We start from the raw sequence: 115,343 nt of genomic DNA, 5'->3' as shown, positions 1-115,343 counted from the left end.
CCACGCCGGGCGTCGAAACCGCGCGCGCCGCGCGTCTCGAACAGGCGCTGGAGACCTTTTTCGCAGCGGGCGATGAAACGGTGCGCTGGCATCTGGATCTGCATACCGCCATTCGCGGGTCACGCTTCCCGCGTTTTGGCGTACTGCCCGCGCGCACCACGGCGTGGCCAGAGGATTTTCTCGTCTGGCTTGGCGAAGCCGGGCTCCAGGCGCTGGTCTTTCACCGCGCGCCGGGCGGCACCTTTACACACTTATCATGCGAGCGCTTCGCGGCGCTGAGCTGTACGCTGGAGCTCGGTAAGGCGCTGCCGTTCGGCCACAACGATCTCAGCCAGTTTGCGCCAACGCAGCGGGGCCTGGCGGCGCTGCTTGACGGATCGACTGCGCCTGCCGGTACGGATGCGCCGCGACGCTTTGAAGTGGCGCAGCAGATCACCCGGCGCAGCGAGCGCTTTGTGTTGCATATGTCGGGCGATACCGAAAATTTCACCGCTTTTAGCGCGGGCACGCTGCTGGCGGAAGATGGCGATGAGCGTTATTACGCGCAGGACGATGAGCGGGTGTTGTTTCCGAATCCGTCCGTCGCGTTGGGTTTACGCGCCGGATTAATGCTCCGGGAAATAAAATAACGGGCGGCCCCAGGCGGGCCGTGAAAATAATGCGGATAATTCTGAAGGGGCGCTTTATTTTGCAGCGCCGCGCCTTTATACTGCGCTCACACTCTCTTCACAATCAAGCGGTTGTGATATTTTAAAATCTTTCTCCTCTCTTTTTCCTTATTTTCTCCATAATCGCACAATAATTGTTTTTTATGCTTTCACTGTTTTACTCAGACTCTGACTGATTGACGAATCTGCCCGTAGAATTAATCTCGTCAAGGCGACAATCTGTTGCTGAATTAACTGAAAGTAAGGACAACATTATGCGTAAATTAACGGCTATCTTCGTTGCTTCTACCCTGGCGCTTGGCGCAGCTAACCTGGCGCAGGCGGCGGAGACCCCGGCGCCTGACGCGAACGGCACGCCAATGATGCACCATAAAGGTCCGCGCGGCCCGCATCACGATATGATGTTCCAGGGGCTGAACCTGACCGATGCGCAAAAGCAGCAAATTCGCGACATCCGTAAAGCCCAGCGTGAAAAATTTGAGCGTCCGTCTCTGGAAGAGCGTCGCGCGATGCACGATCTGATTGCCAGCGACAGCTTCGATAAAGACAAAGCGCAGGCCCAGATCGACAAAATGGAAGCGCAGCATAAAGCCCGTATGCTGGCGCACATCGAAACCCAGAACAAAATCTATAACGTACTGACCCCGGAGCAGAAAAAGCAGTTTAATGCCAATTTTGAGAAGCGTCTGACAGAACGTCCGGCTCCGGAAGGTAAAATGCCAGCAGATTCAGAATAATTCTGACCCTGCTTAAGACCGCCGGTTTTGGCCAGTGCCCTTTGATGGCGCTGGCCAGGGCCGGCGGTTTTTCTTTTCTTGCCCCTCTTGCCACGTAATTTCTGTTGGTTATCATTCTCGTTGCCGCATCGCGGCTGCTTTTGCCTGCGTATCGTTAACACGTCGCGACCGCCATCCACTGACGTGCCGATCGCAAGGCAATAACATGTATAACGATAATTTTTCGCCGCAGCACGTCTGCGGCGATTTGCGCACGATGCGTTTTTCAGGAGTGGGGATGGAATTTTTCGACGTCAAAAAAATGCCGGTGAACCTGTGGCGTAACGGCGCAGGCGAAACCCGTGAGATCTGTTGTTTTCCGCCAAGCCGGGATTTTAACTGGCGCGCCAGCATTGCTTCTTTCGCCAGCAATGGCGACTTTAACGTTGTACCGCAGGTAGATCGCGTGATGACGCTACTCGATGGCGGCGAAGTCACGCTACTGAGCGGCGGCGCGTTTCGCCACACCTTAAAGCGTCATCAGCCGTTTACGTTCGCGGGCGAGCACCCGGTGCGCGCGGAGCTGACCGACGGGCGTATGTCGCTGGATTTCAACCTGATGACCCGCCGCGACCGTTGCCGCGCGCAGGTGCGCGTCGCCGATCGCACGTTTACGACCGGTCATGCAAGGGGCGGCATTGTCTATGTCTTAAGCGGCGCCTGGCAACTTAACGATAAACTGCTGACGGCAGAGCAGGGCGCCTGGTGGCAGGAGGGGAGTCATACCCTTCGGCTACTGAAAGCCGAAGGGCAGGTGCTGTTCAGCGAGATAACCTATCTCTGAGGCGCCTGCGCGCCGATGTCGATAATCTCATGCTCGCCGCTGATAAGCGGCTTGCACAGAATGCGATAGCCGTCGTTATCAAAGCCCTGTGGCGCGCGGGAGATCGTCGCCGCGTCGCTCAGTGACGACACGGAACCCAGCCAGTACCAGTTATGGATGATATGGTACTGGGTCATCTCGCCGAAGCTTTCCCGCAATCCGACCGGGCCGTCCCACGGCCAGCAGATAACCCGCATCCGCTCCAGCGCGTCCATCAGGCGCGCGTTGTGCGCCTCAAGCGGCTCTTTGCCGCAGCAGGCCCCGGCGCAGCGTTTCAGCGCCGAGCGGAAACAGGCGCGCCCAGGGCGAACCGACTCCAGTCCCAGCAGGCCGTAGCAGAGCTGCTGTTCGTCGGCGATGGATTGCAGCGTGCCGAGCGCTGCGCGGCGGCTCGAAAAAAGCCCATACAGGCCCGGCTGGTGCGAGAAATCGACATCGCGGGCGTACACGACGTCTGGTTTTTCACCTTTAAACTGCAATGAACAGAGCTGCCGGTTACGGCGCAGACGCTTGTTGAATAGCGGCTGCTGCTCTTTGATCATTTGCGCTTCTAACAGCAGCGCGCCGATTTCGCCCGCGGTGCGGATAAACGTGATGCGCCGCGACTGGCGCAGCATGGAGGCTTCATCCGGGGTACGCAGGTGCGACAGCACCCGGCTGCGAATATTGACGCTCTTGCCGATATAAAGCGGCATGGTTTCGCTTTCGCCATGAAAAACATAGACGCCGGGGTGCTTCGGCAGATCTTCAAGCCACGGACGCAGATGTTCGGGGTATTCATAAATTGCCGCTTTTTCAAACTCCAGCCGCGGCGCGCCAGTACGCCTTACCACATCACTCTCCTGAATACTGTTTACTTATCCAGTCTATCAGGGAATGTGTGGTTGAAAAAGCGTCATTTTCAGTTCAGGTTGCGGGTGGCGAGCCAGCAGAGCAGCGAACCTGCCACGACCATCGCGACGCCCTGCCAGAAAGCCATGCCTGGCGTAAGGCCCAGCCACAGACTCGCCAGCAGCGCCGAGAGCACCGGCGTGAAGTAAGAAGCGGTGGCGAGCAGCGTCATATTGCCGTGCTGAATACTGTAGTTCCAGGCGGCGTAAGCGGTGGCGGTGGACAGCCCCATAAAGAGCAGTTGCGCGACGGCAGGAACCGACAGCTGCAGGGGCGGCTGCGGCGCAAGGCTGTATTGCAGCCACAGGACGGCGGCCGTGGCGCAGAAAAAGAGCGCCACGCCGTTCTGGCCGTTGCTCCAGCGGCGCGTCAGATTGCAGTACAGCGCCCAGACGAAGGCGGCGCAGAATGCGAGCGCGTAAGCAACCGGGTTATCCTGCATGTTGAGCCAGAACTGCGCGGGCGACCAGTCGCCGTCGCCCTTCAGCACCTGGAACACGCCTGCGACCGCGAGCAGCAGGCCCGGCCACAGCCAGAGGCGGCAGCGCTGGCCGTTGATAAGCACCGCCAGCAGCACCGTCAGGCTCGGCCAGAGGTAGTTAATCATCCCAAGCTCCAGCGACTGCGCGCGGGTGTGCGCAAGCCCAATCGCCAGCGCGAGGCAGATTTCATAGCTAACAAACAGTAATCCGCCGGTCAGGAGATAGCGGCGCGGTAAGCGGCCTGGGTGAATAAGACCCGGCGACGCCATCAGACACAGCGAACTAACGGTATAAATCAGCGCTGCGCCGCCCACCGGCCCGAACGCTTCGCTGATACTACGAAACAGACCGACAGAGGTGCTCCAGAGCAGAATGGCCAGCAGGCCCGGCAGCGTGGCGCGCTGCGTTGAAACAGACATACGTCATCCGTGAGAAAAGGCTGTGGCGAGAAACGTAACAACGAACGGGGCGATACTCCCCGGTCAGGCCGGGGAGCGTGCCGCAAAGCGATTATTGTTTCCAGAAGTCATCGAAAACGGTGATCGGCGGGCGACGTTTGTGCTCGGTTTTCACGTACCAGCCATCAATAATTTGGCTGATTTTCTCATCGAGCGGCTTGCCTTCCAGATAATCATCGATGTTGTCATACGTGACGCCCAGCGCCACTTCGTCCGGCAGGGACGGGCGATCATCTTCGAGATCGGCGGTCGGCACTTTAAGATAGAGGTGCTCCGGGCAGCCGAGGGTTTTCAGCAGCATTTTGCCCTGGCGTTTGTTAAGGCGGAACAGCGGGTTAATGTCGGTGCCGCCATCGCCGTACTTGGTGTAAAAACCGGTGACGGCTTCGGCCGCATGGTCGGTGCCCACCACCACGCCTTTGGTCATTCCGGCGATGCTGTACTGCGCTTTCATACGCTCGCGCGCTTTTTCATTGCCGCGGACAAAATCGCTCAGCTCAATGCCCGCTTCGCGCAGCGCTTTTTCGCTCGCCAGTACCGCTTCTTTAATGTTCACCGTCAGAACTTTATCCGGCTGAATAAACGCCAGCGCGTCCTGACAATCTTTTTCGTCAAACTGTACGCCGAATGGCAGGCGCACCGCGATAAACTGGTAGCTCTGATCGCCGGTTTCATCGCGCAGTTCGCTGATGGCAAGCTGGCTCAGTTTGCCCGCGAGCGTGGAATCCTGGCCGCCGCTGATACCGAGCACCAGGGTCTTCAGAAACGGATAGGTCTTCAGATAGGCTTTGAGGAAATCAACGCTGCGGCGGATCTCTTCATTGGCGTCGATATGCGGTTTCACGCCAAGTGCCTGAATAATTTCTTGTTGTAATGCCATTTACCCCTCCAGTCTTGTGCGCCTGCAACGTGCAGGCATTGAAACAGTGATCTGTTAAAGCTAACCCGTTGTGGGCAAAACGACAAGGTGTCACCCTTCTGTGCGGCGCCAGACCCTTTTGCGACATCAGCTCTGGCTGAGGGAATACTCTTAATTTGGCGCTCTTTCAGGTAACAAGTTGAAAAATGTTATTTTATATTCCAGGCTTATCTGCACACGCTGAAAAAAAGAGGATGACACAATGAACAAGAAGTTTGCAGGATTTCTGAGTGCAGCGGCAGTTATGACCATGCTGGCAGGGTGTACCGCGTACGATCGTACCGCCGATCAGTTTACCCAGCCGGTGGTAAAAGATGTGAAAAAAGGCATGAGCCGTCAGCAGGTCATGCAGATCGCGGGTAAACCGTCTTCTGAAGTTACCATGATCCACGCTCGCGGTACCTGCCAGACCTATATCCTGGGCAGCCGTAACGGTAAAACCGAGACCTATTTCGTCGCGCTGGATGAAACGGGCCACGTGCTGAACTCTGGCTACCAGACCTGTGCCGAGTACGATACCGACCCGCAGGCGCCGAAGAAGTAATCGCGCTGTTGACAGAAAAACCGGCTCCGGCCGGTTTTTTTACGTCTGTGTGTTGCGAGATGCGCGCCGGCAAATAAAAAACGCCGCGCTAAGCGGCGTTTTGGTGTGGTTCAGGCGGCGGTTATGCCGGGATGGACGCCACTTTCGGCGTGCGCGCCCAGACGCGGTGGCAGGCGAGCTGGTGGATGAAATCATCCATAAAGCTGCCTGAGGCGTCGTCGGCTTCGACAATCCCTTCTTCGCCGGTGTCCGGTACCGCCAGTCGGCTTTTAAGCCCGCGCGCGTCGCCCATCAGGCCGATCGCTTTCAGGTGTTTATACGCCTCCAGCAGGTAATAGACCGCATCGCCGTTATCGGCAAGCGCGCTCGCGGCGCCGCCCGGCACCAGCACGGCATCGACGGTCACCGACGGCGATCCGGCAAACGTGCCCGCCACTTCCAGTTGCGAGCCATCATCCGCCGTCACGCTGCCCATGCGGCTGTACAGTAATTTGGCATGTACACCGTGCGATTTCAGCGCCTGCAGCATGGCGAGCAGATCGGCGGATTTCACATGGTCGTTAAGCAGTACGGCGACCACACGGCCTTTTACCGAGCCGCCTGGTACGGCATACAGGCTCAGCGACGGATCTTTTTTCAGCCCGTTTACGTCCTTCGGCGGGGCCACGTGCATCTGCTCGTCAGTCAGCGTAATACCCAGATTAGTGGCCACCGGATGCGCCAGCGATATATCGATATGGCAGAGGTGATCCACCACGCGCTCGCGGATATAACTGCGCACCACTTTACTGAGTTCAAAGCTGAACGCATCGATGATATGACGTTGCTCCACCGGCGTCTGGCTCTGCCAGAACAGGCGCGGCTGGGAGTAATATTCGCCAAACGACGGGCTGCGCTCGCGGATTTTGTGGCCTTCAACGCGCACCTGATGGCTTTCAAACCCGCCGGCTTTCGGCGCAGGCGGCGTTTCGCGCGGCCAGTTGTCGTTAATCGAGTTCGGCTCGTAGTTGGCCGGATTGGTGTCGATATCCATCCGGTGCATGCCGTCGCGCTGGAAGTTATGGTACGGGCAGGTCGGGCGGTTAATCGGGATCTCGTGGAAGTTCGGCCCGCCGAGACGGCTTATCTGGGTGTCGGTGTAGGAGAAGAGACGCCCCTGGAGAAGCGGGTCATTACTGAAATCCAGCCCCGGCACAATATGACCCGGATGGAACGCCGCCTGTTCGTTTTCGGCGAAGAAGTTATCCGGATTGCGGTTCAGCACCATTTTGCCGACGAGTTGCACCGGCACCAGTTCTTCCGGGATGAGCTTCGTCGCATCAAGCAGATCGAAATCGAATTTAAATTCGTCTTCTTCGGGGATCAGCTGCACGCCGAGTTCATATTCCGGGTAATCGCCCGCTTCGATGGCTTCCCAGAGATCGCGGCGGTGGAAATCCGGATCGCGCCCGGTCAGCTTCTGCGATTCATCCCAGATAAGCGACGCTTTGCCCGCCACCGGTTTCCAGTGAAAGCGCACAAAGGTGCCTTTGCCTTCGGCGTTGATAAAGCGGAAGGTATGGATACCAAAGCCTTCCATGGTGCGGTAGCTGCGCGGAATGCCGCGGTCGGACATCGCCCACATAACGTTGTGCAGCGTTTCCGGCTGAAGCGACACGTAATCCCAGAAGGTATCGTGCGCGCTCTGGCCCTGCGGAATAGCCCAGTGCGGCTCCGGCTTCACGGCATGGACGAAATCCGGGAATTTATGGACGTCCTGTATGAAAAACACCGGTGTATTATTGCCGACCAGATCGAAAATGCCTTCTTCGGTATAAAACTTGGTGGCGAAGCCGCGAATATCGCGCACCGTATCCGCCGACCCGGCGCTGCCCTGAACGGTCGAGAAACGTACAAAGACCGGCGTGATTTTCTGCGGGTCGCTTAAGAACGCGGCTTTAGTGATATCGCTCAGGCTTTTGTACGGCTGAAAGTAACCGTGGGCGGCAGAGCCGCGCGCGTGCACGATGCGCTCAGGAATGCGTTCATGGTCAAAGTGGGTGATTTTTTCCCGCAGGATAAAATCTTCCAGGAGCGTCGGGCCGCGGGTGCCAGCGCGGAGCGAGTTTTGATCGTCAGCGATGCGCACGCCCTGGTTGGTCGTCAGCGCCTCGTTCTCACCGCCTTTGCGGAAGGTGTCCAGCGCGCCGAGTTTATCGTTCGTCACCTGCGGCGCCTTCAGGCTGCCTGGCGCGGTCGGTTGCTCGCCCGGCGCCGTTGGCGTCGGGGAAGGGCGGTGGGAGCCATCGGCAGGCGCCAGCGATCCCATGCCCGGCTGGGATGAGCGCGCGTCGTGGAACGGGGCTTCATGGTTAGGGCGTTTCTCATCATTCGACATTGAACTCGTCTCCTTTCCTTTTTCTAAAGCAGTCGGATGGCTGCATGAAATGTAAGGTAACTATAGAACAGCACTGAAGTTCTTGTGGAAAAGGCGACGGCGTAAAAAGCGGCAAATGAACGGCACAGCGCACGCATGATGCGACGCAAGGCCGTCCGATCCGCTATCATAATGGTTTATCTTTTGTTTACAGCCAGTGAATCCGACGCTTATGAAACCACTTCGTCATCAGAATCGTCCCGTTATCAGCTATGTTCCACGTGAGGAGCCGGCCCCGCCGGATCATGCGGATCGCATGGAGGGGTATGACGATGTCTGGGTGCTGAAGGGCAAATATGTGGCGTTTGTGATGTCCGGGGATCGTTTTCGCCGCTCGCCCGTATTCAGTAGCCCGGAAGCCGCCCAGCGCTGGGCCAACCAGCTCAAGCAGGATGAGATATAGGGCAAGGTTTATCGCCCGGCGCGACGCGCAAAAGAAAGAGGTCGCCTGAAATAACAAAGCCCGCCGGATGGCGGGCTTTGTCGTCTGTGCGGCCGACGGAACGCCGCAAAAATAAAACCCCGGCGCGCAGGCCGGGGTTTTGGGGTATAACTTTTGATGCGATTAACGGTGCGCCAGTTCGGCTTCGTCATCGCTGTTCATGATGGTTTTATCCGTCTGCTTCAGCCACTGGCTGGTCAGCGTACCGGCGGTCATGGAGCCGCTGACGTTCAGCGCGGTACGGCCCATGTCGATCAGCGGTTCGACGGAAATCAGCAGCGCCACCAGCGTGACCGGCAGACCCATCGCCGGCAGGACGATAAGCGCGGCGAAGGTCGCGCCGCCGCCCACGCCCGCTACACCGGCGGAGCTTAAGGTCACGATGCCGACGAGGGTGGCTATCCACACCGGGTCGAGCGGGTTAATGCCGACGGTCGGCGCGACCATCACCGCGAGCATCGTCGGGTAGAGACCTGCGCAGCCGTTCTGACCGATCGTCGCGCCAAAGGAGGCCGCGAAAGAGGCGATTGACTCCGGCACGCCCAGACGACGCGTCTGCGCTTCCACATTCAGCGGAATGCTGGCGGCGCTGGAGCGGCTGGTAAAGGCAAACGTCAGCACCGGCCAGACTTTGCGGAAGTAACGCAGCGGGCTGACGCCGTTTACCGCCAGCAGCACGCCGTGCACCACGAACATAATGCCGAGGCCCAGATACGAGGCGACCACAAAGCTGCCGAGCTTGATGATGTCCTGCAGGTTAGAGCCGGCAACCACTTTGGTCATCAGCGCCAGTACGCCGTACGGCGTCAGCTGCATCACCAGACGCACCAGTTTCATCACCCAGCTTTGCAGGATATCGATAGCGGCCAGTACGCGCTCGCCTTTCGGCGCGTCGTCTTTCAGCAGTTTCAGCGCCGCCACGCCCAGGAACGCCGCGAAAATCACCACGCTGATGATCGAGGTCGGGCTCGCGCCGGTCAGATCGGCGAACGGGTTCTTCGGTATGAAGGAGAGCAGCAGCTGCGGTACAGTCAGATCGGCGACTTTACCAGCGTAGTTTGTCTGAATAGCGTTAAGACGCGCGGTTTCCGCGCTGCCCTGCACCAGACCTTCCGCCGTCAGGCCGAAGAGGTTGGTCACCAGCACGCCGACCAGCGCCGCGATAAGCGTGGTGAACAGCAGGGTGCCGATGGTCAGCACGCTGATTTTACCCAGCGACGAGGCGTTATGCAGACGCGCCACGGCGCTCAGGATCATCGCGAACACCAGCGGCATGACGATCATCTGCAGCAGTTGCACATAGCCGTTACCGACAATGTTGAACCACTGGATGGAGGTTTTCAGCGTCTCGCTGTCAGAGCCATAAATGGTATGCAGCGCGAGGCCGAAGACCACGCCCATGGCGAGACCGAGTAATACTTTTTTTGCCAGGCTCCACTGGGTATGGCGCGTGCGCGCCAGCAACAGCAGCAGAACCACGAACGCGACAACGTTCGCTATCAGTGGAAGATTCATCCCCGTTCTCCTGATTTTTTTATAACCGGCATGGCCGAAATGGCATGCCTTTATGCCGCAAAGGGTATCAGAATCAAAAGAGGGTGCCTTATATCCAAATGGAATGGTTTATATCAAAACGCAATTTCAGTTTATTTACTGCTCCATCTGGTGATGAATAAAGCGATTAAAGGTGTTTTGCAGGGAATTAATCGCGGCTGACGACCACTTCATCGCGCTGCTGTCGGTCATGCTTTGCGGCATCCATACCGCCCAGACAAACAGCGCCATGCACAATACGCGCTCAAGCTGGTTGCCTTTTTGCGGATAGAGGAGCGGCAGACGGAAGCGCCAGCGACAGGGCCACAGCAGCGGCACGCCGGCGGGGGTTATCATATCGGCGAGAATATGGCTGAGATAGCCGAGCACCAGCCCTTGCAGCGCATCGGCAGGTAATATCCAGGTTTCAGGCACTTTTAACAGAAAGAGCGTCAGGCCGCCGAAGACCGCGAGCAGACTGTGCGTAAAGCCCCGGTGACCAAACATGCGCGCCACGGGCTTTGAGATCCACTTTAACCGTTGACCGAGGAAGGACTTCGGATGATCGATATCCGGCAGCAGGCAGGTGAGAATGGCGGAGGGAACAATATGCCACCAGTCGCCCTGCGCCAGCACAGGGGTCAGCTCGGCATTTTTAGCAAATACCGCGCAGGCAATCGAAAAAAGCAGGTGGCCTTCCGCCGTCATGATAAAACCCTGAAACTGTCAATCTATCCAGTATAGGGTTTTTATACAGTAGAGAAAAGTGGTGACGGTGTAACACTTTGTCACCGCAGCCCCCGTGACGCCTCGCTTTGCGGTTATCGGGCGAGCCAGCCGCCATCCACCGCCAGGGTGTATCCGTTAACGTAATCCGACGCCGCCGAGGCGAGAAAAATGACGGGCCCCTGTAAATCTTCCGGCGTTCCCCAGCGGCCCGCCGGAATACGCGCAAGGATTTCCTCATTGCGGTCAGCGTCTTCGCGTAGCGCCTGCGTGTTATTGGTCGCCATATAGCCCGGCGCGATGCCGTTGACGTTAATGCCGTACGGCGCCCATTCGTTGGCCAGCAGGCGGGTCAGGCCCAGCACGCCGCTTTTCGAGGCCGTGTAAGAGGGGACGCGAATGCCGCCCTGAAAAGAGAGCATCGAGGCGACGTTGATAATTTTCCCGCCGCTGCCCTGGGCGATGAACTGTCTGGCGACAGCCTGAGAAAGGAAGAACAGGGCTTTGAGGTTGAGATCCATCACATCGTCCCAGTCTTTTTCGCTGAAATCGATGGCGTCGTCGCGGCGAATGATCCCGGCGTTATTCACCAGAATATCGAGGCGGCCCAGCGCATCGACGGCCTCTGTGACAAGCGGCTGTACCGGCGCCGTGGCCAAATCGGCTTCGATAGCGACAAAACGGCGTCCCAGCGCGTGAACTTTGGCGGCGGTTTCCCGCGCCGGACGGCGGCTGACGCCTGCGATATCGCACCCGGCGGCGGCGAGTCCGAGCGCCATGCCCTGTCCCAGCCCGGTATTGCACCCGGTCACCATCGCCACTTTTCCGGCAAGCGAGAATGTATCCAGCATGTTCCGTTCCTCTTTGGCTCATCATTGCGGCGCAGGGAAATTCCCTTTCGCATTCAGAGCAATGATAGGAGTCGCCAGAAGAAAAGACAAAGCCAAATGAAACTGTGTTTTAAAAATATGACGGCGGGCGTTTTTTTGCGGAAAAGAAAAGCAAAAACCGCTGCCGGACGGGCAGCGGTAGAAAGGGATCTCAGCCTTTCAGATGCCAGGGCTCCAGCTCGGTCAGCGAGTTCAGCCGGACGTTGGCGAGCGCCCAGCGCGCATCGCTGCGGTTCTCTTCGGCCGGGACCACAATAGAGCGCATACGCGCCGCTTTGGTGGCGACCATGCCGTTGACGGAGTCTTCCAGCGTCACGCAGCAGAGCGGATCGACCCCAAGTTTCGCCGCCGCATCCAGATAGACCTGCGGGTGCGGCTTGCTGTAAGGCAGGTGTTCGGCAGAAGCGAGCACGTCAAACTGGTCGCGCAGATCAAACAGCGTCAGCACACGCTCCAGCATCCGCAGCGGCGAGGCGGAGGCGAGGCCGACCTTCAGCCCCTGCGCTTTACAGAGCGCAATCGCGTCTGCCACGCCTGGCAGCAGCGGGCGTTGTTCTTCCACCAGCGTCATGGCGCGCGTAATGATGCGCTGCGTCACTTCATCCACCGACGGGCCGTTCCACGGCTGCTGCGCGAACCACAGCGCCACGACCAGATCGATGCGCAGCCCCAGCGTGTCAGGAAGTTCGTGACGGCGGGAGGTATCGACCCCGAGCGTTGCGATCACTTCAAGCTCTGCCTGGTCCCAGAGCGGTTCAGAGTCAATCAGTAAACCATCCATATCAAAAATAGCGGCGAGGATCTGTCGCGGCGAAGACATCGGCTGTCACTCCTTCTTTTTACTTTTTACGCGGGAAAGGTTAATCAATAGCCGGAAAAGCGCGTTATGGCTACCGCTTTCCGTGCATGTGCCGGAAAGTTCAGGCGAAAAGACGCGTCACAAGGTAAACTTAGGCGAATCTGTCGCGTCGCTATCAAGGGGAAAGCATGACGTATCAACAAGCTGGACGCATTGGTGTCTTAAAACGCATCGCCGGATGGGTGATTTTTATTCCTGCCACGCTCTCCACAATTATCTCGGTGCTGAAATTCATGTATCAGCACAGCGAAAAGCAGCCGGGCATTAACGCCGTGATGATGGATTTCGCCCACGTGATGATTGAGATGGTGCGCTTTAACACGCCGTTCCTGAATCTCTTCTGGTACAACTCGCCGCAACCCGATTTCACGCGTAACGCGAATATCAGCTTCTGGATTATCTATATTCTGATTTTTGTCGGTCTGGCGTTACAGGCCTCCGGCGCGCGGATGTGCCGCCAGGCGCGTTTTCTGCGCGAGCATGTCGAGGACAGCCTGATCCTTGAGCGCGCCAAAGGCGAAGACGGACTGACCCGCGACGCGCTGGAGTCGCGCATCGTGGTGCCGCGCCATACCATTTTCCTGCAAATCTTCCCGCTGTACGTCCTACCGGTGATTGTGCTGGTGCTGGGCTACGTGTTCTTCTCCCTGCTCGGGTTTCTGTAAACGCGAAACGCGCGCTGCGGCGCGCCTTTATCAGATGCCCAAAACGCGGGTTAACGCCTGCTGCGCGGCCCCAAGGTGCTGGCCGCCGAAAAGCGTCGCGCGGTTTAAGAGCGTATAGAGCTGATAGAGCGGCTGGCGTTCAAGAAAGCCCGCGGGCAGCGGCAACACCGACTGATAACCGTCGTAAATCTGCGGCGGCTGTTCCGGATGCAACGGCAGCATCGCCAGATCGCATTCGCGGTCGCCCCAGTAGCAGGCCGGGTCGAAAATATACGGCCCGTTCGGCCCCAGCGCGCAGTTGCCGGACCACAAATCGCCGTGCAGCAACGAGGGCGCGGGCTGGTGAGAGACCAGTTGCTGATGTACGGCGTCGACTATCCGGTCGATATCGCCAAACTCCATGCCTTTTTCCGCGGCCAGCTCCAGCTGCCAGCCGATGCGCTGCTCGGCAAAAAAGCGTGCCCAGCGGCGCTGCCAGGCGTTGGGCTGCGGCGTCGTGGAGAGATGGTTGTCGTAATCCAGACCGTACTGCGGCTGCTCGCTCCACTGGTGCAGGCGCGCCAGCTGTTGGCCCAGCAGAAAGGCGTTATGCGCGTCGAGCGGTTTCGGCGGCAGGTATTCCAGCAGAAGAAAGCTGTATTCGCGGTCGCTGCCGACAGCGATAACGTCCGGCACCGTGACCGTTTTACTGCGCGCCAGCAGGTTGAGCTGATCGGCTTCGGCGGTGAAGCAGGGCAGCAGCGTGGAATCATCGCATTTCACGAAGATGTCGCGTCCGGCCCAGTCGATTCGCCATGCGGCGTGAATTTCACCGCCTGGCAGTTCGGTTCGCTGGCTGATTTCACCGGCGCCCAGCTGTTCGTTTAACAAACGCGTAATGGCATGCCACATGATTACTGTCCCAGGTTTCCCGTAAAGAATGTCAGCTTAACGCGCCCGCGCGGGTGAAAATCTGCGCGGACGCACAACCTGCCGCGCCCGGACGGCGTTAAACGGTGTCGTTGTCGCGCAGCCAGGCTTCAAACGTGGTGACGTTGACCTGCGGCTTCTGGTCAAGCGCCGCTTCGCCAAGCCCTTCGGCCAGTTCAGCGACTTCTTGCTCGCTGAGTGCGCTGACCAGCCCGAAGGTATTGGTGCCCAGCTCGTGAATTTTGCCGTCGTCGTCGGCAAGCGTGAGCTGGAAACCGCCGCGGGTCAGATGATTATTAAGCTCGTTAATATCGGTCAGGTTTTTCTCATGAAACGTAACGGTGACGACATAGCGGGTCACTTCACTCATGGCGAACCTCATTGTCAGCAATAAAATGCCAGCCCGGAGGGGCTGGCCGGAAAGTTAGCGAGTCAGCCAGTGATAGATGCGATCGGTGTTTTCCAGCGAGCAGAGCCGCGTGCCCTGGTTGATAGTGGCGGCGCTACCGGCGGCCACGCCGTAACGCACCATATCAAGCAGCGGGGCGTCCTGCGCCAGACGCAGCGTCATAGCGCCAACCATACTGTCGCCCGCGCCGACGGTGCTCTGGCTTTTCATCGGCGGCGGCACGACCTGAACGCAGTCCTTACCATCAACGCCGAGCGCGCCCTGCGGGCCCAGCGAGACGACAACGCGGCGGGCTTTGCCTGACTGCACCAGTTCTTGCGCCGCCTGGCGCACGTCATCCGGCGCGGTCAGATCGCGTTTCACCAGCGCCGCCAGCTCTTTCTGGTTGGGTTTGACCAGTTCGATATCGCCAATCTCCAGCGCGGCGGCGAGTGCGTCGCCGGAGCTGTCGACAATCAGGCGGATCCCTTGCTGACGGGCGGCTTTAATAAGTTGCTGGAGTTTTTCAATGCTGACGCCGGGCGGCAGGCTGCCGCTAATAACCAGAATGGCGCCTGATTCAATCGCCAGGACTTTCTCTTCAAGCTGGCGGAATTCATCGTCGGTTATTGTGGCGCCGGGCATCACGAAGCGGTACTGCTCGCCGCTCGACTCGACATGCACATGGAGATTCTGACGCGTCCAGTCATGGGCGGAAACCGTCTCCACGGCGACGTGTTCATCATTAAGCAGCGAAACCAGATGCTCGCCGGTCGCGCCGCCTGCGGGGAAGAGGGCGGTCGCGGTGCCGCCCAGATGGACAATAGCGCGCGCGACATTAATGCCGCCGCCGCCGGGTTCAAACACCGGCGAGCTGCAGCGTAGTTTCCCTTCCGGGTAGATTTGCGGCGTCATTGTGGCGCTGTCGAGCGAGGGCGCCAGTGTAAGCGTATAAATCCGTACCATATCGCCTCCGTTTTTTAAACTGCCCTAAGCGTAGCACCCGACAGCCAGACGGTGGGTGAATAATGTGCTGATTTTACCTTGTACCCTATATAAATCGGATGCCTGTTCTATATATAAAAAAGTTTATTTTTAGGTGTTCGCTTATTCTTAAATGTCGAAAGGAATTCATTGCTAAGCCAGAGGGCTCTTTTTATAATTCGTTACCTTTCTGTGGGTGGATTTTATTGATCCAGAGAAAAAGTTACGGGACCGTAATGGTCCTTTTTTTTGTTGTATGGACCTGAAAATCAACATGAAGCTTTTTAAGACAGTACCCCTGGCAATGCTGCTGGCGGGTGGCGCGCTGCTGAGCCAGCACGCGATGGCTGATAATACCGTTTTTACTGTCATGGACGATCCTTCCACCGCGAAAAAACCGTTTGAAGGTGATTTAAACGCGGGTTACCTGGCACAAACCGGCAACACCAAAAGTTCTTCCTTAACGGCTGACAGCAACCTGACCTGGTATGGCAATACCACCGCCTGGTCGCTGTGGGGCAACGCCAGCAACACCTCTTCTAATGACGAACGCTCATCTGAGAAATATGCCATTGGCGGACGTAGCCGTGTGAACGTGACCGATTATGACTATCTGTTTGGCCAGGCGAGCTGGCTGACGGACCGTTATAACGGCTACCGCGAGCGCGACATCCTGACAATGGGTTATGGTCGTCAGTTCCTGAACGGGCCGGTACACAGCCTGCGTTTTGAATTCGGTCCAGGTGTGCGTTACGACGAGTACACCAACGGCGAGACCAAAACCCAGGCCCTGGGTTATGCTTCCGGCATCTACGCCTGGCAGCTGACGGATAACACCAAATTCACCCAGGGCGTTTCCGTGTTCGGCGCTGACGATACCACCGTTAACTCCGAGACGGCGCTGGACGTGGCTATCAACGAGCATTTCGGCCTGAAAGTGGCGTATAACGTGACCTGGAACTCCAGCCCGCCGTCGAGCGCGCCGGATCATACCGACACCCGCACCTCGGTGACGCTGGGTTACCGTATGTAAGCCATGCTTACCACGCATGATAAAGGCTGGCGCTGCCAGCCTTTTTAGTTTTTATTGCGTGTCTTTCCGTGGTTTTTTTAGCATTGCGTGTGTTTTGCTACTGGCCCTTATTTCCTGAACGCCTTTCTTTTCAAGTGGCTGCATCACTCTTCAGTTTCTTTGATGTCGCACGCCAAATAATTTCACTGTTCGAAAGTGTGATCTGGATCTACTATTTGCACACTGGTGGTGAATAAAACGTCACCGAATTTTTATGCTGCAAAGAAGAGATAACAAAGATGAACATAGTCAACACTGCCGCCGCCGCCCTGGCCCTGAGCGTGCTTTCCTTCAGCGCCTTTGCTGCCCCGACGACTCAGCCCTCGCAGAATAACGCCCCTTATGCCGGATGGCGCGCAAGCGACATTGAAGCAGGTACAAACATTCAGCCCGGCGCGGTCACGACCGGCCAGTCCATGAATGATGCCTTCAATACGCAGACGCTGGTTGCGGGCGACTGGTCCTGATGGATTATTGCTTCAAAGATCTTTTGTAAAAGCCGGATCGCCCGATCCGGCTTTTTTGTTTCTTTCGCGCTTCATTATGTTACCCCCTGTTTCTCCTCTTTCGCCGACTGCTGTGTGCTACTCATTTCATTCTTATCAGAATAATTCGCTGGCACCGTAATTTTCATCATTTCTGTCAGTCCTTAAGCGCAAATAAAAATATCCCTGTCAGTACCAGGCATTTTCGACTGGCATCGCTTAGCTCCCTAATAAAATATGCCGAATGAATAACCTAAAACGCGATAAAATAAACTGTGAAGTTGATCGCAAATTTGTTCGCTGTTAGGGTAAAGAAGGGTCAGGCATCTGAAAACGCAGGTAAGCACATTCGGATGTGTCATTACTAACAGCGGGAAGAGATCCTGCTACGCTCTTAAAGGAAGTCCTGGAAAGATAAGGCTTCTTTATCGCTAAGGAAGCGGACTAAGGGGCGGCATTGACCGTCAACCGAGTCAAAGAGCGAATTCAATGAGGATGGATATGAAGCTTAAAAGAAAAAAAGTAGAGCCGATCTCTCTGAGTGACGTCACGATTATTGATGATGCGAAACTTCGCAAAGCGATTACCGCAGCCTCTCTCGGTAACGCGATGGAGTGGTTTGATTTTGGCGTGTATGGCTTTGTGGCTTACGCGCTCGGCAAAGTGTTTTTCCCGGATGCAGATCCCAGCGTGCAGATGATCGCCGCGCTGGGGACGTTCTCGGTTCCCTTTCTTATCCGTCCGCTCGGTGGGCTGTTCTTCGGTATGCTCGGCGATAAATATGGTCGCCAGAAGATCCTCGCGATAACCATTGTGATTATGTCCGTCAGTACATTCTGTATCGGGCTTATTCCGTCGTATGCATCGATTGGTATCTGGGCACCTGTCCTGCTGTTGCTGTGTAAAATGGCGCAGGGGTTCTCTGTCGGGGGCGAATATACCGGCGCGTCGATATTTGTCGCGGAATATTCCCCTGACCGTAAGCGCGGCTTTATGGGCAGTTGGCTGGATTTCGGCTCTATCGCGGGCTTCGTGCTGGGCGCGGGGGTGGTGGTGCTTATCTCCGCTATCCTTGGCGAAGATAACTTCCTGAGCTGGGGCTGGCGTCTGCCGTTCTTCCTGGCGCTGCCGCTTGGTCTGATTGGTCTTTATCTGCGCCACGCGCTGGAAGAGACTCCGGCGTTCCAGCAGCATGTCGATAAACTGGAGCAGGGCGACCGTGAAGGCCTGCAACACGGCCCAAAAGTTTCCTTTAAAGAGATTGCGACTAAACACTGGCGCAGCCTGCTGGCGTGTATCGGTCTGGTGATTTCCACCAACGTGACCTACTACATGCTGCTCACCTATATGCCAAGCTATCTGTCGCATAATCTGCACTATTCCGAAGAACACGGCGTGCTGATTATTATCGCGATTATGATCGGCATGCTGTTTGTGCAACCGGTGATGGGCCTGCTGAGCGACCGTTTCGGGCGCCGTCCATTCGTCATCTTCGGCAGCGTCGCGTTGATGGTGCTGGCGATCCCGGCCTTTGTACTGATTAACAGCAACGTGATTGGCCTGATTTTCTCCGGCCTGCTGATGCTGGCGGTGATCCTGAACTGTTTCACCGGGGTAATGGCCTCTTCACTCCCGGCGATGTTCCCGACGCATCTTCGTTACAGTGCGCTGGCAAGCGCCTTTAATATCTCGGTACTGATTGCCGGTCTGACGCCGACGCTTGCGGCATGGCTGGTGGAAAGCACCGAAAACCTGATGATGCCAGCCTATTACCTGATGGTCGTGGCGGTTGTTGGCCTGATTACCGGCCTGACAATGAAAGAAACCGCGAATCGTCCGCTAAAAGGGGCGACGCCGGCGGCATCGGATATCCAGGAAGCGCGCGAAATTCTGCGTGAGCACCATGACAATATCGAACAGAAAATTGAAGATATTGATAAAGAGATAGCCGATTTGCAGGAAAAACGAACCCGTCTGGTTGACCAGCATCCTCGCATTAATGAGTAAATCTAAAGCCCCTTCGGGGCTTTTCTTTTTCCTGTCACGGGTTAGCCCTGATATCCCGCTTATACCCCTCGCCTTATTATGCTAAGCAAAATCTCAATAGCTTGATTCTCAAAGGCAGATTGTGAATGATCGCCGTACACACACCGGCAATGAATAACAATGAAAAAGACAATTGTAGTTTGCTGCTTTTATCTCTGCAGCACAGGCCCTGCCAGCGCCGTAGTTCAGGGCCGCGAATATAATACCTGGTATGAAAAAGACGCCGTTTTATATGATATGACGCAGACCGCCGAGGGCAGCCCGGTGATGCTGAGCATTTCTCAGGCGGGCTATCGATCCGCCAATATGGTGATCTCCTCCATGACCACCGGTAAATGCCCCGTGCAGGCAAGGACGCTTGAAATCAATAACGAGATCGTGCCCGCGGAATATGTCTGTGCCGAACAAGGTTCGGAGAGGATTGAGCATTATCTGGTTCGGGATGCCGATAAGGTCAATGCGCTGGTAGAACGGTTGCGTTCAGACTTTACGGTAATGAGCCAGAAAGAGGTCAAAGTGTGGGCGGCGAATATTAAAACGCCAAAATACGGTATGACGCCGCGCCTGTGACACGGGCAGGGAACGCAAAGGGTGGATCGCAGTTATGCGAAGATCCTCATTTTTACAGATCGTAAAATTAATGATACAGCATAAAATAAGATATGGTTTGCGTGAGGGTGACATAAAACACTGCGTATGAATAATAGGGCAGCGATTATCACGGTTTTTGAAATTGAGTTCAGTTTTTACCGTGGAAATTAAAACCAATGGAGAAAGTAAATAATGAACAAAATTTCAACGCTCACGTTAAGTCTGCTCGCTGCCAGCTGTCTGTCCGGCAGTGCTTTCGCGGCCGAAAAGGCTTCTGAAAATACCGCGTCTTTTCCGAAGGCTGAAAAAGGCATGGTCCGCCAGGTGATTGCATTACCTGAGCGCCAGGATGAGTCGGCTTATAAAGTTGAGCTGATTATCGGCCAGCTGCTTAACGTGGACTGTAATAAACACCAGCTGGGCGGAAAATTCGAGCGTAAGACGCTGGAAGGCTGGGGGTACGACTATTACACCTTTGAGCCTGCGAAGAACGCAGACGGCTCTGTTATGTATACGTCAACTATGATGGCCTGCCCGGATAATAAGAAAGAGAAAAAATTCGTTACCGCTAACCCTGGCGACGCGGCAATGCTGAACTACAACAGCAAACTGCCGGTAGTGGTGTATACGCCGGAAAATATCGACGTGAAATATCGTCTCTGGAAAGCGGACGACGCCCTCGTCGACGCTAAAAAGAAATAAGCGCTCATCGGTTATTTCTGATGTATAAGGCAGGCAAAGTCTCGCCTGCCTTACGCAAGCTCTGATTTACTCTGGTACGCCTGGGCAGGAAAACAGCGTTTACGCGACATTTTTGCCTCATCGCGCATAATGCACTTATTCGTTTTGACCTTTCTTGCGTTATGGGCCAGATTTACGCGACCCGTAAACCTTGTTGTGCAGGGATGAAAATGAAAATTCATTTTTCAACGCTTAATGAAAATCATGTGACTGGGTGCGCCACTCTGTACCGGACAGTCTATAAAGAAGCGCCCTGGTTTGAAACGAGCGAGCTGGAGCTGATCATAAATTTCATCAAAGCGCATCTGAAGAATAATTTTTTCAGGGGCTATATCGCCTGGCACGACGATAGGATGGTGGCCGTCAGTATCGGTTTTAAGAAACCGTGGCCGGGTGGGGTTGAGTACTATATTGATGAGTTCTTCGTCGAGCCTGCATATCAGGGAAGGGGAGTAGGTTCAGAGCTGATGAATTTTATCGCTGAACAATCCTTAACCGAAGGGCTTAATGCGATAATCCTTAACACCCATAAAGATTATCCTTCTGATTTCTTCTACAGAAAAAATGGATTCGATGAGCATTCGGGATTAATTATTCTTTCCCGAACGCTCAGGTGATATCAACGCTTCAACGCGTATTTCCTGAACGAATCGAGGCGCAAATATCCTGCATCACCTTCCGCGCAGTCTGGCTGATGCCGCCAAGCTGAAAGAAACCGTGAATAACGCCCAGATAGCGTTGCGCCGTACAGCTCACGCCTTGCTGCGTCATACGGGCAAACAGCGCTTCGCCTTCATCGCGCAGCGGGTCATATTCCGCTGTGATGATATGTACCGGCGGCAACCCCGCAAAATCATCGCGAAATAAGGGGCTGGCTTCAGGATGCGTGACGTCAGTATCCGCAAGATAGGCTTCAAAACCGCTCAGAAACGCGTCGCTCGTCAGCACATAATCGCTGCCGTTCACGGTATAACTTTCAGATGATGCCGTGGCATCCAGCATCGGGTAAATAAGCACCAGTTGCCTGGGTAACTCTGCGCCGCTATTTTTTAATCGCAGGGCGGTTATCAGCGCCAGATGCCCGCCTGCGCTGTCGCCCATAAACGTGATGTGACTGCGTTCAACGCCCAGCGTTTCTGCGTCTCGCCAGATAAGATGCGCGGCATGTTCGGCGTCATCATGTGCGGCAGGGTAGGTATGTTCTGGCGCTAAACGGTATTGCACCGCAATCACACGACAGCCGCTCAGAAACGCAAGCTGGCGTAGCTGATTCTCGTGCGTTGAAAAGCCGCCGCTCACAAAACAGCCGCCGTGATAATAGATAATCGCAGGCAGCGATTTTTCGGCGTTAAGGGGCGAGAAAATGCGTAACGGGACAGCGTCAATCATCACATCGTTAATATTCACGCGTGTCTCAGGGGCGCCTGCGAGAACGGTGCTTGCGATATAACCCGCGCGACGCTCTTCCATGGTTTGATTGCGCGGTGAAGGGCGGCCTGCGGCGATAAACTCATCAACAAGACCTGCGATTTCGGGTTCCAGAGCCATGGCGTAATGTTCCTGTTTAAACGATGCCGGCAAATGAGTTCCAGAGTTTAAATTTTTGCTATTGTTAAGAAAAGTTCACCCACCAGAACCAGGCGGTATCTGACTGCCAGGCGTAACACGGTAAGGGCGGCGGTTCTAATGAAACGGGAAATAAGGGCGAGGCGTTTGCTGAAACAGGTGCCGTGCTTCTGGCGTTAAATGACGAACAGGTACAACCGCAAGGCCAAAGATGTTAAAGTACTCATATACAAACGTGAAAACGCAGAGCGATTTTCAGTTGTATGCCAAAGCGCGTACCAATTTGGCAATAGTTGGTCAGATGGTGTGGCGCTTACTAAAACCCGTCAAACTTAATTATCATATGTGATCTTGCGTGTGGGTCACCACTGTGAATAAGGATTTATAATGCCTGTTATTACGCTTCCTGATGGCAGTCAACGCCATTACGACCATGCAGTCAGCCCCATGGATGTTGCCCTGGATATCGGTCCGGGTCTCGCGAAAGCCTGTATCGCAGGCCGTGTGAATGGTGAGCTGGTAGATGCCAACGACCCTATCGAACAGGACGCTCAGCTCGCGATTATTACCGCGAAAGATGAAGACGGTCTGGAAATCATCCGTCACTCCTGCGCGCACCTGCTGGGTCATGCGATTAAACAGCTGTGGCCGCATACCAAAATGGCGATTGGCCCGGTTATCGACAACGGCTTCTATTACGATGTCGATCTCGACCATACCCTGACTCAGGAAGATATCGACGCCCTCGAAAAGCGTATGCACGAGCTGGCGGAGACCAATTACGACGTCATCAAGAAAAAAGTGAGCTGGCAGGAAGCCCGCGAAACGTTTGTGAATCGCGGTGAGAGCTACAAAGTCGCTATTCTTGATGAAAATATCGCCCGTGACGATAAGCCAGGCCTGTATCATCACGAAGAATACGTGGATATGTGCCGCGGCCCGCACGTGCCGAATATGCGCTTCTGCCATCACTTTAAGCTGATGAAAACCGCAGGCGCTTACTGGCGCGGCGACAGCAGCAATAAAATGCTGCAGCGTATCTACGGTACTGCCTGGGCGGATAAGAAAGCCCTGAATGCGTACCTGCAGCGTCTGGAAGAAGCCGCTAAGCGCGATCACCGCAAAATCGGCAAGCAGCTCGACCTGTATCATATGCAGGAAGAAGCGCCGGGTATGGTGTTCTGGCATAATGACGGCTGGACGATTTTCCGCGAACTGGAAACGTTTGTTCGCTCCAAGCTGAAAGAGTACCAGTACCAGGAAGTTAAAGGTCCGTTTATGATGGACCGCGTGCTGTGGGAAAAAACCGGCCACTGGGATAACTATAAAGACGCGATGTTCACAACCTCTTCCGAGAACCGTGAATACTGCATCAAGCCGATGAACTGCCCGGGGCACGTGCAAATCTTTAATCAGGGTCTAAAATCATACCGCGACCTGCCATTGCGTATGGCGGAGTTCGGTAGCTGTCACCGTAACGAGCCTTCGGGCGCGTTGCACGGCCTGATGCGCGTACGCGGATTCACTCAGGATGATGCCCATGTCTTCTGTACAGAAGAGCAGGTGCGCGACGAAGTGAACAGCTGTATTCGCATGGTTTATGACATGTACAGCACCTTCGGCTTTGAAAAAATCGTGGTTAAGCTCTCCACACGTCCGGAAAAACGCATCGGTACGGACGAAATGTGGGACCGCGCAGAAGCCGACCTGGCCGTTGCGCTGGAAGAGAACAATATCCCGTTTGAGTATCAGCCGGGTGAGGGCGCGTTTTATGGCCCGAAAATTGAGTTTACGCTCTATGACTGCCTCGATCGCGCATGGCAGTGTGGTACCGTTCAGCTCGACTTCTCGCTCCCGGCGCGTCTGAGCGCGTCTTATGTGGGCGAAAACAACGAGCGTCAGGTGCCGGTGATGATTCACCGCGCGATTCTGGGCTCAATGGAACGTTTTATCGGTATCCTGACCGAAGAGTTCGCCGGGTTCTTCCCGACATGGCTTGCTCCGGTACAGGTCGTGGTGATGAATATCACCGATTCGCAGTCTGAATATGTTAACGAATTGACCCGTAAACTACAAAATGCTGGCATTCGTGTAAAAGCAGACTTGAGAAACGAGAAGATTGGCTTTAAAATCCGCGAGCATACATTACGTCGTGTCCCATACATGTTGGTTTGTGGCGATAAAGAGGTCGAAGCAGGCAAAGTGGCCGTTCGTACCCGCCGTGGTAAAGACCTCGGTAGCCTGGACGTCAACGACGTAATCGAAAAGCTGCAGCAAGAGATTCGCAGCCGCAGTCTTCAACAACTGGAGGAATAAGGTATTAAAGGCGGAAAACGAGTTCAAACGGCACGTCCGAATCGTATCAATGGCGAGATTCGCGCCCAGGAAGTTCGCTTAACAGGTCTGGAAGGCGAGCAGCTGGGGATTGTGAGTCTGAGAGAAGCTATCGAAAAGGCTGAAGAAGCTGGAGTAGATTTAGTTGAGATCAGCCCTAACGCCGAGCCGCCAGTTTGTCGCATCATGGACTACGGCAAGTTCCTTTATGAAAAGAGTAAGTCTTCTAAGGAACAGAAGAAGAAGCAAAAAGTTATCCAGGTTAAGGAAATTAAATTCCGTCCTGGTACAGATGAAGGCGACTATCAGGTAAAACTCCGCAGCCTGATTCGCTTTCTTGAAGAAGGCGATAAGGCCAAGATCACGCTCCGCTTCCGCGGTCGTGAGATGGCCCACCAGCAAATCGGTATGGAAGTGCTTAACCGCGTGAAAGAAGATTTGCAAGAACTGGCAGTAGTCGAATCCTTCCCTACGAAGATCGAAGGCCGCCAGATGATTATGGTGCTCGCTCCTAAGAAGAAACAGTAAGGCCTTCAAGTAGCATTGTCTGTGGAGCCTTTGGGCTTCACAGGTTTTGTTCGCCTACGTTTCGTTTAATTAACAATGCGAAGTGGATGTAATTAAAATGCCAAAAATTAAGACCGTACGCGGTGCTGCTAAGCGCTTCAAAAAAACCGGTAAAGGTGGTTTTAAGCATAAGCACGCTAACCTGCGTCATATTCTGACCAAAAAAGCGACTAAGCGTAAACGTCACCTGCGCCCGAAAGCCATGGTTTCCAAAGGCGATCTGGGTCTGGTAATCGCGTGCCTTCCGTACGCATAAGCCGTTTAACTTTTAACTTTTTTACAGAATAGAAACAGGAGAGCACTATGGCTCGCGTAAAACGTGGTGTGATGGCACGTGCACGTCATAAGAAAATTTTGAAACAAGCTAAAGGCTACTACGGTGCGCGTTCTCGCGTATACCGCGTTGCCTTCCAGGCTGTTATCAAAGCAGGTCAGTACGCTTATCGTGACCGTCGTCAGAAAAAGCGTCAGTTCCGTCAGCTGTGGATTGCACGTATCAACGCAGCAGCACGTCAGAACGGTATTTCTTACAGCAAATTCATCAACGGCCTGAAAAAAGCCTCTGTTGAAATCGACCGTAAGATTCTGGCTGACATCGCCGTATTCGACAAAGTGGCATTCTCTGCCCTGGTTGAAAAAGCGAAAGCAGCTCTGGCGTAAGCCAGTTGAAAGAGGGAGCTTGTCTCCCTCTTTTAATTTCTGCCATATCAATCTGTTGACATTTTTACTGGCGGGCCTTTCAATAGGGTAATCCGTCATTAAGCCAGTCAAGGTAACGCAAGCATGAACGCTGCCATTTTCCGCTTCTTTTTTTACTTTAGCGCCTGAATCAGAGGGGCTTTGCGCGTAAGAAAAGAAACGGAAAATCAACGCCAGAAGCCTCCATCAGGAGGCTTTTTTTATATCTGCCATTTATGGGTCTGTTTCAAGTGGCAGGCGACACAACGCGCAGTCGGCTTACGCTGGCGCCAGGCGTGTCACCTGAAACAGAAGAATAACAAGACAGAGTTCAACAAACCGGCGCAAGCGCCGAATAACGAGGAAAACCATGCCACATCTCGCAGATCTGGTTGCCAGTGCAAAGGCGGCCATAACCAGCGCCCAGGATGTTGCCGCGTTAGATAACGTACGCGTCGAATATTTAGGGAAAAAAGGGCATCTGACCCTTCAGATGACCACCCTGCGTGAGCTGCCGCCGGAAGAGCGCCCGGCCGCGGGCGCTGTTATCAACGAAGCCAAAGAGCAGGTTCAGCAAGCCCTGAACGCGCGTAAAAATGAACTGGAAAGCGCTGCGCTGAACGCACGTCTGGCGGAAGAAACGATTGACGTTTCGCTCCCGGGCCGTCGCATTGAGAATGGCGGCCTGCATCCGGTCACCCGTACCATCGACCGTATCGAAACCTTTTTCGGCAAGCTTGGTTTTACCGTGGCGACGGGCCCGGAAATTGAAGATGACTACCACAACTTCGACGCGCTGAACATTCCGGGGCATCACCCGGCGCGTGCGGACCACGACACCTTCTGGTTCGACGCCACGCGTCTGCTGCGTACTCAGACTTCCGGCGTGCAGATCCGCACCATGAAAAACCAGCAGCCGCCGATCCGCATCATCGCGCCGGGCCGCGTGTATCGTAACGACTACGATCAGACTCACACCCCGATGTTCCATCAGATGGAAGGGCTGATCGTCGATACCAATATCAGCTTTACCAACCTCAAAGGTACGCTGCATGACTTCCTGCGTAACTTCTTTGAAGAAGATTTGCAGATTCGTTTCCGTCCGTCCTACTTCCCGTTTACCGAGCCGTCCGCAGAAGTGGACGTCATGGGCAAAAACGGCAAGTGGCTGGAAGTGCTGGGCTGCGGCATGGTGCATCCGAACGTGCTGCGTAATGTCGGCATCGATCCGGAAGTTTATTCCGGCTTCGCATTCGGGATGGGCATGGAGCGTCTCACCATGCTGCGCTACGGCGTGACCGATCTGCGCGCTTTCTTCGAAAACGATCTGCGTTTCCTCAAACAGTTTAAATAAGGGCAGGACAGGACAATGAAATTTAGCGAACTGTGGTTACGCGAGTGGGTTAATCCGGCCCTCGACAGCGAGGCGCTGGCGAATCAAATCACCATGGCGGGCCTGGAAGTGGACGGCGTGGAGCCGGTTGCGGGCGCGTTTCACGGCGTGGTCGTCGGTGAAGTGGTTGAATGCGGCCAGCATCCGAATGCCGACAAACTGCGCGTCACGAAAGTGAACGTCGGCGGCGATCGTCTGCTGGATATCGTCTGCGGCGCGCCGAACTGCCGCCAGGGCCTGAAAGTGGCCGTGGCGACCGTGGGCGCGGTACTGCCGGGCGATTTTAAAATCAAAGCGGCGAAACTGCGTGGCGAGCCGTCCGAAGGGATGCTCTGCTCGTTCTCCGAACTCGGCATTTCCGACGATCATAACGGCATTATCGAACTGCCGGCAGACGCGCCGATTGGCGCTGATATCCGCGAATATCTGAAGCTTGACGATAACACCATTGAAATCAGCGTAACGCCGAACCGCGCCGACTGTCTCGGTATTATCGGTGTGGCGCGCGATGTCGCGGTGCTCAACGCCGAGCCGCTGAATGCGCCGGACATCGCGCCGGTCGCGGCCACCATCAACGATACGCTGCCGATTCAGGTCGATGCCGCAGACGCCTGCCCGCGTTATCTGGGCCGCGTCGTGAAAGGCATTGATGTGACCGCGCCGACGCCGCTGTGGATGCGTGAAAAACTGCGCCGTTGCGGCATCCGCTCTATCGATGCCGTGGTTGACGTGACCAACTACGTGCTGCTCGAACTGGGCCAGCCAATGCATGCGTTCGATCTCGACCGTATCGACGGCGGCATCGTGGTGCGTATGGCGAAAGAGGGCGAAACGCTGACGCTGCTGGATGGCAACGAGGCGACCCTGAATGCGGATACCCTGGTCATTGCCGATCACAACAAGGCGCTGGCGATGGGCGGTATTTTCGGCGGCGAGCACTCCGGTGTAAACGGCGAAACCCGTAATGTCCTGCTGGAATGCGCGTTCTTCGCGCCGCTCGCCATCACCGGCCGCGCGCGCCGTCATGGCCTGCATACCGACGCGTCTCACCGTTATGAGCGCGGCGTTGACCCGCAGTTGCAGTACAAGGCGATGGAGCGCGCCACGCGCCTGCTGCTCGATATTTGCGGCGGCGAAGCGGGCCCGGTTATCGATGTCACCCGCGAAACCCACCTGCCGACGCGCGAAACCATCACGCTGCGTCGCAGCAAACTCGATCGCCTGATTGGCCATCACATCGCGGATGCGCAGGTTACTGATATCCTCACGCGTCTCGGTTGCGACGTCACAGCAGGGCAGGACGAATGGCAGGCCATAGCGCCGTCATGGCGTTTTGACATTGCGATTGAAGAAGATTTGGTGGAAGAAGTGGCCCGCGTTTACGGCTACGACAATATTCCGAACGAGCCGGTGCAGGCCTCGCTGGTTATGGGCACCCACCGCGAAGCGGAACTGTCGCTTAAGCGCGTGAAAATGCTGCTGAACGATCATGGCTTCCAGGAAGTGATCACTTACAGCTTCGTCGATCCGAAAGTGCAGCAGCTGCTGCATCCGGGTGAAGAAGCGCTGATCCTGCCAAGCCCTATCTCCAGCGAAATGTCGGCGATGCGTCTGTCGCTCCTGACGGGCTTGCTTACTACGGTCGTGTACAACCAGAATCGCCAGCAGAGCCGTGTTCGTATCTTTGAAGCGGGCCTGCGCTTTGTGCCTGATACGCAGGCAGACCTCGGGATTCGCCAGGATCTTATGCTGGCTGGCGCGCTGTGCGGCAACCGTTATGAAGAGCACTGGGATCTGGCGAAAGGCGGCGTTGACTTCTACGATTTGAAAGGGACGCTGGAGTCGGTTCTGGAACTTACCGGTAAATTATCTGAAATTGAGTTCCGCGCTGAAGCTAATCCGGCCTTGCATCCTGGCCAAAGTGCTGCCATTTATTTAAAAGGCGAACGCATTGGTTTTATTGGCGTTGTGCATCCGGAGCTTGAGCGTAAGCTTGACCTCAATGGCCGCACGCTGGTGTTTGAGCTGCTCTGGAGCAAGGTTTCTGAACGTGCTTTACCGCAGGCGCAGGAGGTTTCCCGCTTCCCGGCGAACCGCCGCGACATCGCCGTTGTGGTGTCTGAAAACGTACCGGCAGCAGATATTTTGGCCGAGTGTAAGAAAGTTGGCGCAAATCAGGTAGTTGGCGTAAACTTATTTGACGTGTACCGCGGTAAGGGTGTTGCGGAGGGTTATAAGAGCCTTGCCATCAGCCTGATCCTTCAGGATACCGGCCGTACACTCGAAGAAGACGAGATTGCCGCTACTGTTGCGAAATGTGTAACGGCACTAAAAGAGCGATTCCAGGCATCATTGAGGGATTGAACCTATGGCGCTTACAAAAGCTGAAATGTCAGAATATCTGTTTGATAAGCTTGGGCTTAGCAAGCGGGATGCCAAAGAACTGGTAGAGCTGTTTTTCGAAGAGATCCGTCGCGCTCTGGAAAATGGCGAGCAGGTAAAACTCTCCGGTTTCGGTAATTTTGACCTGCGTGATAAGAACCAACGTCCCGGACGCAACCCGAAAACCGGTGAAGATATTCCCATTACGGCTCGCCGTGTGGTTACCTTCCGCCCGGGGCAGAAATTGAAAAGTCGCGTAGAGAACGCTTCGCCGAAAGAAAGTTAATCTGACCTGACCAAAAAGGCCGCATCCTGCGGCCTTTTTTCTTTGCCCTGCGTAAAGCGAGCCGTAAAATCAAAGGCATGAAATCTCAACTGGCCTCACTTTCCCTCTGCATCCATAGCCAACGCCGCCGCGAGCGACGCGTGTTGATGGGCCTTTCGCTGGCGCTGCTGCTGGCAGTAATGGTGAGCCTGTGCGCAGGCGACGTCTGGCTCTGGCCGACGGCGTGGTCAGGCGACGCAGGAAAACTCTTCGTCTGGCAAATCCGGCTCCCGCGAACGATCGCCGTCGTGCTGGTGGGCGCCGCGCTGGCGCTGTGCGGCGCCATGATGCAGGCGCTGTTTGAAAACCCGCTCGCCGAACCCGGCCTGCTTGGCGTCTCTAACGGCGCGGGCGTGGGACTGGTGGCCGCGGTCATGCTGGGCGGCGGCGCGCTGCCTGGCTGGGCGCTCGGGCTATGCGCTATCGCGGGCGCGCTTATCGCCACGCTTATCCTGCTACACTTCGCGAGGCGTCATCTTTCCACCAGCCGTTTGCTGCTGGCGGGCGTCGCGCTCGGCATCGTCTGTAGCGCGCTGATGACCTGGGCCGTCTACTTTTCCACCAGTCTCGATTTGCGCCAGTTAATGTACTGGATGATGGGCGGTTTCAGCGGCGTCGACTGGCAGCAGGACTGGCTGATGCTGGCGCTGCTTCCGCCGCTGGTCTGGGGCGGGATGCAGGCGAGGGCGCTCAATATGCTGGCGCTTGGCGAGATCTCTGCGCGCCAGCTCGGTCTACCGGTCTGGCTGTGGCGCAACGTGTTGGTTATCGCGACGGGCTGGCTCGCGGGCGTCAGCGTGGCGCTGGCGGGCGCGATTGGTTTTGTCGGCCTTGTCGTGCCGCATATGCTGCGTCTGTGCGGCATTGCCGACAACCGCGCGTTGCTACCCGCCGCGATGCTCGCAGGCGGCGGCGTACTGCTGGCGGCCGACATTATCGCCCGCCTGACGCTTGCGGCCGCAGAGCTGCCGATTGGCGTGGTTACCGCCACCCTGGGCGCGCCGGTATTTATCTGGCTATTATTAAAGGCTGGACGCTAGTTCCATCACACCATTCTTAAGGGGAAGCTATGCAACACGACATTCTGAATACCGAAGTGACCACCATTGACGGTGAAACCATTTCGCTTGAGCAGTACAAAGGCAAAGTCCTCCTGATCGTCAACGTCGCCTCTAAATGCGGGCTGACCCCGCAGTATGAGCAGCTGGAAAATATTCATAAAGCCTGGGAGCCGTCAGGGTTCCGCGTGCTGGGCTTCCCCTGCAACCAGTTCCTGGGCCAGGAGCCGGGCAGCGAAGACGAGATCAAAACCTTCTGCAGCACCACCTACGGCGTGACCTTCCCGATGTTCAGCAAAGTCGACGTCAACGGCGACAACCGCCATCCGCTGTATCAGAAGCTGATTGCCGCCGCGCCGAAAGCCGTCGCGCCGGAGCAGAGCGGTTTCTATGAGCGTATGGCGAGCAAAGGCCGCGCGCCGCTCTACCCGGATGACATCCTGTGGAATTTCGAAAAATTCCTGGTCGGCCGCGACGGGCATGTGATCCAGCGTTTTTCGCCGGATATGACGCCGGAAGATCCGATTGTGATGGAAGCCATTAAGCTGGCGCTGGCGAAGTAATGACGCCTTTGATGCAACTGCGTGACGTCGCAGTGGGCACCCGCCTTGGGCCGCTCAGCGCGACGCTTGAGGCGGGCGATATCGTCCATCTGGTCGGCCCCAACGGGGCGGGCAAAAGTACGCTGTTGCATCGTATGGCGGGGTTGACTGAAGGCGCAGGCGAGATCCTCTTTAACGGCACACCGATGGCGTTACTGAATACGGCAACGCTGTCGCGCCAGCGCGCCTATCTTGCCCAGCAGCAGACGCCGCCATTCGCCATGCCGGTGTGGCACTACCTGACGCTGCACGGCGGGGCGCAGTGCGCAGCCGCGCTGGAGGAGGTGGCGCACAGCCTGATGCTCGACGACAAATTGACGCGTCCGGTTAACGCGCTTTCCGGCGGCGAGTGGCAGCGCGTGCGCCTTGCCGCCGTTATCCTGCAAGTCCATCCGCGCAATCATGCCCACGGCAGGCTGCTGATTCTGGACGAACCGATGAACAGTCTGGACGTCGCGCAGCAGGCCGCGCTCGACCGGCTGTTGTTGACGCTGCCGCAGGCGGGCATTGCGGTGGTGATGAGCAGTCACGATCTCAACCATACGCTGCGCCACGCCCACCGCGTCTGGCTGCTGCGCGATGGCAAAATGCTCGCGCAGGGCGCGCGCGACGAGGTGATGACGCCATCGCGGCTCGGCGAGGCTTACGGCCTGCCGTTTCGCCGTCTTCAGGTGGACGGCCACAGTGTGCTTATCAATGCGCTCTGAGCGCGACCATCTTGCCAGCAGACGCGCTGGCGGCTACATTAGCGAAAAATCATAAGGCCAGAGGATTTGCCTGAAAAATGCGGCTATGGATCTTTCTTGTTGCGACGCTGCTGCTGGCGGGATGTAGCTCCCACCGCGCGCCGCCGCCGAACGCACGCCTTTCCGACTCCATCACCGTGATTGCCGAACTCAACGACCAGCTTAACCACTGGTACGGCACGCCTTACCGCTACGGCGGCATGAGCCGCGGCGGGGTAGACTGCTCCGGCTTCGTGATGATGACCTTCCGCGACCGCTTCTCGCTGAGGCTACCGCGCGAAACCCGCCAGCAGGCGGAGATCGGCACCGAAATCGATAAAGACGATCTGTTGCCGGGCGATTTGGTCTTTTTTAAAACCGGCTCCGGGCAAAACGGTCTCCATGTCGGTATCTACGACACTGATAACCAGTTTATCCACGCCTCCACCAGCCGCGGCGTGATGCGCTCTTCTTTAGATAACGTCTACTGGCGCAAGAAGTTCTGGCAGGCGCGCCGTATCTAGTTTTCGCCCGCTGCGTCCGCGGCGGGTTTCTCTTCTTATCCTTTATTTTGTCGTTTTTTTAAACATAATGAGAGCGCTCTCACAAAGGGCGTGTGCCGTCTGAGCTACAGTAAATCTGTATTGAGAGCGCTCTCATTTTAACGTCACGCAACGGGGGATTTCGCATGTATCACGCAACACGGGGTGCACCATGAGTCTCTATTCCGGATTAATGGCGCTGGTCGAGCGCCATATCGCGCCGCTTGCCGGACGCATCGGTACCCAGCGGCATATCATCGCTATTCGCGATGGTTTCATCTGCGCCATGCCGTTTCTCATTATCGGCAGCATCATGCTTATCATCGCCAATCCGCCGTTTGATCAGGCGACGACTTCCGCGTTCGGCAGGCTCTGGCTCGGCTTTGCCAAAGCGCACTGGAACACCATCACCATGCCATTTTTTATGACGATCGGGTTGATGAGCCTTTTTGTCTCCATCGGAACGGCGTATAGCCTGGCGAAATCGTACCAGCTGGACGGGCTGACGGCCGGGCTCTTGTCTATGACCGCTTTTTTGCTTGCCGCCGCGCCGCAGGTGGATAACAAACTGTCGCTTGATTTTCTCGGCGGGCAGGGCGTGTTTACCGCGCTGTTATGCGCTATCTGGTCGGTTGAGCTGACGCGGCTTCTAAAAAAATATGGCATCACGCTGCGCCTGCCGGAACAGGTGCCGCCCGCTATCGCGCGCTCGTTTGATCTGCTGTTGCCGATGACCGGCATTCTGCTGACCGTCTATCCACTGAGCCTCGTGATGCAAAGCGAATTCCAGATGCTTATCCCGGCGGCGGTCATGCAGCTTTTCCAGCCGGTGATCGCCGCAGGCGACAGCCTGCCTGCGATTTTGCTCTGCGTACTGCTGGCGAATCTGCTGTGGTTTGCCGGTATCCACGGCGACAACCTGGTGCAAGGGTTACTGAATCCGCTGTTCATGGCGAATATCGCGGCCAACGCGGCGCTGATAGCCCAGGGCGCGCCAGCTACGCAGATCCTCACGGCCCCGTTCTGGGCATTCTATGTGTGTATTGGCGGCTCCGGCTCGACGCTGGTGCTGGCGCTGCTGTACCTGCGCAGCCGCTCAGCGCATCTGAAAACAATCGGGCGGCTCAGCCTGGCGCCCGCGCTCTTTAACATTAACGAGCCGCTGCTGTTCGGGTCGCCCGTGGTGATGAACCCGACGCTGTTTGTGCCGCTGCTGCTGGTGCCGCTGGTCAACGCCGTGCTGGCCTGGGCAGCGCTGGAGATGGATCTGGTGCAGAAAATGGTGGCGATGGCCCCCTGGACTGCGCCCGCGCCGCTTGGCGCCATGATCTCAGCCGCCTGGGATATGCGCGCCGCGCTGCTGGTGGTGGTTTTGCTGGCGGTTGACGGACTGCTCTGGTACCCCTTTTTTAAAGTGTATGAAAAACAACTGATCGGCCAGGAGCAGGCGCGTGAAGGCGACGCCGTTACCGCTCCGGCGCAGACCAACGGGAGAACCTCATGACTGAACAGGCTATCAAAATCGCCATCATCGGCGGCGGCAGCAGCTATACGCCGGAGCTGGTGGAAGGGCTTATCGCCCGCAAAGAAAGCATCGCGCTGCATGAACTCGCGCTGGTGGATGTCGAACCGGGGCGCGAGAAAGTAGAGATCATCGCAGGACTGACGCGCCGGATGCTCGACAAAAACGGCCTGACGCACGTACGCGTAACGGTGCATTTCATGCCCGATGAGGCGATTCGCGGGGCGCAGTTCGTGCTCACGCAGCTGCGCGTGGGCCAGCTCCCGGCGCGCGCCGCCGACGAGCGGCTCGGACTGAAATATGGGCTGATAGGCCAGGAGACTACCGGCGTCGGCGGGTTTGCCAAAGCGCTGCGCACCATTCCGGTGTTGCTTGATATCGCCCGCAAGGTGGAGGCGCTGGCGCCGGACGCCTGGATAATTAACTTCACCAACCCGGCGGCGATTGTCACCGAGGCGGTGCAGCGCTACAGCCGGGCGAAAATTATCGGCCTGTGTAATGTGCCCGTCACCATGCACCATATGATTGCCGCCATGCTCGGCGCGCCGTCGCAGGAGGTCGCGCTGCGGTTTGCAGGGCTCAACCATATGGTGTGGGTGCACCAGGTGACGGTGCGCGGCGAAGACCGCACGCAGGAGGTGCTCGATAAGCTGTGCGACGGGGCGACGCTCACGATGAACAACATTCAGGAGGCCCCGTGGCCTGCGCCGCTGCTGCGCGCGCTCGGCGCCATCCCGTGCCCGTACCATCGCTATTTCTACTTAAGCCGCCAGATGCTGGAAGAAGAAGTGGAGGCGGCACGCGGGCGCGGCACCCGCGCCGAACAGGTAATGGCCGTTGAGCGGGAACTCTTCGAGCTCTATAAAGATCCGCACCTGGCGCAGAAGCCTGAGCAGCTCAGTTTTCGCGGCGGCGCGTTCTATTCGCAGGTGGCGCTGGAGCTTATCGACGCCATTCATAACAATCGCGGCGCGACGCTTGTGGTCAATACCGCCAACCGCGGGGCTATTCACGGGCTGCCGGACGACGCCGTGGTAGAAACTAACTGCGTGGTGGACGCGCAGGGCGCGCATCCGCTGGTGTTCGGCGCGCTGCCACCTGCGATGCATGCCTTAACGGTGCAGGTGAAAACGTATGAGCGGCTCACCATTCAGGCGGCGGTGGAGGGCTGCCGTGGTAGCGGCTTGCTGGCGCTGATAACTAATCCGCTGGTGGGCGACGCGGTGCTTGCCGAATCGCTGCTGGGTGAGGTGCTGACGCTCAACCGCGACTACCTGCCGCAATTCCGGGGATAAGCTCACCCGGCGCGAAAATTTCGGGTACTATCAGGTGGTCTCGCAGATGAAAGGGATCGCCTGATGGTTACTCTGGAAGATGTCGCCGCCCATGCGGGCGTGTCCCGCGCTACGGTTTCCCGTGTGGTAAATGGCGACAGTAAAGTCAAATCACAAACCCGCGCGCGCGTCGAAGCGGCGATTCAGACGCTCGGGTACTCGCCTAATCCGGCGGCGCGTGCGCTGGCCTCCAGTCAGAGCCATACCCTTGGACTCGTCACCACCTCTTATCGCGGCGGCTTTTTCGGCGCGCTGATGGATACCGTACAGAGTGAAGCGCAGCGCCACGGCAAACAACTGCTGGTGACGCAGGGGCGTGACAGCGCGCAAAACGAACGTGACGCCATCAGCCAGCTTTACAATTTGCGCTGCGATGGCCTGCTGTTGCATATCCGTATGCTGAAAGACGACGCGCTGCGCGAAATGGCGGCGGCGGGGCGGCGCTTTATCGTGCTGGACCGCGACGTGCCGGGGCTGGAATCACGCTGCGTCACGTTTGATCATCGCGGCGCCAGTACGCTTGCCACCCGTTATTTTCTGACGCGCGGCCACACGGCGATTGCCTGTCTTCACGGCCCGCTGTCGCGCTCCTCCAGCCGTTTGCGGCTACAGGGCTTTCTCGACGCCATGCAGGCGGCAGATCTTACCCCGGTGGCCTGTCTGGAGGCGGATTACTCGCTACAGGGCGGCTACCTGCAAATGCAGGCGCTGCTGGCGCGCGCGCTTCCCACCGCCATTTACTGCTGCAATGAAGAGATGGCCGTGGGCGCGATGCTCGCGATTAATGAAAAAGGCTTACGGATCCCGCACGATATTTCTTGTATCTGTTATGACAGCGGTGAGCGCGCCGATTTTGTTCGCCCACGTCTTACCAGCGTTCACTTTCCCATTACGGAAATGGCGCGTTTCGGTGCGAGAAAATTACTGGAAGAAGAAACTGAACAGCAAATATTCACGCCAAAAATGATGGAGCGTGATTCTGTAAAGGATCTGACTAAAGCTGGTATCAAATGAAATACCAGGATAAGCTCTTTCTGTAAGGAGTAATCTGAAATTGGTGCCGAAACGGCAGGATAAATAGTTTAACAGAATCAACCTGGTTGCACGTAGTGGTGACTTAATCCAGTATAGCGGGTTCCTATTAATAACGCGCAGGGCAGACAATATGATTGTTTCGCTCGATACACGGTATCAGTCTTATCTGCTGTTCGCCCCGATCGCCCATACCTCCGGGGGGCCGTTGGGCATGGAAGTTATTGCCCATTTCACCAGCCTGAACGCACAGGTTCGCTTTCCGACGGAATTCATTATCCCGCGAATTAATCCTGAAGAAAGATTAATGCTTTTTTACGAAAAAATAAGTTTGATTGAAAAGTGGCGCGAGGCATTTATAAAAAATTCTCTTTTCGCCGTCGTAAACATTGATCATAAGATAGCCAACGCTATTTTATCCAGCCCGACATTACGGGCACGGCTCGCGCAATTACCGTTTCTTGAGTTAGGTATTAATGAGAATTTTCCTGAACTTAATAAAGGTAAAGAAAATAAAACGATGTTCTCGCTGTCGCGTTATTTTCCATTAATGCTGTGTAACTTTGGCGCCGGGGCCGCCACAGGGCGAGCGATTTTCGACGGCTTGTTCCGTCGCGTGGCGCTGGATAAAACGTTTGTGCAAAAACGGCGCGCGGGCGGGATGTTTGAACCTTTTATGTATGCGATTGCGAATCAGGTCGGGCCCTGCTGCCAGACGCTGATCCTGCCTGCTGTCGATAACGACGAGGCACTGGACGAGGCGCGCCGCCTCGGCTTCAATGGCGCGCAGGGCACCTTGTGGCCCGCGATGGATGGCGAAACCCTCGTTCTGACGCTTGCCATGGCGCAATAACCTTAAACCTGCACCGTGTTTAACGCCTCCATAACGCACTACACTTAGCGCAGGAGGAGCCATGAGCCAACATCCCCGTTTTACCGCCACCTGGCGCGATGAACTGCCAGGTTTTTATACTGAATTAACGCCCACGCCGCTGAACAACAGCCGTCTGTTCTTTCATAACGCGCCGCTGGCGCAGGCGCTGGAGCTTCCGCAAACGCTGTTTGACTATCAGGGCCCGGCCGGCGTCTGGGGCGGCGAAACGCTGCTGCCGGGCATGGCGCCGCTGGCGCAGGTCTACAGCGGCCATCAGTTTGGCGTCTGGGCCGGCCAGCTCGGCGACGGGCGCGGTATTCTGCTCGGCGAGCAGCAACTCAGCGACGGCCGCAAGCTGGACTGGCATCTGAAAGGCGCGGGCCTCACGCCCTATTCGCGAATGGGCGACGGCCGCGCGGTGCTGCGCTCCACGGTGCGCGAATTTCTCGCCTCGGAAGCGATGCACGGGCTGGGCATTCCCACGACCCGCGCGCTCAGTATCGTCACCAGCGATACCCCGGTGCGACGCGAAACCACCGAGCGCGGCGCGATGCTAATGCGCATCGCCGAAAGCCACGTGCGTTTCGGCCATTTCGAACACTTTTACTACCGTCGTGAGCCGGAAAGCGTGCGTGAGCTGGCGCAGTACGTTATTGAGCATCACTTCGCGCACCTGGCGCAGGAGGAAGATCGTTTCGCGCTCTGGTTCGGCGAGGTAGTGAGGCGCACCGCGCATCTGATGGCGAGCTGGCAGTGCGTGGGTTTCGCGCACGGCGTGATGAACACCGATAACATGTCGATCCTCGGGCTGACGATGGATTATGGCCCTTACGGCTTTCTTGACGACTATCAGCCGGGCTTTATCTGCAACCATACGGACTACCAGGGGCGTTACGCGTTCGACAACCAGCCGGGCGTCGGCTTGTGGAACCTGCAACGTCTGGCGCAGGCGCTCTCGCCGATTATTCCGGCCGAGCGGCTTAATGCGCTGCTGGATGATTACCAGCCCGTGTTGCTGCGCGAGTGGGGCCGCCAGATGCGCGCTAAGCTCGGTTTTACCGTCGAAAAAGAGGGCGACAACGACTATCTGCGCGAGCTGCTTACGCTGATGGCGCGCGAAGGGAGCGACTACACGCGCACTTTCCGGATGCTGAGCGAGACGGAGCAGCGCTCGTCTGCCTCGCCGCTGCGCGATGAGTTTATCGACCGCGCCACCTTTGACGCCTGGTTTGCACGCTACCGCGCGCGGCTGGAAGACGAGGGCGTTGAGGATGACGCGCGCCAGCAACGGATGAAATCCGTCAACCCGGCGCTGGTATTGCGCAACTGGCTGGCCCAGCGCGCCATTGAGGCGGCGGAGCGTGACGACGCCAGCGAGCTGTCGCGGCTGCTGGAGGCGCTGCGCCATCCTTTCGATGACCGGGATGACGATTACACTCATCGCCCGCCGGACTGGGGTAAACATCTGGAAGTGAGCTGTTCGAGCTAACGGCTTAATATCAGAATATAAAAAAGGGAAACCGCGGGTTTCCCTTTTTGTTACGCGTTATTCAGAAGCGATGATTCAGAGACGGCTTTCCACCGCCTGGGCGAGGCGTTCCAGCAGCGTTTCGCTGTCATCCCAGCCGAGGCACGGATCGGTAATCGACTGGCCGTAGGTCAGCGGCGTGCCGGGCGTAATTTTCTGGGTGCCTTCCACGATAAAGCTTTCCACCATCACGCCCGCGAGCGCCGTTGAGCCCGCGCGGATCTGCTCGCAAATATCATCGCAAACGTCGAGCTGACGCCGGTGCTGCTTCTGGCAATTGCCGTGGCTGAAATCCACCACCAGCCGCTCCGGCAGGTTGAATTCCCGCAGCGCCTCGCAGGCCTCGTTAATGGCTGCGGCATGATAGTTCGGCGTTTTACCGCCGCGCATAATGATGTGGCCGTAAGGATTGCCGCTGGTCTGGTAAATCGTCATCCGGCCATGTTTGTCGGGCGAGAGAAACATATGGCTGGTGCGCGCCGCGCGAATGGCGTCCACCGCGATGCGGGTATTGCCGTCGGTACCGTTTTTAAAGCCCACCGGGCATGACAGCGCCGAGGCCATTTCGCGGTGGATCTGGCTCTCGGTGGTGCGTGCGCCGATGGCGCCCCAGCTGATGAGATCGGAAATATACTGCCCGACCACCATATCGAGAAACTCGGTGGCGGTCGGCACGCCCAGCGCGTTAACCTCCAGCAACAGGCGGCGCGCCTGTTCGATACCGTGATTGACGCGGTAGCTGCCGTTGAGATCCGGGTCGGAAATTAGCCCTTTCCAGCCCACTACGGTGCGCGGCTTCTCAAAGTAGGTGCGCATCACGATCTCAAGGCGGGAATCGTATTTCTCCCGCAGCCGCGCCAGACGGCGGGCGTAATCCACCGCCGCTTCCGGGTCGTGAATTGAGCAGGGGCCGATAATCACCAGCAGACGTGGGTCATCGCCGTTAAGGATTTTTTCAATACGGCGGCGGGCGTCAAGCACATGGTCTGCGACCGCCGGCGTCATGGGGTAGCGTTCTGCGAGTTCCGCCGGAGTAATCAGGCTGTCGATGCGCGCAGTACGGAGTTCATCAGTTTTAATCATGGGTGTCTCAAAATCTGTTGCTTCATCGGCATCAGCGCCGGAAGTGATGGGCATCACGATAAACCAATCCGCCCTGAATACAAGGCTATTAAAAGATTCACCGGGCCACGTGACGCTACCCTAACACAGACTTTTGCACCTTTGTACTAGTTTATCAGTACATGCGGCGATTGAGCCCCATGATGTCGAGGATTTTGGTGGCAATCTCTTCCACCGAATAGTTCGTACTGTTGATATAGCGGATCTGATGCTTCCGGTAGAGCGCTTCCACTTCAGCCACTTCCATCCGGCACTGGCGCATCGAGGCGTAACGGCTGTTCTCGCGCCGCTCTTCACGGATCGCCGCCAGCCGCTCCGGGTTAATCGTCAGGCCAAACAGCTTATGCTGCAACGGGCGCAGCGCCGCCGGCAGATTCAGGTTATCCATATCGTCGGCGATAAAGGGGTAGTTGGCGGCCCGAATGCCGAACTGCATCGCGAGATAGAGGCTGGTGGGCGTTTTGCCGCAGCGCGAGACGCCAAGCAGGATCACCTGCGCCTGATCAAGATTGCGCATGGAAATACCGTCGTCGTGCGCCAGGGTGTAATCAATCGCCGCGATCCGCGCGTCATATTTAATGATATTGGCAGGGTTCAGGCCGTGGGTACGGTGGGCGACCGGCGTCGGGTCGAGCCGCAGTTCTTGCTGGAGCGGCGCCACCAGCGCCTGGACGATATCCTGGCAGAACCCCTGGCTTTGGAGAATTATCTCGCGGACTTCGGGCAGCACGATGGAGTAGAACACCAGCGGGCGCACGCCGGTTTGCTGAAAGATGGCGTCGATCTGTTCTTTCACCGCTTTGGCCCGGCTTTCGTTCTCGACAAACGGCAGGGTAATGCTGTTGATGCTGACCGGAAATTGCGACATCACCGCATGGCCTAATACTTCCGCGGTGATAGCGGTTCCATCGGAAATATAAAAAACCTGGCGATCGACAACATTATCCATTGTATCCGTCCTTAATTCAGGTTGAGTATCATCTCAAGCATAAAATAATGTTCATGAAGCGCGCATGGCACTTCTCTCATTTTTAATAATGAAACGCTGTTTTTATTTTAAATGAACGCAGCGTTTCACTTTTCAAATATGACTGTAAATCATAGACCAAAAGAGTAAGCCAGCCTAATCAAGCAGTTACCAAATCCGGAATTTATCTGAAAATTTGAAATTTTCAATTTGCTTGAACGATTCACCGTTTTTCCCGCAGCGTTTTCTATGCCAGGCTAAAACGGCTGTCAGGTGTTTCTTAATCCCGTTCAAATATCATAAAAGGATTGCTTCGATGTCCAACAATGGCTCGTCATCGCTCATACTTTGGTATAACCAGCTCGGCATGAATGATGTAGACAGAGTTGGGGGCAAAAACGCCTCCCTCGGTGAAATGATTACTAACCTGTCCGGTATGGGCGTTTCTGTGCCTAACGGGTTTGCGACCACTGCCGTGGCGTTTAATCAGTTCCTCGAAAGCCGTGGCGTTAACCAGCGTATCTATGAACTGCTGGATAAAACCGATATCGACGACGTAACTGAGCTGGCGAAAGCCGGCGCGCAGATCCGCCAGTGGATTATCGACACCCCCTTCCAGCCGGAGCTGGAGCAGGCTATCCGCGAAGCCTATGAGCAGCTCTCCGCCGATGATGCCGAAGCCTCCTTTGCGGTGCGTTCTTCCGCCACTGCCGAAGATATGCCGGATGCGTCTTTCGCCGGCCAGCAGGAAACCTTCCTGAACGTCCAGGGCATCGATGCCGTCATGGTGGCGGTGAAACATGTGTTCGCCTCGCTGTTTAACGACCGCGCCATCTCGTACCGTGTGCATCAGGGATACGATCACCGCGGCGTCGCACTCTCGGCAGGCGTGCAGCGCATGGTGCGCTCCGATCTCGCCGCCTCAGGCGTCATGTTCTCCATCGACACCGAGTCGGGCTTCGATCAGGTGGTGTTCATCACCTCCGCCTACGGCCTTGGCGAGATGGTGGTGCAGGGCGCGGTCAACCCTGACGAATTCTACGTGCATAAACCGGGTCTGGCGGAGGGCCGTCCGGCAATTGTGCGTCGTACCATGGGCTCGAAAAAAATCCGTATGGTCTACGCCGACACCCAGGAGCACGGCAAACAGGTGCGCATCGAAGATGTGCCGCAGGCCGAACGCGACCGCTTCTCCATCACGCCGGAAGAGGTGCAGGAGCTGGCGAAACAGGCCGTACAGATTGAGAAACACTATGGCCGCCCGATGGATATCGAGTGGGCTAAAGATGGCCACACCGGCAAGCTGTTTATCGTGCAGGCGCGCCCGGAAACCGTGCGTTCGCGCGGTCAGGTGATGGAGCGCTACACGCTGCATTCCCAGGGCAAAGTTGTGGCGGAAGGCCGCGCTATCGGTCACCGCATCGGCGCGGGCACCGTGAAGGTGATTCACGACATCAGCGAGATGAACCGTATTCAGCCGGGCGATGTGCTGGTCACCGACATGACCGACCCCGACTGGGAACCTATCATGAAAAAAGCGGCCGCGATTGTGACCAACCGTGGCGGGCGTACCTGTCACGCGGCGATTATCGCCCGTGAGCTGGGCATTCCGGCGGTCGTCGGCTGCGGCGACGCCACCGATCGTATCAAGGACGATGAGAAAGTGACCGTCTCCTGCGCCGAAGGGGACACCGGCTACGTCTATGCCGATCTCCTCGATTTCAGCGTGAAAAGCTCAAGCGTGGATACCATGCCGGATCTGCCGCTGAAGGTGATGATGAACGTCGGCAACCCGGACCGCGCGTTTGACTTCGCCTGCCTGCCGAATGAAGGCGTGGGCCTGGCGCGTCTCGAATTCATCATCAACCGCATGATTGGCGTGCACCCGCGCGCGCTGCTGGAGTTCGACCAGCAGGAGCCGGCGCTGCAAAACCAGATCCGCGAGATGATGAAAGGCTTCGACAACCCGGTGGAATTCTACGTGGGCCGCCTGACGGAAGGCATCGCGACCCTCGGCGCCGCGTTCTGGCCGAAGCGCGTCATCGTGCGTCTTTCTGACTTCAAATCTAACGAGTACGCCAACCTGGTGGGCGGCGAGCGTTACGAGCCGCATGAAGAGAACCCGATGCTCGGCTTTCGCGGCGCAGGCCGTTATGTCGCGGATAATTTCCGTGACTGCTTTGCGCTGGAGTGCGAGGCGGTAAAACGCGTGCGTAATGAAATGGGCCTTACCAACGTCGAGATCATGATCCCGTTCGTACGTACCGTGGATCAGGCGAAAGCGGTGGTGGATGAGCTGGCGCGTCAGGGGCTTAAGCGCGGCGAGAACGGGCTGAAAGTGATTATGATGTGCGAAATCCCGTCCAACGCCCTGCTGGCAGAGCAGTTCCTTGAGCACTTCGACGGCTTCTCGATCGGCTCCAATGACATGACGCAGCTCGCGCTCGGCCTCGACCGCGATTCCGGCGTGGTCTCCGAGCTGTTCGACGAGCGCAACGATGCCGTCAAAGCGCTGCTGTCGATGGCGATCCGCGCCGCGAAAAAGCAGGGCAAATATGTCGGCATCTGTGGGCAGGGCCCGTCGGATCACGAGGATTTCGCCGCCTGGTTAATGGAGGAGGGGATCGATTCGCTCTCGCTCAACCCGGATACCGTGGTGCAAACCTGGCTCAGTCTGGCAGAGCTTAATAAATAACCCTCGATATATTTTAAAAACCCGCCTGATGGCGGGTTTTTTATTTGTAACGGGTAATTTGCACCGCATCACAAATACGGGAAAAAGCAAAAAATCATAAACTGGCTGTGGATTTCTGCAATTGTTGGCGGGCGGTGCGTTCACAATACTTAGGCCTGAAATCGCACCCGTGGTTTGCGTGCGAGAAACACGCTTTCTAACGTTGATAAGGCCAATAATAATGAACCTCACCTCTGCTCTTACGACAAAAGATAAAATAGGATACGGCTTAGGCGATATGGCGAGCGCGCTGGTCTGGCAAACCGCCACGCTATTTCTCGCCTATTTCTATACCGATGTTTTCGGCCTGCCCGCCGCGATTATGGGCACCATGTTTTTACTGGTCAGGGCGATAGACGCCTTTGTCGACCCCTGCATCGGCGCGCTGGTCGACCGCACCCGCACCCGGTATGGCCGCTTTCGCCCGTGGCTGCTCTGGTTCGCCATTCCATTTGGCGTCAGCTGTCTGATTACCTTTTACGTGCCGCAGGCGGGCGAAACCACCAAAATCATTTACGCCTGCGTCACTTACAGCCTGCTGAGCCTGGTTTATTCCGCCATTAACGTGCCTTATTGCGCCATGCCAGGCTCGCTGACCATGGACCCACGCGAGCGCCATTCACTGCAATCCTGGCGCTTTGGGCTTTCGTTTATCGGCGGGCTTATCGTCACCGTCATCGCCCTGCCGATGGTCGACTGGCTCGGCAGCGGCAACCCGCAGAAAGGCTATTTCTACGCGATGGGGCTGATGGGTCTGCTGGGCGTGGTGCTCTTTTTCTGCTGTTTTTTCATGACGCGCGAGCGGTATCTGCCAGCGAATGACGCTAATAGCTCAATGCTTAAAGATTTAAAACTGCTGGCGGCCAACAGCCAGTGGCGCATCATATTTCTGTTCAATATTTTGTTATTAACGGCGGTGGTCACACGCGGCTCCGCAACGATGTATTACGTGAAATACGTTCTGCTGCGCCCGGATCTGGTGTTTGTATTTATTGTCTCCGGCATGGTGGCGAATCTTACCGGTGCGTTATTATCAGAGCGCCTGCTTGGCAAATATGACCGGGTACGCTCCTACCAGTGGACGATTATTAGCTTCGTGGTGCTCGCGGCGCTGATCTTCTTTATTCCCCCGACCGCCGTCTGGTTAATTTTCGCCATCAATATTGTCTTTAGCTTTATTCAGAACCTGACCACGCCGCTGCAGTGGACCATGTTTTCCGACGTGGTGGATTACGAAGAGCACCGCAGCGGACGCCGCCTAGACGGCCTGGTGTTCTCCACGGCGCTGTTCGCCATCAAGCTGGGCCTGGCGCTCGGCGGCGCAGTGGTGGGCTGGATCCTCGGCATGGTCGATTACCTGCCGAATCAGGCCACCCAGAGCGCCAGCGTGCTGACCACCATTAATTCGCTTTTTACGCTTATCCCCTGCGCGCTCTTTTTACTGATGGCGCTGCTGCTCTGCTTCTATCAGCTCAGCAGCCGCCGTGTTGCCGCTATCGCCGCGGAGCTGGTGCAAAAACGCCAGTTACGCGAAGACACCGCTTCTCTCAAGCCTGCCATTCAGGAGTAACCAATGACTATTTATAAGGACCCAACCCGTCCGGTGGCTGAACGCGTCGCCGATTTGCTCGCCCGCATGACGCCGGAGGAGAAATTCGCCCAGATGCACGCTTACTGGCTGGTGCTGTCGCCGGACGGCGATCACCGGGAGCGTACCGATCTGAGCGATGAGTTTTCGGGCGCCACGCAGCAGGCGGCGCTGGCGGAGCGTCTGAAACGCGGCGCAGGGCAGATAACCCGTCCGCTCGGCACCCATATTGTCGCGCCCCGCGAGGGCGTGCGCGCCGCCAACCGGCTCCAGCGGATGCTGGTGGAAGAAACCCGGCTGGGCATTCCCGCCATGTTCCATGAAGAGTGTCTGGTGGGGCTTTTGTGTAAAGACGCGACGCTGTTTCCGTCGTCGCTCAACTACGGCTCGACCTGGGACCCGGCGCTGGTAGAGCAGGCCGCGCAGGCAATTGGCCAGGAGGCGCGCGCCGTCGGCTGTCATCAGGGGCTGGCGCCGGTGCTGGACGTGTCCCGCGACGTGCGCTGGGGCCGTACGGAAGAGACCTTCGGCGAAGATCCGTGGCTGGTAGGCCTGATGGCGACGCACTACGTGAAAGGCCTACAGGGGCCGCAGCGCGATCTGCTGGCGACGCTTAAACACTATGTCGGCCACTCCTTCAGCGAGGGCGCGCGCAACCATGCGCCGGTGCATCTGGGGTATTGCGAGCTCAGTGATACCTTCCTGCTGCCGTTTGAGATGGCGGTGAAGCTGGCGCACGCAGGATCGGTGATGCCTGCGTATCACGATATCGACAACGTGCCGACCCACGCGGACGATTTCCTTCTCACTACGGTGCTGCGCGAACAGTGGGGCTTCGACGGCATTATCGTCGCCGACTACGGCGGCGTGAGCCTGCTGCATCAGCATCACGGCGTGGCGCAGGATGCCGCGCACTCGGCGGCGCTCGCCTTTAACGCCGGTCTGGATATCGAACTGCCGAAAGATGACTGCGCGCGCCATCTGGCGCAGGCGCTGGAGCGCGGGCTTATCACGATGGAAAAAGTCGATGAGATTGTCGCCCGCGTGCTGGGGGAGAAATTCCGTCTCGGGCTGTTTGAACATCCTTACGCCGATGAGAGCGACATTATGCTGCAAAGCGACGAGACGCGGCGCATCGCCCGCGAGGTGGCGGCGCGCTCACTGACGCTGCTCGAAAACAACGGCGTGCTGCCGCTTCAGGGCGCGCCGCGCGTGGCGGTCGTCGGGCCGACGGCGGACGATCCGCTGGCGCTGCTGAGCGGCTACAGCTTCCCGGTGCATCTCATCATCAGCGATATGCTGGAGCAGACCAGCCAGGTGACGACGCCGCTGGCAGCGCTCCGCGAACAGCTCGGTAGCGCGATGACCGGTTACGCCAGAGGGTGCCATATCATTGAAAAACGCATGGCGGGCGCGCCGGTTTTCCCGGGGGACAGCGGCGAAAAACCGATGCAGCAGTCGCCCGTCTCAGATGACGTATCGCTGATCCCGCAGGCAGTGACGCTCGCAACGGAAAGCGACGTGGTGCTAGCGTTTGTCGGCGATCTCTCCGGGCTCTTTCAGAGCGGCACCGTGGGCGAAGGCTCCGACACCGACAGCCTGCAACTGCCGGGCGTTCAGCAGCAGCTGCTGGAAGCGCTGGTGGAGACGGGCAAGCCGGTGGTGGTCGTCATGACCGGCGGTCGGCCGTATCACCTGGGCGGGCTGGAGTCGCGCGTGGCGGCGTGGGTGATGGCCTGGGCGCCAGGGCAGGAGGGCGGTCACGCCATTGCGGATCTGCTCACCGGCAAAATTGAGCCGCAGGGTCGTCTGGTCGTGTCGGTGCCGAAAAGCGCGGGCGCGATGCCTTACTATTACAACCACAAGCTCAAGAGCGGCGGGACGCCTTACGCGTTTCATTTCGGTTCACGCTACCCGTTCGGTTACGGCAAAACCTGGACGACGTTCCGCTATGGCGAACTGGACATCGCGCAGGCGCACGTGCCGATGGACGGCGTGGTAGAGGCATCCGTGACGGTCACCAACAGCGGCACGCAGCCGGGCAGCGAGGTGGTGCAGCTTTATGTGCGCGATAAGGTGGCGTCATTGGTGCGACCCGTGCAGGAGCTGAAGGCCTTCGGTCGGGTAACGCTGGCGCCTGGCGAGCGCGCGCGCGTGACGTTCCGCGTGCCGGTAGATATGCTCAATTTCACCCGCCGTGACGGCCTTCGTATCGTGGAGCCTGGCGAGTTTGAAATACGCGTCGGGGCAAACAGCGGCGATATCCGCAGCCGCGGTACGGTGACGGTCGAAGGAGAAACGCACGTGCTCGGACATCACTGGGAAATGCTGAGTGAATGCCGGGTTGAACAATAATTAATCAGCGGCAGAATAAAAAAAAGCCCATCGTGGGAGATGGGCAAAGACTACACACAGCAATTCGTTGTTTCACTCAGGGGATTTCCATGTTTATAAATCAAGGCGTTGATTTATAACCGTGGATTAATAGTAGGCTTATCCATTTTTTGCGTCGATCAGATTCGTCTCAATAGTTCAGCGTTAATGAATTATTAAGGACTCAAAGGACGGGATTTACGATAAATCACGGGTCTGACCAGTATGGGAGGGAAATAATTAATAAGGAATACTTAAGTAAAAGGCGGGTTTCCCCGCCTGCATTTAATTTTTTACTTTTTCTTCTTCGCTCTCTTCCAGCGCTTCGATCACAGTTTTTGAATTCTCTTCCGGCAGCGGCGCTTCACTCACCCAGACGGAGAACAATCGCCAGGAAACGGCCAACAGTACCGGACCGATAAACAAGCCAATCATACCGAACGCAATCAACCCGCCGATGACGCCTGAGAGGATCAGCACCATCGGCAGATCGGCGCCCATACGGATAAGCATCGGACGGATAATGTTATCGAGCGTGCCGACCACGGCGCTCCAGACCAGCAGCACGGTGCCCCAGGTGGCGTCGCCGCTCCAGTAGAGCCAGATGATCGCCGGAACCAGCACCGGCAGCGGGCCAAGCTGCACCAGACAGCTTAAGATCATCACCACCGTCAGCAGCGTCGCGTAGGGGATGCCGGAAATCGCAAGCCCGATACCGCCAAGCACGCCCTGCACCAGCGCGGTTACCACTACACCAAGCGCCACGGCGCGGATCGCCTGGCCTGCCAGCACCACCGCCGCGTCGCCGCGCTTCGAGGCAAGACGAATGGCGAAGTGACGGATCCCCAACGCTACCTGTTCGCCGCGCCAGTACAGCAGGGCGCTAAACAGCAGCATCAGGCCGCAGTGCATCAGCAGCCTGCCAAGATGCGCCGCCTGGCCGATAAACCAGCCGGTCGTCGTGCCAAGATACGGGCGCACTTTCGCCATAATGGCCGAACCGCCGCTCTCTACGAGGTTATGCCAGCCGAGATAAAGTTTATCGCCGATATACGGGATGCTGTGAAGCCAGGCCAGATCCGGGATCGTCATCTGGCCGGAGGTCAGCCAGTGAATAAACGGACCGCTGCTGTCCACGAGACTGTTAACCAGCAGCGCCACCGGGATAACAAACAGCATGATAAGGATGAGCACCATCACCAGGACGGCGAGTGAGCGTCTGCCCCACAGCATCTTCTGCAGCCGCAGCAACAGCGGCCAGGTGGCGATGACCACCGTGCCTGCCCAGGCGAACCCCAGAATAAAGGGCTGCACAATCCACAGGCAGGCGATGATCATGACCGAGAGAAACAACACGGACAGCAGAATTTGCGGCACGTCCATGGGCTGTCGAAGTTTTACCATAAACCACATTCACCTTTTGTCATTCGCGTTACGCCCCAACGGGCGTTCCCGCCCCTGTCGGGGCGCTCTTATGATGAGTGATTTCCGGTCATTTGGATAGCCGCACCCCTGGAGCATTTCTGGCAGGCGCGACATATAAAAATGTGATACAACCTTGAATGCACAACGCAAACGATAACTTCCAACATCTACATGTCAGGCAGGGTCAAGATCGATGATCCCACAAATTTCTCAGGCGCCAGGGCTGGTACAGACGGTGCTGAATTTTTTGCAGGCACTGGAGCAACAAGGTTTTACCGGCGATACCGCCACCAACTACGCCGATCGCCTCACGATGGCGACCGACAACAGTATCTACCAGCTCCTCCCCGATGCGGTGATTTTTCCCCGCTCAACGGCTGATGTAGCGCTGATGGCGCGCCTCGCCGCCGAACCCCGTTTTAAATCGCTGATTTTTACCCCACGCGGCGGCGGCACCGGCACGAACGGCCAGGCGCTGAATCAGGGGATCGTCGTCGATATGTCGCGCTACATGAACCGTATTATCGAGATAAACCCGGAGCAGGGCTGGGTGCGCGTCGAAGCGGGTGTCATCAAAGATCAGCTTAACGAATACCTGAAGCCGTACGGCTACTTCTTTTCGCCGGAGCTCTCCACCAGCAACCGCGCCACGCTTGGCGGGATGATCAACACCGACGCCTCCGGGCAGGGCTCGCTGGTGTATGGCAAAACGTCCGATCACGTGCTCGGCGTGAGGGCCATTTTGCTGGGCGGCGATATTCTCGATACCCAGGCGATGCCGATCGCGCTGGCTGAAGAGTTGGGCCGCGCCCAGACGTCGCTCGGGCGCGTTTACCACACCGTACTTGAGCGCTGTCGTGAGCAGCGCGCGCTGATCCTGGAGAAGTTTCCGAAGCTCAACCGCTTCCTGACCGGTTACGACCTGCGCCACGTCTTTAACGACTCACTTTCAGAATTTGACCTGACCCGGATCCTGTGCGGTTCGGAAGGCACGCTGGCGTTTATTACCGAAGCGCGGCTCGATATTACGCCGCTGCCGAAAGTGCGCCGCCTGGTGAACGTCAAATATGACTCGTTCGACTCGGCGCTGCGCAGCGCGCCCTTTATGGTCGAGGCGCAGGCGCTGTCGGTCGAAACCGTGGATTCCCGGGTGCTGAATCTGGCGCGTGAAGATATCGTCTGGCATTCGGTGAGTGAGCTGATTACCGACGTGCCGGATAAAACGATGCTCGGTCTTAATATTGTTGAATTCGCAGGCGACGACGAAGCGCTGATTGACCAGCGCGTTGAGGCACTGTGTGCGCGGCTTGATGAGTTTATGGCGCAGGCGCAGGGCGGCATCATCGGCTGGCAGGTCTGCCGGGATCTCGCGGGCGTTGAGCGCATTTACGCAATGCGTAAAAAAGCGGTGGGGCTGCTGGGTAATGCCAAAGGGCTCGCCAAGCCGATTCCCTTTGCCGAAGACACCTGCGTGCCGCCGGAGCATCTCGCTGATTACATTGCGGAGTTCCGCGCGCTGCTGGATGGTCACGGGTTGAGCTACGGCATGTTCGGTCACGTGGACGCGGGCGTACTGCACGTGCGCCCGGCGCTCGATATGTGCGATCCGCAGCAGGAAGTCCTGATGAAGCGCATCTCCGATGAGGTCGTGGCGCTTACCGCCCGCTACGGCGGCTTGTTATGGGGCGAGCACGGCAAAGGCTTTCGCGCGGAATATAGCCCGGCGTTTTTCGGCGAAACGCTCTATGACGAACTGCGGCGCATCAAGGCGGCGTTCGACCCGGACAACCGCCTGAACCCCGGTAAAATCTGCGCGCCGTATGGCCTCGACGCGCCGATGATGAAAGTGGATGCGGTCAAACGCGGCACGTTTGACCGCCAGATCCCGCTCGCGGTGCGCACCTCCTGGCGCGGCGCGATGGAGTGTAATGGCAACGGTCTGTGCTTTAACTTCGATGTGAAAAGCCCGATGTGCCCGTCGATGAAAATCACCAGCAACCGCATTCACTCGCCGAAAGGGCGCGCGACGCTGGTGCGCGAGTGGCTGCGGCTGCTCTCCGATCGCGGCGTCGATCCGCTGGCGCTCGAAAAAGCGCTGCCGCAAAAACGCGCCAGCCTGCGGTCACTCATTGAGCGCACCCGTAACAGCTGGCATGCCGATCGCGGCGAATATGATTTCTCGCACGAGGTGAAAGAGGCGATGAGCGGCTGCCTCGCCTGTAAAGCCTGTTCCACCCAGTGCCCGATTAAAATCGACGTGCCGGAATTCCGCTCACGCTTTTTGCAGCTCTACCACACGCGGTATCTGCGCCCGGTGCGCGATCACCTGATAGCGACGGTGGAAAGCTACGCGCCGCTGATGGCCCGTGCGCCGAAAACCTTTAACTTCTTTATGAGCCAGCCGTGGGTGCGTACGCTTTCAGAACGGCATATCGGCATGGTCGACCTGCCGCTGCTCTCCACGCCGACGCTGCAACAGCAGCTGGTGGGGCACCGTAGCGCCGGCATGACGCTGGAGGAGCTGGAGCGGCTGCCGGAGGCCGAAAAAGCCCGCACGGTGCTGGTGGTGCAGGATCCCTTCACCAGCTATTACGATGCGCAGGTGGTGGCCGATTTCGTGCGGCTGTGCGAAAAGCTCGGATTCCAGCCGGTAGTGCTGCCGTTCTCGCCGAACGGCAAAGCGCAGCACATCAAAGGCTTTCTCCAGCGCTTCGCCCGCACCGCGCGGAAAACCGCCGATTTCTTAAACCGCGTGGCGGCGCTCGGCATGCCGCTGGTGGGCGTCGATCCGGCGCTGGTGCTGTGCTATCGCGATGAGTATAAACAGACGCTCGGCGAGGCGCGCGGCGAGTTTCACGTGCAACTGGTGCACGAGTGGCTCACCACGGCGCTGGCGGAGCGTCCGACCGCGCCGGTGGGCGGCGAGTCGTGGTATCTGTTTGGTCACTGTACGGAAGTGACGGCGCTGCCAGGCACCGCCGGACAGTGGGCCGCGATTTTCGCGAAATTCGGCGCGAAGCTCGAAGGCGTTAACGTCGGCTGCTGCGGCATGGCGGGGACGTACGGGCATGAGGTGAAAAATCACGCCAACTCCCTCGGTATCTATGAGCTGTCGTGGCATCAGGCGATGCAGCGGCTGCCGCGCGCCCGCTGTCTTGCAACGGGCTATTCGTGCCGCAGTCAGGTGAAACGCATCGAGGGCAGCGGCGTGCGCCACCCATTACAGGCGCTACTGGGGATGATTGTATGATCTGGCAACGTACCGCGACGCTTGACGCGCTGAACGCCATGGGCGCGAATAATATGGTCGGACTGCTTGATATCCGCTTCACCCGACTGGATGACAATGAAATCGAAGCCACCATGCCGGTGGACCACCGCACGCATCAGCCGTTCGGGCTGCTGCACGGCGGCGCGTCGGTGGTGCTGGCGGAAACGCTCGGCTCGGTGGCGGGTTATCTCTGCACCGAAGGCGAGCAGAACGTCGTCGGGCTTGAAGTCAACGCGAACCACCTGCGCAGCGTGCGTAGCGGCCGCGTGCGCGGCGTCTGCCGCGCGGTCCACGTCGGGCGACGCCATCAGGTATGGCAGATAGAAATCTTCGACGAGCAGGACCGCCTCTGCTGTTCATCACGCCTGACGACGGCGGTGGTGTAGTTTTCTCACTGGTAAATAAAGCGCCATCACTGGCGCTTTATTTTCGGTATTTCCTGACCAGCCTGTCGATTTTTTCCTGATCGCTTTCACTGTTATATACATTTTTTAAATTATCTTTTGATTGTGACCTGAGGATTTCATTATTATAAGGAGGTTTTATTAACTTCCTTATTTCACTTTTTATTTCTATAAAAAATTATCCATTCATTGGTTAAATCACGAGCACTGATTTTGTCAGAGGGACAGGTGAGTATTTAATCTGGAATAGTGCACAGCTGCGATTATGCAGAGTAATGCATAATAGCGAGGAAGGACAGGGAATGAACTCAGTTTATTATGCAAACAGATTCATTGAAAAAGTGGCATGGCAGGCATGCTTATGTGATAAAATGACAAGGTGATAACGCCTGTATTAGCTATTTATGGTTCATTAACTATAAGGATGGCTGACAATGAATACGCTATTTTTTCAATTATTAATCTTTATTTTCATGCTTGGTTCTTTTCCATTACATGCGGAAGTGTCTGATGAAATGAAGCTTGAACGCGTTGTGATAGTCAGTCGCCACGGAGTAAGAGCGCCAACGAAGTTCACGCCGTTAATGCAGGAAATCACACCTTACCCCTGGCCTCAATGGGATGTTCCGCTGGGCTGGTTGACGACTCGGGGTGGGGAGCTCGTCACCGAATTGGGGCGATATCAAAAAAGCGTATTTGTCGATAAAGGTATTCTGGAAGGTAACGAATGTCCTTCCCCAGAGCAGGTGGCCGTTATTGCAGATACCGATCAGCGCACTCGTAAAACCGGTGAGGCATTTCTGGCTGGATTTGCGCCGGGATGTCAAAATAAGGTTCATTATCAAAAAGAGCACGATAAGAAAGATCCCCTGTTTAATCCAGCAAAAACGGGTGTGTGCTCGTTTAATGTATCAAAGACTCAGGAAGCGATTCTGACGCGAGCTGGAGGAAACATTGAACGGTACACCCAGCGTTATGACTCTGCATTCCGTACTCTGGAACAGGTTCTCAATTTCTCCCGGTCAGCAGCATGTAAATCAACAAGACAGCCGGGTTGTACACTCCCGGGAGCCTTACCTTCAGAACTCAAAATTTCTTCAGATAACGTATCATTATCTGGCGCATGGAGTCTGTCTTCTATGCTGACGGAAATATTTCTATTGCAAGAGGCGCAGGGAATGCCAGAGGTCGCGTGGGGGCGTATTCACGGGGAGAAAGAATGGGCAGAACTATTAAGTCTGCATAATGCTCAGTTTGACCTTTTGCAAAGAACACCTGAAGTTGCACGTACCAGAGCAACACCGCTACTCGATTTGATAAGCCGGGCATTAGTCAGTAATGGGTCAACAGAAAATCATTACGGCATTAAATTGCCCGTCTCGTTATTATTTATTGCGGGTCATGATACCAATCTTGCAAATCTCAGCGGGGTGTTCGATCTTAACTGGTCTTTACCCGGGCAGCCTGATAATACCCCTCCTGGCGGGGAGCTGGTTTTCGAAAGATGGAAGAGAGTGAGTGATAATACAGACTGGATTCAAGTTTCTTTTGTTTATCAGACCCTCCAACAAATGCGAGAGTTTACACCTTCTTCATCGTCTCCTTCCCCCCATAAGATTGTGCTTACGTTGCCCTCATGTCAGGATAAAAATCCTGAGGGGATGTGTGCATTGAAAGGCTTTAATGACATTGTGCAGAGAGTACGTATTCCACAATGTGCGGTAATGGCTGATATAAATCGATAAACAGAATACGCAGGGCATTCGGGAGATTCAGGGCAGTTGTGACAGCCCGGCGCACGTTTAAAAGCGAATTTTGGGGATTTCAGGTGTGCATTTTGGGGCAACCTAGTCTCAGGGGAGCGTTGGCGGCAAAATAATGTCCGCATCAGTCCGTATTTGTTCGCAACATGATTTCACTAACCCGCTGAAAAAATATAAGCATTTGATTTATCGGTATCTATTAAATCTATAACATAAATAGGTATAAACGATACATCTTTTGTTCAGGTGGGGGGGTAACGTGATAATCTCTTCGTTTCGCTTGTTAATGTATTGATAAATCATCGCTTTCGACCGCTATTTTTGCCCGCTGCAGGCTCTCCGGTAGGGTCTATGCTTAATGAAAGTGTTCAAAAAGTGCCGTTTAGGGTAATACCCCTGATCCGCAGAGGTTGAAGTGAGAATTATTACCACTAACATAGCATTATCGCCCTAAAGGCACTCACTCCAGGAGACAGACCTATGGAATCACAAACCGGTACGTTCAATCCCGCCGAGTTTAACTGGCAGGGCCTGACGATGACCCCAGACGCGGCCAAACATATTCGCGACTTAATGGCGCAGAAACCGGGTCTGCTGGGTGTGCGTCTTAGCGTCAAACAGAGCGGCTGCGCGGGATTTGGCTATGTGCTCGATACGGTCAGCGAGCCGAAAGACGAAGACCTCGTGTTCGAGGCCGATGGCGCGCGGCTTTATGTTCCGCTACAGGCGATGCCCTTTATCGACGGCACCGAAGTGGATTACGTGCGCGAAGGCTTAAACCAGATTTTTAAATTCAATAACCCTAAAGCGCAGCACGCGTGCGGCTGCGGTGAAAGTTTTGGGGTCCAGGCGGAGTAATTATGTCCCGTAACAGTGAAGCAACTGACGATGTGAACACCTGGAGCGGCCCCCTTAACTATAAAGAGGGCTTCTTTACCCGGCTTCAGACCGATGAACTGGCGAACGGCATCAACGAAGAGGTTGTGCGCGCCATTTCAGCCAAACGCAACGAGCCCGAGTGGATGCTCGAATTTCGCCTGAGCGCTTACCGCGCCTGGCTTGAGATGGAAGAGCCGCACTGGCTGCATGCGCATTACGACAAACTGAACTATCAGGATTACAGCTACTACTCCGCGCCGTCGTGCGGCCATTGCGACGACGCCTGCGCCTCACAGCCGGGCGCGGTGCAGCAGCCGGGCGGCAACAATAACAGCTACCTGACGCAGGAAGTGGAAGAGGCGTTTAACCAGCTCGGCGTCCCGGTGCGCGAAGGCCGTGAAGTAGCGGTAGACGCCATTTTCGACTCCGTTTCCGTCGCCACGACCTACCGCGACAAGCTGGCGGAGCAGGGCATTATTTTCTGCTCGTTCGGCGAGGCAATCCACGACCACCCGGAGCTGGTGAAGAAATACATCGGCACCGTCGTGCCGTCGAACGATAACTTCTTCGCTGCGCTGAATGCCGCAGTCGCCTCCGACGGCACGTTTATCTACGTGCCGAAAGGCGTGCGCTGTCCGATGGAGCTTTCTACCTACTTCCGTATCAACGCCGAGAAAACCGGCCAGTTTGAACGCACCATTCTGGTGGCGGATGAAGGCAGCTACGTAAGCTATATCGAAGGCTGTTCCGCGCCGGTGCGCGACAGCTATCAGCTCCACGCGGCGGTAGTGGAAGTCATCATCCATAAAGACGCGGAAGTGAAATACTCGACGGTGCAGAACTGGTTCCCTGGCGATAACAACACCGGCGGCATCCTGAACTTCGTGACCAAGCGCGCGCTGTGCGAAGGCGAAAACAGCAAGATGTCCTGGACGCAGTCGGAAACCGGCTCGGCCATCACCTGGAAATACCCAAGCGTTATCCTGCGCGGCGATAACTCCATCGGCGAGTTCTACTCGGTGGCGCTGACCAGCGGCCATCAGCAGGCGGATACCGGCACCAAGATGATCCACATCGGCAAAAACACCAAATCGACGATCATCTCAAAAGGCATCTCCGCCGGGAAAAGCCAGAACAGCTATCGCGGCCTGGTGAAAATCATGCCGACCGCCACTAACGCGCGTAACTTCACGCAGTGCGATTCGATGCTGATTGGCCCCGACTGCGGCGCGCATACCTTCCCGTATGTGGAATGCCGCAACAACAGCGCCCAGCTTGAGCACGAGGCGACCACCTCGCGTATCGGCGAAGACCAGCTGTTCTACTGCCTGCAGCGCGGGATCAGCGAAGAAGATGCTATCTCGATGATTGTTAACGGCTTCTGTAAGGATGTCTTCTCAGAGCTGCCGCTGGAATTCGCGGTCGAAGCACAAAAATTATTAGCCATTAGCCTTGAGCACAGCGTCGGCTAAGGTAAGAAAAAGGATAAGACATGTTAAGCATCAAAGATTTACAGGTCAGCGTTGAAGAGAAGGCGATCCTGCGCGGTTTAAACCTTGAAATAAAACCCGGTGAAGTGCACGCCATCATGGGGCCGAACGGCTCCGGGAAAAGTACCCTTTCCGCGACGCTTGCCGGGCGCGAAGATTATGAAATCACCGGCGGCGAAGTACGTTTTAAAGGCAAAGATCTGCTGGAGCTGTCGCCGGAAGAGCGCGCGGGCGAAGGCATCTTTATGGCGTTCCAGTATCCGGTGGAAATTCCGGGCGTCAGTAACCAGTTCTTCCTGCAAACCGCGCTTAACGCGGTGCGCGAATACCGCGGCCAGGACGAGCTTGACCGCTTCGACTTCCAGGATCTGATGGAAGAGAAAATCAAGCTGCTGCAAATGCCGGAAGACTTGCTGACCCGTTCGGTTAACGTCGGCTTCTCCGGCGGTGAGAAAAAGCGTAACGATATTCTGCAGATGGCGGTGCTGGAGCCGGAGCTGTGCATTCTTGATGAAACCGACTCGGGCCTGGATATCGACGCCCTGAAAATCGTTTCCGAAGGGGTTAACGCGCTGCGCGACGGCAAGCGTTCGTTCATCATCGTCACCCACTACCAGCGCATTCTGGACTACATCAAGCCCGATTTCGTCCATGTGCTGTATCAGGGGCGGATCGTGAAGTCTGGCGACTTCTCTCTGGTCAAACAGCTGGAGGAGCAGGGCTATGGCTGGCTTACAGAACAGCAGTAACGCGCTGCAACAGTGGCATCGCCTGTTTGAAGCGCAGGGCGGGGAGCGCTCGCAAGAGGCGCGCGAGCATCTGCAACAGCTGCTGCGCCTTGGCCTGCCGACCCGTAAGCATGAAGACTGGAAATACACGCCGCTCGACGGCCTGCTGAAGCACGATTTCGTCGCACCGGCCGCTGCCGCGCTGAGCCGTGAAGAACTCAGCGCGCTGGCGTTGCCCGTTGATGCGCTGCGCCTGGTGTTCATCGATGGCCGCTTTGCACCGGATCTGAGCGATGCGACCGAGAACAGCGGCTTTGAGATTAGCGTGAACGACAGCCGCAGCGGGCTTCCCGCGCCGGTGCAGCCTGAGGCGTTTTTACACCTTACCGAAAGCCTGGCGCAGAGCGTGACGCATATTCGCGTGGCGCGTAACCAGCAGCCGTCAAAAGCGCTGTTGCTGATGCATATCAGCGCGGGCCGCGCGGGCGATGAAATCAACACCGTGCATTACCGCCATCATCTGGATCTCGACGAAGGCGCGCAGGCGACGGTTATTGAACATTACGTCAGCCGTGACGCGCAGCCGCACTTTACCGGCGCGCGCCTGACCATGCAGGTAGGCGCTAACGCGCAGCTTAATCACTATAAACTCGCGTTTGAAAACCCGGTGAGCTGGCATTTCGCGCATAACGATCTGGTGGTTTCTCAGGATGCGCACGCCGCCAGCAGCAGCTATCTGCTGGGCGCGGGCGTACTGCGCCACAACACCAGCACGCAGCTGAACGGCGAGAACATTACGCTGCGCGTGAACAGCCTGGCGCTGCCGGTAAATAACGAAGTGTGCGACACCCGCACCTGGCTTGAGCACAACACAGGCTACTGCAACAGCCGTCAGCTGCATAAAACCATCGTGCGTGATAAAGGCCGCGCGGTCTTTAACGGACTTATCAAAGTGGCGCAGCACGCCATTAAAACCGACGGGCAGATGACCAACAACAATCTGCTGCTCGGCAGGCTGGCGGAAGTGGACACCAAACCGCAGCTGGAAATCTACGCCGATGACGTGAAATGCAGCCATGGCGCCACCGTGGGCCGTATCGATGACGAACAGATGTTCTATCTGCGCTCGCGCGGTATTAACGAACAGGCGGCGCAGCAGATGATCATTTACGCGTTCGCCGCGGAGCTGACCGAAAGCATCCACGACGAAGCGCTTAAACAGCAGGTGCTGGCGCGTATCGGCCAGCGCTTTGCAGGGGGAGAGGCATGAGTTTTTCTCTACAGCAGGTCCGCAGCGATTTTCCGGTGTTGACGCGCGAGGTTAACGGCCAGCCGCTGGCCTATCTCGACAGCGCCGCCAGCGCGCAGAAGCCGACGGCGGTGATTGAGGCCGAGGCGGAGTTCTACCGTCACGGCTACGCGGCGGTGCATCGCGGTATTCACACCCTGAGCGCAGACGCGACCCAGCGTATGGAAGCCGTGCGCACCCGCGCGGCGCAGTTTATTAACGCGCGCCTGCCGGAAGAGATTGTGTTTGTGCGCGGCACCACCGAGGGGATTAACCTCGTGGCGAACAGCTGGGGCAACAGCCAGCTGCGCGCGGGCGATAACCTGATCGTTACCGCAATGGAGCACCACGCCAATATCGTGCCCTGGCAGATGCTCTGCGCGCGTACCGGGGCTGAGCTTCGCGTGTTGCCGATTAACCAGGACGGCACGCTACAGGTCGACAAACTGCCCTCGTTGATGGACGAGCGCACCCGCCTGCTGGCGGTCACGCACGTCTCTAACGTGCTCGGCACTGAAAACCCGGTCGCTGACCTCATCGCGACGGCGCATCAGGCGGGCGTTAAAGTGCTGGTGGACGGCGCGCAGGCGGTGATGCACCACAAGGTTGACGTACAGGCGCTGGACTGCGATTTCTATCTCTTCTCCGGCCATAAACTCTACGGGCCGACCGGGATTGGCATTCTGTACGCCAAAGAAGCGATTCTCCAGGCGATGCCGCCGTGGGAAGGCGGCGGGGCGATGATAGCGACCGTCAGCCTGACCGAAGGCACCACCTGGGCCGCAGCACCGTGGCGGTTTGAAGCCGGGACGCCCAACACGGGCGGTATCATCGCCCTTGGCGCGGCGATGGATTATGTCGACGCCATTGGCCTTGATAATATCCATGACTATGAGCGCACGCTGATGGCGTATGCGCTGCGTGAGTTGCAGGCGGTGCCGGACTTGCAGATTTATGGCCCGACGGAGCGCCTTGGCGTCATCGCGTTCAACCTTGGCAAACACCACGCCTACGACGTGGGCAGTTTTCTGGATAATTACGGTATTGCGGTACGTACCGGCCACCACTGCGCGATGCCGCTGATGGAATTTTACGGCGTGCCTGCGATGTGCCGCGCGTCGCTCGCGATGTACAATACCGAAGATGAAGTGGACCGGCTGGTGGCCGGGCTTATCCGCATTCATCGTTTGTTAGGCTAAAAGGAGCGAGAATGGCTGGTTTGCCGGAGAAAGAAAAACTGCTGCGTAACTTTAACCGCTGCGCCAACTGGGAAGAAAAGTATCTTTATATCATCGAGCTGGGCCAGCGGCTGGCGCCGCTCGAAGACGCCGAACGCACCCCCGCGCACCGCATTCAGGGCTGCCAGAGCCAGGTCTGGATTGTCATGACGCCGGGCGACAATGGCGTGATGGAGATGCGCGGCGACAGCGATGCGGCTATCGTCAAAGGGCTTATCGCCGTGGTCTTCGCGCTCTATCAGCAGATGACCGCGCAAGATATCGTGAACTTCGACGTGCGCCCGTGGTTTGAAGAAATGTCGCTGACCCAGCATCTCACCCCGTCCCGCTCTCAGGGTTTAGAAGCCATGATCCGCGCTATTCGCGCGAAAGCGGCCGACCTGAGCTAATCTTAAAGCACGGCTTTCTCCTGTCACGCGCGGCCCTCCCGGGCTTCGCGGATGTTCAGCATTCCGGCCACGCCGGTGAAAACAGGTCGTGCTTATGAAACAGATCTTTTCCTTTCCGCTGCTCGCGCTGCTGCTGATGGGCGCGACGCAGGCATTGGCCGTTGATTACCCGCTCCCGCCGCCCGGCAGCCGTCTGATTGGCCAGAACCAGACGTATCTTGTGCCCGCAAACAGTCAAAATCTGGAGAAAATCGCCGAGCAATACCAGACCGGCGTGCTGTTGCTGCTGGAGGCGAATAATACGGTTGACCCTTATCTGCCGATGCCGGGCAGCGAACTGACGATCCCCACGCAGATGCTGCTACCCGACACGCCGCGCGAAGGCATTGTGGTTAACCTCGCTGAGCTGCGTCTTTATTACTATCCGCCCGGAGAGAATCGCGTGGCGGTGTATCCGATAGGCATCGGCCTGACGGGGCGCGAAACGCCGGTGATGACGACGCGTATCATCCAGAAGATCCCCAACCCCACCTGGACGCCGACGGCCGCCATGCGCGCCCGCTCACAGGCGCACGGCGTGACGCTGCCTGCCGTGATACCCGCCGGGCCGAATAATCCGCTGGGGCGTTTTGCGCTGCGTTTACAGCAGGGCGGCGGCGAGTATCTCATTCACGGCACCAATGCCCGTAGCAGTATCGGGCTGCGCGCCAGCTCCGGTTGCATCCGCATGCGCGCGGCGGATATCAAAGCGCTGTTTACCCAGGTGGCGTGGGGAACGCGGGTGCAGATAATCAATGAGCCTGTGAAATACGCCAGCGAGCCGGACGGCAGACGCTACGTGGAAGTGCATCAGCCGCTCTCGCGCAGCGATGCCGACAACCCACAGACGATGCCGGTGGCGATTAACGCCGCTTTCGGACAGTTCATCGACGATGCGGGCACTGACGCGATGGCGGTCGATAACGCGCTGACGCGCCGTGCGGGTTATCCGGTGGTCGTAGACGCGCACAGCGCGCTGCCAGCTCCCGTCACGACGATACAGAGCGTCAGAGCCGCAGTGACGTCGCCAGACGGCGAGAGACTCTCTGAGAGCATGAATGCCTCTTCAACGCGGGTGACCGTGCAGTAACGCTGACTCATAACGTGGAATGGCATGATGCGCCGGAAGGGGAGCGTACAACCAAAGAAAAAGCGGCGAGGCGAGAGGGCTTGAAAACAGGCAAAAAAAATGGCGCACAATGTGCGCCATTTTTCTTTCACACGGTACTATTACTTACGGTATTTAGTAGCCATGTTGTCCAGACGCTGGTTAGCGCGAGCTGCGTCGTCTTTAGCAGCCTGAACGTCGGAACGCATTGCGTTCACGTCGTTGCTCAGCTGGTCAACTTTAGCGTTCAGAGTCTGAACGTCAGAAGACAGCTGATCGATTTTAGCGTTGCTGGAGCAACCAGCCAGCAGAGTAGAACCCAGGATTACCGCGCCCAGTACCAGTTTAGTACGATTCATTATTAATACCCTCTAGATTGAGTTAATCTCCATGTAGCGTTACAAGTATTACACAAAGTTTTTTATGTTGAGAATATTTTTTTGATGGGAATACGCTTAATTTTGATCGTTCGCTCAAAGAAGCATCGACATTGCGCGGATCATTAAAAAAAATGAAGGAAAACAGGAAACTTTCATCGGATTCATCTTAGAAAAAAACAAACTTAAATAGTGAAATCCGATTTGCTTTTCTATTCACAGCGTCTATTTAAGCCAAATTAAAAGGCGCCTTTCGGCGCCTTTTTAATCATATCTAAAAAAAGGGTGGATATTATTACAGGACGTGAACGGACGCTGTATTGGTGGTACCGCTCGGTACCAGCGCGCCAGACACCATCACCACCACATCGCCTTTCTTCGCCAGACCGCTTTCCAGCGCCGCGTCTTTGCCCAGACGGTAGAAATCATCCGTAGAGGAGATCTCTTTCACCAGCTGAGGCACAACGCCCTTGCTCAGCACCAGCTGACGCGCTGTCAGTTCGTTGGTGGTCAGCGCAAGGATAGTGGCATCCGGGAAGTATTTACGCACTGACTTCGCCGATTTACCGCCTTCGGTCGCCACAACGATCAGCGGCGCTTCCAGTTTTTCAGCGGTTTCTACCGCGCCGCGGCAGACAGCTTCGGTGATACGCAGTTTACGGCTGTCGTTGTTGAACTCCAGACGGCTGGTCATCACGCGGTCGGTACGCTCGCAGATGGTCGCCATGATAGTCACGGCTTCCAGCGGGTATTTCCCTTTCGCGGATTCACCAGACAGCATTACCGCGTCGGTACCGTCGAGGATGGCGTTCGCCACGTCGCCAGCTTCAGCACGGGTCGGACGCGGGTTCTTGATCATGGAGTCCAGCATCTGGGTCGCGGTGATAACCACTTTGCGCGCGCGGATACATTTCTCGATCATCATCTTCTGCGCGAAGATCACTTCTTCAACCGGGATTTCTACGCCCAGGTCGCCACGCGCTACCATGATGCCGTCAGACGCTTCGAGAATTTCGTCGAAGTTGTTCAGGCCTTCCTGGTTTTCGATTTTGGAGATGATCTGGATGTTTTCGCCGCCGTGCGCTTTCAGGTGCTGGCGAATCTCTTCGACGTCAGAGCGCTTACGGATAAAGGAAGCCGCCACAAAGTCGACGCCCTGCTCGCAGCCGAAGATCAGGTCTTTTTTATCTTTTTCAGCCAGTGCCGGCAGCGCGATGGAAACGCCCGGCAGGTTAACGCCTTTGTTTTCGCCGAGGTCGCCGTTGTTCAGCACTTTACAGATCACTTTATCGCCTTCGATGGCGGTGACTTCCATGCCGATCAGGCCGTCATCCACCAGCACGGTGTTGCCGACGGAGAGATCTTTGGTGAAGCCTTCATAGGTCACCGCAACGGTTTCGCTGTTGCCGACAACAGATTTGTCGGTGGTGAAGGTAAAGGTCTGGCCCGCTTTCAGGGAGACGTCGTTGCCGCCTTCCAGTTTGATGGTGCGGATTTCCGGGCCTTTCGTGTCCAGCAGGATAGCGGCCTGTTTGCCGGTTTTCGCCAGAACGTTGCGCAGGTTTTTAATGCGCTGACCGTGTTCTTCGTAATCGCCATGGGAGAAGTTAAGGCGCATCACGTTCATGCCCGCGTCGAGCATTTTGGTCAGCATTTCTTCGGATTCGGTTTTTGGGCCGATGGTGCAAACAATTTTCGTCTTTTTCATGACAGTCTTAATCTTTAGTTGAAGGATATGGAAATCATGCCCTGCGGCGTGCTCTGCCGTTTGGGTAAACTTGTGTTGCGAAAGTTGTGATGCCACAGCCTAAGGATAGGTGACATCAAAAAAGCGTGCAGGAGAAAGTGTGCTTGTGGTTCAGCCTGGGGGCGGGTGAGCGATTGTTCGACGGTAAAGGCGATATCCAATGTGCTGAAACCATTCAAGTTAGAATGCCCGCATTATAGCTTCCACACGCGCAGAAAGGAATTAAAAACGCTGTTTCATAATGGAAAACCTGTCACCGCTTCGTTTCTGTTGCTTATCCGTTAAGGAAGCATGACAAAACGTTATCATCACGTCTTTATTGTACAACTCACCTGTGAGGGCGCTCGCAAATATATATAAAATTGCCCGAAATATATTCAGTAAGCCAAAACGTTTCGGGATATCTATTATGGTTTATTAGCGAACCCAAAGAATAATTATTTTCATTTAAATCGGCGTGACGAGTGTTTAATTTTTATTCGTTAATAAAGTCTCTGCATTAGCGCTACCCTACTAATATTTGGCATAAGAAAGCGCGTATCGCTTCCGTTTTTCCTATTGAAAATAAACAAAGAGTATGTTTTCAGCGTCTGGCTTACTGCTGCTTAATATATTGTTCCCGCCCTAAAATAGCCTGATTTGCGTATTGCAAGGTAAGGATAATCCTAAAAGAGTGTCTCTATAGGAGAGCTAAATGCTTGTAAAGTTTAGCTTTAGTGAAAAGTCACTCAAGGTTACCTTTCGTCATGTGTTTGATTTATAACGCTTTTTATATTTGGTAAAAATTTGCAATAAGTAACGATGTAGCTACACTAAAACCATCATTCGGACGGCTCAATGGATGGGCAAGATGTCAGATAAATAACTGTCTCGGACAACACATGTCCGAGAATTGACGTGTGTCTAAAACGCGTCGGGTTAATTATTTAATAGCAGCATAACCCTGATACTGATAATTAAGGTAGGTATGGCGATGACGCTTTCTTCATCTGCCAGTAATGGCTACGCCTTTATTTTACCCCCGGAAATACCCACGCAGCAGGGTCCGGAAGGCATTTTGTACGATTTTAACGACGGCGCGAGGCTCCTGCTTCCGGCAGGTGACTGGCGCGTCGAAATAAGTGATGACGAAACGGGGAATATACTTTTTGCGAGCGATATCGCTGAAGGTTGGGTGATTAGCACCAAAAAATATTATGTACCGTTTCGTTTGCAGGTCTGGAAGAAAGGGCAGAGCGAACCGCTGTTCGATCACGCGCTGGATATGCGCGACAAACCGGTGCTGATCTCCTTTCCCACCGGCACGCTGGGCGACCTCGTGGGATGGGTGCCTTACGCCGAACGCTTCCGTCAGACATATGGCTGCCAGGTGGAATGCACCATGGCGCAGCCGATTATCGATCTCTTCGCGCCAGTCTACCCGGAACTGCAGTTTTACGCGCCGGAGCGCTGGGCAAACCAGCGCGCCCACCGTGAGCCGCCTTACGCCACCTGGCGCGTCGGGCTTTTCTTTCAGGGCGATCTCGACAAACAGCCGTTTGACTTTCGCGCCGTCGGCCTGCATCGCACGGCCGGGCATATTCTCGGCGTCGACCCGAGCGAAATCGTCCCCGATCTGCGCGTGAATTCCCCGCGCCAGATAGCCGAACCCTACGTTTGCATCGCCACGCAATCCACCAGCCAGGCCAAATTCTGGAATAACGGCAGCGGCTGGCATGAGGTGATCGACTTTCTGAAAGCGCAGGGCTATCGCGTCCTGTGTATCGACAAAGAGCGCGTCGTCGGGCGCGGCTACGTCTGGAACAAAATTCCCCACGGCGTGGAGGATTTCACCGGCAACCTGCCGCTGCGCGACCGTGTGGCGCTGCTTGAGCATGCGGAATTTTTCATCGGTCTTGGCAGCGGGCTCTCCTGGCTTGCCTGGGGCTGCCGCATTCCGGTCGTGCTGATAAGCGGTTTCAGCCTGCCGGCCAGCGAGTTTTACACCCCCTGGCGCGTCATCAACACCCACGTCTGCAACGGCTGCTGGGATGACGTGCGGCTTAATTTTGACCATCAGGACTATTTCTGGTGTCCGCGCCACAAAGGCACGGACCGGCAGTACGAGTGTACGCGTTTTATCACGGGTAAACAGGTGATTGGCCATTTACGTCGGCTTATCTCTCTGAAAAGCAACCCATTCGACATCAAAACAACAGCATTGGCAGACCCAAATCAGCACGCCGCATAACGGCGTCTGAGCGGGTTTCGAGGGCATCAACATGAAGAGAAGTCTTAATTGCAGTTACCGGCTGGTGTGGAGTGAAGTCCAGCGCGCGTTTATCGTGGTTTCCGAGCTCACGCGAGCGAAGGGCAAACGCGCCAGCGGGGCGGTGTTGTTGACGGCAGCGGTAGGAAGCGCGCTTGCCAGCGGCGGAGCGTTCGCGTTCACGCCCGATGTCACCTCGTCGGTGCAGGATGAGCTGGTGCAGAACGGCACCCAGCAGGTTCTGGTCGGCGGGGCGACGACAAATCATACTATCGGCGCGCTGGGCAATCAGATTGTCGCAGGCGGCCTTGCACAGAAAACCACGTTAAACGACGGCGGCGTACAGGTTGTTCGCCAGCAGGGCGTGGCGACCGGCACCGTCATTGATGACGGTTTGCAGGTGGTGGAAAAAGACGGTCAGGCGCAGAGAACGGTCATTCTGGACGGCGGCGTGCAACAGGTGGATGGTTCCGCCGTGCATACCGTGGTCGGTAACGGCGGCGAACAGCATGTCCTTGCCAATGGCACCGCGACCACCACGCTTATCAACAACGGCGGCACGCAGTCTGTCGATGGCACCTCTATTTCCGCAGTCGTCAACGACGGCGGTCATCAGCTGGTTGAGCGCGGCGGTTACGCCCGCAACACCACCGTTAATAACGGCGGCGTCCAGTACGTCAGCGCGGGCGGTTCGTCCTCCGACGGCGTGATTTTCGGCGGCGGCATTCAGCAGGTTTCCGGCACCGCGTCCGGCACCAGCATCAACGACGGCGGCAGCCAGCAGGTACAGGTCGGCGGCCAGTCCCGCGATGCGCAAATTAATAACCGCGGCACCCAGGCGGTGGACGGCACGGCTATCTCCGCCATTGTCAAAGACGGCGGCACCCAGCTCGTTAACCGTGGCGGGCTGGCGAAAAACACTCAGGTTAACAGCGGCGGTCTGCAGCATGTGTCGGTAGGCGGGGCATCCGCTGACGCGCACCTCTTCGGCGGCACGCAGCAGCTGGCGGGCACGGCGTCCAACACCCAGATAGATTCAGGCGCCGAACAGCATATCGAAGCGACCGGCCTCTCTGTAAGCGCGACCGTGAACAGCGGCGGCCTGCAGAATGTCGACGGCACCGCGAACTACGCGACCGTTAACGACGGCGGCACCCAGCTGGTGCAGGTCGGCGGCCATGCCAACAGCACCGTGGTGCGCGACGGCGGCATTCAGGACGTGGCCCTCGGCGGCTCGGCGTCTGATTCCATTCTTCTCGGCGGCACCCAGCAGCTCGCGGGCAACGCGGGCGGCACTATCATCGGCGACGGCGGCGTACAGCATGTGAAAACCGGCGGTTCGGCTTTCGGCTCGCTGATTAACGCAGGCGGCCTGCAGCGCGTCGACGGCACCGCGACCTCGACCATCGTGAAAAACGACGGCATCCAGCTGGTTAACAGCGGCGGCCTCGCGGACAACACCGCCATCCACAGCGGCGGCCTGCAATACATCGCCCAGGGCGGCGCGGCGTCTGAAGGCGTTATCTTCGGCGGCGGCATTCAGCAGGTTTCCGGCATGGCGTCCGGCACCAGCGTCAACGAAGGCGGCTCCCAGCAGGTTCAGGTGACCGGCAAAGCGATCGGCACCCAGATCAACAACCGCGGCACCCAGGCCGTTGACGGCACGGCAATCTCCGCCATCGTCAAAGACGGCGGCACCCAGCTGGTGAACAGCGGCGGTCTGGCGAAAGACACCCAGGTCAACAGCGGCGGTCTGCAGCATGTGTCGGTAGGCGGGGCATCCGCTGACGCGCACCTCTTCGGCGGCGTTCAGCAACTCGCGGGCACGGCGTCCAACACCCAGATAGATTCAGGCGCAGAACAGCATATCGAAGCGACCGGTAAATCCGTTAGCGCGACCGTCAACAGCGGCGGCCTGCAAAACGTCGACGGCACCGCGAATTTCGCGACCGTTAACGACGGCGGCACGCAGCTGATTCAGGTCGGCGGCCACGCCAACAGCACCGTGGTGCGCAGCGGCGGCGTTCAGGACGTGAAACTCGGCGGCGCGGCCTCTGGCTCCATCCTGCTTGGCGGCACGCAGGAACTGGCGGGCACCGCGGGCGACACCATCATCGGCGACGGCGGCGTGCAGCATGTCCAGGTGGGCGCGAATGCCTCTGGTACGCTGATTAACGCAGGCGGTCTGCAGCGTGTTGACGGCACCGCGAAAAGCACCACCATCAACGACAAAGGCATCCAGCTGGTGAACCGCGGCGGTAAAGCGGACAGCACGGCCATCAACAGCGGCGGTCTGCAGTATGTCGCGGAAGGCGCTTCCGCTTCTGACAGCGTCGTCTTCGGCGGCGGCATCCAGCAAGTGTCCGGCAACGCGTCCGGCACCAGCGTGAATGACGGCGGCTCGCAGCAGGTTCAGGTCACCGGTCAGGCGACCGGCACCCAGATCAACAACCGCGGCACCCAGGCCGTTGACGGCACGGCAATCTCCGCCATCGTCAAAGACGGCGGCACTCAGTTGGTGAACAGCGGCGGTCTGGCGAAAAACACGCAGGTCAATAGCGGCGGTCTGCAACACGTCTCTGTAGGCGGCGCCTCTGCCGACGCGCACCTCTACGGCGGCGTTCAGCAACTCGCGGGCACGGCGTCCAACACCCAGATCGATTCCGGCGCGGAACAGCATATCGAAGCGACCGGTAAATCCGTCAGCGCAACCGTTAACAGCGGGGGTCTGCAGAATGTGGACGGCACCGCGAACTACGCCACCATCAACGACGGCGGCGTACAGCTGGTGCAAAACGGCGGTCACGCCAACAGTACTGTGGTGCGCGACGGCGGCGTTCAGGATGTGAAACTGGGCGGCGCGGCGTCTGACTCCGTTCTGCTTGGCGGTATTCAGTCCGTCTCCGGCACCGCGGGCCGTACCATCATCGGCAATGACGCTATTCAGCATGTAAAAACCGGCGGTCTGGCTTTCGCTTCGCAGATTAACGCGGGCGGTCTGCAGCGCGTCGATGGCACAGCGACCTCGACCATCGTGAAAAACGACGGCATCCAGCTCGTCAACAGCGGCGGTCTGGCGCGCGCCACCACGGTCAACAGCGGCGGCCTGGAGCATATTAACTTCGGCGGCGCGTCTTCCGACGGCGTTATTTTCGGCGGCGGCGTGCAGGTGGTTGCGGGCATGGCGTCCGGCACCAGCATCAGCGACGGCGGTCTCCAGCTCGTCACCAAAACCGGTATGGCGAACGATACCCACGTGAACCGCGGCGGCGTACAGAGCGTTGACGGTACCGTGACGTCCGCGGTCGTGAAAGACGGCGGTACGCAGATAATCAACAACGGCGGTCTGGCGCGCGGCTCTATCGTGACCAGCGGCGGGCTGCAACACATCAACAAAGGCGGCGCGTCGTCTACCGCGAAAATCTTCGCAGGCGGCACCCAGGTGGTGGCCGGTACAGCTTCCGGCACCAGCATCGGCGACCGTGGCACACAGCTCGTGCAGGAAACCGGTAAAGCGGTGGACGCGCAGATTAACCAGGGCGGCACCCAGGCAGTTGACGGCACGGCTATCTCGGCGGTCATCAACGACGGCGGCCTGCAACTCGTTAACGTCGGCGGTCTGGCGGCAGGCTCTATCGTCCACAGCGGCGGCGTCCAGCATGTGAAACTGGGCGGCGCGGCGTCTGACGGCACCGTCTTTGGCGGCGGCACGCAGCTGGTTGAAGGCACCGCGTCCGGCACCAGCATCAGCGACGGCGGCGTGCAGCTCATCATGGCGAGCGGCCATGCGAAAGGCACGCTGGTCAACAGCGGCGGCGTACAGCGCGTAGACGGCCAGTCCTTCGATGCGGTTGTCAACAATGGCGGTCAGCAGATTGTCGACCCGTACGGCTGGTCGCGCAGCACCGTGATCAACGCCGGCGGCTCACAGATCCTGGGCAACTCGGCAGTGGCTATCTCTACCGTGATGAACGGCGGCGAGCAGCACGTTAACAACGGCGCGCAGGCGCTGGCGACCCGTCTGCTGGGCGGCACCCAGAATATCGGCAACGGCGGCAAGGCCTTCGATACCCGTGTCGAGAAAGGCGGCGTGCAAAACGTCAACTCAGGCGGTTATACCTACGGCGGCACCATCTCCGCGGGCGGCAGAGAAAACGTCTTTACCGGCGGCACCACCGACTTTACGACGGTGGAAGGCACGCAGGTTCTGGACGGCCACTCTATCGTGACCATTCTGCAAAACAACGGCTACCAGCGCGTGAACAAAGATGCCCTGGCGGACGTGACGATGGTCTTCGACAACGGCGTGATGGATGTTTACGGCACGGCGAAAGGTACGGAGCTGTATGAGAATGGCGAACAGCGCGTGTATAAAGGCGCGAACGTCACCTCAACCTGGCTGAACGATGATGCGAAACAGACCGTCTACAACGGCGCGGTGGTTACCGAAACCCGTAACCGCGGCGGCGAGCAGAATCTGCTGAGCGGCGGTCGCGCGGTAAGCACTATCATGGATACCGGCGCTGTCCAGAACATCGGCGCGGGCGCTACGGCGGAAAACACAGTGCTGATTAACCGCTCTGTGCAGAACGTGCGCGGTACTGCTGACGGCGCTGAACTCGCGGCTAACGCGGTGCAGAACGTCTACCAGGGCGGCGTGGCGAAAAACACCAGCCTGTATGCCACCACCGCGCAGAATATCTACAACGGCGGCCAGACCTTCAATACCAACATTGAGAACGGCGGCATTCAGAACGTGCTGACCGGCGGTACGGCGACCAGCACTACTATCAACCTTGGCGGTACGCAGAACGTCAACAGCGGCGGTACGGTTATCTCGACCATCATCAAGGCGGGCGGGATCCAGAACGTCAATGACGGCGGGATTGTTATCGACAACACTGTGATCGGCGATCAGGTCGTCAACAACGGCGGTACGGTGGCCTCGTCTACGGTCAGCGAAAACGGCAGCCAGAGCGTGACGCTGGGCGGTACGGCTATCGCGACCACCGTCACCAAAGGCGGCGTACAGTTTATCCGTAAAGGCGGCGTGGCCGACCAGACCATCATTCAGCAGGGCGGTATGCTGGCGGTGGCGGATGCTGCTGAGGCGACCAACATCGATCTCAACAGCGGCGCAGGCATTGTCGCCAGCACCGACACCACCGTTAACGGCACCAACGCGCAGGGTCAGTTCTCCATCGCCAACAAGCTGGCGAACAGTCTGCTGCTGGAAAGCGGCGGCGCGCTCACGGTCGCGGCGGACGGTATCGCCAACAACACCGTGGTGCAGAACGGCGGTAAACTCAGCGTGACGGATGGCGGCATTCTGACCGGCACCACCGAGCTGAAAGATGGCTCCTCCATCGCGGGCAACGTCACTAACACCGGCAAGCTGAGCGTGACCACCGATCAGAGCGACAACACGATTGCCGCGAATATCAACGGTACCGGCAGCCTGTATAAAGAAGGCGACGGCAAACTGACCGTCAGCGGTGTTCTGAACCAGACCGGCGGCACCTGGCTGCAGAGCGGCACGCTGGTGTTCAGCGGCCTGGAAGCGGTGACTGACGTTATCGCGCAGCTTGGCACCTCACTGCAACTGACCAACGGCACCTCGCTCACCGGTATGATTGACCCGACCGATCTGACGGTAGATGCCGGCTCCACCTGGCTGATGACCGGCAGCTCGCTGCTGGACGACCTGACGCTGGGCGGCGCCATCGATTACCAGGCACCGACCGGCGCCTTCGTACCGAAAACCCTGACGGTCACTAATCTGACGGGCAATGGCGGCACTATCACCCTGAACACGCTGTTCCAGGACGGTACGGCGACTACCGACAGCCTGATCATCAACGGCGGCACGGCGACCGGCAACACCCGCATCGCCATTCGTAACCAGGGCGGTCTGGGCGCGCGCACGACCGGCGACGGTATCCAGGTGGTAAACGCCATTAATGGCGCGACGACCACTGACGATGCCTTCAGCCTTGCCAACAACCTGCAGGCGGGTGCGTATAACTACAGTCTGCGTCAGGGCGCTGGCAGCGAAAGCTGGTATCTGACCACGGCGTCCGGCAGCGGCAACGAAAACGGCCCGCAGAACTACCGTTCGGCCATGTACCTCTACAGCTCGCTCTATGCACAGGCGATGGACTACGACAGCGCGCTGCTTGGCTCGCTCGACAGCCGTCGTTACGCGGCGCGCAGCCCGTCTGAGGATGGCAGCAACGTGTGGGCGCGCTTCCAGGCAGGCCAGCTGAATCATGAGCATGGCGGTTCGGATCTGCGTAACGGCAACACGCCGGAAAGCAAAGGCGGCTATACCTTCCTGCAGATCGGTAGCGACCTGTGGAGAGGCCAGGCGTCCTCCATGGAATGGGGTGTCGGCATCTACGGTGCGGCAGGTCTGTCAGCCATCGACGTTCAGCGCAGCGAGAAATCGAAAGCGGGTACGGTACGTGACGACGCGTACAGCGCCGGTCTGTATGTCAACGGCGTGCATGAGAGCGGCTGGTGGGTTGATGTGGTGGCGCAGGGTACGCGTCATAACTTCGATACCAACCCGCGCGACGGCGACGGTATGAAGACGCACGGCTGGGGCTATGTCGGCTCCTTCGAAACCGGTCTGCCGTTTGATATCGGTAGCGGCCTGGTGCTCGAACCGCAGGTGCAATACCAGTACCGCGGCGTGAACCTGAAAGATGGTGGCGACGATGCCGCTGACGTGCAGTTCGGCGACGGTCACAGCCAGCAGGTACGTGCCGGTCTGCGCTTTGGCAACAACGCGACGCTGAAAGAGAGCGGCAAACCGGTTCCGGTGAGCTGGTGGGTGCGTCCGTCCTTTATCCAGACGTTTGACTCCAAAGGCGACGTGAACGTGAGCGCGCCGGGCGTGGCAGGCAGCGAAGTCTCCTTCAATCCGGATCAGGACGGCACCGCCGCCGCGCTGGATGTGGGTCTCGACGGCCAGATCCGCGACAACGTGACGCTGGGCGTTCGCGCCGGCTACACCAAAACTATCGACGACGCCGGCACCGGCGGCTACGGTGGCCAGGTGACGCTGAAAGTCAGCTTCTGATAACAGGTAGTAAGAACAGCCGCCCCATACGGGGCGGCTTTTTTTTGCGTGTAATAATAGAAAGACGAAGAGATGAAAAGGCTTTGTAGGGCGGGTAAGCACCGCGCACCCACCAATTACAATAAACCGACGGTAAGGGGATGGTTTTCTCCGGCTTAAAAAAATCGGCCCATGAGGGCCGATTTTCCGCCGGGAGCCGGGATTGCAAAGGGGGCGGCGGCGAGCCCCCTTTGCACGTTCGCGAGAAACGAGCGCCCATATAAAGGAAACATTATGGCGAACGGAACGTGTTCACGGCCCTGGTATATCTCACCCGTCACAGGCGTTCTATATATGCTGGACGGCGGGTGCGCTGCGCTTACCCGCCCTACGATATTGGGCTGCACGTTAGATGTAAGGTGGGTAAGCGCAGCGCACCCACCGTATCAATTACACTCTCACCATGACCATCACACCCCCAGTCTGTCCCGCAGGCTGTAATACGCCGCACCCATTGCGGTAAACGGGATCTGGAACGAACGCCCGCCGGGGAACGGATAATGCGGCAGCGTCGCGAACGCGTCGAAACGCTCGGCGTCGCCGCGCAACGCCTCGGCGATAAGCCTGCCCGCGAGATGCGTACACGTCACCCCGTGGCCGCTGTCGCCCTGCATATAATAGATATTGTTCTCAAGCCGTCCGAACTGCGGCATCCGCGAGAGCGTCAGCAGGAAATTGCCGGTCCAGCGGTAATCAATCTTCACGCCTTTAAGCTGCGGGAACGTCTTCAGCAGCTTTGGCATAATCAGCCGGTCAATATCGTCCGGGTCGCGCGCGCCGTACACCACGCCGCCGCCGTAAAGCAGCCGGTTATCCGCCGTCAGCCGGTAATAATCGAGCAGATAGTTACAATCCTCGACGCAATAATTATTCGGCAACAGCGACGCCGCCACCTCCGGGGCCAACGGCTCGGTCGTCACCACCTGAGTGCCGCACGGCATACTGCGCCGCGCGAGCGCAGGCTCAAGACGCGTGCCGAGATAGGCGTTGCCCGCCACAATCACATAGCGCGCCGTCACCTGACCCTGCGCGGTTTTCACCACGGCAGGCTGGCCGTGCGTAATGCTCACCGCCGCCGACTGCTCGAAAATCTTGCCGCCGAGGGCGCGAATCGCTTCCGCCTCGCCGAGCGCCAGGTTCAGCGGGTGAATATGGCCGCCGTTGTGATCGAGCAGCGCGCCGGTGTAACGACGGCTCGCGATTTCCCCGCGCACCGCGTCGGCGTCCAGCAGCTCAAGCCCGCGATTGCCGTAGCGCTCCCAGCTGGCTTTCTGCTCCATCAGGCCGAGATACTGCTTACGGTTCAGCGCCACAAACATCCCGCCGGGACGGTAATCGCACTGAATATCGTAACGCGTAATGCGCTCGCGGATGATCTCGCCGCCTTCAAACATCATGCTGCCGAGCATCCGCGCCGTGTCCACACCGTAACGCGCTTCGATAACGTCGATATCGCGGCTGTAGGAGTTCACCACCTGGCCGCCGTTACGCCCGCTCGCGCCAAACCCAATCCGCGCGGCCTCCAGCAGCACCACGTCATAACCTTGCTCCACCAGATGCAGCGCCGATGAAAGCCCGGTATAACCGCCGCCGACAATACAGACATCGCACTGGAGCGACTCCGTAAGCGTCGGGAAGGGCGCATGCGGATTGGCGCTTGCGGCGTAGTAGCTGTTTACATGCTCAGTCATGATCGTGCTCCAGGCTCATCCAGATGGTTTTCAGTTCTGTGAATTTTTCCAGCGCGTGCAGCGATTTATCGCGCCCGTTGCCGCTCTGCTTATAACCGCCGAACGGCACGGTCATATCGCCGTCGTTATAGTTATTGATAAACACCGAACCGGCCTTCAGACGGCGGGCCATGCGGTGGGCGCGGGAGAGCGAACGGGTCCAGACGGCGGCGCCCAGCCCGTAGTCGCTGTCGTTGGCAAGCTGCAACGCCTCCTGCTCGCGGGTAAAGGAGGTCACCGCCAGCACCGGGCCGAAAATCTCCTCGCGGGCGACGCGCATCTGGTTATCCACGTCGGTAAAAATCGTCGGGCCGACGCAGGCCGGGTGCGTCTGCGCGCGGCCATCCAGCCACAGCGTCGCGCCGTGTTCCTGGCCGAGCTCAATATAGCGGCGCACGCTGGCGGCGTGGTCGTCATCAATCAGCGTGCCCATGGTGGTCTGCGGATCGAGCGGGTCGCCGGGCGTGAAGCTTTGCGCATGCGCTTTCAGGCGCGCCAGAAACGCCTCTTTAATGGACGCCTCCACTAACAGGCGCGTACCGGCGATGCAGACCTGGCCCTGGTTATAGAAGATCCCGGCGGCGGTCGCGGCGGCGGCCTGGTCGAGATCCGGGCAGTCAGCGAAGACGATATTGGCGCTTTTGCCGCCCGCTTCGAGCCAGACGCGCTTCATGTTCGATTCACCCGCGTCTTTAAGGAGCTGTTTGCCGGTGCGGGTGGAGCCGGTAAAGGTCATCACATCCACATCGGGGTGCAGCGAGAGCGCCTGACCCGCCTCGTGCCCAAAGCCCGGTATTACGTTCAGCACGCCGTCCGGCAGCCCCGCTTCACGCGCCAGCGCCGCAAGACGCAGCGCCGAGAGCGGCGATTTCTCAGACGGTTTGAGCACCACGCTGTTACCGGCGGCAAGCGCCGGGCCGAGCTTCCAGCAGGCGAGCAGCAGCGGGAAATTCCACGGCACCACGGCCGCCACCACGCCGACTGGCTCACGCACGATCATCGCGAGCGACGCGCTATCCGTGGGCGCCACCTCGCCATAAAGTTTATCGACCGCTTCGGCGTACCAGCGCAGCGCGCGGGCCGCGCCTGGAATATCATCACGCAGGCTATGGCGGATCGGTTTGCCGGTGTCGAGCGACTCCAGCAGCGCCAGCTCCTCGTGATGCTGCTCCATTAACCCGGCCATGCGCATGAGCACCGCTTTGCGCGTGGCGGGGGCGGCCTGCGACCAGTCGCCGCGCTCAAACACCGCACGGGCGCTCGCCACCGCGGCGTCGACATCACGCTTCGCGCCGCGCGCCACCTCAGCAAGCGGCTGGCCGGTGGCCGGGTTGACCACGGTAAAGGTGTCGCCGCTCGCGGCCTGGCGGTAGTCGCCCTGATAAAATAACCTGCCTTCGATGGACAGCTGCGCCGCCTTATCCTGCCAGTAGCGTAAATCGTGAAATTCCATAGCCTCTCCTGTCATAACAAAGGGTTAGCGCGTGTAAGGCGGCGGTTCCGCCTGAATTTTCGACGCAGAAGCCCGCAGGCGAATAAAGCCCGTTTAGCTCAGGTCAGATGCGGCCCGTGTCAGGCGCGCCCGGCGTCTTCTTCTAACCGAACGCGCTGAACGGTTATCAGAAGGTGGTGGGCGTATGCGCGCTGATGATGCGGCAGATCCCGGCCGAGGTATTACTGAAGCTGTGAGGTATGCCGGTGTTGATGGCATAGCTCTGGCCTGCGGTCAGGTGGAACGTCTGGCCGTTGACGGTCAACACGATTTCCCCTTCCAGCAGGGTGCCAATCTCTTCACCCTGATGTTTAATCCTCTCCCCGGTCGTGGTGCCGGGCTGGTAGGTTTCAAACAGCATCGCCAGCGTGCGATGCGGATCCCCGTTATGAATCAGCTTCATCGAGACGCCCTGGCTGCCTATCTCAATCAACTCATCCTGATTGATGACGACCTGCGGTTCGTCCGGTTTTTCTGGTTCGGCAAAAAATTCCGACAGCGAAAGCCCGTACACCTTCAGTAGCTTTTGCAGCGTACTGATGGCCGGACTCACTTTGTCCTGTTCAATGGTGCTGATAGCGCTGTGCGTAAGCCCGGAAAGTTCAGCGACGCGGCGCTGCGACAAACCCAGTTGCTGGCGGATCTGCGCTAAACGCTTCCCCGGCGCCAGGGTGACATCGCTCATAGAGTCTCTTCCTTTATAGTAACGTCAGGCGGGCCGGGGCTTTTCGGCCCGAAACCCCCGACAGGCGGTAATAAAACCTTCAAACAACAGCCGCGAGAGTGCGTATTCGCTGCTGTTCCATTCCGGGTGCCACTGCACCCCCAGTGCAAACGGGTGATCGATAACGCTTGCGGCTTCTACAAGGCCATCCGGCGAGCGCGCTTCGACGCGCAGCGGCGCGCCCAGCGTGCGTGCGCCCTGGCCATGCAGCGAATTTACCCAAAACGTGTTGCAGCCCGGTATCAGTTTGCCAAGTAGCCCACCCGGCACAACCTGCACCTCATGAGACGGCGCGTACTGCTGATCCAACGGAAGCTCAGGATCCTCGCGGTGTTCCAGCAGTTCCGGCTCGTCAAACAGCCGACGATACAGCGTCCCCCCGGTGGCGACAACCAGTTCCTGAAGCCCGCGACAGATGGCGAAAAGGGGGATGCGCCTTTCCAGCGCGCGCTCAATCAGCGCGATGCTCAGAGTGTCCCGCCCGGGGTCGGCGGCAGGCTCATCGCCGTTTTCACCATACAGGTGCGGCTGGACGTTGCTGGGGCTGCCCGGCAGCATAATGCCGTCAAGTTCAGCGAGCAGCTGATCGAGAAGAACGGGTTCAGCGACGATATGAGGCAGGGGCACCGGCAAGCCGCCAGCGTTCAGCACGGCGTTAATGTATTTCTCTTGCAACGTCTGGCTTGGGTGCCCCTTGATACTGTTTCTGCACATCACGACGCCTATCATCGGCCTGTTAAATATAATGCCCATACATTCCTCTCGCGCTGGACTAAATTATGCACAAACGCCACGTTTGCGCCGCTTTCTGGTCAATATTTTCTCAATCTAGCAGCGCTGTAACTAAAATTCAAACCGCATTTAACATTTGAAAAACATTTCTGTTGCATCTAGATTCTAAAAGTGGAAATTATATCGAACGGTCTGATTGCGCAGACCGGTATCTGCAACAACGGCGGTGAATCATGGAAACCCATATCGTGGCAGTAGAAAATGTTGTGCATTACAGTGAAGAGAGGCGAACCAGTGCGTTTGCGCGCGAAGTGAATGCCTACCTGGAGCGTTATCCGTTGACGGAGTATGTCGACGTGATGTTGACGGATCTCAACGGCAGTTTTCGCGGCAAACGCATTCCCGTGACAGGCCTTTTGAAAATCGAGAAGGGCTGTTATTTCCCGGCCTCGGTTTTTGCGATGGATATTCTGGGCAATGTCGTGGAAGAAGCGGGGCTGGGACAGGATCTCGGCGAGCCGGATCGCCGCTGCGTGCCGGTCGCGGGAAGCCTGGTGCCGTCCGCCACCGACCCGGAGTATCTCGGGCAACTCCTGCTGACCATGCAGGATGAAGATGGTACTCCCTTTGACGTTGAGCCGCGCAACGTGCTTAACCGACTCTGGCAGCAGTTGCGCCAGCGCGGTCTGCGCCCCGTGGTAGCGGTAGAGCTGGAGTTCTATCTCATTGACCGCCAGCGCGACGCCGAAGGCTATCTCCAGCCGCCGTGCGCGCCCGGCACCCAGGATCGTAATACCCAAAGCCAGGTCTACTCAGTCGATAATCTCGACCGCTTCGCCGATGTGTTAAGCGATATCGACGAGCTGGCGCGCATGCAGCAGATCCCCGCCGATGGCGCGGTGGCGGAAGCCTCGCCGGGCCAGTTTGAAATCAACCTTCACCACACCGACAACGTCTTGCAGGCCTGCGATCACGCGCTCGCGCTCAAGCGTCTCGTGCGGCTGGTGGCCGAAAAACACGGGATGCAGGCCACCTTTATGGCCAAGCCTTATGAAGAGCACGCCGGTAGCGGAATGCACATTCATATCAGCATCGTCGATGACAACGGGCAGAATGTGCTGGCGCTCCCCGACGGCGACGATTCCTGCCTGCTTAAGCAGGCGCTCGCCGGGATGATCGACATGATGCCCGCCTCGATGGCGCTGCTGGCGCCAAACGTCAACTCTTACCGCCGTTTCCAGCCGGGGATGTATGTCCCGACGCAGGCCTCCTGGGGCCATAACAACCGCACCGTGGCGCTGCGCATTCCCTGCGGCGATCGCGACAGCCACCGCGTGGAATATCGCGTAGCGGGCGCGGATGCGAACCCTTATCTCGTGATGTCTGCAGTGCTTGCAGGTATAGTGCACGGCCTGGAAAACGACTTGCCGCTGCCCGAGGCGGTGGAAGGCAACGGTCTGGAGCAGGAAGGAACCCCGTTTCCTATCCGCCAGAGCGACGCCCTGTACGAATTCCAGGTTCATCCGGCGATGCGCGAGCGGCTGGGCGCGCGGTTTTGCGAGGTGTTTCACGCCTGCAAAAACGACGAGCTTATCCAGTTCGAGCGGCTCATCACCGAAACGGAAATTGAGTGGATGCTGAAAAACGCCTGACGGCTGGCCTGAAACTTTCCCCGCGCGTATGGCAGGCGGGCGTTATCCAGGCTACAGGTTGTTTATATCCAAAGCGGATTCAGTACGCACCATGCCGCGCCACAGAAGGCCGCGGCGAAAGCTCGCCGGGCCTGTCGCGCCGGCGTTTCCGGTGTCGCGTGAAGGAATAGCGCGCGGCAGCGGCTTACAGACGACGTTCAGGATACGTTACGAGGATAATGAGATGGTGCCACTTTATGTCTGTCCGCTGCGCGCGGGCACCCGCCTGAGCCGCAGTAATTATGGGCCCGCCCCTGAGGCTTTGCTTCATCCGCGTTTTCAGCACGCGTCACGACGACTCCCTCCGGCCTCTGTTTCACGACGAATCACAGAGACGAAAGGGGGAACGCGCGATGGCGATTAACTACGATCTCAACGTTGACGCAGCGCGTCCGCAACTGCGTAAATCGCTCAAACTCTGGCAGGTGGTGATGATGGGCCTGGCCTATCTGACCCCGATGACCGTGTTCGACACCTTCGGCATTGTCTCCGGCATCAGTAACGGTCACGTGCCGGCCTCTTATCTGCTGGCGCTGGCGGGCGTGCTGTTTACCGCCATCAGCTACGGCAAACTGGTTAAACGCTTCCCGACGGCGGGCTCCGCCTATACCTACGCCCAGCAGGCGATTAACCCGCACGTGGGGTTCCTGGTGGGCTGGTCGTCGCTGCTTGATTATCTGTTCCTGCCGATGATCAACGTCCTGCTGGCGAAACTCTATCTCTCCGCGATGTTCCCGGACGTGCCGCAGTGGATCTGGGTGGTGCTCTATGTGGGCATCATGACGCTCGCGAACCTGAAAAGCGTCAACCTGGTGGCGAACTTCAACACGCTGTTCGTCACGGTGCAGGTGGCTATCATCGCGGTGTTTATTTTTCTTGTGATCCATGGCCTGCATAAGGGCGAGGGCACAGGCACCATCTGGTCGGTTCAGCCGTTTGTCAGCGAAAACGCGCAGCTGTTGCCGATTATCACCGGGGCGACCATCGTCTGTTTTTCGTTTCTCGGTTTCGATGCCGTAACGACGCTGTCGGAAGAGACGCCGGATGCAGGCAAGACCATTCCGCGCGCGATTTTCCTGACGGCGCTCTACGGCGGCGTGATTTTCATCGCGGCCTCGTTTTTTATTCAGCTCTTTTTCCCGACGATGGGGCGCTTTAAAGAGCCGGACGCGGCGCTGCCGGAGATTGCGCTCTATGTGGGCGGCAAGCTGTTCCAGTCGGTTTTCCTGTGCTGCACGTTTGTGAACACGCTGGCGTCCGGGCTGGCGTCGCACGCCAGCGTGTCGCGCCTGTTATATGTGATGGGCCGCGATAACGTGTTTCCGGAAAAGGTCTTCGGCTATGTGCACCCGAAATGGCGCACGCCGGCGCTGAACGTGATTCTGGTGGGCGTCGTGGCGCTGAGCGCGCTTTCGTTTGACCTGGTGACCGCAACGGCGCTCATTAATTTCGGCGCGCTGGTGGCGTTTACGTTTGTGAACCTCTCGGTGGTGAATCACTTTTTCCTGCGGGAAGGGCGCAACAAAGGCTGGAAGAACCGGATTAACTACCTAATCCTGCCGCTGGTAGGCGCGCTGACGGTCGCGGTGCTGTGGCTGAATCTTGAGAAAAGTTCGCTGACGATGGGGCTTATCTGGGCCGCGCTGGGGCTGATGTACCTGACCTGGCTTACCCGCCGCTTCCGTCGCCCGCCGCCGATGTTTAAGGGCGAGTAGTTCGTTAACCGGTGATTGAGTGGTGGGTGCGCTTCGCTTACCCACCCTACATCAAACGTGAGGTCCGATGCCGTAGGGCGGGTAAGCGAAGCGCACCCGCCGGTAAAAGAAGACTCCGTTACCGTAGGGCGGGTAAGCGAAGCCGCACCCGCCAGTAAACGTAAGCCACCGTTACCGTAGGGCGGGTAAGCGAAGCGCACCCGCCAGTAAACGTAAGCCACCGTTACCCGTAGGGCGGGTAAGCGAAGCGCACCCGCCGGTAAAAGAAGACTCCGTTACCGTAGGGCGGGTAAGCGAAGCGCACCCGCCAGTAAACGTAAGCCACCGTTACCGTAGGGCGGGTAAGTGAAGCGCACCCGCCAGTAAACGAAGTCTCCGTTACCGTAGGGCGGGTAAGCGAAGCCGCACCCGCCATAAACACCCGCCAAAAGCCAAACGCTTACAGCGCTTCCTTATCAATCCCCAGGCGCTTCATTCTTGAAAGCAGCGTCGTGCGCTTCACGCCAAGACGCGCGGCGGCGCCTTTCGGCCCGGCGATCACGCCGTTGGTTTCCTTCAATACCCGCGTTATCCGCGCCACTTCGTCTTCGCCGTCGCGTATCTCAACCGTCGGCGCCGCGACGGCTTTTTTCGCCGGGCGCAGCGTCAGCTCCGGCAGTGAAAGCTGCAACACATTGCCGCGCGTCAGCAACACCGCGCGCTCAATCACATTCTCCAGCTCGCGCACGTTGCCCTGCCACTCCATCTGGCTTAAGACATGCAGCGTTTCGGCAGGAATGCTGTCGATGCTGCGCCCCAGGCGGCGCGCGATTTTAAAGGTGAACGCCTTCACCAGCAGCGGAATATCTTCCGGGCGCTCGCGCAGCGGCGGCAGATGGATCGGAAACACGTTCAGACGGTAATAAAGATCGCTTCGAAACTCGCGGTCCGCCACCATCTGGCGTAAGTCGCGGTTCGTGGCGGCAATCAGCCGCACGTCGGTCTGAATGACTTTGTTGCTGCCGAGCCGCTCAAACTCCTGCTCCTGCAAGACGCGCAGCAGTTTCGGCTGCAAATCCAGCGGCATATCGCCCACTTCATCCAGAAACAGGCTGCTTTTGTCGGCAAGCTCAAAGCGGCCGATGCGTTGGGCGCTGGCGCCGGTAAACGCGCCGCGCTCATGACCGAACAGATCGCTCTCCAGCAGGCCTGCGGGCATCGCCGCGCAGTTCAGCTTCACCATGCGCCGCCCGTTGCGGTCGCTCAGGTTATGAATGGCGCGCGCGATAAGCTCTTTGCCGGTGCCGGTTTCACCCAGGATCAGCACCGTGCTGTCGCTTTTGGCGACCATCTCCACCTGCTTCATCACGGCCATCATCGCGTCCGAGCGCCCGATGATTTCGCCAAAATCCGCCGGGACATTATTGATCTGCTCCGTCAGCGCCAGGTTCTCATCCACCAGCCGCTCTTTGAGACGATGGATCTCCTGGTACGCCAGCGCGTTATCCACCGCAATCGCGATGCGCTCGGCAATCTGGCGCAGCAGTTTTAAGTTGGCGGCGGTAAAAATATGCTCCTCGCACTGCGCGAGCTTCAGCACGCCCAGCATCTTCTCGCCAAACATCAGCGGCAGCAGGCAGATGGTCTGGATCTGGTTATCCCACATCTCAAACAGCATCTGTTCGTAAGGCGCCAGATCGTCGCGATGGTGCAGATTCACCAGCAGCATTTCACGCGAGCTAAATACACGCGCCGAGAGCGTGCCTTTCTCCAGTACTTCGCTCTGGTCGTGCAGCGGCGCGGCTTCATCGACATAGTGCGTGGACCAGATAGTCAGCTTGCCTTTGCGCGCCGCGGGCAGAACGATACTGATGGAATCGATACTGAAATAGCGGTGGATCTCGTGCGAAATCTCGGTCACCAGTTCATCAAGATGCAGTTTGGAGAGCACCGCGTTAGTGATGGCGACCAGAATGCGAAAGTCGTCGCGCTCGCGGCACAGCAGCGCGTAATCCTGGCTGTTGCCAAGGCGGGTCTGGATTTGTTCCGCCGCCACGCTCACGATTTGCGTCAGCGTCTGAAGCCTTGAAAACTCTTTTTCGCTAAAGCTTTCGGGCGAGTGGCGAATAAATTCGCAGCCGCCGAAAATATGCCCTTCGGCGGCGAGCGGCGCCAGACAGTAGTAGCCAAACGTCGGGTAGAGCGGCAGGGCAGCTAGCTGCGGCCAGGTGTCGGCGAATTCGTCATACCGGCAGTGCAGCACCTCGGGGCGGGAGAGCAGCCGACGCACCGGCCCGTGGGAGAGCACCGTTTCATCTTCATACGTCACGGCATTCCCGACGCTGTCGACGCTGTAAAAACAGGTACGCTGATGTTTCGGGTGATACAGCAGAATGTTGACCCGATCCGCTAAGCCGGCGGCGTTGAGCAGCGATTTCAGCGCCTCCGCCAGCGTGCAGAGATCGGGCTGGCGCATCAGAGTGCGAGTGATATCGAACAGCCCTTGCTGGCCGAGATCGCTCATGGGTGTGTATGACATTAGGCTCATCCAGAATGATTTCGCAAAAGGCGAAAACGTAAATCAATATTGTAGGCACAGCCTGTTTATCAGGTTCTTGCGCAAAAACAGGGTTTAACAGATCCGGGGTAAAGGTTCGCTATGCGGCAGATCAAGCGTGCGCTTTACGCCATAAATTCCGGCGAGACGCACCCCTTTTTGCGCCACCACCTCACCAATCATAGTCGCATCCTGCCCAAGCGGGTGCGCGCGCAGCGCCGCCAGCGCATGTTGCGCCGCCTCGCGCGCCACGCCAATCACCAGTTTTCCCTCGTTAGCGAAATTCAGCGCATCCAGACCGAGCAGCTCGCAGACGCCGCGCACGGCGGGTTTCAGCGGCAGCGCGCGCTCCTGTAACTCAATGCCGCAGCCCGCGCTTGCCGCGAACTCATGCACTACGGCGTTGACCCCGCCACGAGTGGCGTCGCGCAGGGCTTTCACGCCCGGCACGGCGCGCAACTGCTGAATCAGCGGCGAGAGCAGGGCGCAGTCGCTCGCCAGTTCCCCTTCAAGCCCCAGCTGTTCACGCAGGTTAAGGATAGTCGCGCCGTGATCGCCGAGCGTGCCGGAGACCAGCAGCACGTCGCCGGGCGCCAGCTGCCGCGCGCCCCAGTGAATATCGGCGGGGATAGCCCCAAGCCCGGCAGTATTGATAAAGAGTTTATCCGCCGCGCCGCGCGGCACCACTTTGGTATCGCCGGTGACTATCTGGATGCCTGCCGCGCGCGCCGTCGCGGCCATGCTGTGGGCCACTTTTTCAAGCGTCGCCATCTCCAGACCCTCTTCAAGAATAAAACCGCAGGAGAGCCAGCGCGGCACGGCGCCGCTTACTGCGACATCATTGGCCGTGCCGCAAATCGCGAGCTTGCCGATGTCGCCGCCGGGGAAAAACAGCGGGTCGATAACATAGCTGTCGGTGGAAAACGCCAGCCGGTCGCCTCTGGCCGTCAGTTCGGCAAGCGGCAGGCGCGCCTGATCTTCCTGCTCCGCCAGCCACGGATTTTCAAATGCCTGCATAAACAGGCGGTCGATCAACTGCTGCATCGCCTGGCCGCCGCTGCCGTGGGCGAGAGTAATGGTGTTCATGCGTCGCACTCCTCTGAACGATACTGATACCAGGCGGCGCAGGCTCCTTCGGAGGAGACCATTAGCGCGCCGAAGGCGTTTTGCGGGTTACAGCGGGCGCCGAAGAGCGGGCACTGGGCCGGTTTACAGCGGCCTGTCAGCACCTCGCCGCAGCGGGCTTCGGGGGAATCGTTGACCTGCTGCGGCGCGGGCGCGAAATGCGCCTCGGCGTCAAAGGCTTGAAACGGCGCGCGAAGCCGCACGCCGGAGTGGCGGATCACCCCCAGCCCGCGCCATTCGCTGTCGCCCTCGACGTGAAACACCGTGTCGATCGCCTGCTGCGCCGCCGGGTTGCCCGCGTCCGGCACCACGCGGCGGTACTGGTTTTCCACGCGGCTTTCTCCGGCGATACGCTGCTCGACCAGCATCAGCACGCCCTGTAACAGATCCAGCGGCTCGAAACCGGCCACCACCAGCGGGCGCGCGAAACGCCCGGCGATGAAATCATACGGGTCGGTGCCTATCACCATGCTGACATGCCCTGGCGCCAGAAACGCGTCAATCTGGTTATCCGGCTGCTCCAGCAGGCTTTGCAGCGTCGGGATAAGCGTAATGTGCTGGCAGAAAAAGTAAAAATTGCGCACGCCGCGCGCTTTCGCCTGAATAAGCGTCAGCGCCGTGGCGGGCATGGTGGTTTCAAAGCCTAAACCGAAAAACACCACGTCGCGCTCTGGCTGCTGTTCGGCGATTTTCAGCGCGTCCATCGGCGAATAGACGATACGCACGTCCGCGCCCTGGGCTCTCGCCTGGAGCAGCGAGCCGTTTTTGCCCGGCACGCGCATGGCGTCGCCGAAGGTGCAGAAGATAACGCCGGGACGGCGGGCGATTTCGGTGGCGTTGTCGATGCGTCCCATCGGCAGCACGCAGACCGGGCAGCCGGGGCCGTGGATAAACTCAATGTTCTCCGGCAGCAAGCGATCGAGGCCAAATTTAAAAATGGCGTGGGTGTGGCCGCCGCACACCTCCATGATACGCAGCGGTTTCTGCGCCGTGTGGTTTAAGAGCGGCGCGCGTTCGCACAGCCGGTCCATCAGGCGCAGCACCCGTTCCGGGTTGCGGTATTCATCGACATAACGCATCAGCGGTTCTCCTCGCCATACAGCAGCGCGCCGACATCCGGCTCCACCTCAAACATGGTTTGCAGCGCCTCCAGCGTGTCGCGCGCCTCGCGCTCATTAATCAGGCTCATGGCGAAACCGACATGCACCAGTACCCACTGGCCGAGGCGCGGCTGGCCGTTATCGTCATGCGTGCCTACCAGCGTTAAATCGACATCACGCCGCACGCCGCACACCTCGACGCGGGCGAGATTGTCTGAGAGCAGTTCGCAGACCTGCCCCGGAATGCCTATGCACATCGCTGTTCCTCCAGCCAGGCGAGCCACGCGTTCATGCCGTCGCCGCGCATGGCGGAGACCAGCAGGATAGTGATATTCGGGTTGACCTGGCGCGCGTACGCCATGCATTGCTCGACGTCGAAGTTCAGGTACGGCAGCAGATCGATTTTATTGAGCAGCATCAGCGAGGCGGCGGCGAACATATGCGGGTACTTGAGCGGCTTATCTTCGCCCTCGGTCACGGAGAGCACCGCCACTTTGTGACGCTCGCCGAGATCAAATCCCGCCGGGCAGACCAGGTTGCCGACGTTTTCAATAAACAGCACGCCGTTATCGGCAAGCGGCAGGCGCGCCATCGCCTCCTGAACCATCTGTGCGTCGAGATGACACCCTTTGCCGGTATTAACCTGTATCGCCGGGGTGCCGGTGGCGCGAATGCGCTCGGCGTCGTTCACCGTCTGCTGATCGCCTTCGATAACGGCGCAGGGCGTGGTATCGAGCAGGCGTTTGAGCGTCTCGGTGAGCAGCGTCGTTTTGCCGGAACCGGGGCTGGAGACCAGATTCAGCGCCAGTTGACCGCGCGCGGCGAGCCGCTGGCGGTTGCGCTGCGCAATCTGGTTATTTTTATCGAGCACGTTGATTTCAATCTCCACCATTTTGCGCTGGCTCAGGCCAGGCGCATGGGTGCCCGCTTCGCCGTGGCCGTAATCGAGAGCGCCATCTGGCGCTATTTCAGGCGAGAACGTGTTGAGGCTTATCGTGGCGATGGGGGCCGCGGCGCGCGGCGCGGCGGCAAAGGGGGCGGCGCGAAACGGCGAGTGCGGGTTGCGCTCATCGCCTTCTATATAAAGGTTGCCGTGCTGGCAACCGCAGGTCGTACACATCTTCTACTCCTGTTCTATTTCCAGACGCTTGATTTGCACGCTGTCATCGGCATCGATGCGCAGATCCGCGCTGTGACAATGCGGGCAGCGGCGTACCAGCATCGTGAGTAACTCGACATTCCGCTGGCAGTGGGGGCACCAGCACTGCGCCTCCTGCTGGCTTAAATGCAGCGCGCAGCCCTCGGCGCGGGTGTCGCGGCACGCCAGATCAAAGCAAAACTCCAGCGCGCTGCGCTCGACGCAGGAGAACGCGCCGATTTCCAGCCATACGCCGGTGACCTTGCGTGCGCCAAGCTGCTGCGCCTGCTGTTCAATAATTTCCACTGCCCGCTGGCAGAGGGTGAGTTCGTGCATAACGCCTCCGGTACGCTTTGCGTTTGCGAATGCCATAAGCAATGCAATAACGGTGCCAGCGCGGGAGAAGGGTGGCGGAAGGCTGTCGCGGCGGGTGTCGAGGCTGTCGAAATGACATGTCATGACAGACGGCGTGACGTGACGTTTCAGAATAAATCTATTAAAAACAGATAATTAAAAAATGGCATGGTTCCTGCTACAGAGGGTTATCTCTGTTAAATGAGCTAACCACTATGATCCTGTCCGAACTAAGCCAGAAGGCGGAGTTTATCGCCGACCGTCACCGCGCGTTACAGACGCACTGGCACACCTACTGCAATACGCTGGTCCAGGCCATTACGCTGTCGCGTCAGAAGCTGCATCACTCGCTCGGCTGCGAGCCGCAAAACGGGTTGTGCTTCTTTCTCTTTGAGCATTTCGCCATCCGCGTGGAGCAGGCCGAAGGCTTTCACTGCCGCACCATTAACTACCTGATAGCCCGCCGCGACGGCAGCGAAGAGACGCTGCTCGCCACCGCACAGCTTGACGCAAAAGGCATGCTGGATGGCGCGGTGGATATCCGCGACCGCGAGCGGGTGCTGGCGCACTACCTCGACAAAATCGGCGCGCTGTACGACGGGTTGTATGACGCCGTCCAGCACGACACGCCGCTGCATATCAGCGAGATCCTGGCGGCCCGCGACGCGTCGTCACATTAACCGGGCGACGTGTCGCCGACTGTCGAAATCGTCCGTCGTCGTCACTTTTCGTCAAAAATGTCCATCACCTGAGGAACACCTGGTGAACCGTTTTATCATTGCCGACTCCACGCTTTGCATCGGCTGCCACACCTGCGAGGCTGCCTGTTCAGAGACGCACCGCCTGCATGGACTGCAATCCAGGCCGCGCCTGACGGTTATGCGTAACCAAAAAGATTCCGCCCCACAGCTTTGCCACCACTGCGAAGACGCGCCCTGCGCGCAGGTCTGTCCGGTGAACGCCATCACGCGCGAGGCGGGGGCGATTCAGCTCAATGAAAGCCTGTGCGTGAGCTGCAAACTGTGCGGCATCGCCTGTCCGTTCGGCGCGATTGAATTCTCCGGCAGCCGCCCGCTGCATATCCCCGCTAACGTCAACAGCCCGAAAGCGCCCCCCGCGCCGCCTGCGCCTGCGCGCGTCGGCGCGTTTCTCGACTGGACGCCTGGCGTGCGCGCTGTTGCGGTGAAGTGCGATCTCTGCCAGTTCGACGCTGACGGCCCGGCCTGCATACGCACCTGTCCAACCGGCGCGCTGAAGCTTGTTGATAACCACGACATCGCCCGCGCCAGCCGCCGTAAACGCGAACTGACCATTAATGCCGATCTCGGCGACTTATCGCTGCTGCTGCAACCGCGCGGAGGAGAATAATGAACGCGATTTTCTTATATCAGGGCGCGCTGGCGGCCTTTGGCGCCGGGCTTGCGCTCGCGCTGCTGAGCGCCTGGCATAAGCCGCTCAGCGCACGGCTTGCCGGTCTTGGCGGCGCGCTGGGTTGCCTGTGCGCGCTGGCGACGGGCGGCGGGCTGCTGCTCAACGTCAACGACGGGCCGCTTACGACGCATATCGGCTCGCTCGCGGTGCATCTCACCGCCTTTAACGCAATCTGGCTTGCGACACTCGGCCTGCCGGGCTTCTTTATTTGCCTGTTTACGCTTATCACCCCGCGCGACGGGCAGGCGCGCGCCAGCGGGGCGCTTATCAACCTGCTGCTTGGCGCCGCGACGCTCGCGGTTACCGCCCAGAGCCTCGCGACGCTGGTGGCGATGGCGGAAATCATGGCGCTTGCCGCCGTGTTCCTGACCGGCGACAGCGCGGGCGGCAAGCTCTGGTTTGCACTGGGGCGTCTCGGCACGCTGCTGCTGGCGCTCGCCTGCTGGCTGCTGTGGCGACAGTACGGCACGCTCGACATGCTGGCGTTAAGCTCGCTCACTGCCGGGCAGCCGTTCGGCGCCATCATCTGGCTGCTGGGACTGACGGGCTTCGGGCTGCTCGCAGGCGTAATCCCGCTGCACGGCGGCGTGGTGCAGGGCCATGCGCAGGCCGCCGCGCCCGCCGCCGCGCTCTTCTCCGCCGTGGTGCTGAAAGTGGGGCTCTACGGCATCCTGGTCTTTTCGCTGATGAACGCCGCGCTGCCGCTCTGGTGCGGCGTGCTGGTGCTGGTGCTCGGCATGGTGACTGCGTTTATCGGCGGGCTTTACGCGCTGCTTGAGCACAACATCCAGCGGCTGCTGGCGTACCACACGCTTGAGAACATCGGCATTATTCTGCTGGGGCTCGGCGCGGGGCTTGTCGGCATTTCGCTTGGCGAGCCTGCGCTGGTGGCGCTCGGCCTGGTGGGCGGGCTTTATCATCTCTTCAACCACAGCCTGTTTAAAACCACGCTGTTTCTCGGCGCGGGCGCGGTCTTTCACCGCACCGGCCTGCGCGATATCGAAAAGCTCGGCGGCATCGGCAAAACCATGCCGCTTATTTCGATCTCCATGCTGGTGGGCCTGATGGCGATGGCCGCGCTGCCGCCGCTGAACGGCTTTGCGGGCGAGTGGGTGATTTATCAGGCGTTCTTTGACCTGGGCGCGCAGCCGCTGTTTATCACCCGTCTGCTTGGGCCGCTGCTGGCGGTGGGGCTCGCGATTACCGGCGCGCTGGCGGTGATGTGTATGGCGAAGGTCTACGGGGTGACGTTCCTCGGCGCGCCGCGCACGCAGGCCGCCGCGCAGGCGACCGACGCGCCCTGGCTCATGCGCTTGTGTGTGATGGGGCTTGCACTGTGCTGCGTGGCGGGCGGCGTCGCCGCGCCGTGGCTGTTGCCGCTGCTGGGCCGCGCCGTCCCGCTGCCGATCGTCACTTCCGGCACCACCGTTTCGCAGCCGGTGATCACGCTGCTGCTGGTGGGCTCGCTGCTGCTGCCGTTCCTGCTGATGATCCTCTTCAAAGGCGATCGCCTGCCGTCGCGCACGCGCGGCAGCGCCTGGGTTTGCGGCTACGACCACGAACCGGAGATGGTCATTACCGCGCATGGTTTCGCCCGGCCCGTTAAGGCCGCCTTCGCGCCGCTGATTCAGCTGCGCCATATCCTTAATCCGGCGCGCCTGCTGCCGGGCTGGCAGAGCGCCAGCCTGCCGGTACTGTGCCGTCGTCTGGCGGTGGTCGAACTGGCCGTGCTGTTGGTCGTCGTGATTTCACGGGGAGTGTGAGATGCAAAACCTGATTTTCCCTCTTTTACAGGCGCTGGCGCTTTTTGCCTGCGCGCCGCTGCTCTCAGGCGTCACCCGCGTGGCGCGCGCGCGCCTGCATAACCGTCGCGGGCCAGGCGTACTACAGGAGTATCGCGATCTGCTGAAATTGCTGGGCCGCCAGAGCGTGGCGCCTGCGGCGTCCGGCTGGGTGTTCCGGTTCACGCCTTACGCCATGCTGGCCGTTATGTTCACCATCGCCGCCGCGCTGCCGGTCATCACCGTCCGCTCGCCGTTGCCGGGCGCGGGCGATCTCATCACGCTTCTCTATCTCTTCGCTATCGCGCGCTTCTTTTTCGCGATTGCCGGGCTGGATACCGGCAGCCCGTTCACCGGGATCGGCGCAAGCCGCGAGGCGATGCTGGGCGTACTGGTGGAGCCGATTCTGCTGCTCGGCCTGTGGGTCGCGGCGACGGTGGCGGGTTCAACGCATATCAGCCTGATCGCCGCGCGAGTTTATGACTGGCCCGTCGCGCACAGCCTGACGCTGGTGCTGGCGCTCGCCGCCTGCGCCTTCGCCACGTTTATCGAAATGGGCAAGCTGCCGTTCGATCTCGCCGAAGCGGAGCAGGAGTTACAGGAAGGCCCGCTGTCGGAGTACAGCGGCGCGGGCTTTGCGCTGCTGAAATGGGGGATCAGCCTCAAACAGCTGGTGGTGCTGCAAATGTTCGTCGGCGTATTTGTGCCCTGGGGGCAAATGCTGACTTTCAGCCTGAGCGGCATGGCGATTGCTCTGGCGCTGGCCGTCGTCAAACTGCTGGCGGGCGTGCTTATCATCGCGCTCTTTGAAAACAGCATGGCGCGTCTGCGCTTTAACGCCGTTTCGCGCGTCACCTGGACCGGTTTCGGCCTGGCCTTTTTAGCTTTCGTCTCCTTGCTGGCGGCGTGATAAGAGAACTGAACAATGTCTGAAGAAAAAACAGGGCAACACTATCTGCGCGCGCTGCATGAGGCGTTTCCCGGCGTGGTGCTCGATGAAGCCTGGCAAACCAAAGACCAGCTAACGGTCACGGTGAAAATCAATTATCTGCCGGAAGTGGTGGAGTTTCTTTACTACCAGCAGGGCGGCTGGCTGTCGGTGCTGTTCGGCAACGACGAGCGCAAGCTCTGCGGCAGCTACGCGGTCTACTACGTGCTCTCGATGGAGCAGGGCGTGAAGTGCTGGATAACAGTGCGGGTCGAGGTGGATGCGAATAAACCGGAGTTCCCGTCCGTGACGCCGCGCGTGCCCGCCGCCGTGTGGGGCGAGCGCGAAGTGCGCGATATGTATGGTTTGGTTCCGGTTGGTCTGCCGGATGAGCGCCGCCTGGTGCTGCCGGATGACTGGCCGGACGACCTGTATCCGCTGCGCAAAGACAGCATGGATTACCGCCAGCGCCCGGCGCCGACCAGCGATAAAGAGACCTATGAGTTCATCAACGAACTGGGCGATGCCAAAAATAACGTGGTGCCCATCGGTCCGCTGCATGTCACCTCCGACGAACCGGGCCACTTCCGGCTGTTCGTGGATGGCGAAAACATCATCGACGCCGACTACCGGCTCTTTTACGTCCACCGCGGCATGGAGAAACTCGCCGAAACCCGCATGGGCTACAACGAAGTGACGTTTCTCTCTGACCGCGTCTGCGGCATCTGCGGGTTCGCCCACAGTACGGCCTACACCACGTCGGTGGAAAACGCGATGGGCATTCAGGTGCCGGAACGCGCGCAGGCGATCCGCGCCATTCTGCTGGAAGTCGAGCGGTTGCACAGTCACCTGCTGAACCTCGGCCTGGCGTGTCACTTTGTCGGCTTCGACTCCGGCTTTATGCAGTTTTTCCGGGTGCGCGAAACGTCCATGAAGATGGCGGAGATCCTGACCGGCGCGCGCAAAACCTATGGCATGAACCTGATTGGCGGCATTCGCCGCGATCTGCTGAAAGATGACATGATCCAGACCCGTCAACTGGCCCAGCAGATGCGCCGGGAGGTGCAGGATCTGGTGAGCATTCTGCTCAGCACGCCGAATATCGAACAGCGCACGGTGGGCATTGGCCGTCTTGACCCGCAGATCGCCCGCGATTTCAGTAATGTGGGGCCGATGGTGCGCGCGAGCGGCCACGCCCGCGACACCCGCGCCGATCACCCGTTTGTGGGCTACGGACTGCTGCCGATGGAAGTGCACATCGAGCAGGGGTGCGACGTGATCTCTCGCCTGAAAGTGCGCATCAACGAGGTGTTCACCGCGCTCAATATGATTGACTTCGGGCTGGATAACCTGCCAGGCGGGCCGTTGCTGGTCGAAGGGTTTACCTATATCCCGAACCGCTTCGCGCTCGGTTTTTCCGAAGCGCCGCGCGGCGATGACATTCACTGGAGCATGACCGGCGACAACCAGAAGCTCTACCGCTGGCGCTGCCGCGCGGCGACTTACGCCAACTGGCCGACGCTGCGCTATATGCTGCGCGGCAATACGGTGTCAGACGCGCCGTTGATTATCGGCAGCCTCGACCCGTGCTACTCCTGCACCGACCGTATGACGGTGGTGGATGTTCGCAAGAAGAAAAGCCAGGTGGTGCCGTACAAAGAGCTGGAGCGCTACAGCATTGAGCGCAAAAACTCGCCGCTGAAATAGACAGCCGCGGTGGGTGCGCTTCGCTTACCCACCCTACGGGGGATCGCTCACATATTAAGAGGGCGGGTCAGCGGCAGCGCACCCGCCGGGTAGAACCGTCGCGCAGGCGACAGGAGACAACATGTTTACCTTTATCAAAAAAGCCCTGAAAACCGGCGTGGCGACGCAGCCCTATCCGCTGCAACCGATGCCGGTCGATAAAAATTTTCGCGGCAAGCCGCAGCACAATCCGCAGCAGTGTATCGGCTGCGCGGCCTGCATCAACGCCTGCCCGTCTAATGCCTTAACGGTTGAAACCGACCTTGAACACGACCGCCTCGACTGGCAGTTCAATCTTGGCCGCTGCATCTTTTGCGGCCGCTGCGAAGAGGTCTGCCCGACGGCCGCCATTCGCCTGACGCCTGAATATGAGCTGGCGGTCTGGCGTAAAGAGGATTTTCTCCAGCAGGCGAGCTTTGCGCTCTGCCGCTGCCGCGTCTGCCAGCAGCCGTTCGCGGTACAAAAAGAGGTGGATTACGCGATAGCGCTGCTGGCGCACAACGGCGATGAACGCGCCGAGCGCCATCGCGCGAGCTTTGAAACCTGTCCTGACTGTAAACGCCAGCAGGGCCTTGCGCCCTCAGAGCTTATCGACCTGACCCGCGAAATGAAGGAGGCGGTGTAATGAACCTGCTTGGCCCACGCGATGACAACAACATTCCGGTGCCCGTGACGGTGGAAGAATCCATCGCGCGCATGAAAACCTCGCTACTGAAAAACATTAAGCGCTCGGCGTATGTCTACCGCGTCGACTGCGGCGGCTGCAATGGCTGCGAAATCGAAATTTTCGCCACGCTCTCGCCGCTCTTTGACGCCGAGCGCTTCGGCATCAAAGTTGTACCGTCGCCGCGTCACGCCGACATTCTGCTGTTTACCGGCGCGGTGACCCGCGCCATGCGCTCGCCCGCGCTGCGCGCCTGGGAATCCGCGCCCGATCCGAAAATCTGTATCTCTTACGGCGCGTGCGGCAACAGCGGCGGCATTTTTCACGATCTCTACTGCGTCTGGGGCGGCACCGACAAAATCGTTCCGGTGGATGTCTATATCCCCGGCTGCCCGCCGACGCCCGCCGCGACGCTCTACGGCTTTGCGATGGCGCTCGGCCTGCTGGAGCAGAAAATCCACGCCCGCGCGCCTGGCGAAGAGGACAACCAGGCCGCCGCCATTCTGCACCCGGAGATGGTGCAGCCGCTGCGCGTGCGTGTCGATCGCGCCGCGCGCCGCCTGGCGGGATATCGCTACGGGCGTCAGATTGCCGATGACTATCTGCGCCACCTGACGGCAGGCGAGCAGAGCGTGGCGGGCTGGCTGTCGCAGGAGAACGATCCGCGCCTGAGTGAAATCGTCGCGCAGCTTGACGCGGTGGTGGCGCAGGAGCGTATCGGATGAGCGAAACCGTGGTGTTCAGCCGCCTCTCGCGCAAGTTCGTCGATGAAAACGACGACACCCCGCCGCAGGCGCAGCAGGTTATCTACTACAGCCTGGCGATAGGCCATCATCTGGGTGTGATCGACTGCCTGAAAGCGTCGCTGGTCTGCCCGTTTCAGGAATACGAGGCGTGGATCGCCACCCTCGCGCCCGGCGAGGCGCAGCGCAAAATGCAGGGCGTGCCGCGCTACGGGGAAATCGTTATCGACCAGAATCATGTCTCGCTGCTGGCGCGCGCGTTTGACGAGGCGCTGTCGCGCCAGAATGCGCAGCAGCAGGCGTGGAGCCGTGAGCTGCTCGGGCTGTTGCAGGCCATCCAGCGTGAACCGGCGGTTTATGTGATGGTGAGGAGGGATCGTGACTGACGTTTTATTGTGTGTCGGAAACAGCATGATGGGCGACGACGGCGCAGGTCCGCTGCTCGCCGAGAAATTCCGCGCCGCGCCGCAGGGCGAGTGGGTGCTGGTAGACGGCGGCAGCGCGCCGGAGAATGATATCGGCGCTATTCGCGAACTGCGCCCGGCGCGGCTGTTGCTGGTGGATGCCACCGAGATGGGGCTTGACCCTGGCGAGATCCGCATTATTGACCCGGAGGATATCTCCGAGATGTTTATGATGACGACCCACAATATGCCGCTAAATTATCTGGTGGATCAGCTGCGCGAGGACGTGGGCGAGGTGATTTTTCTCGGCATCCAGCCCGATATCGTGGGGTTTTATTATCCGATGACCGACCCGGTGAAACGCGCGGTCGACACCGTGTATGACCGTCTGGCGCAGTGGACCGGCCACGGCGGGTTTGCAGCGCTCGCGGTCGAGGAGAGCGTATAGCCCTCGTCGGGATGGCGGGTGCGCTGCGCTTACCCGCCCTACGTCAAGTGTTATCCCAGGATTGTAGGGTGGGTAAGCATCGCGCACCCACCATTTGCGTTTTGGATAAATACCGGGGAAAGGGAAATATACCAGGTCGGTGAATACGTTCCGTTCGCCATAATGCCGCCTTTATATGGGCGCTTTCCTCACGCGAACGTGCAAAGGGGGCTCGCCGCCGCCCCCTTTGCAATCCCGGCTCCCGGCGGAAAATCGCCCCGTTGGGACGATTTTTTTTTAGCCGGAGCAAAACCATTCACATTAGCGTTGCTTTTCTTTCAAGAAGGATAGCGAAGCGCACCCACCTTTAATTTCATCGAACGCGTCTCGCACATTCATCACTTCAACCCTTAAAAATCAACGCCTCCCATCTTCAGGAACCTTCCGAAACCGCCTGACGCCCACCAGGAATCCTCTGAATAAAAAAAGCGCGGTTCTGCATCGTATACAGTAGAAGCAGTGGAGGGAGAAACTGATGAACAGACAAGATATTTATTCGTTCAAGAACTTTGATTTTCTGGCGAGCAGCTTTGCTCGTATGAACGTAGCAGGACGCCGTATCGACATTGACGCCGTGACCGGCAACATGAGCGAGGCGCAGTCCGCTTGGTTCCGCGAACGTTACAATCACTACCGTAAACATGGGCTGCAACTGACTCTCAGCGTCGCCCACGGTGAAACGGAACTGTGCGCGTAACGCAGTAAAAACGTACAACCGACGAAGCGGGTAATCAGACCCGCTTTTTTGTTGCCTGAAACCCGTCACTTTCATCGTCATAAATGTCGATGACACCTCCGGTCAAACACCCCTCAAAAATAAAACCATTTAAAATCAGTTAATTAAAATCTGGCATGGATCGTGTATTAACGAGTGGGTTCAACCCACAGCCGGAGATCATGATGAACCGCTTCATCATTGCTGATTCAAGTAAATGTATAGGATGCCGCACCTGCGAGGTGGCGTGCGTGGTGTCGCACCAGGAAAACCAGGACTGCGCCGCGCTTACCCCGCAAACCTTTCTGCCGCGCATTCATGTCGTCAAGGGCGTGAATGTCTCTACCGCCACCATGTGCCGCCAGTGTGAAGACGCGCCGTGCGCCAGCGTCTGCCCGAACGGCGCTATCAGCCGCGACGGCGATTTTGTCCACGTCCACCAGCAACGCTGCATCGGCTGCAAAACCTGCGTCGTGGCATGCCCTTACGGCGCGATGGAAGTCGTGGTGCGCCCGGTTGTACGCAACAGCGGCGCGGGCCTCAACGTGCTGGCCGAGAAAGCCGAAGCCAACAAATGCGATCTCTGCCATCACCGCGCCGAAGGCCCGGCTTGCATCGAGGCGTGCCCGACTAACGCCATCGTCTGTATCGATCGTAACCGCCTGGAAGCGCTCAGCGCCGAACGCCGCCGCCGCGCCGCGCTCGATGGCCTCTCATCACTGGCTTTTTAAGCCGCCGATTTCACTTTTAACAGGTCTGTTACTGATGAAAAAAATCACCAGCGTCTGTCCGTACTGTGGTGCGGGTTGCAAACTTAAGCTCGTCGTGGATAACAACAAAATCATTCGCGCCGAGGCCGCCGAAGGCGTCACCAACCAGAACCAGCTCTGCCTGAAAGGCTATTACGGCTGGGATTTCCTTAATGATACCCAGCTTCTGACGCCGCGCCTCACCCAGCCCATGATCCGCTACCAGAAAGGCGGCGCGCTTCAGGCGGTCTCCTGGGAAGAGGCGATACGCTATACCGCAGAGCGTCTGTCAGCGATTAAAGAGCAGTACGGCCCGCGCGCTATCATGACCACCGGCTCCTCGCGCGGCACCGGCAACGAAACCAACTACGTGATGCAGAAGTTCGCCCGCGCGGTGCTCAACACCAATAACGTTGACTGCTGCGCGCGCGTCTGTCACGGCCCGTCCGTGGCGGGGCTTCAGCAGACGCTGGGCAACGGCGCGATGAGCAACTCCATCGGCGATATTGAAAACTCCAAATGCTTGCTGGTGTTTGGCTATAACTGCGCCGATTCGCACCCGATCGTCGCGCGTCGCGTGCTGAAAGCCAAAGAAAACGGCGCGAAGGTGATTGTGTGCGATCCGCGCAAAATCGAAACCGCGCGCATCGCCGATCAACATCTGCAAATCAATAACGGCTGCAACATGGCGCTGGTGAATGCCTTTGGCTATGTGCTGCTCGAAGAAGCGCTGTACGACAAAGAGTATGTGGCGCGTTACACCGAAGGGCTGGACGCATACCGCGAAACGGTAAAAGATTACGCGCCGGAAGCGGTCGAGCATCTCACCGGCGTCAGCGCGCAGCAGATCCGCCAGGCGATGCGCACGTTCGCCGCCGCGCCGTCCGCCACCATTATGTGGGGCATGGGCGTCACGCAGTTCGGTCAGGCGGTGGATGTCGTGAAAGGGCTCTCAAGCCTGGCGCTACTCACCGGCAATCTGGGGCGCGAGCATGTCGGCGTCGGCCCGGTGCGCGGCCAGAATAATGTGCAGGGCGCGTGCGACATGGGCGTGCTGCCAAACCAGTTCCCGGGCTATCAGGATGTCGAAGACGCGGCGGTGCGCGAAAAATTCGCGCGCGCCTGGGGGATCGACCCGGCGGTGATGGACGATAAAATCGGCGTGCGCATCACCGAGGTGCCGCACCTGGCGCTCGAAGGCAAAGTCAAAGCCTACTACATCATGGGCGAAGATCCGCTCCAGACCGAAGCCGATCTCGGTCTGGTTCGTCAGGGCTTCGACGCGCTCGATTTCGTGGTGGTGCAGGACATCTTTATGACCAAAACCGCCGAAGTGGCGGACGTTCTGCTACCGGCCACCTCCTGGGGCGAACATGGCGGCGTCTTTACCTGCGCCGACCGCGGTTTCCAGCGCTTTGAGGCGGCCGTTTCGCCGAAATACAACGTCAAACGCGACTGGGAAATCATCAGCCTTATCGCCACCGCGATGGGCTACCCGATGCATTACGACAACAACCAGCAGATCTGGGACGAAATGCGCGAACTCTGCCCGCTCTTTTACGGCGTGACGTACCAGAAAATGGGCGATATGGGACATGTGCAGTGGCCATGCCCGACGCTGGATCACCCCGGCACGCCGTACCTCTACGCCGGGAATCACTTCGATACGCCGACAGGCAAAGGCCAGCTTTTCGCCGCCCCGTGGCGCGCGCCGGCGGAGCAGCCGGATGCCGACTACCCGCTGGTGCTCTGTACCGTGCGTGAAGTAGGGCACTACTCCTGCCGTTCAATGACCGGCAACTGCGCGGCGCTGCAAACGCTCGCCGACGAGCCGGGCCGCGTGCAGATGCACCCGCAGGATGCGGATCGCCTCGGCGTGCGTGACGGTCAGCTGGTGTGGGTTACCTCGCGTCGCGGGCGGGTTATCAGCCGTGCCGATGTCAGCGAGCGCATCAACCCCGGCGCGGTCTACATGACCTACCAGTGGTGGATCGGCGCGTGCAACGAGCTCACCCAGGACAATCTCGACCCGGTTTCCAAAACGCCGGAAACCAAATATTGCGCGGTGAATGTCGAGGCTATCGCCGATCAGCGCGATGCCGAAGCCTATGTCCAGACCACCTATACCAGCATGAAGGCGCGCCTGCGCGACGCCGCCGCGGTATAGCTCAGCCCGCGCGGGCCTTGCGCCCGCGCGTTTTCGACGAGACGATGAACCTTAACGGTACGATTTTACGCATTCAGGGCCGGGTGCAGGGGGTCGGTTTTCGCCCCTTCATCTGGCAACTGGCGCAGCAGCTCACGCTCACCGGCGACGTCTGTAATGACGGCGCAGGGGTGGAAGTGCGCCTGACCGGCGGCGAAGGGGCGTTTATCGCCGCGCTCTGGCAGCACTGCCCGCCGCTCGCGCGTATCGACAGCGTCAGCGCCGCGCCGTTTCGCTGGCCGCACCGGCCTGAGCAATTTTCGATACGGGAAAGCGGCGGCGGGGCGATGCGCACGCAAATTACCCCGGACGCCGCCACCTGCCCGCAATGCCTGCGCGAACTCAACGATCCCGCAGACCCCCGCTGGCGCTACCCGTTTATCAACTGCACCCACTGCGGCCCGCGCTTCACCATTATTCATGCCATGCCCTACGACCGGCCCAACACCGCGATGGCGGGCTTTCCGCTCTGCGCGCCGTGCGACGCGCAATACCGCGATCCGGCCGACCGGCGCTTTCACGCGCAGCCCGTGGCCTGCCCGACGTGCGGCCCGCAGCTGAGCTGGGTGAGCGGCGAGCGCGCGGCACACAAAGAGGCGGCGCTTGAGGCCGCCATCGACGCGCTTAACGAGGGCCTGATCGTCGCCATCAAAGGCATCGGCGGGTTTCATCTCGCCTGCGATGCGCAAAACCCTGACGCCGTGGCGCGCCTGCGCGCGCGCAAACATCGCCCGGCAAAACCGCTGGCGGTGATGCTGACGGACGCCGCCGGGCTGCCGGATGACGCCCGCGCGCAACTGACCACGCCCGCCGCCCCGATTGTGCTGGTGGATAACGCGCACCTGCCGCCGCTGTGCGAGGCCATCGCGCCGGGGCTTAACGAAACCGGTGTGATGCTGCCCGCGAACCCGCTGCAACACCTGCTGATGCAGGGCGTCGGGCGTCCGTTGGTGATGACCTCCGGCAATCGCAGCGGCGAGCCGCCCGCGCTCACCAACGCCCAGGCGCTCTCGCAGCTTGGGGAGATTGCCGACGGCTTTTTGCTGCATAATCGCGACATCCTGCAACGGATGGATGATTCGGTGATGCGATCCTGCGGCGAGATGCTGCGCCGGGCGCGCGGCTTTGTGCCGGATGCCATCCCGCTTCCGCCAGGCGTTACCGAACTGCCCGCCACGCTCTGCCTCGGGGCGGATCTTAAAAATACCTTTTGCCTCGCGCGCGGCGGCGAGGCGGTGCTGAGCCAGCATCTGGGCGATCTCAGCGACGCGCAGACCGAAGCGCAGTGGCGCACGGCGCTGGCGCTGTTTCGCGACATTTACGATTTTCACCCGCAGCAGGTGGTGGTGGACGCCCACGCCGGGTATCGCAGCAGTGCGCTTGGCGAGGCGATGGGGCTGCCGGTGATGCGTGTCCTGCATCACCATGCGCACATTGCCGCGTGCCTGGCGGAGCACCGCTGGCCGCGCGACGGCGGCCCTGTGGTTGCGCTGGCGCTCGACGGCATCGGCATGGGCGAGGGCGGCGCGCTGTGGGGCGGCGAGTGTTTGCTGGTGGATTACGCCCGCTGCGAGCGGCTCGGCGGCCTGCCTGCCGTGGCGCTGCCGGGCGGTGACCTGGCGGCGCGTCAGCCGTGGCGTAACTGGCTGGCGCACTGGCAGGCGTTTGTGCCGCAGTGGCAGACGCACCCGCAGGCCGCTGGGCTCCTTGATAAACCCTGGGCGCCGCTTACGCGCGCGATGGCGCGCGGCATTAATGCGCCGCTCGCGTCATCAACAGGGCGGTTGTTTGATGCTGTGGCGGCGATGCTTGGCGTGGCGCCTGATGCGCAAAGTTATGAAGGCGAAGCGGCCTGCCGCCTGGAAGCGCTGGCGATGCGCCACGGCCCGGTTGCGCATGATGTGACGTTGTCACTTAACGGGGGTGAGTTTGATATGCCCGCCTTCTGGCGCAGTCTGCTGGCGTTCGAGGCACCGGAGGGTGGCCGCGCCTGGGCCTTTCACGATGCGCTCGCCTGCGGGCTGGCCGCGCTGGCGCGCCGTCATGCCAGCGCGCGCGGCATCACGACTATCGCCTGCGGCGGCGGAGTGCTGCATAACCAACTTCTGCGCGAACGGCTTGCGTTTTACCTTCACGATTTCCGGCTGCTGCTGCCGCAAGCGTTGCCCGCGGGCGACGGCGCGGTGGCGTTCGGCCAGGCGGCGATTGCCGCCGCCGCGTTTTCATCACTTACAGGAACGACGTCATGCTGACTCAATTGCGTAATCACCCGCCCCGCGCGCTGGCCCTGGTGGCCGCGCTCGGTCTTGCCAACCTGGCCGCCTGGCTCTGGGCGTTTTATGCGTTTCACGACACCCCCGCGCTGATGGCCGCGAGCCTGCTGGCCTGGGGCTACGGCCTGCGCCACGCGGTGGACGCCGACCATATCGCCGCCATTGATAACGTTACGCGCAAAATGATGCAGCAGGGCCAGCGCCCATGTGGCGTCGGCGCCTGGTTTTCACTCGGCCACTCCAGCATCGTGGTGCTGGCGTCCGTCGCCATTGCCGCGACCGCCGCGGCGGTAAAAGAAGATATGGCCTGGTTTCACGACGTAGGCGGGGTGATTGGCACCACCGTCTCGGCGGTGTTTCTGCTGGCGATGGCGCTGGTGAATCTGGTTATCCTGCGCGGTATCTGGCACAGCTTCAGCAGGCTGAAACGCGGCGAGCCGCTGAATGATAAGGCCGACACCGTGACCGCAGGCGGACCGATGAGCTGGCTGTTTCGCGCCACTTTCCGGCTGGTGAGCAAAAGCTGGCATATGTATCTGGTCGGTTTTCTCTTCGGGCTCGGTTTTGACACCGCGACCGAGATTGGCGTACTGGGGATTTCAGCGGCGGGCGCGTCCCACGGGATGTCGGTCTGGTCGATTCTGGTTTTCCCGGCGCTCTTTACCAGCGGGATGGCGCTTATCGATACGCTGGATAACCTGGTAATGGTGGGCGCGTATGGCTGGGCCTTCAGCAAGCCGCAGCGCAAACTCTATTACAACATGACCATTACCGGCACGTCGGTGGTGGTGGCGCTGTTTATCGGCGGGCTGGAGGCGCTGGGGTTGCTGATGGATAAATTCGGACTTTCCGGCGGCGTCTGGGATCTGGTGGCTGGCGTGAATGACAATCTCGGCAACGCCGGGTTTATCGTGGTCGGCCTGTTTATCGCCTGCTGGGCGTTATCCCTTTTAAATTACCGCCTTAAAGGCTACGACGCGCTGCCAGCGCGCTGAGCCGTCACGCGCCTGTCGTCACGTCATTTTTGACGACAGGCGCGTCCTCGACAGACCTTTTACTTCCGCAACCCGCGCGCAGCCCGCCTTCCGGGAGCTGGCACGCTTTCTGCATTATCCGCTCCACTATTTACGCAGTTAACTCTGGAGCATGACCGATGAAAAAAGTCGTTACGGTTTGCCCCTATTGCGCGTCGGGTTGCAAAATCAACCTGATCGTCGATAACGGCAAGGTCGTTAAGGCGGAAGCGGCAATGGGGAAAACCAATCAGGGCGATTTATGCCTGAAGGGCTATTACGGCTGGGATTTTATCAATGATACCCAGATCCTCACCCCGCGCCTGAAAACGCCGATGATCCGCCGTGAGCGCGGCGGCCGGCTGGAATCTGTCTCCTGGGAAGAGGCGCTGGATTATGTGGCGCAACGCCTTGGCGACATTAAAGCGAAGTATGGCCCGGACGCTATCATGACCACCGGTTCCTCGCGCGGCACCGGCAATGAAACCAACTATGTGATGCAAAAATTTGCCCGCGCGGCGATCGGCACGAATAACGTCGATTGCTGCGCGCGCGTCTGACACGGCCCCTCGGTTGCAGGTCTGCACCAGTCGGTCGGTAACGGCGCCATGAGCAACTCCATCACTGGCATTGAAAATACCGATTTAGTCTTTGTATTTGGGTACAACCCGGCGGATTCGCACCCGATCGTCGCCAATCGCGTGATCAAAGCGAAGAAAAACGGGGCGAAAATTATCGTCTGCGACCCGCGGAAAATTGAAACCGCGCGAATTGCGGATATGCATCTGGCGCTAAAAAACGGCTCCAACATCGCGCTGCTGAATGCAATGGGTCACGTCATTATCAAAGAGGATCTCTGGGACCACGCCTTTGTGTCGGCGCGTACCGAAGGGTTTGACGAGTATTGCAAAATCGTCGAGGGCTATACGCCGGAGTCGGTGGAAGCCATCACCGGCGTCAGCGCCAGTGAGATCCGCGAAGCGGCGCGGATGTACGCTCGCGCGGAAAGCGCGGCGATCCTCTGGGGCATGGGCGTAACGCAGTTTTATCAGGGCGTCGAGACCGTGCGTTCACTCACCAGCCTCGCGCTGCTGACCGGCAATCTTGGCAAGCCGAGCGCGGGCGTTAACCCGGTGCGCGGGCAGAATAACGTGCAGGGCGCGTGCGACATGGGCGCGCTGCCGGATACCTATCCGGGCTACCAGTACGTGAAATTCCCTGAGCACCGCGAGAAGTTCGCCAAAGCGTGGGGTGTGGCATCGCTGCCCGCGCATACCGGCTATCGCATCAGCGAGTTGCCGCACCGCGTGGCGCATGGCGAAGTGCGCGCCGCCTACATCATGGGCGAAGATCCGCTGCAGACCGATGCCGAGCTGTCCGCGGTGCGCCAGGCGTTTGCGTCTCTGGAGCTGGTGATTGTGCAGGACATCTTCATGACCAAAACCGCCTCGGCGGCGGACGTGATTTTGCCTTCCACCTCCTGGGGCGAACATGAAGGGGTCTACACGGCGGCGGACCGCGGCTTCCAGCGCTTCTTTAAAGCGGTGGAGCCGAAGTGGGATCTTAAAACCGACTGGCAGATCATCAGCGAAATCGCCACCCGGATGGGCTATCCGATGCATTACGACAACACCAAACAGATCTGGGATGAGCTGCGCGCGCTGTGCCCCGATTTTTATGGCGCCACCTACGAGAAAATGGGTGAGCTCGGCTACATTCAGTGGCCGTGTCGTGATGAATCCGAGGCCGATCAGGGCACCGATTACCTGTTTGAGAAGGAATTCTCCACGCCGAACGGGCTCGGGCAGTTCTTCACCTGCGACTGGGCGCCGCCGCTTGACCGGGTGAACGAGGAGTATCCGCTGGTGCTCTCCACGGTGCGCGAAGTGGGGCACTACTCCTGCCGCTCAATGACCGGCAACTGCGCCGCGCTGGCGGCGCTTGCGGATGAGCCGGGTTACGCGCAAATCAACAGTGCTGACGCAAAACGCCTCGGCATTGAAGACGAGGCGCTGGTGTGGGTGGTATCGCGCAAAGGCAAAGTCATTACCCGCGCGCAGGTGAGCGACAGGCCGAACAAAGGGGCGGTCTATATGACGTACCAGTGGTGGATCGGCGCCTGTAACGAGCTGGTGGCGGAGAACTTAAGCCCGATCACGAAAACGCCGGAGTACAAGTACTGCGCCGTGCGTGTCGAGCCGATAGCCGATCAGCGCGCCGCCGAGCAGTATGTGATTGACGAGTACACCGCCCTGAAGACCCGGCTGCGGGAGTCTGCGCAGGGGTAATCAGCGTGACATAACGAATCCCCCGCAAGGGGGATTTTTTTTGCCCGGCGTTCAGCCTTCCGGCATTCGCGCGCGGCATTCGGCCAGCACAAACTGGCGCAGCCAGCGGTGCGCTGGATCGGCATCCAGACGCGGGTGCCACATCTGCGATACGGTAATCGGGCGGGTGGCGAGCGGCAGTTCAAACCACGTAAGCCCGGCGATGCCCGGCAGATTAATCAGAAACGAGGCGGGCACCAGCGCCACCAGATCGGTGCCGCGCGCGACGGCCAGCGCCGCCGGGAACCCTGGCACTACGGCGGCGATATTTCGCGATACCCCGTGTTGTGCGAGCGCGTCATCGACCGGCCCGGTAAACACGCCGCGCCGCGATGCCGCCACATGGCTCCACGCGGTGTAATCCTCAAGCGTCACGTCGCGGCCCGCGAGCGGATGGCCGCTTCTCACCACGCCGACAAAGCGATCGCGGAACAGCCGTTGCTGTTTGATTTCAGGCCCCATTTCGCCCGGCACGCCGATTTCCAGATCTGCCTCGCCTTCACGCAACGGCCGGTCGCTTTTCACTGGCTTTGGCGCAAAGCGCAGGCGCACGCCGGGCGCGCGCCGGGCGGCCGCGGCGATAAGCGCCGGGCCGAACGCCTCCACAAAGCCGTCGTTGGCGCGCAGGGTAAAGGTCTGCTGGTGGCTGATGATATCAAACGCCTGCGGCGCGGGGCGCAGCACGGCACGGGCGGCGAACACCGCGCCCTGCGTGCGTTCGCGAAGGGATTCGGCATAGGGTGTGAGCACCATCTGCCGACCGGCGCGCACCAGCAGCGGATCGCCGGTGGCGTCGCGCAGGCGGCTCAGGGTGCGGCTCATCGCCGACGCGCTCAGGTTAAGACGGCGCGCCGCCGCGGCCACGCTTTTCTCAGCGAGCAGCACATCAAGCGCGAACAGCAGGTTTAAATCCGGGTCATTCATCGTCAGGCTCCGCGCCTCGTTGTCACAGATGGCGTTTCATGCAGGTTTACAGTGCAATCGTTGCGTCTTCCGCTATGTATCGCCGGAAAGTAGAGTGGATGCAAGCACACATTTGGGAGTGACCATGACGTTATTTACTGATCTGCCCGGCGATGAAGGGCTGCCGGGGCGCGAGCGCGCGCTGGCGATGATAGCGGTGATGACCAGCACCACGATGGCCGTGTTCGACGGCGCGATGGTCAATATCGCGCTGCCGGAGATGGCGCGGGCGCTGCACGCCACGGCGGCGCAGACCGTCTGGGTGGCGAACGGTTATCTGCTCTCGGCGGCCATGACGCTGGCGATTTTCGCCGCCCTCGCCGGGCGGCTCGGCTTTCGCACGCTGTTTGCCGCAGGCGTCGGGCTGTTTACGCTCGCCTCACTCGGCTGCGCGCTCGCACCGTCGCTCCCGTGGCTGGTCGCGATGCGCCTGTTGCAGGGCGTGGGCGGCGCGGCGACGCTCAGCATTGCGCCGGCTATTCTGCGCACCATCTTCCCCAACCGGCTGCTCGGGCGCATTCTCGGCATGAACGCGCTGCTTATCGCCACCAGCACGGCCATCGCGCCGGTAGCGGGCGGCGCGCTGCTCGCCACGCTCGGCTGGCCCTGGCTGTTTGCTGTCAATATTGCGCCCGGCGCGCTGGCGCTGTTTCTCGCGCTTCGCACGCTTCCCCGGGACCGACAGCCCGCGCGCGGGCCGTTTGACGTGCCGGGCGCGCTGCTCTCGGCGCTGATGCTGGGCGCGGCGGTGATGGCGTCAGACGCGCTATCGCTTCCCGCGATGCTGGGCTTTAGCGCGCTGGCGTTGAGTGCGGGCCTGCTGCTGGCCTGGCGGTTACCGCGCGCGCCAGAGCCGCTATTACCGCCACAGCTTTTTGCGAACGCGCGGTTTACGCTCGCGGCGCTGACCTCGCTGGCGTCGTTTGTGAGCCAGGGGATGACCTTCGTGGCGCTGCCGTTTCTGTTCCAGAGCGTGTACGGCTTTAGCGCGCTGCACGCCGCGCTGCTTTTTACCGCCTGGCCGGTAGGGATCATTCTGGTGGCCCCGCACGCCGGGCGGCTGGCTGACCGCTACGCGCCCTCGGCTATCGCCACCGCAGGTCTGGCGCTTTTTGTGGCGGGCCTGGTGGCGCTGGCGCTCCTGCCTGCGCACGCCGCCGCCTGGGATATCAGCCTGCGCGGATTGCTGTGCGGCATTGGTTTTGGCTGCTTTCAGAGCCCAAATAATCGCGAGATGCTGGCGGGCGCGCCCCGCGAGCACAGCGGCTATGCCTCCGGCGTACTGGCGATTATGCGCACGTTCGGCCAGTGCCTGGGCGCGGCGCTGGTGGGCGTGATCCTCACGCTCGGATCGCCTGAGGCCAGCGGCGTCGCCGGGGCTGCCGGGGTGCGTCTTGCGTTATGGATTGCCGCCGCCGCCTCGCTGCTTGCCCTGGCGTTTAGCCTTAGCCGGTTAGACAAAGGGCGGACGGCGTAATCCACTGCTTTTTGGTTTATCTTTCAAAATGAAAGCGTGTTTCTGGTTGGTTTTGGCGGATAATTTTTTAACAGAGCGGTGTACGGCGACATAAAAAACCAGTAAACCGATCAATTCGTCTGCCTGGGTGCCCTTTTCGCTACTTCGTGTCGGAGAAAGGCAAATTACGCTACATTAATCGTTATTGGCAATTGATTGTTAATTTTCTATTGGTAATTCCGATCTCATGGTAGGGTGGTTTCAGGGGCTGTACACCCAGCCAACACCAGCTACAGCGCCTGTTTACCCACCGTGCTTCACCCGTCAGGGTGGCACACGAGCCTGATACTTAAGCAAGGTAAACCTTTCCAAAGGTCGCGCTCCGGCGTGACCTTTTCTTTTTACGCGATCGCAGAAACGTTATTCCCGTAAGCACCATTTCTGGCGCTATCAGACGACCGGTAACGCCGTGGCACATCGCGTGCCTCATCTGATCTTTCTTTAAGGATGCTTATGCTTGACGTGATGTTATTCGGCCATGGATGGGCTGGCGAACTGGCCGAAGTGGCAGAAGGCGCCAGAACGTTGACGCAACCCTCCCGCGAACCGGGTGAGGGCGCCATTACCTTTTTTATCACCGTCTGGCTTTCAGACGACAGCGTGGCGTATCTGACAGGCACCGCAGACCTGGAGCCTTATGGCGACGATATTAAGGCGGCCGTCGCGCGCTGGCAGCCGAAACCCGCCCCATTCCCGCATTACTAAGCGGGTTATAAAATCAGGCGCGCTTGCCTTGCCTGTGTTAAGGTCGATTATTAATCACACCAGAGGGCTAACGTATGCCAAAGAATGTCGTGACAATTATGCCAGGCGGACAGGTTGAGCATGTCGCTGTGGACGATGAACTGGCGGTCATGAGAATGAGCGGAGAAAAAGGCGCAACGCTTGAGCTGCCGATTGAGAGTTATAAGCTTGACGGGGAAACCTATCTTGTGGCGCGTTTTTCCGGCCTGGTGAGCGATCAGGAAACCGAAAACGCGATCAGACAGTTCTATTAATTCCTCGCTACGGGGGCATCGCCCCTGTAGCGGTTAATTGCGCGTCAGAAGCGCTTATCGCTGGTGAGAGAGGATGAGAGTTTACGCAAAGCTTCAATATCCAGTTCCGGCTTTTCGTTATCCAGCACGCAGGCAATCGATAACAGCTCGTTAAACTGACTTAGTAATATTTCAGTATCCGATTTAAATGGATTATCTTCCGCATCCAGCGCCGCATTGATGGCTTTTTTAACACCGCCAATCATCTCATCCATTCCGCCGTTTTTCCCGATGGTCATTAGCATGGCGCTTAACAGCAATGCCTGCGCTTCTACCTGAGCCGTCAGAATTTTCGCTTCTGCATCCATTTTCGAGATTTTAGCAATCATGCTGTAAATCACATTGTTCATGAGACTTCCTCCTTTTGCTCGCCCAGCATATCAGGGGCGTGAGCATGGGCAATGTTGTGTAGTCTTAAATAAGCGCAGCGCGCCGGGAAAAAGCTGAACGCAACGGCCACCGCTTCGTGCGGCGGTATGGTTCAGCCAGGATCATTAAAAGAGAGAGGGTAACTATTATATATACGATAACGGCCCCGTTTGTCTTCACGTCTGCGCGGAAAAGAAGGGGTCGAATCGCATAATTAACAATGCGTCCCACGGCGTGGACGAGCGCATCTGAAAATAAACGTTACCGGCGAGGAGACGTACATCATGCAAAAAATGAACGGCCAGTGTCATTGCGGCGCGGTAAAATTTACCGTGGAATTAACGGACGGGTTGAATACCGCCCGACGTTGCAACTGTTCTTATTGCCGGATGCGCGGCGCCATTACGGTTTCGGCGCCGCTTACCGGTATTACGGTGCTGGAGGGTAAGGAAAAACTCACAGAGTACCGTTTTAATACCCGCCAGGCAGCGCACTATTTCTGTTCGGTATGCGGCATTTATACTTTTCACCAGCGGCGTTCAAACCCGGATCAATATGGCGTGAATGTGGCGTGCCTTGAAGGCGTTTCTCCCTTTGATTTTCCTGAAATCAAAGTCACGGAAGGCAGCCATCATCCGAACGACGGCGGTGGCGGGGTGGCTGGCTATTTACGCTATACGCCCGCTGAAAAGTAACGGTTTGCGCCTGAAAACAGCGGTGCCGTCACGCCGGTATCAGGCGATAACCGTCATCGGCCTTGCGCACATACGCAAAACCCTGGCGGCCGGTGTGCATCCCGGCAATCAACAGATGCTCACGAGCAGCCTGCGCGAGCAGCGTCCGGCGGGTGGCTTCAGCCTGCGCCGGATCGTGGTCAAAGGCGACAGTGACCGATGGATGCGCGGTCTGGATAAACGGGTAATGCACGATATCGCCCCAGATAAGCAGCCGTTGCCCGCCTGAATCGATGCGAAAGCCGGTGTGGCCCGGCGTATGGCCCGGTAGCGGGACGGCGCGAATACCCGGCGCGATGTCCGCGTCATCCGTAAAACGCAGGCGCGGCGCGTAACCGTCCAGCGTGCGGCGCGCCAGCAGGATATTGCGCTGCGTGCGTTCATTCGCCGCCATTAACCGCGCCTCGTCCTGCCAGAAGGCCGCCTCCGCAGGGTGCAGGCAGAGCGCGGCGTGCGGATAAGCGGGTGCGCCGTCTTCGCGCAGCAGGCCGCCGAGGTGATCCGGATGGCCGTGCGTCAGCAAAAGAGTGTCGATATCCTCAGGCGCGACGCCGAGCGCGCGCAGGGCGTCAGGCAATCCTCCCCCGGCGTTATTCCTGCCGTCGGTTCCGGCATCAACCAGCATGACGCGGCCGCGCCCACGGATAAGATAACCACTGATGTCTATCGTAGCGGGCGCGCTGACGCCGTGGCTTTTCTGTATTTCCTCAGCGGCAGTCGCATCGATGCCCGCAAGCAATTCAAACCCCACGGCCATCGTGCCGTCGAAAAGCGCAGTAACCTGGTAATCGCCCACCTGGCGTGACGAAAAAGCATGACCTTCCATGTGTATCTCCGGCAAATATGCGTCGTATGTTGATGTTTCATCATGCTAAAGGCTGCATTACCGGTGGTGAAGCGATACTATTTCACGCTTTGATGACTTTTCGTCACTGAATGGCGCATAAGGAGCCGTATTCATGCGCAGAAAAATCCCCGGCAGCGCGTCGCTGCAGGCGTTCGAGGCGGCCGCCCGTCACGGTAATTTCGCGAGAGCCGCCGAAGAACTCGCGCTGACCGAAAGCGCCATCAGCCGCCAGATTGCGCGGCTGGAAGCGCTGCTCGACTGCAAACTCTTCGACCGCACCGGCAGCCGCGTCAGGCTTAACCCGATGGGCGCGCGCTACGCCGCTCGCGTGCGTGAGACGCTGGCGCGGCTCGATATGGACGCGCAGTACATCCGCGGCATACCGGAAGGCGGCCAGCACCTGGAGCTGGCGGCGCTCCCGACCTTCACCAGCCGCTGGCTGATCCCCCGTCTCGGCGCGTTTCGCGCCCGTCACCCCGATATCACGCTTAACATCGCCGCCCGTACCGAGCCCTTTATTCTGAGCGGCAGCGGCTTTGACGCGGCGCTGCATTTTGAACACCCCGCCTGGGCCGGAATGCGCGTCACGCGGCTGTTTGAGGAGCGGCTGCTCCCGGTGTGTCATCCGTCGCTTCTGACCACGGCGGACGCTGATGACCCGCTCAACGCGCTGCCGCGCATTCACCGCCGTCAGAACCCGCAGGCGTGGCAGGACTGGGCGCGTGAAACCGGAACCGCGCTGAATAACCCCGCGCAGGGCGTGCGCTACGACTTACATGAGATGGCGATCGCCGCCGCGCTGGCGGGGCAGGGCGTGGCGCTGGTGCCGCGCAGGTATGTAGAAGATGAACTGGCGCGCGGCGCGCTGGTGGCGCCCTGGCCGGAGGCGCTAAGCCTCAGTAAAACGTTCTGTCTGATAACACCGGCGGAGTCGGGCATGAACGATCCGGCGCTGGCGGCGTTCGGGCAGTGGTTGCAGGACGAGATTGCGTCAGAAAACCTGGGGTAACTGATGAGAAACAACAGGGGGCGGTCGGGAGAGCGCCGGTAAGCGTGATGCCCACCGGCGATACGGTTACGAACGCAGCGGCTCGCCGCGCACCGGGCGGTCGCCCGCTACAAAATAGCTGGCGGTGCTGCGTGGCAGCGGCGTACGGCCACGGATGTTATCCGCGATTTTTTCGCCAATCATGATGGTGGTCGCGTTCAGGTTGCCGGTGATGATAAGCGGCATGATGGACGCATCCACCACGCGCAGGCCTGCCAGCCCGTGCACGCGGCCTTCGCCATCCACAACGGCCATCTCATCGCTGCCCATTTTGCAGGTGCCGCACGGGTGATACGCAGTCTCGGCATGGTTGCGGACAAATTCATCAAGCTGTTCATCGGTCTGGCAGTCGATGCCTGGACTGATTTCCCGGCCGCGGAATTCATCCAGCGCGGGCTGGTTGATAATCTGGCGCGTGATGCGAATGGCGTCGCGGAACTCCTGCCAGTCCTGCTCATGCGACATGTAGTTAAACAGGATAGCCGGATGCTGGCGCGGATCGCGCGATTTAATGCGTACGTGGCCGCGGCTCGGCGAGCGCATGGAGCCGACGTGACACTGGAAACCGTGCGCTTCGACGGCGTTCGAGCCGTTGTAGTTAATCGCCACCGGCAGGAAGTGGTACTGAATGTTCGGCCAGGCGAACGCTTCGCGGCTGCGGATAAACCCGCCGCCTTCAAAGTGGTTGCTGGCGCCGATACCGGTGCCGTTAAACAGCCACTCCGCGCCGATTTTCGGCTGGTTCCACCATTCGAGCGCCGGGTAGAGCGACACCGGCTCTTTGCACTCGTACTGCAGATACATTTCCAGGTGATCCTGAAGATTCTCGCCGACGCCTGGCAGGTCATGCACCACCGGAATTTCAAACTGCTTCAGCAGTTCAGCATTGCCGACGCCGGAGCGCTGAAGGATCTGCGGCGAGGCGATGGCGCCTGCGCAGAGCAGCACTTCGCGGCGCGCATAGACCTGCTGCGGCGTGTTGCTGGCGCCGCGCAGATACTCCACGCCCACCGCGCGTTTGTTCTCAAAAAGAATACGGTCAGTGGTGGCATGGGTGATGATTTTCAGGTTCGGGCGCTGCTTCGCGGTATCGAGATAGCCGCGCGCGGTGCTGGAGCGGCGGCCTTTCGGCGTGACGAAGCGATCCATCGGGCCGAAACCTTCCTGCTGATAGCCATTCAGATCGTCGGTGCGCGGATAGCCCGCCTGCACGCCCGCCTCAATCATCGCCGCGAACAGCGGATTGTTGCCCGGTTTGCAGGTAGTGATGCTGACCGGGCCGTCGCCGCCGTGATAGTCGTTCGCGCCGCTATCGCGCATCTCGGATTTACGGTAGTAGGGCAGGCAGTCGAGATACGTCCAGCGCTCAAGGCCGGGCTGCTGCGCCCAGTTGTCGAGATCCATCGCGTTGCCGCGCACGTAGCACATGCCGTTAATCAGCGATGAGCCGCCGAGGCCCTTGCCGCGCCCGCACTCCATGCGGCGGTTGTTCATATATGGCTCAGGCTCGGTTTCATAGGCCCAGTTATAACGTTTGCCCTGTAACGGGTATGCCAGCGCCGCGGGCATCTGGGTGCGGAAATCAAAACGATAGTCAGGACCGCCCGCCTCCAGCAGTAACACAGTGACATCGCTGTCTTCGGTCAGTCTTGTTGCCAAAACATTCCCTGCGGATCCGGCTCCGATAATGATGTAATCAAATTCCATTAGTCGTTCCTCAGGTTAAAAGGGGATCAAAATACGGACTGAAAGCGGGCCATCTCGACCTGTACCGATTTCACCTGCGTGTAATTTTGCAGGGTCATCAGCCCGTTCTCACGGCCAACGCCGGAGTGTTTGTAGCCGCCGACCGGCATTTCGGCCGCGGATTCGCCCCAGGTATTGATCCAGCAAATACCGGCTTCAATCTGGTGAATGACGCGGTGCGCGCGGTTGAGATCCTGCGTGACGACGCCTGCGGCGAGGCCGTAGTCGGTGGCGTTGGCGCGTTTGATAACCTCTTCTTCGCGCTCGTAAGTCAGAATCGACATTACCGGCCCGAAGATCTCTTCGCGCACGATGGTCATCTCATCGCGGCAGTCGGTAAAGACGGTCGGTTCAACCCACGCGCCGTTGTCGAACCCGGCGCCGGTCAGACGTTTGCCGCCGCACAGCACGCGCGCGCCTTCACGAATGCCGGTGTCGATGTAGCGCATGACGTTATCGCGGTGCGCGAAGCTCACCAGCGGGCCAAAGTTGGTGGCGGGGTCGTTCAGGTCGCCTGCGTTAATACGCGCCACGCGCGCGGCGATTTTCTCTTCAAACGCGGCCTGCCATTTCGCCGGGATAAACACGCGCGTGCCGTTGGTGCAGACCTGGCCTGAACTGTAGAAGTTGGCCATCATGGCGATATCGGCGGCAAGATCGAGATCCGCATCGTCAAAAATGATGAGCGGCGATTTACCGCCAAGCTCCATCGTTACCTCTTTCAGCGTCGAGCCTGCCGCGTTCGCCATCACTTTTTTGCCGCTGGCGACACCGCCAGTGAACGACACTTTGTCGATGCCCGGATGTTCAGTCAGCAGCTGGCCCGTGACCGCGCCGCTGCCGTTAAGCACGCTGAACACGCCGTCCGGCACGCCCGCTTCGGTGTAGATTTCCGCGAGCTTAAGCGCGGTGAGCGGCGTTACTTCGCTCGGCTTGAAGATCATGGCGTTGCCGGCGGCGAGCGCCGGAGCGGATTTCCACAGCGCAATCTGGATCGGGTAGTTCCACGCGCCGATCCCCGCCACCACGCCGAGCGGTTCGCGACGGGTATAAACGAAAGAGGTTTCGCGCAGCGGAATTTGCTGGCCTTCGAGCGAGGGGATAAGCCCGGCGTAGTATTCCAGCACGTCGGCGCCGGTGACGATATCGACCGCCTGGGTTTCGCTCAGCGGTTTACCGGTGTCGAGCGTTTCCAGCGCGGCCAGTTCGTCATTGCGCGCGCGGAGAATATCGACCGCGCGGCGCAGAATGCGCGAGCGCTCCATCGCGGTCATCGCCGCCCAGATTTTCTGGCCTTTGCGGGCCGCCTCAACGGCGCGATCGACATCAAGCTTGCCTGCTTCATGCACCTCGGCGAGCACCTCGCCGTTCGCCGGATTGAGGGTCTGGAAGGTATTCCCCGTGGCGGACGGGACATATTTGCCGTCAATGTAAAGCGGCTGTTCTGCGAATCGGGACATGATTCCTCCTTCTCAATAGGGCGCTGCGCCAGCCAGTTGCTGACGGATGAATTGGGTGGTGAGCGTGCGGGCTATCTCCAGATTAAACGGCTGGCCGCTGAGCGCCGCGCGCAGCCACAGGCCGTCAATGAGCGACGCCAGGCCATGCGCCGCCAGCCGCGCCTGCTCGCGCGGCAGTTCGCGGCGAAATTCAGCGGCGAGCGTCGAAAACAACCGGCGGCTACTGACGCGCTCCAGACGACCGAGCTGCGGCTGATGCATGCTGCTGGCCCAGAAATCGAGCCAGGCTTTCATCGCCGCGCTGTGCACCTGGGTGTCATCGAAGTTGCCTTCGACAATCGCCAGCAGGCGCGCCTCGGTGCTGGCCTGCGCCAGCGGTATGAGGCGCGCGGCGACGGCGTCGCGCAGCTGGCGGGTGATATCGCGCATGGTCGCTTCGAGCAGGCCGTTTTTGTCCTTAAAGTAGTGGCTGATAATGCCCGCCGAAACGCCCGCCCGACGCGCGATCTGCGCGATGGTGGCGTCGTTGATCCCAACGTCATTGATGGTGCTTAACGTTGCATCAATTAACTGCCTGCGCCGTATCGGCTGCATTCCTACCTTTGGCATGACCCCAGACTCCGCTTCACCACGTGTTAGCGACTATTTAAACTTTTTTTGATTGGACGTTCAATATAAAAAAATAAATTGTTAAGATGTTGTGATTGAATTGTCGCAAAAGCGGAACGGTAGACTACGCTAAGAGGCG

General features: G+C 58.7%; 98 protein-coding genes, 1 other RNA gene, 1 pseudogene and 1 other annotated feature (1 of these 101 only partly in view). Of the genes and pseudogenes, 66 read left to right on the top strand and 34 right to left on the bottom strand.

Annotation, left to right across the window (positions count from 1 at the left end; genetic code table 11):
- From astE to ves, 3 genes are all read left to right on the top strand, one after another.
- A protein-coding gene (astE, locus tag AB8W27_RS11725; protein WP_015740978.1) for a succinylglutamate desuccinylase crosses the window boundary here: on the top strand, nt 1-629 show its 3' portion. It extends 337 nt beyond the left edge of the window; only the last 629 of its 966 coding nucleotides appear in the window; the start codon falls outside the window, past its left edge; its stop codon occupies nt 627-629.
- A gap of 293 nt (nt 630-922) precedes the next feature.
- A complete protein-coding gene (spy, locus tag AB8W27_RS11720) occupies nt 923-1,405 on the top strand; it encodes an ATP-independent periplasmic protein-refolding chaperone Spy (protein WP_007760355.1) in 483 nt (160 codons plus the stop codon).
- A 277-nt stretch (nt 1,406-1,682) separates the two neighbouring features.
- Nucleotides 1,683-2,228 (top strand): environmental stress-induced protein Ves, encoded by a 546-nt coding sequence (gene ves / locus AB8W27_RS11715; RefSeq protein ID WP_041924149.1) that lies wholly within the window; start codon nt 1,683-1,685, stop codon nt 2,226-2,228.
- Here ves and cho read toward each other — a convergent pair.
- The 3 genes from cho to nadE all read right to left on the bottom strand — a co-directional run bounded on the left by cho (nt 2,219) and on the right by nadE (nt 4,978).
- Nucleotides 2,219-3,100, bottom strand: coding sequence for an excinuclease Cho (gene cho, locus AB8W27_RS11710; protein ID WP_015740981.1), 882 nt, complete (start codon nt 3,098-3,100; stop codon nt 2,219-2,221). The genes ves and cho overlap by 10 nt on opposite strands.
- 68 nt (nt 3,101-3,168) lie before the next feature.
- Complete coding sequence (gene yddG, locus AB8W27_RS11705; protein ID WP_015740982.1) at nt 3,169-4,059, bottom strand: aromatic amino acid DMT transporter YddG; 891 nt, start codon at nt 4,057-4,059, stop codon at nt 3,169-3,171.
- Nucleotides 4,060-4,150: 91 nt separating this feature from the next.
- The gene (gene nadE / locus AB8W27_RS11700; RefSeq protein WP_015740983.1) at nt 4,151-4,978 is read right to left on the bottom strand and encodes an ammonia-dependent NAD(+) synthetase; all 828 of its coding nucleotides are present in this window, start codon (nt 4,976-4,978) and stop codon (nt 4,151-4,153) included.
- 241 nt (nt 4,979-5,219) lie between these two features.
- On the opposite strand from nadE, the gene osmE reads away from it, so the two are divergent.
- Nucleotides 5,220-5,561, top strand: a complete 342-nt coding sequence (gene osmE, locus AB8W27_RS11695) for an osmotically-inducible lipoprotein OsmE (protein WP_015740984.1) — start codon at nt 5,220-5,222, stop codon at nt 5,559-5,561.
- A gap of 121 nt (nt 5,562-5,682) precedes the next feature.
- Here the strand turns inward: osmE and katE are convergent, their stop codons facing one another.
- Nucleotides 5,683-7,938: a catalase HPII gene (gene katE / locus AB8W27_RS11690; RefSeq protein ID WP_041923470.1), complete on the bottom strand. Its 2,256-nt coding sequence runs from the start codon at nt 7,936-7,938 to the stop codon at nt 5,683-5,685.
- Nucleotides 7,939-8,134: 196 nt separating this feature from the next.
- Between katE and cedA the strand changes: the two genes are divergently transcribed.
- Entirely contained in the window at nt 8,135-8,380 is a 246-nt protein-coding gene (gene cedA / locus AB8W27_RS11685) for a cell division activator CedA (protein WP_282914006.1), read from the top strand.
- Nucleotides 8,381-8,542: 162 nt separating this feature from the next.
- On the opposite strand, the gene AB8W27_RS11680 is transcribed toward cedA, so the two are convergent.
- From AB8W27_RS11680 to hxpB, 4 genes are all read right to left on the bottom strand, one after another.
- Nucleotides 8,543-9,934 carry an L-cystine transporter gene (locus tag AB8W27_RS11680; RefSeq protein ID WP_007760387.1) on the bottom strand — a complete coding sequence of 464 codons (1,392 nt, stop codon included), beginning with the start codon at nt 9,932-9,934 and terminating at the stop codon, nt 8,543-8,545.
- 135 nt (nt 9,935-10,069) lie between these two features.
- A complete protein-coding gene (locus AB8W27_RS11675) occupies nt 10,070-10,660 on the bottom strand; it encodes a metal-dependent hydrolase (RefSeq protein ID WP_007696709.1) in 591 nt (196 codons plus the stop codon).
- A 113-nt stretch (nt 10,661-10,773) separates the two neighbouring features.
- Nucleotides 10,774-11,529, bottom strand: coding sequence for a 2-dehydro-3-deoxy-D-gluconate 5-dehydrogenase KduD (gene kduD, locus AB8W27_RS11670; RefSeq protein ID WP_015740987.1), 756 nt, complete (start codon nt 11,527-11,529; stop codon nt 10,774-10,776).
- A 190-nt stretch (nt 11,530-11,719) separates the two neighbouring features.
- On the bottom strand, nt 11,720-12,388 hold the full coding sequence (gene hxpB / locus AB8W27_RS11665) for a hexitol phosphatase HxpB (RefSeq protein WP_015740988.1): 669 nt from the start codon (nt 12,386-12,388) through the stop codon (nt 11,720-11,722).
- Nucleotides 12,389-12,555: 167 nt separating this feature from the next.
- Here hxpB and AB8W27_RS11660 point away from each other — a divergent pair, with 167 nt between their 5' ends.
- A complete protein-coding gene (locus AB8W27_RS11660) occupies nt 12,556-13,092 on the top strand; it encodes a YniB family protein (RefSeq protein ID WP_015740989.1) in 537 nt (178 codons plus the stop codon).
- 30 nt (nt 13,093-13,122) lie between these two features.
- On the opposite strand, the gene AB8W27_RS11655 is transcribed toward AB8W27_RS11660, so the two are convergent.
- From AB8W27_RS11655 to pfkB, 3 genes are all read right to left on the bottom strand, one after another.
- A complete protein-coding gene (locus AB8W27_RS11655) occupies nt 13,123-13,983 on the bottom strand; it encodes a fructosamine kinase family protein (RefSeq protein WP_041923471.1) in 861 nt (286 codons plus the stop codon).
- 97 nt (nt 13,984-14,080) lie between these two features.
- The gene (gene ghoS / locus AB8W27_RS11650) at nt 14,081-14,371 is read right to left on the bottom strand and encodes a type V toxin-antitoxin system endoribonuclease antitoxin GhoS (RefSeq protein WP_015740991.1); all 291 of its coding nucleotides are present in this window, start codon (nt 14,369-14,371) and stop codon (nt 14,081-14,083) included.
- 54 nt (nt 14,372-14,425) lie between these two features.
- Complete coding sequence (gene pfkB / locus AB8W27_RS11645) at nt 14,426-15,355, bottom strand: 6-phosphofructokinase II (RefSeq protein WP_015740992.1); 930 nt, start codon at nt 15,353-15,355, stop codon at nt 14,426-14,428.
- A gap of 292 nt (nt 15,356-15,647) precedes the next feature.
- On the opposite strand from pfkB, the gene AB8W27_RS11640 reads away from it, so the two are divergent.
- The 6 genes from AB8W27_RS11640 (at nt 15,648) to AB8W27_RS11615 (ending at nt 20,925) form a co-directional block, all read left to right on the top strand.
- Entirely contained in the window at nt 15,648-16,406 is a 759-nt protein-coding gene (locus AB8W27_RS11640) for a YdiY family protein (RefSeq protein ID WP_041924150.1), read from the top strand.
- 278 nt (nt 16,407-16,684) lie between these two features.
- On the top strand, nt 16,685-16,912 hold the full coding sequence (locus AB8W27_RS11635; RefSeq protein ID WP_015740994.1) for a hypothetical protein: 228 nt from the start codon (nt 16,685-16,687) through the stop codon (nt 16,910-16,912).
- Between the two features lie 519 nt (nt 16,913-17,431).
- Nucleotides 17,432-18,937: a glycine betaine/L-proline transporter ProP gene (gene proP / locus AB8W27_RS11630; RefSeq protein WP_007760414.1), complete on the top strand. Its 1,506-nt coding sequence runs from the start codon at nt 17,432-17,434 to the stop codon at nt 18,935-18,937.
- A gap of 159 nt (nt 18,938-19,096) precedes the next feature.
- The gene (locus tag AB8W27_RS11625) at nt 19,097-19,546 is read left to right on the top strand and encodes a hypothetical protein (RefSeq protein WP_015740996.1); all 450 of its coding nucleotides are present in this window, start codon (nt 19,097-19,099) and stop codon (nt 19,544-19,546) included.
- Between the two features lie 213 nt (nt 19,547-19,759).
- Entirely contained in the window at nt 19,760-20,269 is a 510-nt protein-coding gene (gene eco / locus AB8W27_RS11620; RefSeq protein WP_041923472.1) for a serine protease inhibitor ecotin, read from the top strand.
- Between the two features lie 209 nt (nt 20,270-20,478).
- Nucleotides 20,479-20,925: a GNAT family N-acetyltransferase gene (locus AB8W27_RS11615; protein ID WP_015740998.1), complete on the top strand. Its 447-nt coding sequence runs from the start codon at nt 20,479-20,481 to the stop codon at nt 20,923-20,925.
- 10 nt (nt 20,926-20,935) lie between these two features.
- Here the strand turns inward: AB8W27_RS11615 and AB8W27_RS11610 are convergent, their stop codons facing one another.
- Entirely contained in the window at nt 20,936-21,856 is a 921-nt protein-coding gene (locus AB8W27_RS11610) for an alpha/beta hydrolase (protein WP_041923473.1), read from the bottom strand.
- 405 nt (nt 21,857-22,261) lie between these two features.
- On the opposite strand from AB8W27_RS11610, the gene thrS reads away from it, so the two are divergent.
- From thrS to selO, 17 genes and pseudogenes are all read left to right on the top strand, one after another.
- A complete protein-coding gene (gene thrS, locus AB8W27_RS11605) occupies nt 22,262-24,190 on the top strand; it encodes a threonine--tRNA ligase (protein WP_007760428.1) in 1,929 nt (642 codons plus the stop codon).
- 3 nt (nt 24,191-24,193) lie between these two features.
- Nucleotides 24,194-24,736 (top strand): translation initiation factor IF-3, encoded by a 543-nt coding sequence (infC, locus tag AB8W27_RS11600; RefSeq protein WP_015741001.1) that lies wholly within the window; start codon nt 24,194-24,196, stop codon nt 24,734-24,736.
- A gap of 97 nt (nt 24,737-24,833) precedes the next feature.
- Nucleotides 24,834-25,031, top strand: coding sequence for a 50S ribosomal protein L35 (gene rpmI, locus AB8W27_RS11595; protein ID WP_001124225.1), 198 nt, complete (start codon nt 24,834-24,836; stop codon nt 25,029-25,031).
- Nucleotides 25,032-25,078: 47 nt separating this feature from the next.
- The gene (gene rplT / locus AB8W27_RS11590; protein WP_007760430.1) at nt 25,079-25,435 is read left to right on the top strand and encodes a 50S ribosomal protein L20; all 357 of its coding nucleotides are present in this window, start codon (nt 25,079-25,081) and stop codon (nt 25,433-25,435) included.
- A gap of 118 nt (nt 25,436-25,553) precedes the next feature.
- Nucleotides 25,554-25,678: a sequence feature (Phe leader region), on the top strand.
- Nucleotides 25,559-25,603 carry a pheST operon leader peptide PheM gene (gene pheM / locus AB8W27_RS11585; RefSeq protein ID WP_106120997.1) on the top strand — a complete coding sequence of 15 codons (45 nt, stop codon included), beginning with the start codon at nt 25,559-25,561 and terminating at the stop codon, nt 25,601-25,603. (Overlaps the previous feature by 45 nt.)
- 145 nt (nt 25,679-25,823) lie before the next feature.
- Nucleotides 25,824-26,807: a phenylalanine--tRNA ligase subunit alpha gene (gene pheS / locus AB8W27_RS11580; RefSeq protein ID WP_007760431.1), complete on the top strand. Its 984-nt coding sequence runs from the start codon at nt 25,824-25,826 to the stop codon at nt 26,805-26,807.
- A 15-nt stretch (nt 26,808-26,822) separates the two neighbouring features.
- On the top strand, nt 26,823-29,210 hold the full coding sequence (gene pheT / locus AB8W27_RS11575) for a phenylalanine--tRNA ligase subunit beta (RefSeq protein WP_015741002.1): 2,388 nt from the start codon (nt 26,823-26,825) through the stop codon (nt 29,208-29,210).
- Between the two features lie 4 nt (nt 29,211-29,214).
- On the top strand, nt 29,215-29,514 hold the full coding sequence (gene ihfA / locus AB8W27_RS11570; protein ID WP_007676383.1) for an integration host factor subunit alpha: 300 nt from the start codon (nt 29,215-29,217) through the stop codon (nt 29,512-29,514).
- 77 nt (nt 29,515-29,591) lie between these two features.
- Nucleotides 29,592-30,593, top strand: a complete 1,002-nt coding sequence (btuC, locus tag AB8W27_RS11565; protein ID WP_041923474.1) for a vitamin B12 ABC transporter permease BtuC — start codon at nt 29,592-29,594, stop codon at nt 30,591-30,593.
- A 29-nt stretch (nt 30,594-30,622) separates the two neighbouring features.
- A complete protein-coding gene (locus AB8W27_RS11560) occupies nt 30,623-31,174 on the top strand; it encodes a glutathione peroxidase (protein WP_015741004.1) in 552 nt (183 codons plus the stop codon).
- Nucleotides 31,174-31,920: a vitamin B12 ABC transporter ATP-binding protein BtuD gene (gene btuD / locus AB8W27_RS11555; RefSeq protein ID WP_015741005.1), complete on the top strand. Its 747-nt coding sequence runs from the start codon at nt 31,174-31,176 to the stop codon at nt 31,918-31,920. Before AB8W27_RS11560 ends, btuD begins: the two co-directional genes overlap by 1 nt.
- Nucleotides 31,921-31,997: 77 nt before the next feature.
- Nucleotides 31,998-32,462: an NlpC/P60 family protein gene (locus AB8W27_RS11550; protein ID WP_007760440.1), complete on the top strand. Its 465-nt coding sequence runs from the start codon at nt 31,998-32,000 to the stop codon at nt 32,460-32,462.
- 190 nt (nt 32,463-32,652) lie between these two features.
- Nucleotides 32,653-33,984, top strand: coding sequence for a PTS sugar transporter subunit IIC (locus AB8W27_RS11545; protein ID WP_041923475.1), 1,332 nt, complete (start codon nt 32,653-32,655; stop codon nt 33,982-33,984).
- Complete coding sequence (locus AB8W27_RS11540; protein ID WP_041923476.1) at nt 33,981-35,297, top strand: 6-phospho-beta-glucosidase; 1,317 nt, start codon at nt 33,981-33,983, stop codon at nt 35,295-35,297. Before AB8W27_RS11545 ends, AB8W27_RS11540 begins: the two co-directional genes overlap by 4 nt.
- Nucleotides 35,298-35,351: 54 nt before the next feature.
- Nucleotides 35,352-36,350 (top strand): annotated as a pseudogene (locus AB8W27_RS11535) (LacI family DNA-binding transcriptional regulator); the annotation flags it as partial.
- 151 nt (nt 36,351-36,501) lie between these two features.
- A complete protein-coding gene (locus AB8W27_RS11530) occupies nt 36,502-37,221 on the top strand; it encodes a cyclic di-GMP regulator CdgR (RefSeq protein WP_015741009.1) in 720 nt (239 codons plus the stop codon).
- A 61-nt stretch (nt 37,222-37,282) separates the two neighbouring features.
- Nucleotides 37,283-38,731, top strand: a complete 1,449-nt coding sequence (gene selO / locus AB8W27_RS11525) for a protein adenylyltransferase SelO (protein ID WP_015741010.1) — start codon at nt 37,283-37,285, stop codon at nt 38,729-38,731.
- A 75-nt stretch (nt 38,732-38,806) separates the two neighbouring features.
- On the opposite strand, the gene AB8W27_RS11520 is transcribed toward selO, so the two are convergent.
- Both AB8W27_RS11520 and AB8W27_RS11515 read right to left on the bottom strand, forming a co-directional pair.
- Nucleotides 38,807-39,853, bottom strand: a complete 1,047-nt coding sequence (locus AB8W27_RS11520; RefSeq protein ID WP_032806428.1) for a 3-deoxy-7-phosphoheptulonate synthase — start codon at nt 39,851-39,853, stop codon at nt 38,807-38,809.
- Nucleotides 39,854-40,007: 154 nt separating this feature from the next.
- Nucleotides 40,008-40,841, bottom strand: a complete 834-nt coding sequence (locus AB8W27_RS11515) for a pyruvate, water dikinase regulatory protein (protein ID WP_007760455.1) — start codon at nt 40,839-40,841, stop codon at nt 40,008-40,010.
- Between the two features lie 334 nt (nt 40,842-41,175).
- On the opposite strand from AB8W27_RS11515, the gene ppsA reads away from it, so the two are divergent.
- The 3 genes from ppsA to AB8W27_RS11500 all read left to right on the top strand — a co-directional run bounded on the left by ppsA (nt 41,176) and on the right by AB8W27_RS11500 (nt 47,536).
- Nucleotides 41,176-43,554 carry a phosphoenolpyruvate synthase gene (gene ppsA, locus AB8W27_RS11510; protein WP_007760457.1) on the top strand — a complete coding sequence of 793 codons (2,379 nt, stop codon included), beginning with the start codon at nt 41,176-41,178 and terminating at the stop codon, nt 43,552-43,554.
- Between the two features lie 220 nt (nt 43,555-43,774).
- Complete coding sequence (locus AB8W27_RS11505) at nt 43,775-45,163, top strand: MFS transporter (RefSeq protein ID WP_041923478.1); 1,389 nt, start codon at nt 43,775-43,777, stop codon at nt 45,161-45,163.
- Nucleotides 45,164-45,166: 3 nt separating this feature from the next.
- Nucleotides 45,167-47,536, top strand: coding sequence for a glycoside hydrolase family 3 N-terminal domain-containing protein (locus tag AB8W27_RS11500; RefSeq protein ID WP_015741015.1), 2,370 nt, complete (start codon nt 45,167-45,169; stop codon nt 47,534-47,536).
- Nucleotides 47,537-47,551: 15 nt separating this feature from the next.
- Here the strand turns inward: AB8W27_RS11500 and rprA are convergent.
- Together rprA and ydiK are read right to left on the bottom strand one after the other, a co-directional pair.
- Nucleotides 47,552-47,659, bottom strand: an RNA gene (gene rprA, locus AB8W27_RS11495) — antisense sRNA RprA.
- A gap of 180 nt (nt 47,660-47,839) precedes the next feature.
- A complete protein-coding gene (gene ydiK, locus AB8W27_RS11490) occupies nt 47,840-48,958 on the bottom strand; it encodes an AI-2E family transporter YdiK (RefSeq protein ID WP_041924152.1) in 1,119 nt (372 codons plus the stop codon).
- 214 nt (nt 48,959-49,172) lie between these two features.
- On the opposite strand from ydiK, the gene AB8W27_RS11485 reads away from it, so the two are divergent.
- From AB8W27_RS11485 to AB8W27_RS11440, 10 genes are all read left to right on the top strand, one after another.
- Complete coding sequence (locus AB8W27_RS11485) at nt 49,173-52,229, top strand: FAD-binding and (Fe-S)-binding domain-containing protein (RefSeq protein WP_015741017.1); 3,057 nt, start codon at nt 49,173-49,175, stop codon at nt 52,227-52,229.
- Nucleotides 52,226-52,636, top strand: a complete 411-nt coding sequence (gene menI / locus AB8W27_RS11480; protein WP_041923479.1) for a 1,4-dihydroxy-2-naphthoyl-CoA hydrolase — start codon at nt 52,226-52,228, stop codon at nt 52,634-52,636. Before AB8W27_RS11485 ends, menI begins: the two co-directional genes overlap by 4 nt.
- Before the next feature lie 452 nt (nt 52,637-53,088).
- On the top strand, nt 53,089-54,399 hold the full coding sequence (locus tag AB8W27_RS11475) for an AppA family phytase/histidine-type acid phosphatase (protein WP_041923480.1): 1,311 nt from the start codon (nt 53,089-53,091) through the stop codon (nt 54,397-54,399).
- 498 nt (nt 54,400-54,897) lie between these two features.
- Entirely contained in the window at nt 54,898-55,275 is a 378-nt protein-coding gene (sufA, locus tag AB8W27_RS11470; protein ID WP_007760477.1) for a Fe-S cluster assembly scaffold SufA, read from the top strand.
- A gap of 2 nt (nt 55,276-55,277) precedes the next feature.
- Nucleotides 55,278-56,768 carry a Fe-S cluster assembly protein SufB gene (gene sufB, locus AB8W27_RS11465; RefSeq protein ID WP_007676415.1) on the top strand — a complete coding sequence of 497 codons (1,491 nt, stop codon included), beginning with the start codon at nt 55,278-55,280 and terminating at the stop codon, nt 56,766-56,768.
- Nucleotides 56,769-56,788: 20 nt separating this feature from the next.
- Nucleotides 56,789-57,535: a Fe-S cluster assembly ATPase SufC gene (gene sufC, locus AB8W27_RS11460; protein WP_007760479.1), complete on the top strand. Its 747-nt coding sequence runs from the start codon at nt 56,789-56,791 to the stop codon at nt 57,533-57,535.
- Entirely contained in the window at nt 57,510-58,784 is a 1,275-nt protein-coding gene (gene sufD / locus AB8W27_RS11455; protein ID WP_041923481.1) for a Fe-S cluster assembly protein SufD, read from the top strand. Before sufC ends, sufD begins: the two co-directional genes overlap by 26 nt.
- Nucleotides 58,781-60,001, top strand: a complete 1,221-nt coding sequence (gene sufS, locus AB8W27_RS11450) for a cysteine desulfurase SufS (protein WP_015741022.1) — start codon at nt 58,781-58,783, stop codon at nt 59,999-60,001. The genes sufD and sufS overlap by 4 nt, the downstream gene beginning before the upstream one ends.
- An 11-nt stretch (nt 60,002-60,012) precedes the next feature.
- Nucleotides 60,013-60,429 carry a cysteine desulfuration protein SufE gene (sufE, locus tag AB8W27_RS11445; protein ID WP_015741023.1) on the top strand — a complete coding sequence of 139 codons (417 nt, stop codon included), beginning with the start codon at nt 60,013-60,015 and terminating at the stop codon, nt 60,427-60,429.
- Between the two features lie 94 nt (nt 60,430-60,523).
- Nucleotides 60,524-61,558 carry a L,D-transpeptidase family protein gene (locus AB8W27_RS11440; RefSeq protein WP_015741024.1) on the top strand — a complete coding sequence of 345 codons (1,035 nt, stop codon included), beginning with the start codon at nt 60,524-60,526 and terminating at the stop codon, nt 61,556-61,558.
- A gap of 140 nt (nt 61,559-61,698) precedes the next feature.
- Here AB8W27_RS11440 and lpp read toward each other — a convergent pair whose 3' ends face one another.
- Nucleotides 61,699-61,935: a murein lipoprotein Lpp gene (lpp, locus tag AB8W27_RS11435; protein ID WP_002443218.1), complete on the bottom strand. Its 237-nt coding sequence runs from the start codon at nt 61,933-61,935 to the stop codon at nt 61,699-61,701.
- Between the two features lie 313 nt (nt 61,936-62,248).
- On the bottom strand, nt 62,249-63,661 hold the full coding sequence (gene pykF / locus AB8W27_RS11430; RefSeq protein WP_041923482.1) for a pyruvate kinase PykF: 1,413 nt from the start codon (nt 63,659-63,661) through the stop codon (nt 62,249-62,251).
- Nucleotides 63,662-64,667: 1,006 nt separating this feature from the next.
- On the opposite strand from pykF, the gene AB8W27_RS11425 reads away from it, so the two are divergent.
- Both AB8W27_RS11425 and AB8W27_RS11420 read left to right on the top strand, forming a co-directional pair.
- A complete protein-coding gene (locus tag AB8W27_RS11425; RefSeq protein ID WP_041923483.1) occupies nt 64,668-65,930 on the top strand; it encodes an autotransporter strand-loop-strand O-heptosyltransferase in 1,263 nt (420 codons plus the stop codon).
- A 31-nt stretch (nt 65,931-65,961) separates the two neighbouring features.
- Nucleotides 65,962-73,032 carry an AIDA repeat-containing protein gene (locus tag AB8W27_RS11420; protein ID WP_041923484.1) on the top strand — a complete coding sequence of 2,357 codons (7,071 nt, stop codon included), beginning with the start codon at nt 65,962-65,964 and terminating at the stop codon, nt 73,030-73,032.
- A gap of 449 nt (nt 73,033-73,481) precedes the next feature.
- On the opposite strand, the gene AB8W27_RS11415 is transcribed toward AB8W27_RS11420, so the two are convergent.
- From AB8W27_RS11415 to puuD, 4 genes are all read right to left on the bottom strand, one after another.
- Nucleotides 73,482-74,762, bottom strand: coding sequence for an FAD-binding oxidoreductase (locus AB8W27_RS11415; RefSeq protein ID WP_015741028.1), 1,281 nt, complete (start codon nt 74,760-74,762; stop codon nt 73,482-73,484).
- The gene (gene puuC / locus AB8W27_RS11410; protein WP_015741029.1) at nt 74,755-76,254 is read right to left on the bottom strand and encodes an aldehyde dehydrogenase PuuC; all 1,500 of its coding nucleotides are present in this window, start codon (nt 76,252-76,254) and stop codon (nt 74,755-74,757) included. The genes AB8W27_RS11415 and puuC overlap by 8 nt, the downstream gene beginning before the upstream one ends.
- 166 nt (nt 76,255-76,420) lie before the next feature.
- Nucleotides 76,421-76,978, bottom strand: coding sequence for an HTH-type transcriptional regulator PuuR (gene puuR / locus AB8W27_RS11405; protein ID WP_007696881.1), 558 nt, complete (start codon nt 76,976-76,978; stop codon nt 76,421-76,423).
- 24 nt (nt 76,979-77,002) lie between these two features.
- On the bottom strand, nt 77,003-77,770 hold the full coding sequence (gene puuD / locus AB8W27_RS11400) for a gamma-glutamyl-gamma-aminobutyrate hydrolase (RefSeq protein ID WP_007760522.1): 768 nt from the start codon (nt 77,768-77,770) through the stop codon (nt 77,003-77,005).
- A 212-nt stretch (nt 77,771-77,982) separates the two neighbouring features.
- Between puuD and AB8W27_RS11395 the strand changes: the two genes are divergently transcribed.
- Both AB8W27_RS11395 and AB8W27_RS11390 read left to right on the top strand, forming a co-directional pair.
- The gene (locus AB8W27_RS11395; protein WP_015741030.1) at nt 77,983-79,401 is read left to right on the top strand and encodes a glutamine synthetase family protein; all 1,419 of its coding nucleotides are present in this window, start codon (nt 77,983-77,985) and stop codon (nt 79,399-79,401) included.
- A 392-nt stretch (nt 79,402-79,793) separates the two neighbouring features.
- A complete protein-coding gene (locus AB8W27_RS11390; protein WP_007760527.1) occupies nt 79,794-81,155 on the top strand; it encodes an APC family permease in 1,362 nt (453 codons plus the stop codon).
- Between the two features lie 439 nt (nt 81,156-81,594).
- Here AB8W27_RS11390 and flhA read toward each other — a convergent pair whose 3' ends face one another.
- The 6 genes from flhA to hypA form a co-directional block, all read right to left on the bottom strand.
- Entirely contained in the window at nt 81,595-83,673 is a 2,079-nt protein-coding gene (gene flhA, locus AB8W27_RS11385) for a formate hydrogenlyase transcriptional activator FlhA (protein ID WP_015741032.1), read from the bottom strand.
- A 93-nt stretch (nt 83,674-83,766) separates the two neighbouring features.
- Complete coding sequence (gene hypE, locus AB8W27_RS11380) at nt 83,767-84,777, bottom strand: hydrogenase expression/formation protein HypE (RefSeq protein WP_015741033.1); 1,011 nt, start codon at nt 84,775-84,777, stop codon at nt 83,767-83,769.
- Nucleotides 84,774-85,895, bottom strand: coding sequence for a hydrogenase formation protein HypD (hypD, locus tag AB8W27_RS11375; protein WP_015741034.1), 1,122 nt, complete (start codon nt 85,893-85,895; stop codon nt 84,774-84,776). The genes hypE and hypD overlap by 4 nt, the downstream gene beginning before the upstream one ends.
- Nucleotides 85,895-86,173, bottom strand: coding sequence for a HypC/HybG/HupF family hydrogenase formation chaperone (locus AB8W27_RS11370; protein ID WP_015741035.1), 279 nt, complete (start codon nt 86,171-86,173; stop codon nt 85,895-85,897). Before AB8W27_RS11370 ends, hypD begins: the two co-directional genes overlap by 1 nt.
- A complete protein-coding gene (hypB, locus tag AB8W27_RS11365) occupies nt 86,164-87,036 on the bottom strand; it encodes a hydrogenase nickel incorporation protein HypB (protein ID WP_015741036.1) in 873 nt (290 codons plus the stop codon). The genes AB8W27_RS11370 and hypB overlap by 10 nt, the downstream gene beginning before the upstream one ends.
- A gap of 3 nt (nt 87,037-87,039) precedes the next feature.
- Complete coding sequence (hypA, locus tag AB8W27_RS11360) at nt 87,040-87,390, bottom strand: hydrogenase maturation nickel metallochaperone HypA (RefSeq protein ID WP_015741037.1); 351 nt, start codon at nt 87,388-87,390, stop codon at nt 87,040-87,042.
- A gap of 233 nt (nt 87,391-87,623) precedes the next feature.
- Here hypA and hycA point away from each other — a divergent pair, with 233 nt between their 5' ends.
- The 15 genes from hycA (at nt 87,624) to fdhF (AB8W27_RS11285) (ending at nt 104,836) form a co-directional block, all read left to right on the top strand.
- Nucleotides 87,624-88,088 carry a formate hydrogenlyase regulator HycA gene (hycA, locus tag AB8W27_RS11355; protein WP_015741038.1) on the top strand — a complete coding sequence of 155 codons (465 nt, stop codon included), beginning with the start codon at nt 87,624-87,626 and terminating at the stop codon, nt 88,086-88,088.
- An 82-nt stretch (nt 88,089-88,170) separates the two neighbouring features.
- Entirely contained in the window at nt 88,171-88,776 is a 606-nt protein-coding gene (locus AB8W27_RS11350; protein ID WP_004385377.1) for a 4Fe-4S dicluster domain-containing protein, read from the top strand.
- The gene (hycC, locus tag AB8W27_RS11345) at nt 88,776-90,602 is read left to right on the top strand and encodes a formate hydrogenlyase subunit 3 (protein WP_041923485.1); all 1,827 of its coding nucleotides are present in this window, start codon (nt 88,776-88,778) and stop codon (nt 90,600-90,602) included. The genes AB8W27_RS11350 and hycC overlap by 1 nt, the downstream gene beginning before the upstream one ends.
- Before the next feature lies 1 nt (nt 90,603).
- Nucleotides 90,604-91,530, top strand: coding sequence for a respiratory chain complex I subunit 1 family protein (locus tag AB8W27_RS11340; protein WP_015741041.1), 927 nt, complete (start codon nt 90,604-90,606; stop codon nt 91,528-91,530).
- 15 nt (nt 91,531-91,545) lie between these two features.
- Complete coding sequence (hycE, locus tag AB8W27_RS11335; protein WP_015741042.1) at nt 91,546-93,255, top strand: formate hydrogenlyase subunit HycE; 1,710 nt, start codon at nt 91,546-91,548, stop codon at nt 93,253-93,255.
- Between the two features lie 121 nt (nt 93,256-93,376).
- The gene (locus AB8W27_RS11330) at nt 93,377-93,919 is read left to right on the top strand and encodes a formate hydrogenlyase complex iron-sulfur subunit (RefSeq protein WP_015741043.1); all 543 of its coding nucleotides are present in this window, start codon (nt 93,377-93,379) and stop codon (nt 93,917-93,919) included.
- A complete protein-coding gene (locus tag AB8W27_RS11325; RefSeq protein ID WP_007760611.1) occupies nt 93,919-94,683 on the top strand; it encodes an NADH-quinone oxidoreductase subunit B family protein in 765 nt (254 codons plus the stop codon). Before AB8W27_RS11330 ends, AB8W27_RS11325 begins: the two co-directional genes overlap by 1 nt.
- Complete coding sequence (locus AB8W27_RS11320) at nt 94,680-95,087, top strand: formate hydrogenlyase maturation HycH family protein (protein ID WP_015741044.1); 408 nt, start codon at nt 94,680-94,682, stop codon at nt 95,085-95,087. Before AB8W27_RS11325 ends, AB8W27_RS11320 begins: the two co-directional genes overlap by 4 nt.
- Nucleotides 95,080-95,553 carry a hydrogenase maturation peptidase HycI gene (gene hycI / locus AB8W27_RS11315; protein ID WP_071820291.1) on the top strand — a complete coding sequence of 158 codons (474 nt, stop codon included), beginning with the start codon at nt 95,080-95,082 and terminating at the stop codon, nt 95,551-95,553. The genes AB8W27_RS11320 and hycI overlap by 8 nt, the downstream gene beginning before the upstream one ends.
- A 514-nt stretch (nt 95,554-96,067) precedes the next feature.
- Nucleotides 96,068-96,289, top strand: a complete 222-nt coding sequence (gene glgS, locus AB8W27_RS11310) for a cell surface composition regulator GlgS (protein WP_007760620.1) — start codon at nt 96,068-96,070, stop codon at nt 96,287-96,289.
- Nucleotides 96,290-96,492: 203 nt separating this feature from the next.
- Nucleotides 96,493-97,038, top strand: coding sequence for an electron transport protein HydN (hydN, locus tag AB8W27_RS11305; RefSeq protein ID WP_007696973.1), 546 nt, complete (start codon nt 96,493-96,495; stop codon nt 97,036-97,038).
- Between the two features lie 34 nt (nt 97,039-97,072).
- Nucleotides 97,073-99,223: a formate dehydrogenase subunit alpha gene (fdhF, locus tag AB8W27_RS11300; RefSeq protein WP_041923487.1), complete on the top strand. Its 2,151-nt coding sequence runs from the start codon at nt 97,073-97,075 to the stop codon at nt 99,221-99,223.
- 44 nt (nt 99,224-99,267) lie between these two features.
- On the top strand, nt 99,268-101,514 hold the full coding sequence (gene hypF, locus AB8W27_RS11295) for a carbamoyltransferase HypF (RefSeq protein WP_041924153.1): 2,247 nt from the start codon (nt 99,268-99,270) through the stop codon (nt 101,512-101,514).
- Nucleotides 101,508-102,530 carry a HoxN/HupN/NixA family nickel/cobalt transporter gene (locus AB8W27_RS11290; protein WP_041923488.1) on the top strand — a complete coding sequence of 341 codons (1,023 nt, stop codon included), beginning with the start codon at nt 101,508-101,510 and terminating at the stop codon, nt 102,528-102,530. Before hypF ends, AB8W27_RS11290 begins: the two co-directional genes overlap by 7 nt.
- 158 nt (nt 102,531-102,688) lie before the next feature.
- The gene (gene fdhF, locus AB8W27_RS11285) at nt 102,689-104,836 is read left to right on the top strand and encodes a formate dehydrogenase subunit alpha (protein WP_081469645.1); all 2,148 of its coding nucleotides are present in this window, start codon (nt 102,689-102,691) and stop codon (nt 104,834-104,836) included.
- 51 nt (nt 104,837-104,887) lie between these two features.
- Here fdhF (AB8W27_RS11285) and AB8W27_RS11280 read toward each other — a convergent pair whose 3' ends face one another.
- On the bottom strand, nt 104,888-105,799 hold the full coding sequence (locus AB8W27_RS11280; protein WP_041923489.1) for a LysR family transcriptional regulator: 912 nt from the start codon (nt 105,797-105,799) through the stop codon (nt 104,888-104,890).
- A 124-nt stretch (nt 105,800-105,923) separates the two neighbouring features.
- Here AB8W27_RS11280 and AB8W27_RS11275 point away from each other — a divergent pair, with 124 nt between their 5' ends.
- The 3 genes from AB8W27_RS11275 (at nt 105,924) to AB8W27_RS11265 (ending at nt 108,352) form a co-directional block, all read left to right on the top strand.
- Complete coding sequence (locus tag AB8W27_RS11275) at nt 105,924-107,315, top strand: MFS transporter (RefSeq protein WP_041924154.1); 1,392 nt, start codon at nt 105,924-105,926, stop codon at nt 107,313-107,315.
- 492 nt (nt 107,316-107,807) lie between these two features.
- Nucleotides 107,808-108,059 carry a hypothetical protein gene (locus AB8W27_RS11270; RefSeq protein ID WP_015741055.1) on the top strand — a complete coding sequence of 84 codons (252 nt, stop codon included), beginning with the start codon at nt 107,808-107,810 and terminating at the stop codon, nt 108,057-108,059.
- A 74-nt stretch (nt 108,060-108,133) separates the two neighbouring features.
- Nucleotides 108,134-108,352, top strand: a complete 219-nt coding sequence (locus tag AB8W27_RS11265) for a hypothetical protein (RefSeq protein ID WP_032806449.1) — start codon at nt 108,134-108,136, stop codon at nt 108,350-108,352.
- Nucleotides 108,353-108,396: 44 nt separating this feature from the next.
- On the opposite strand, the gene iraP is transcribed toward AB8W27_RS11265, so the two are convergent.
- On the bottom strand, nt 108,397-108,741 hold the full coding sequence (iraP, locus tag AB8W27_RS11260; RefSeq protein ID WP_007760656.1) for an anti-adapter protein IraP: 345 nt from the start codon (nt 108,739-108,741) through the stop codon (nt 108,397-108,399).
- Between the two features lie 303 nt (nt 108,742-109,044).
- Here iraP and AB8W27_RS11255 point away from each other — a divergent pair, with 303 nt between their 5' ends.
- Nucleotides 109,045-109,455, top strand: a complete 411-nt coding sequence (locus tag AB8W27_RS11255) for a GFA family protein (RefSeq protein WP_041923490.1) — start codon at nt 109,045-109,047, stop codon at nt 109,453-109,455.
- A gap of 28 nt (nt 109,456-109,483) precedes the next feature.
- Here the strand turns inward: AB8W27_RS11255 and AB8W27_RS11250 are convergent, their stop codons facing one another.
- Complete coding sequence (locus AB8W27_RS11250) at nt 109,484-110,320, bottom strand: MBL fold metallo-hydrolase (RefSeq protein ID WP_041923491.1); 837 nt, start codon at nt 110,318-110,320, stop codon at nt 109,484-109,486.
- A 133-nt stretch (nt 110,321-110,453) separates the two neighbouring features.
- On the opposite strand from AB8W27_RS11250, the gene AB8W27_RS11245 reads away from it, so the two are divergent.
- A complete protein-coding gene (locus tag AB8W27_RS11245) occupies nt 110,454-111,350 on the top strand; it encodes a LysR substrate-binding domain-containing protein (RefSeq protein WP_015741058.1) in 897 nt (298 codons plus the stop codon).
- A gap of 66 nt (nt 111,351-111,416) precedes the next feature.
- Here AB8W27_RS11245 and betA read toward each other — a convergent pair whose 3' ends face one another.
- From betA to betI, 3 genes are read right to left on the bottom strand one after another with little or no spacing between them, the layout of a single operon-like run.
- Nucleotides 111,417-113,096: a choline dehydrogenase gene (gene betA, locus AB8W27_RS11240; RefSeq protein WP_015741059.1), complete on the bottom strand. Its 1,680-nt coding sequence runs from the start codon at nt 113,094-113,096 to the stop codon at nt 111,417-111,419.
- A 26-nt stretch (nt 113,097-113,122) separates the two neighbouring features.
- On the bottom strand, nt 113,123-114,595 hold the full coding sequence (gene betB, locus AB8W27_RS11235) for a betaine-aldehyde dehydrogenase (protein ID WP_015741060.1): 1,473 nt from the start codon (nt 114,593-114,595) through the stop codon (nt 113,123-113,125).
- Between the two features lie 12 nt (nt 114,596-114,607).
- The gene (gene betI / locus AB8W27_RS11230) at nt 114,608-115,204 is read right to left on the bottom strand and encodes a transcriptional regulator BetI (protein ID WP_015741061.1); all 597 of its coding nucleotides are present in this window, start codon (nt 115,202-115,204) and stop codon (nt 114,608-114,610) included.
- Between the last annotated feature and the right edge of the window lie 139 nt (nt 115,205-115,343).

The sequence above is a fragment of the Cronobacter turicensis genome, assembly GCF_041222865.1.
GTDB classification, from domain to species: Bacteria; Pseudomonadota; Gammaproteobacteria; order Enterobacterales; family Enterobacteriaceae; genus Cronobacter; species Cronobacter turicensis.
Note: the sequence above shows the minus strand (reverse complement) of the source record. Positions and strands in the feature narration are given on the sequence as shown.

Bases quoted from the DNA above. Each gene is read 5' to 3' on its own strand.
- iraP (WP_007760656.1), bottom strand. From the start codon at position 108,741: ATGAACAATGTGATTTACAGCATGATTGCTAAAATCTCGAAAATGGAT.
- betB (WP_015741060.1), bottom strand. From the start codon at position 114,595: ATGTCCCGATTCGCAGAACAGCCGCTTTACATTGACGGCAAATATGTC.
- AB8W27_RS11635 (WP_015740994.1), top strand. From the start codon at position 16,685: ATGAACATAGTCAACACTGCCGCCGCCGCCCTGGCCCTGAGCGTGCTT.
- sufD (WP_041923481.1), top strand. From the start codon at position 57,510: ATGGCTGGCTTACAGAACAGCAGTAACGCGCTGCAACAGTGGCATCGC.
- AB8W27_RS11390 (WP_007760527.1), top strand. From the start codon at position 79,794: ATGGCGATTAACTACGATCTCAACGTTGACGCAGCGCGTCCGCAACTG.
- AB8W27_RS11625 (WP_015740996.1), top strand. From the start codon at position 19,097: ATGAAAAAGACAATTGTAGTTTGCTGCTTTTATCTCTGCAGCACAGGC.
- AB8W27_RS11425 (WP_041923483.1), top strand. From the start codon at position 64,668: ATGGCGATGACGCTTTCTTCATCTGCCAGTAATGGCTACGCCTTTATT.
- rplT (WP_007760430.1), top strand. From the start codon at position 25,079: ATGGCTCGCGTAAAACGTGGTGTGATGGCACGTGCACGTCATAAGAAA.
- AB8W27_RS11515 (WP_007760455.1), bottom strand. From the start codon at position 40,841: ATGGATAATGTTGTCGATCGCCAGGTTTTTTATATTTCCGATGGAACC.
- pheT (WP_015741002.1), top strand. From the start codon at position 26,823: ATGAAATTTAGCGAACTGTGGTTACGCGAGTGGGTTAATCCGGCCCTC.
- puuC (WP_015741029.1), bottom strand. From the start codon at position 76,254: ATGGAATTTCACGATTTACGCTACTGGCAGGATAAGGCGGCGCAGCTG.
- AB8W27_RS11320 (WP_015741044.1), top strand. From the start codon at position 94,680: ATGAGCGAAACCGTGGTGTTCAGCCGCCTCTCGCGCAAGTTCGTCGAT.
- rpmI (WP_001124225.1), top strand. From the start codon at position 24,834: ATGCCAAAAATTAAGACCGTACGCGGTGCTGCTAAGCGCTTCAAAAAA.
- katE (WP_041923470.1), bottom strand. From the start codon at position 7,938: ATGTCGAATGATGAGAAACGCCCTAACCATGAAGCCCCGTTCCACGAC.
- AB8W27_RS11680 (WP_007760387.1), bottom strand. From the start codon at position 9,934: ATGAATCTTCCACTGATAGCGAACGTTGTCGCGTTCGTGGTTCTGCTG.
- osmE (WP_015740984.1), top strand. From the start codon at position 5,220: ATGAACAAGAAGTTTGCAGGATTTCTGAGTGCAGCGGCAGTTATGACC.
- AB8W27_RS11615 (WP_015740998.1), top strand. From the start codon at position 20,479: ATGAAAATTCATTTTTCAACGCTTAATGAAAATCATGTGACTGGGTGC.
- flhA (WP_015741032.1), bottom strand. From the start codon at position 83,673: ATGTCATACACACCCATGAGCGATCTCGGCCAGCAAGGGCTGTTCGAT.
- kduD (WP_015740987.1), bottom strand. From the start codon at position 11,529: ATGCTGGATACATTCTCGCTTGCCGGAAAAGTGGCGATGGTGACCGGG.
- hypD (WP_015741034.1), bottom strand. From the start codon at position 85,895: ATGCGTTATGTCGATGAATACCGCAACCCGGAACGGGTGCTGCGCCTG.
- pykF (WP_041923482.1), bottom strand. From the start codon at position 63,661: ATGAAAAAGACGAAAATTGTTTGCACCATCGGCCCAAAAACCGAATCC.
- AB8W27_RS11270 (WP_015741055.1), top strand. From the start codon at position 107,808: ATGCTTGACGTGATGTTATTCGGCCATGGATGGGCTGGCGAACTGGCC.
- hycE (WP_015741042.1), top strand. From the start codon at position 91,546: ATGTCTGAAGAAAAAACAGGGCAACACTATCTGCGCGCGCTGCATGAG.
- AB8W27_RS11275 (WP_041924154.1), top strand. From the start codon at position 105,924: ATGACGTTATTTACTGATCTGCCCGGCGATGAAGGGCTGCCGGGGCGC.
- AB8W27_RS11640 (WP_041924150.1), top strand. From the start codon at position 15,648: ATGAAGCTTTTTAAGACAGTACCCCTGGCAATGCTGCTGGCGGGTGGC.
- AB8W27_RS11475 (WP_041923480.1), top strand. From the start codon at position 53,089: ATGAATACGCTATTTTTTCAATTATTAATCTTTATTTTCATGCTTGGT.
- hypF (WP_041924153.1), top strand. From the start codon at position 99,268: ATGAACCTTAACGGTACGATTTTACGCATTCAGGGCCGGGTGCAGGGG.
- ves (WP_041924149.1), top strand. From the start codon at position 1,683: ATGGAATTTTTCGACGTCAAAAAAATGCCGGTGAACCTGTGGCGTAAC.
- AB8W27_RS11420 (WP_041923484.1), top strand. From the start codon at position 65,962: ATGAAGAGAAGTCTTAATTGCAGTTACCGGCTGGTGTGGAGTGAAGTC.
- AB8W27_RS11520 (WP_032806428.1), bottom strand. From the start codon at position 39,853: ATGATTAAAACTGATGAACTCCGTACTGCGCGCATCGACAGCCTGATT.
- AB8W27_RS11370 (WP_015741035.1), bottom strand. From the start codon at position 86,173: ATGTGCATAGGCATTCCGGGGCAGGTCTGCGAACTGCTCTCAGACAAT.
- sufC (WP_007760479.1), top strand. From the start codon at position 56,789: ATGTTAAGCATCAAAGATTTACAGGTCAGCGTTGAAGAGAAGGCGATC.
- menI (WP_041923479.1), top strand. From the start codon at position 52,226: ATGATCTGGCAACGTACCGCGACGCTTGACGCGCTGAACGCCATGGGC.
- nadE (WP_015740983.1), bottom strand. From the start codon at position 4,978: ATGGCATTACAACAAGAAATTATTCAGGCACTTGGCGTGAAACCGCAT.
- AB8W27_RS11415 (WP_015741028.1), bottom strand. From the start codon at position 74,762: ATGACTGAGCATGTAAACAGCTACTACGCCGCAAGCGCCAATCCGCAT.
- yddG (WP_015740982.1), bottom strand. From the start codon at position 4,059: ATGTCTGTTTCAACGCAGCGCGCCACGCTGCCGGGCCTGCTGGCCATT.
- AB8W27_RS11540 (WP_041923476.1), top strand. From the start codon at position 33,981: ATGACTGAACAGGCTATCAAAATCGCCATCATCGGCGGCGGCAGCAGC.
- eco (WP_041923472.1), top strand. From the start codon at position 19,760: ATGAACAAAATTTCAACGCTCACGTTAAGTCTGCTCGCTGCCAGCTGT.
- glgS (WP_007760620.1), top strand. From the start codon at position 96,068: ATGAACAGACAAGATATTTATTCGTTCAAGAACTTTGATTTTCTGGCG.
- sufA (WP_007760477.1), top strand. From the start codon at position 54,898: ATGGAATCACAAACCGGTACGTTCAATCCCGCCGAGTTTAACTGGCAG.
- ihfA (WP_007676383.1), top strand. From the start codon at position 29,215: ATGGCGCTTACAAAAGCTGAAATGTCAGAATATCTGTTTGATAAGCTT.
- AB8W27_RS11340 (WP_015741041.1), top strand. From the start codon at position 90,604: ATGCAAAACCTGATTTTCCCTCTTTTACAGGCGCTGGCGCTTTTTGCC.
- sufB (WP_007676415.1), top strand. From the start codon at position 55,278: ATGTCCCGTAACAGTGAAGCAACTGACGATGTGAACACCTGGAGCGGC.
- AB8W27_RS11330 (WP_015741043.1), top strand. From the start codon at position 93,377: ATGTTTACCTTTATCAAAAAAGCCCTGAAAACCGGCGTGGCGACGCAG.
- puuR (WP_007696881.1), bottom strand. From the start codon at position 76,978: ATGAGCGATGTCACCCTGGCGCCGGGGAAGCGTTTAGCGCAGATCCGC.
- betA (WP_015741059.1), bottom strand. From the start codon at position 113,096: ATGGAATTTGATTACATCATTATCGGAGCCGGATCCGCAGGGAATGTT.
- hycA (WP_015741038.1), top strand. From the start codon at position 87,624: ATGATCCTGTCCGAACTAAGCCAGAAGGCGGAGTTTATCGCCGACCGT.
- AB8W27_RS11290 (WP_041923488.1), top strand. From the start codon at position 101,508: ATGCTGACTCAATTGCGTAATCACCCGCCCCGCGCGCTGGCCCTGGTG.
- pheS (WP_007760431.1), top strand. From the start codon at position 25,824: ATGCCACATCTCGCAGATCTGGTTGCCAGTGCAAAGGCGGCCATAACC.
- betI (WP_015741061.1), bottom strand. From the start codon at position 115,204: ATGCCAAAGGTAGGAATGCAGCCGATACGGCGCAGGCAGTTAATTGAT.
- hypA (WP_015741037.1), bottom strand. From the start codon at position 87,390: ATGCACGAACTCACCCTCTGCCAGCGGGCAGTGGAAATTATTGAACAG.
- hydN (WP_007696973.1), top strand. From the start codon at position 96,493: ATGAACCGCTTCATCATTGCTGATTCAAGTAAATGTATAGGATGCCGC.
- AB8W27_RS11265 (WP_032806449.1), top strand. From the start codon at position 108,134: ATGCCAAAGAATGTCGTGACAATTATGCCAGGCGGACAGGTTGAGCAT.
- AB8W27_RS11280 (WP_041923489.1), bottom strand. From the start codon at position 105,799: ATGAATGACCCGGATTTAAACCTGCTGTTCGCGCTTGATGTGCTGCTC.
- AB8W27_RS11610 (WP_041923473.1), bottom strand. From the start codon at position 21,856: ATGGCTCTGGAACCCGAAATCGCAGGTCTTGTTGATGAGTTTATCGCC.
- fdhF (WP_041923487.1), top strand. From the start codon at position 97,073: ATGAAAAAAATCACCAGCGTCTGTCCGTACTGTGGTGCGGGTTGCAAA.
- AB8W27_RS11500 (WP_015741015.1), top strand. From the start codon at position 45,167: ATGACTATTTATAAGGACCCAACCCGTCCGGTGGCTGAACGCGTCGCC.
- btuD (WP_015741005.1), top strand. From the start codon at position 31,174: ATGACGCCTTTGATGCAACTGCGTGACGTCGCAGTGGGCACCCGCCTT.
- ppsA (WP_007760457.1), top strand. From the start codon at position 41,176: ATGTCCAACAATGGCTCGTCATCGCTCATACTTTGGTATAACCAGCTC.
- hxpB (WP_015740988.1), bottom strand. From the start codon at position 12,388: ATGTCTTCGCCGCGACAGATCCTCGCCGCTATTTTTGATATGGATGGT.
- spy (WP_007760355.1), top strand. From the start codon at position 923: ATGCGTAAATTAACGGCTATCTTCGTTGCTTCTACCCTGGCGCTTGGC.
- sufE (WP_015741023.1), top strand. From the start codon at position 60,013: ATGGCTGGTTTGCCGGAGAAAGAAAAACTGCTGCGTAACTTTAACCGC.
- AB8W27_RS11485 (WP_015741017.1), top strand. From the start codon at position 49,173: ATGATCCCACAAATTTCTCAGGCGCCAGGGCTGGTACAGACGGTGCTG.
- AB8W27_RS11530 (WP_015741009.1), top strand. From the start codon at position 36,502: ATGATTGTTTCGCTCGATACACGGTATCAGTCTTATCTGCTGTTCGCC.
- sufS (WP_015741022.1), top strand. From the start codon at position 58,781: ATGAGTTTTTCTCTACAGCAGGTCCGCAGCGATTTTCCGGTGTTGACG.
- AB8W27_RS11660 (WP_015740989.1), top strand. From the start codon at position 12,556: ATGACGTATCAACAAGCTGGACGCATTGGTGTCTTAAAACGCATCGCC.
- hycC (WP_041923485.1), top strand. From the start codon at position 88,776: ATGAACGCGATTTTCTTATATCAGGGCGCGCTGGCGGCCTTTGGCGCC.
- AB8W27_RS11675 (WP_007696709.1), bottom strand. From the start codon at position 10,660: ATGACGGCGGAAGGCCACCTGCTTTTTTCGATTGCCTGCGCGGTATTT.
- hypE (WP_015741033.1), bottom strand. From the start codon at position 84,777: ATGAACACCATTACTCTCGCCCACGGCAGCGGCGGCCAGGCGATGCAG.
- puuD (WP_007760522.1), bottom strand. From the start codon at position 77,770: ATGGGCATTATATTTAACAGGCCGATGATAGGCGTCGTGATGTGCAGA.
- btuC (WP_041923474.1), top strand. From the start codon at position 29,592: ATGAAATCTCAACTGGCCTCACTTTCCCTCTGCATCCATAGCCAACGC.
- AB8W27_RS11255 (WP_041923490.1), top strand. From the start codon at position 109,045: ATGCAAAAAATGAACGGCCAGTGTCATTGCGGCGCGGTAAAATTTACC.
- selO (WP_015741010.1), top strand. From the start codon at position 37,283: ATGAGCCAACATCCCCGTTTTACCGCCACCTGGCGCGATGAACTGCCA.
- AB8W27_RS11395 (WP_015741030.1), top strand. From the start codon at position 77,983: ATGGAAACCCATATCGTGGCAGTAGAAAATGTTGTGCATTACAGTGAA.
- pfkB (WP_015740992.1), bottom strand. From the start codon at position 15,355: ATGGTACGGATTTATACGCTTACACTGGCGCCCTCGCTCGACAGCGCC.
- AB8W27_RS11655 (WP_041923471.1), bottom strand. From the start codon at position 13,983: ATGTGGCATGCCATTACGCGTTTGTTAAACGAACAGCTGGGCGCCGGT.
- AB8W27_RS11325 (WP_007760611.1), top strand. From the start codon at position 93,919: ATGAACCTGCTTGGCCCACGCGATGACAACAACATTCCGGTGCCCGTG.
- proP (WP_007760414.1), top strand. From the start codon at position 17,432: ATGAAGCTTAAAAGAAAAAAAGTAGAGCCGATCTCTCTGAGTGACGTC.
- AB8W27_RS11550 (WP_007760440.1), top strand. From the start codon at position 31,998: ATGCGGCTATGGATCTTTCTTGTTGCGACGCTGCTGCTGGCGGGATGT.
- AB8W27_RS11560 (WP_015741004.1), top strand. From the start codon at position 30,623: ATGCAACACGACATTCTGAATACCGAAGTGACCACCATTGACGGTGAA.
- hypB (WP_015741036.1), bottom strand. From the start codon at position 87,036: ATGTGTACGACCTGCGGTTGCCAGCACGGCAACCTTTATATAGAAGGC.
- AB8W27_RS11505 (WP_041923478.1), top strand. From the start codon at position 43,775: ATGAACCTCACCTCTGCTCTTACGACAAAAGATAAAATAGGATACGGC.
- AB8W27_RS11245 (WP_015741058.1), top strand. From the start codon at position 110,454: ATGCGCAGAAAAATCCCCGGCAGCGCGTCGCTGCAGGCGTTCGAGGCG.
- AB8W27_RS11250 (WP_041923491.1), bottom strand. From the start codon at position 110,320: ATGGAAGGTCATGCTTTTTCGTCACGCCAGGTGGGCGATTACCAGGTT.
- ydiK (WP_041924152.1), bottom strand. From the start codon at position 48,958: ATGGTAAAACTTCGACAGCCCATGGACGTGCCGCAAATTCTGCTGTCC.
- ghoS (WP_015740991.1), bottom strand. From the start codon at position 14,371: ATGAGTGAAGTGACCCGCTATGTCGTCACCGTTACGTTTCATGAGAAA.
- thrS (WP_007760428.1), top strand. From the start codon at position 22,262: ATGCCTGTTATTACGCTTCCTGATGGCAGTCAACGCCATTACGACCAT.
- lpp (WP_002443218.1), bottom strand. From the start codon at position 61,935: ATGAATCGTACTAAACTGGTACTGGGCGCGGTAATCCTGGGTTCTACT.
- AB8W27_RS11440 (WP_015741024.1), top strand. From the start codon at position 60,524: ATGAAACAGATCTTTTCCTTTCCGCTGCTCGCGCTGCTGCTGATGGGC.
- AB8W27_RS11545 (WP_041923475.1), top strand. From the start codon at position 32,653: ATGAGTCTCTATTCCGGATTAATGGCGCTGGTCGAGCGCCATATCGCG.